Below are 115343 nucleotides of genomic sequence, written 5' to 3'. Positions count from 1 at the left end.
TTTGCCAAGGCGAAGCAGCCACAAAGATGCAAGGTCAGCGTTATGTGTTGGAAGCAGGTCAGCTTATCCTTTTGCCTTCAGGCGTCTATCACCAGAATGAGATCGTTTCTCGTTCAGGAGCACGCTTTCTGGGGATACATTTCGACTTTTTCAATGAGCTGGACATTCAGACAGAGGCGGATATGGTCGTCAACGAAGCCGATGTACGGCCTTCCAAATTTTGTTGTGAAGCTGTTGTCGAGGGGCAGCCCCCTTTGAGCGGTTACCCCATTTATACACCTCCGCTTGCATGTGTCCAACTAATGGAGCAGCTTGTCGAAGAATTTACCATGCGCCCGCTAGGATATGAGCTCGTCTGCAAAAGCTTAATGCTCCATATTCTCACCTATTTGCTGCGTACGCCGTTATCTCGCACGCTCTCCCATGCTACTCTTCATGGCAAGAGGCTTGCTGAGCTAATCGAACAGATCGAAGCAGCACCAGCAAGTCCTTGGACAAGCTCAGCTATTGCCGAGCATATGAATATGAGCATCGATCATGCGGCAAAGCTTTTTAAGCAAATAGCCCGTATGCCGCCGAGCGAATTCGTCCAAACCGTTCGGCATAGGGAAGCAAGAAGGCTTCTCCGTGAATCTGAATTATCCATCGAAAACGTAGGCGATTTGGTCGGCTATTCCGATATCCATTATTTCAGCCGCATCTTCCGAAGACATGAGGGCATTTCTCCTCGGGAGTACAGAAAGTTGTCTAAAATTTTATAAAACACGCCAAAAATCCCTCTTCCTAAGCGGAGGGGGATTTTTCGTATTCGAACGGCTGTTCATAAGCTTAATTAGGTTCGCGCTCCATTTTGGATCTTGTCGAATGCCTAAGCAGACATTTGTAAGGAATAATCATTTTGACCGGAATTGTATACTGGTTGTCCAAATAATCGAGCAAGAGCTTAACCGCGAACATGCCCATCTCCAGCTTAGGAACATGGATAGTCGAAAGCGGAGGTGAGGTGAATTCGGAAATTTCAATATTATCTACGCCGAAAAAAGCAATATCATCCGGAATTTTCAGCTCGCGCTCCGTAGCAGCCCTCATAGCGGCAATAGCCATCATATCGCTGGCCGCAAAGATAGCCGTCGGCGTATGGTCGTTCATCTCGAACGCCTGCCGTGTAAGCTCATAGCTTAAAGCTACATCCCACTTCACGTCGATAACCCAATGATCATAAATCGGGAGTCCCGCTTCTCGCATCGCACTTTGATAGCCGAGAAAACGCTTCTCGTCGCGGAAGTCATCATCCAGCTCTGCACCGCCGATATAGCCGATTTGCCGATGTCCTTGTTCGATGAGATGCTGAACAGCTTCCTTAGCAGCCGCTCCGCGGTCATAACTTACAACAGGAACCTCTTTATCTGAAATATCTACGCCGACAACGGCCCGCACATTAGCCTTTATCCACTGGTAAGCCTCCGAATCGATGCGTTCAACGACCAGCATGCCATCAATCCGATGCTCCTTGACAAGAGTACGCAATTGCTCTACATCCGATTCATTTTCAATACTATATACAAATTCAAGACGCATGCCCGCTGTGGCAAGTGCTTTCTCAATGCCTTCCAATATGACTGAAAAATAAGGATTATTATATTTATTTTGTGGAATGGCAACAACGCATCCAATATGAAAAGCATGTTTGGACTCGTTTTTTTTCGTCTTTGGCGTGCGGTTCGTCCGGTAACCCAGTTGCTCTGCGGTTTCCCATATTTTTTTGCGTGTTTCATCGCTAACAGAACGGTTGGAATCATTTTTCATCACCCGTGAAACCGTTGAGATGGAAACACCTACCCGATCCGCGATATCTTTCAATTTAGCCATTGTCCAGCCCTCTCCCCCACAAATCCAAATCTAGGCACGCTTCCTTTATTGGGGCAATTTTTAGCATCCTCACAAAATTTGCGGCAAATTTAATTTTATATTCCATCTATACCTATGTCAAGAAAACAAACCTCATCTACGCAAAAAACAGGACAAACGCCGTAATGGCGCTTGCCCTGCTTGTTTAATATGCGATAATCATTATGAATGGCTATTTCACTTTGGAAGCCAAATCAGCGATGGCCGCTTGCAAATCGCCTTCACCCGATAGCGGAAGCTTTAACGCTTGCTCCCCATAGGTCCAGACCAAATCTGTTTTCTTTGCCGTAAACGGCGAGATAATTCCAAATTGCTGAGCATCCAAGAAAATTTGATTCTCGTTGCCTGCTGTTTGAATATAAGCATCAGCTGCTGCCTTGTTCGCAGGAATCGAATAACCTTGTTTTGCAAGCTCCGTTTGCCCTTCTGGACCAGCCAACCAAGTAAGCAATTTCGCAGCTGCTTCTCCATGCTTCGTATTCGAGCTGATCGCCATACCTGCCGGTTGTACGACCGTTTGATTCGTCTTGAATTTAGGCAAATAAGCGATGCCGTATTTAATGCCTGCTTCTTTGTAGTTGGTCGTATTCCAGTTTCCGCCTGGATTCATGGCAACCTTGCCTGTTGTTATGCTTAGGTTGACTTGACCGCCAAGCCCTTCGATTTGTGCCGGTGTTGTATTAATTTTTTTGTTTTTGGTCAAATCGATAAAGTAGTTCAACACCTCAAGCGCTTCTGGCGTATCTAGAGCAAGCGAGCCATCTTCATTGACTAGCTTCGCACCATTCGACCAAAGCTCAGGCTCAAGGAACCAGTCCATCGTTGAGCCAGGAGAGATCGACATCCCCCACTGTACGATGTTTTTGGCGTCAAAATCCGCATCTCCGGCATTTTTACCGTTTTTATCAAGTGTCATTTTCGTAGCGATATCTACGATTTCATCCCATGTCGGCTCTAGGCTCGGCATTGCTGCACCGTATGGATTCGTCTTAGAATCGGTAAACAATGCTGTATTGTAATACCAGACGATGACATTCGCATCAATCGGAAGAGATACTTGCTTATCTTGATATTTGTGTAAGCCAAGGAGGCTTGCATCTATATTGCTAAGATCGAATGAGTTGGATGCAAGCAGACTGTCGAGCTCTTTGAAAATACCTAGCTCCGCGTATTTCTCAATGTAGGCGTAGCTGGTTTTGAACACGTCCGGCAGCGTACCGCCAGCAGCATTGGCTGTCAAGCCATCCCAATAGCTGCCCCAATCCTTGCCTTCGAGCTTCACTTTAATGTCTTTGTTCGCATTCATAAATGTATTAAGCAGCTCCTGTGTGCGCAGCAGCTCCTCCGCTGTTCCCCACTGGGAATAAGTAATCGTGACAGGCTCTGCAGAAGCCGAGTTACCATTGGTACCGCCGTCAGCCGTGTTTGCCGAATTAGAGCTGTTATTGCTCCCACAACCTGTAAAGATAATAGCCATTGCCAATACCATGATCCAAGCGCTGGACAACCATTTGCTTTTCGTATTCATGTAAAGTTCCCCTTTTACGATAGTTTAGAAAACGATAAATACGGACGTGACTAATAGTGCTACCCTTTCGATCCTGTAAGGACCACCCCCTCAACGATATACCGCTGAGCAAAGAAATACAGCAGACCAATTGGGATTATACTTATGAATGCACCGGCAGCAAGTGCCGGGAAATCCTGACTTGTTTGGCCAATCAACAACTGCAGCCCTACACTAAGTGTAAACATCTCGTTGTTCTTGATATAGAGAAACGGTCCAAGGAAATCAAGCCAAGAGTTCACGAATGCGAAAATAATAGTCGTCACGATAATCGGCTTCGACAGCGGCATAATAACCCTGCTGTAAACCGTCCAGCGATTGCCTCCATCAAGATAAGTCGCTTCATCCAGCTCCTGTGGAATGGTGAGAAAAAATTGTCGGAACAAGAAAATGTAATAAGCGCCTCCAAGCCATGCCGGTACGATCAACGGCAGCCATGTATCAATCCAGTGCAGTTTGGCAAACAGCACATAAGACGGAATCATCATGATAGATGGAGGAATCATCAAGGTAAGCAGCACGATCGGGAACAGCTTGTCTCTGTACTTGGTTGCGAACCGCGAGAAGCCATAAGCCACGATTGAGCTCGATATCACCGCACCGAGTGCTACGAATATCGAAATCGTGAACGAGTTTTGTATCCATTTCCACATGAGCGGCTGTACGGTAAACAATCGGTCGAATGCCTCAAAGGTTATCTGCTCGGGCAGCAAGGAGGGTGGAACCTTGTACGTCTCCATCTTCGTCTTCATCATGGTCGAGAGCATCCAAATAAGAGGCCCTGCAAACACCATCAGCGTCGCACACAGCAAGAAATATTTGAGCACGGTACTGCCTAGGCTCGTTTTTTGTCCGCCATTCATATATGTTCCCCCTATTTCTCGCCTTCGTAGTAAACAAAGCGGTTTGATAGCTTCATGAGGACAAAAGTGACCAGTGCAATTAATGCGAACAAAAAGATAGATTGCGACATGGCCATACTAAACTTCAAATCCGTGAAAGCTGACTTGTAAATATTGTAGACAAATGTATAAGCCGCATAGTTAGGACCACCCTTCGAGAGCAGCAATGCTTCCGTAAACATTTGAAAATTATACATGGTCTGAATAATGATAACGAATAGGATGGATGGGCTGATCATCGGTAGCGTGATCGAGAAAAATCTTCTTACCCGGCTGGCACCATCAATATCTGCCGCTTCATAGAGATGCATAGGCACATTTTTAAGCGCCGCCAGAAAGATAAGCACACCGCTGCCGGATATCCATACCTGAAGCAGAATAATAACCGGTTTAATCGTATGCTCCCCACCGAGCCAATCGGTCTTCGCCATCCCGAGCAGGCTAAGCCCCGCATTCAGAATGCCAAATTCCGAGTTGAACACCAGTCTCCATATAATGACTGTTGCCACGATTGGCACCAGCGTAGGTAAGTAATAGAACGTACGGAACAATGCAATTCCCCGTACATTGAAATTAAGCAGCAGCGCTAGAACGAGCATTCCTGCTGTTACAATCGGAACACCGAAGACGACAAAATACATCGTGTTAAGCAGGCTTTTCATAAAAATCGGATCGTCGATCATATGGATAAAATTGCTCAAGCCTACAAAATGATAATTAACTGCTCCCGGCAGCTTCGCGTCTGTGAAGGAATAAAAGACTGAGGTTCCAAACGGAATTAAGAAAAAAGTAATAAAACCGATAATCCACGGCATAATGAAAAGAAAAAATAACAATGTGTCATACTTCCTCAAGCTCTTCATCATGACACCCCTTAGCTCATTAGTTCGTCCAGATAGACATATCGTTCTTCAATAATAGACTTCTCTGCAGCGAGGGCGATCAGCAAAGCATCTCTTCCAATCTGCGCAGTAGCGAAGGGCTGCTTGCCTTCTGTAATACATGCGATAAAGGCCGTTCGTTGGGTTTGTCCGCCTGTATGTCCGCCCATAATGGAATCCGACGTGACATCAATATCAAGATGATCCTTCGTGAGATCATTGCCGCCGACAATATCGATTGTCTTATCGTTTTTAGCAACCATTTGACCACCATTTTCCCCGATTAGACCAATTTCAAGACCTTCGCCCATCAAATTTCTAGGTTTCAGGTACATGCATAGTCCGAGATTGGCCTTGCTGCCATTATCGTAATCAATCGTTATAAAAGCATGATCCACAATGGTCGGGTCCGTTATGTTCTTAGCAGGATAATGGCTGTATGAGTTCGTTATCCGATTGTCCTGTCCTTGCTTCATGACATGCTGGCCGCCTGAAGCAAATACGCGAACCGGCTTCGCCTTGATCATCCAGTTGAAAATATCAAAATGATGACAGTCCTTCTCGACAATCGCTCCACCTGATTTGGATTTGTCATAGAACCAATCAGCCGGCGGAAACGGATCGCGGAACTCTTTGCACCACATCAGCTTCACATCGCCGAGACGTCCCTGTTCAAGTTCCTTTGACATCCTGCGATACAAATTGGAATAACGATATACCAGCCCAATTTGCAAAATACGCTGATGCTCCTCGGCTGCTTTTATAATGGCATCGCAATCCTCAAGCGTGTGGGCAACTGGCTTCTCCAGAAAGACATGCTTGCCTGCTTCCAAAAAAGCTACTGCAACTTCTCTATGCAAATAGTTCGGAACACTGATGACTACCGCATCCAAACCCTCTTTATGCAGCAGCTCCCGATAATCCGTGCATACAATCGGCTTGCTATTCGAGAGCTCAGCCATCGTACGCGCTACATTGGCTTCGTTCATGTCACATATATACTTCACTTCGCACTCTTCCAACAAGTCAAAGCCAATGCAATGATGGGAGCCCATATCACCTACACCGATAAACGCCATTCTAATCTTGCTCATGTTTGCACACTCCGTTGTCATTATTTTGCGTCAATTCATAAAACTGAAAACGATGTTAGATAATCTAACAAGAACCAATTCATGTTTTGATAGTAATGCAAATTTTTCATATTGTCAATATTTTTTGGCTATTTTTTTCTCTATATTTGCGGCAAATACTGAAATAACTTAAAACGCGCTATTCACGCACCCGATTCAGTCCTTTTTTCACAATGTTTCGCTATCTGTCTTCAAATTCTAATTAATCGAGCGAAATTAAAACTATTTATTTGCCGCAAATTTTATCGCGTCATAATGGTGTCAGTTTCACGTTTTTCACCTTTACTTGAAATAAACTGCGTTATTCGGCCAACTTCGTCTCTGAACTGGGATGCAATTCGAAAAAATACAAAGAAAAACCGGCATCCTTATATCGGATACCGGTTCTATACAGCTCAAAAACTAATCATGAACAAGCCCAGCTTTGTAAGCGACAGCAAAAAAAGTTTGTATGCTTGTATGCATTCATGTATTGAGACGCCTTGGACAAAAGCAAAAGCGTTCCTTTATTTTGTCCATTGAGTCAAAACGTATTATCGATTACGATGATTACAGATCGATAATGATTATCATTATCTTAATACATCATTCGGAGGAGAACAAACATGTATCGAGGATCCAAATCTGCTGCTCTATTGAGCACATTCGCATTAATGGGGGCATTATTGCTTGGCTGTGGCAGCAGCAACACCAATGAAAGCAATGCAGCAAGCCCTGTCGCTGAAACGACAGAAGCACCTGCCGCAACCGAACAAGCAGCGGAAACGACGCGTATCTTCACGGATTGGACGAAGCATGAGGTTGAGGTTCCAACAACACCTCAGCGCGTCATCTATCATGGAGAAACAACAGGAGATTTACTAGCACTTGGCGTGAAACCAATAGGAATTATGGTGGATGCGATAACAGGAACCGTTCTGGAAAGCCAACTGGTTGGCGTTGAAGACGTAGGCTTTCCATTAAGTATAGAGAAATCGTTGTCTCTGAAGCCTGATCTAATTATTTTCTCCAATTCCGATGAACAGCAGTACGAAGCCATATCCAAAGTTGCTCCTACCGTTACCTTCAACACCTTCGACAAGCTCGATGTACGGATGCGTACACTCGGCGACCTGCTTAATAAAAAACAAGAGGCTGAAGATTGGCTCGCTGCGCATGCTGTCAAAATGAACGACATGTGGAAACAGCTTCATGATAACGGTATAAAAGAAGGCGAGACTGCTGCTGTGTTCACTTTATATCCAGGCAACAGACTGTTTATTATGGCTGGAGCCGGACTGCCCCAGTTCCTTTATGAGGAAGGCGGCTTCAAACCTACACCGATTATTCAAGATCTTATCGACAAAGAAACAGGCTTCGCCGAAATTTCCGCCGAACTGCTGCCGGAGTATGCCGCTGACCGGATCTTCATATTGAATCCTGTTGACCCTGCCGCGCAGCAATCAACAAGCGATCTTTTAAAAAGTGAAATTTGGCAGAAGCTCCCTGCTGTACAACAGGGACAAGTCTACAACTTCGATATTCTCAAAGCAAACAGTGACGCGACTTCAAGAGAATGGCTCATCGATGAGCTTCCAAAGGTACTTTTGCAAAAGTAAGAATCAAAAGATCTAAGCCTACTCAGAAGAAGCTCTTCAACTTATGTTGAAAAGCTTCTTCTTTTTGTCTATAATGAATGTAATTGATAATTATTCTCATTAGCGAAAAGAGGCTTCAACATGTCAACGCTGACAACCACTCGATTACCCCTTCATTCCTTGCTGTTCCATTATATAGATGCAGACCAGCTTAGCCATAGTGTGAATGAAGTGTTAGCCGAAGAAACGACTTCAAGCTACATGCTGCTCGTAATCAAGAGCGGAAGCGGCAGACTTTATACGGAGGCGTTCAGCTCCTCATTCTCGCAAGGCAGCACCTACTTGCTCTCTCCAGCGATTGCCTATCAATTCGAAAGCATTGACGACTGCAATATCGAATATTACAGGGTCTTCTTCCGTGTTTTTCAAGTGAACGAAGGCGCTGCAGCAGCCTATTATCAACAGCTGTTCCCTGAACGCAACGAGCTTCGGATCTATCCGCAAGCACAATGGACTGATTTACTGAACCAGCTGTATGTCGGCCGAACGAACCGCAATGAGCTCGAAGCCCATCGGCAGCAGTCTCATTTCCAGCACATGATTTCGTTTCTGCTTGAGCATAATTTCCAAGCTGATGTCATGCCGAGCTCTGCCCAAACCGTTGAGCAGACGGTTCAATATATGCAGACCAACTATCAGACCACTATCACCGTCAAACAGCTAGCACAGATGGCCAATATTCCCACTTGGCAGTTTACATCGGTATTCAAAGAATTAACGGGTAAAAAACCGCTCGATTTCTTAACAGAGGTGCGCATTAATCATGCCAAAGAATGGCTAACTCATACCGAGAACACCCTTCGTGAAATTGCCGAGCGAGTCGGCTTTGCGGACGAGTATTATTTCAGCCGACGATTTCGGCTGTTAACAGGCTTCTCTCCCCGGCAATATGCCAACTCCATGAATTTGAATATCATTGTGAAGGATTGGAACGGCCATGAGGTTCAGATTCCTTCAAAACCTAGTCGTGTATTATATTGTGGAGAAACGACAGGCGATATGGCCATACTTGATATTCCGCTAATCGAGAAGCATTTCTTTAGCAAGGAGACACCTCTTTGCAAGGAACAGGCCGCTAAGCTTTCGCCGGATTTAATTATTTTTGACTATCATGATGAATCGCTGTATGCACAAGTGTCGCAGATTGCCCCAACCCTAACCTATAATTCTCGCGGTGCACTGAGCGATAGACTGTTAATGCTCGGCGAATGGTTTGGCAAGAAAAAAGAAGCCCAACAATGGCTTCTTCATCATAACCGCAATATGTTATTGATGTGGCAGCGGCTGCGTGCGTATCTCCGCCCTGATGAGACAGCCTCCGTCATCGTATTTCACCGCGGCAAACGTTTATTCGTCATGGGAAACATCGGTTTATCCTCGATCCTGTACCACCCGCACGGATTCCGTCCTGCCGGCAAAGTTCAACAAATGATGAACTCGGGTAGACCGTACAAGGAGATAACGGCCAAAACCATTCATCACTATGCAGGTGACCGCGTGTTCATGATGCTTCCCGAAAGTCCCGAATCCAAGGAAGCCATGAATGAGCTGATGAGTAGTCCATTATGGCGAAACCTCCCCGCAGTGAAAAACGGATACAGCTACCTGCTTGATGAACGGGATTGGAACTATGAGGATGCCACAACGAGGGACACGCTCCTATCGCTTCTCCCTCAGTTGCTCACCCAGTCCTCTTAGCGAATGCTACATGCCAAACTGTGCTTTATGCAGTCGGCTGTAAGCGCCTTTGACTGCAAGCAGCTCTTCATGCTTGCCCTGCTCAGCAATCCCTTGCTCCGCGACAACTACGATGCGGTCAGCGTTTTTAATTGTAGCGAGCCGATGTGCAATGACCAGCGTCGTACGCCCTCGCGAAAGCTCAGCAAGGGCTAGCTGAATTGCCGCTTCTGTCTCCGTATCCAGTGCAGATGTGGCCTCGTCCAAAATAAGAATTGGCGGGTTTTTCAAGAACATCCGAGCAATCGACAACCGCTGCTTCTGGCCGCCAGATAGCTTGACGCCTCGCTCTCCGATAAGCGTAGCAAGTCCTTCCGGCTGCGACAGGACGAGCTCCTCCAACTGCGCTTGGCGTGCGGCTTGCATAACCTCTTCGTCCGATGCCCCAAGCTTGCCGTATGCAATATTTTCCCTAATAGAACCGTCGAACAGGAATACATCCTGCTGAACAATGCCGATGTTCGAGCGAAGCGATTCAAGCGTCATCTGCCGAATATCGACGTTATCGATTGATATCGATCCTTCATCCACATCGTAGAAACGCGGAAGCAAGCTGCATAACGTCGTTTTACCCGCTCCCGATGGGCCAACTAGCGCAACCGTCTCCCCTGCTCTAATTGATAGGTTCAGGCCTGTCAACACCTTGTCCTTGTTCTCGTAGCCGAAGGTCACTTTATTGAAGCTGATATCGCCTTTCAACGAGTTTATGCTTACAGCGTCAGGTGCATCTTCGATGTCAGGCTCCGTTTCAAGCAGCTCCAGGTAACGTTTGAACCCGGCAATTCCTTTCGGATACGTCTCGATAACGGAATTGATTTGTTGAATAGGGCTGAGGAATACGTTGGACAACATAACGAAAGCAATAAATTCGCCATAGCTCATGTCGCCTTGAATGACAAACCATGTGCCGCAGACGAGAACGAACAGCGAAATCAGTCTCATCAGAATAAAGCTGATCGAAGAGTTCCAAGCCATTACGCGGTATGCGATTAGCTTCGTCAACCGGAAACGACCATTGTTCTCAGCAAAGCGTGCCATTTCATGCTTCTCGTTCGCGAAAGCTTGAACAACACGAATGCCGCTTACGTTGTTCTCAACGCGTGCGTTATAATCGGCAATATCGGAGAACATCCGATTAAAGGCTGCCGACATTTTACGGCTGAAGTACAAGGATAAGTAAACCATAAGCGGTATAATGACAAAGGTCATGACCGCAAGCTGCCAGTTAATGCTGAGCATAATACAAAACGCTCCTGTCAGCGTCATCAAAGCGATGAATAAATCCTCTGGTCCATGATGAGCGATCTCGCCAATATCCATGAGATCATTGGTCATTCGAGAGACTAGATGGCCTGTCTTATTGTTGTCAAAGAAACGGAAGCTAAGCTTCTGCACACGATCGAACAGCTGCTTGCGCATATCGGATTCGATATTGATCCCTAGCTTATGCCCCCAGTAAGTGACTACATAATGCAGCGCGGCACTGAACACATAGATTCCGAGCAATCCAAGACAAGAATATAATATCCATTTCCAGTTGCCGCTTGGCAGTAAATCATCGACTACACGGTTAACCGCGAGCGGGAATGCAAGCTCTAGCAATGCAGCCAGTATGGCGCATGAGAAATCCAAAATAAACAGCTTCTTATAAGGCTTATAATAAGCAAAAAAACGCCGAAGCATAAACAACTTCCTCTCTTACCTCTTTTTTGTTACTCTAATTGAAAATCGTTATCAATTGCAGCCCATTTATCTTAATGCAAACTTAGATTCGAGACAATGGACAAACGTGAGCATTTTTTTGTACAAAATGAAAGGCCATTCCTTCGTTCCATGTCATCATTTTGGAGAAACCATGTCCTTTTCTCATCATTTCATGCGTCCATAAGCTATGCTAAAGTAAAAGCATATGAACGAAATGAGGGATAGACTGTGACTAGAACAATTCGGATCGGAATTATTGGGAGCGGCGGCATCGCAAGAGCCCACGCTTCTGCCTATAAGAAAATGCCCCTGCAAGTAGAAATCGTTGCAGTGGCGGACAGCCTGCCTGGCCGGGCGCAAGCTTTCATCGAGCAAGAAGAGCTTGTCCATGCCACAGCATTCGAGGATCACAAAAAGCTGCTTGAGCTTGATCTGGACGGGGTCAGCATTTGCACGCCGAACTTTGCCCACCATGAGACATCAGTCAACGCACTTAATGCCGGCAAGCATGTGCTGGTAGAGAAACCGATGTCCGTTACTTTGCAGCAATCCATTGATATGGTTGAGGCTGCCGAGCGCAGCGGCAAGATGCTGACTGTTGGCTTCCAGCCCAGATATGACCCGAATATGTCCCTGATTCAAGAAATTGTGCAGTCGGGCAAGCTCGGCAACGTATATTTCGTAGAGACAGGCGGCGGCAGACGACGCGGCATGCCAGGCGGCACCTTCATCCGCAAGGAGCTTGCAGGAGCAGGAGCGATGGCTGACATCGGATGCTATTCCCTGGATATGGCGCTGAATGCACTCGGCTATCCGAAGCCGCTTACCGTTTCCGCTTATACCTCCAACCATTTCGGAACGAATCCGGCCTACCATCGCGAAGCTTCCCAATTCGATGTTGAGGATTTTGGAGTTGCCATGATTAGGCTTGAAGGCGATATCATATTAAATTATAAAATAAGCTGGGCGATGCATATGGACACGCTCGGAGCAACAATGTTCTTGGGAACGGATGCAGGTCTTAAAGTGACTCCAGCCGGGATAGGCCCTTGGAGTGGAGTATGGGACGGAAGCGTTGGAAGCATGACACTCTATCACGATGTAGCCAACCAGCATGTTCAATCAGATATTCCTGTCATTGATCATGGTCTGAATTTGTTCGACGAGAAAGTACGCGACTTTGTCGCTGCAATAACGGATAACCGACCTGCGCCAATACCAGGTGCCGAGATTTTGTATAACCAAGCGATCATTGATGGCGTGCTTCGTTCCGCTGCTAGCAAACGCGAAGTAACGATTGACTTGCCTTAAGACGCAATGGGCATGACAACTTGAAGAAGCAGCTCTGCGCGGACTAATGTCCACCTGAGCTGCTTCTTCTGTTTCTAGCTATTACGATCTATAATATGTAGAAGCTCCTTCGCAGAGGTCCGCTTCGATGGAGATGGAATGACGCGAGGATAACCAATGTGCAGAACGGCAATAATCTTCTCTCCTGCTTGTACCCCAGCCCTATCTCGGAAGGTCGGATTGTACATATAGGGATTTGACTTCCACACCATGCCGATCCCTTGCTCCCACGCAGCGAGCTGCAAATTCTGAATGAGACAGCATACAGCAGAGAAATCCTCATCCCATTGCTTTTGCCTCGGATCTTCCTTCATAATAACGAGCAAGTGCAGCGGGATATGCATATATTCTTTACGCCTTTGCTCCTCGTATTTCGCTTTCTCTTCCTTCGTGAAGGTTTCAATCATCGCATCAGCAAATTGACTTCTTCCATCGCCTGTATACACAATAAATCGCCATGGTTCTCGCAAATTGTGATTAGGAGCCCAAACAGCCGTATCCAGCAGCTCCGTAAGCTGTTCAATCGTAACTGCCTGGTCCGTAAATGTTCTAATGGTGCGCCTTTGCTTGATTAGTGCTGCCATGCCTCCAGCATTAAATGCCAATTCCATCCTATTCCTCTCCCTCACCCAACTATAATTTTTGCTCACGGTTTATTTCGATTACGATATAGCAAATAAATGAGATATGGAGCGCCAACAATTGCTGTTATGATCCCGCATGGTATTTCGATGGGCGGAAAGATTGTTCTTCCAATTAAATCTGCAAGCATAACAATCATACCGCCAATAAAGGCAGATGCGGTCAGAAGCTTTCGGCTGCTGTTTCCAACTAGCTGCCTCGCGATATGAGGTCCCATTAAACCAACGAAGCCGATTGTACCGGCCATCGCAACAGCTGCGCCAGCCAGACTTACGCTTATAAGCAATAATACTCCGCGATATCGCTCTACACGGGCACCTAGCCCAATGGCTAGTTCGTCCCCAAGCTGCAAAATATCCAGCTTACGCGACATCACAAGAGCGGTTGGGAACAAGATAAGGAGCCACGGAAGTAAGGACCAGAAGTGCTCCCAGCTTCTGCCGTATGCGCTCCCTGTCATCCATAGCAATGCTTGCTTCACATGCTCGATCTGGCGGGTTGTTAGCAAGAAGGTTATGTAAGCATTAGCCGCAGCTGATATGCCAACGCCAACAAGCAGCAGCCTAAGTGGAGATAGACCTCGTCTCCAAGCTAATACATACGTGATAGATGCAGCGAGCAGCGCCCCTAGGAATGCTACAAATGGCAGCACTGCATTCGGAATAGCAGGAAGAACAATAATGATTGTTACAGCCATTAACGCTGCGCCTGCATTGATTCCGATCACACCTGGGGATGCCATCGGGTTGCGTGTAATTCCTTGCAGGATGGCGCCGGATAAAGCTAATCCACAGCCAACTAGAAATGCGACCAATGCTCTTGGGAGCCTAAGCTCGCTAATGACGAACTGATGCTCAGAACGGCCATAACCAAATAGAGCTCGCCAAATGTCATTCAAGGGCACCGCATATTCCCCCCACATGACGGACAGCACCAATACAACGAGATTAGCAATGGCAAGAAACATCATAATAACGATAAATCGCTTTGCAGCGAGCTGAAGCAGCATATTACCTCCCCCTCCTTTGTGCCAAATAGATCAAGAAGGGTGCGCCTGCCAAGGCGGTGACGACACCTGCCGGCAGCTCCTGAGGCGGGTATAGAAATCTGGCGCCAATATCCGCAGCGAGCAGCAAGGATGCGCCAAGCAATGCCGAATACGGAATGATCCAGCGATAGTCAATCCCAATCAAAAATCTGGCGATATGGGGAATGACTAACCCTATGAAACCGATTGGACCTGCAATCGCAACAGAGGCGCCAGACAAGCACATGATGATTAGCAGTGACCCCGTCTTCATCCAGCCAATACGAAGGCCTAAGCCTTGGGCAACCTCATCTCCCAGACTGAGCATATTAATTTGCCGGCTCAGCAGGAGCGAGCCTATTAAGCCTGCTGCTAGGAACGGCCATACCTGCTGCAGCATCTCCATACTCCCTCCAGTTAGCGAACCTGCGAGCCAGAATCGCATTTCATCCAAGGATTGCTCACTAAAAATCAACACTCCCTGTACGATTGAAGCTAGTAGCAAATTAATCGTAGCCCCTGCTAATATAAGCTTAATTGAAGTCAATCCACTGCGGCCAAAGGAGCCGAGCCCATATACCACTAGGCAGGCAAGCCCTGCGCCAATCAACGCAACCCATAATTGTACATGAGCGGAGGTGTAGCCAAATAGAAATAAAGAAACGACCATGAACAGAGCTGCCCCGTTATTGCTGCCAAGAATTTCTGGTCCAGAAAGCGGATTTCGGCTAATCGCCTGCATGACGCTGCCAGCTATCGACAGGGCGCAGCCAACCAGCACCGCAATAATCGCACGCGGCAGCCTAACCGTTCGAATAATCAGATGCTCCCGAGAGCCATCGAAGGCATTAAAGGCTCCGATTACCTCGGAGGGAGGGATCGTCGTCTTCCCAACAGAAATGCTGGCAACAAAACAAAGTACGACAACAAAACTAAGTATGATTATGCCAATGATTCGATTTCGCAACTCTAAACCTCCAAGCATAAACAGCATAACAAAGCAGGATAACGGTGCAGGCGCTGCCCGTTATCCTGCTTCAGCCGTTATTGATCCAAAAACGTTCCCATATCCTCAACCATCCGATTAACAGCTTGTATGCCATGGCCGCTTAACCAAACTTCCCAATCTGCCATATACACGCGATTCTGCTTCACAGCCTCGAGCGTATTCCATAACGGATTGCTTTTAATTTTATCATTGAAATATTGCTGCTCACTTTCTCTGCCGAATAAAATAATGACATCTCCATCTAATTCAGCAATTTGTTCATCCGTTACATTGAAGTTGAAATCATCCGTCTTGTCCTGTGCCGCTGGGCGCTTAATGCCCATTCGCTCAACAACTCCGCCTGTGAACGAGGGTTTCAAATAGACTGATACGCGGTCCTTCCTTGGACGCAGCAATGAGACCTCAGTACTCGTGAGCTTGTCCCCTAGCTTTTCCTTCAGCTTGGCAATATGAGCATCTAGCTCCACAAAAAGCTTCTCGCCTTCTGCGACCTTACCTACGACGAGCGCATGAAAGGTTAAGTTCTTCTCCCACTCTGCACCGCCAACTTCCGTAAAAACAGTTGGAGCTATTTGCTGAAGCTGCTCGTAGATCGCTTCCTGCGTATCCTTGATTCCGATAATCAAATCCGGTTTAAGCGAAGCAATCGTTTCCAAGCTGGGCTGCTCGACCGTACCAATATTCGTAATACCTTCGGTGTCTTGCAAATAAGAAGCATAGCCATCTTCAACAGCTACAATGGAAGGCGCACCTACTGGTTTCACCCCTAGCGCAAGCAGATTATCCAATGCACCGTTATCGAGTACCACAACTCTGGATGGGTTGACTGGAATACTCGTCTCTCCGTTTGCATGCTTTACGGTTTGAAGCTTCTCCGCAGTTACGGCGCTATTAGTAGAAGCTGGCTCCTCGGTTGCAACTGCCTGCGCTGCTGGCTTAACTTGTTTCCCGCCGCAGCCTGTCATTACGCTAAGCATTAACATTGTGATAGCCAGCGTTATCAAGCTGTTTAATTTCAATCTTTTCATCCTTCATATCCCCCTGTGCCTGTTTGGGCTGTAAGCAGCCATTTTCTGAGAACTATTCTCATTCAAAATGATAGATGGTTTGCCTCATTTTGTACATCTATCCGTTTATCCATTTCCATATACTATTTTATCAATTGTCTTTTGGCGTTTATTTTTTATTACTATTCTTGTTTGACTGTGAGAATCATTTTCATTTAGAATGTAACTATATCATTTCTCATTCACGTTTCTTAATCAGGATTAACAGAGACAGAGGGTGCTGCAATGAATCATACCATGTTTGTACTATCTTCCATTCATGAATATCGGAGAACAACGCGCTTCTCCATTCTACATAAACCGATTTCCTTTTATGTACTAGGGTTTATTACGAAGGGCAGCGGGGAACTGATCCTCGATCAGAAGTCTCATTCCATAAATGCGCTGCAGCCTTTCTTCTTAACGCCAGGCATGAACGTAAGCTTCCTATCCCAAAGCGATGAGCTGGACTATATTCTATTACTGTTGGAGCCCGTAACCTTGCAACGAAGCAAACGTCAGTGGCTGCTGTCTGCGCAGCCTGAGCTTCCCACAGCGCTTAAGCAATTAGGGGTTCCTTTGCGCAACGAGGTGCAGTATCGAGAGAAGCTCGTACAACTGCTTCAAGCCGCAAGAAAACCACGGCATGAACCGATGCTGCAAACGAGGTTCCAGCTTTTGTTCAACGAGGTGCTTTATGAGTTGCTCTCGCATGAGCAGGAAACGGAACGTGATGCAGGCATGCAGGACAGCCTCCGTTACATCCATTCCCATCTGCACAAAAAAATGGAGCTGAGCACGTTAGCTGATATTGCGATGCTTACACCTACGTCGTATTCACGGAAATTCAAAAGGCTGCATGGCGTATCCCCCATCGACTACGTCAATTTCATTCGAATCGAGGAAGCGAAAAAGCAGCTGTCTGCAGGTCATGCTACTATACGGGAAATATCGGCGCGAGTCGGCTTTAACAGTGAATTTTATTTCAGCAAAGTGTTCAAAAAAATGGTGGGAATCGCACCTGCCTTATACATTAAGCGTCATCACTTAACGGTTGCGACCGTAGCCTGCAATCACTATGACGATATCCTTCGGTCACTGCAGATTGAACCCGTCCTAACGGTGAACAGCTACCCCTATCCCGGCATGGATGAACAAAAGCTTAAAATTCGCTTAGCAGGTCAATTGCAGCAATTAGCGGCGTTAAAGCCAGATCTCATTATTATTGATCGGTATCATCGCCATCTGTATCCGGCATTGCAGCTTATTTCTCCTACGATCTGTATAGATTATGACTCGGATTGGAAAGTGACCTATCTCAAAATATCGGAGCTGCTCGGCCTTGAGCTCAAGGCTCGCGCAGTTCTGAACCTGCTCGAAGCCCGGGCCATTGACGTCCAGAAACAGCTAAGCCGCCGCTTCGGCAATGGCAGTCTCGCACTCATGCGAGTAACGCCAGATACCGTTCGGATCATTGGCGCGCCAGAACATCCATTAAATGATCTGATTTATAACCAGCTCGGAATTACGGCCGGAAGCAGCAGCCCCGTAATCGACCGCAAGCTCGAGCTCCCGCCCGGTCAATTATCAACCATCTCCATGCAATCGGATTATTTGTTTATCCAGAAGCATTTTTTTGAAACCAACAACGACAATGCTCTCCAGCAAATGCAGCATAGCACCTTCTGGCAAACGCATGAGGCCGTTCGCAACAATGGTATCCGCTACATTCCGAATTGGTTCGCGATGAGCTGGACACCGCTAGGACGGCATCGCATCATGGATTCACTGCTCAGCTTGAATGACGAGGCCAAATAAAAGAAGCTGCCCCTGCTGGAGCAGCTTCAAACTATCGTACTTTCTCTATACAGATGATATAAATCCGCGGTTGCTGCTCTTCGCAAAGTTGATGATCGACTCATACTGCGTCTTAGCAATCCGGCGGTCCGACATTGGAAGGTGAGGGTTTTTGACAATCTCGGCTAACTTCTTGAGCTCCTGCATTTCCTCAGGGGTCACTTTGACCGGTATTTTCCCCACGTGCTCCACCCTCCTTACCATGTTTTGATCAAAAATCGATCCCTAATCGCTTCGGGTTTATCAGCTATGGTCATTATACGCAAAACTTGCATAAACTTTCCTATTATTTTGGAGGCGTTCGCGGATTTGGATCATCCATTTCTTCTGGGAACAGATCAGCAAACTCCTTGTTCTGCTTCCCTTTCAGATAAGCAAGTCCTGCGTAGCCTGCGAGCAAAGAGCTGCTGACGACAGCAAAGTTATCGGACGTGTTCGCCATCGACAAAGCTGTTTTGGCCAGAATCCCCGTTCCAATAGCAATAAGGAGATCTCCCAAAAATCCCAGATCGAAAAAAATCTTCTTTTTCGCATTGCTGTGATCCCGAAAACCAATAACGAAAATAACGAAATAATAAATGCGCTGAATCCACCTGATTAACCAATTGCTTGAAAGTGTCAGATTCGTCTCATCATATTCGATCACGAGCTTAGGCATTTCGATAATTCCATTTTTCACAAAATGTCCAATCAGGCCGCCTACTAAGCTCATGGATACAGATAAGCCAAATACTTGCATGAAGGCTTGAAAGCTTGCAATGACCATCTCCGCATGACCACCCTTCAACAACACATTATGCTTGGCAGCACGATGACGCACTACTTTCACTTTATGATGTTGTTTCGGGGTTCACGACTATTTTTTTCGCGAAACATCCCTCGTAAGCTCTTGAATAATAGCGGGAAGCGGCCCCGCTTGATTACTCATCAGCAGGCGAATCATCTCATCGCCCAGATCATTTCCTTGGTCTTCTTTAATTTCTTCTATTTCATTGTGCAGCCTCTCCATCTTTTTATCGAGCGCCGCAGCAGAATCCGCTGCTTCCTTCAGCTCATTCAACAGATGCGGCGGTATGGCATTTTTGTATTTATAATAAATTTTATGCTCAAGGCTTGCCCAGAAATCCATCGCAATCGTGCGAATCTGTACTTCTACGCACACATTCTCACGCCGATCCGATATAAACACCGGCACCTCAATCAATAGATGCAGGCTTTGGTAGCCATTCGGTTTAGGATTTTTAATATAATCTTTGATCGACAACAGCTTCAAATCGCTCTGGTTCTGCAGCATATCGCTAATCCGGTAAATGTCAGATATAAAGGAGCAGTTGATACGCAAGCCTGCAATATCCTTAATCTCATGACGAATGCTTGAGAAATTGAAGTCGCATTGCTTGCGCACAAGCTTCTCCATAATACTTTTGGGAGACTTCAATCGTGAGCTGGTATGCTCAATCGGATTGTACTCATGCAGCAGTTTGAACTCTTCCTTCAATATGTCTATCTTCGTTTCAAGCTCCTGCAAAGCAAATTTGTACATCATCATAAAGCGTGTAATTTGCTGTTTGAAATCTTTGACCATATGCATCTGTTCCATCGACATGCTGTGTTGTTCCCCTTCCGCACCTAGCGGGTTAATATGTAGCGAATCATTCCGTTACTCATCCAGAAGCTGAAAAATACGACTTAAATGCTGCAAATCATCGTTTGTGATTCGTTCTTTTATATAGGTTATTATAGCAGAATCTCTCTCTTCAATGGACTCCGTATAGGCCTTCCCTGCATCCGTTATCGTAATTTGCACGACACGTCGATCCGAATCGCAGCGTGAACGCTCAATCAATCCGATCTCAAGCAGCTTATCTCCCATCAGCGTAACTCCGCCGGCTGTTATAAAAAGCAAATCTGCGATTTCCGTAGATTTCATTGGACTTTTTCGATTCAAATATTGAAGCATTCTGGTTTGATTAACGGAAAGGCTGCAATCAATACCTTTATGCCATTCTGTTTTCATTTTTTTGTAGACACTTTTCAGCAGCGGATATAGCTCCTTCCAATCTTCATCAATCGACATGTCCATCCTCTTTTCTTATCCAGCATTGACTTCTGTCCAGAAACATTACTATAATTACATAGGTTACCTAATTAATCTATCAAATATGTTCACCGAGGTGAATCGAATGAGCGATAATAAATACGAGAATGTATCGGAACTTATACATGTGTTTCAACGTTTCGCACGTGCCGATTGGCGCAAAAAAACGATGTGGGACGGTCTCAAGGCTAGCGAGATTAGATTGCTGGTCAGCGTTAAGCAAAGTAATGATAAAGGAACATCTGGCACGACAGTCACCGAATTAAGCAAAATATTGCAGGTGACATCACCTACCGTTACCCAAATGCTCAACAGCCTAATTGCTGCCGAATGTGTAATCCGAACTGTCGACAAGACAGATCGTAGAATAACTGGAATTACGTTAACCGAAAAAGGTAACCTGCTAGCAACCAAAGCGATTGATAGATTCAAATCGATATTCAAGGGCATTATAGATGAGCTTGGCAAGGAGCAATCCGACCAGCTTATCCTCATGTTGAATCAAGTGTTTCAATTTCTTGAAGCAGCGAATAAATCGCTGGATGAATAGATAAGAAAATAGGATTTCACAGGCAGCAGCTGCTGCCTGTGAAATCCCTTCTATAGAGCCTCTCTCCGTCTTATTGGAGAGCAGGCTCTTTTTTGACCATATCGATTGGCTCGGATTCCGCTTTAGCCTTCGTATCGTTCGCGGAGCGAAGCGGAATTTCTTTCAGGAACATAACCAATATAAAGGCAACCACGAGCAAAGACATGCCGAACAAAAATACGACAGTTAGTGAGTCGCTTAGAACCGAACGAACCATATCAATAATATGGGTAAATAACGGCTGCACTTGCTCAGGAAGCGTTGCATGCAGCTCTTTCAATTTGGGCTGGTCGAGCAGCATCTGCGGATTCAGGAAACTGGACAGCTGCTGTGCTGTCTCCGGATCTACCTGTGTCAAATCCGGGCCTTCACCCGCTTTTACGGCAGCTTCCAGCTTGCTCGACATCGTCGAGTTCATGACCGTACCCATCACGGCAATACCAATTGTACCGCCCAAGTTGCGGAACAAGGTTGCTGTTGCCGTTGCCACACCTAGCTGTGATGGCGCTACTGCATTCTGAACCGTCAAGGTGAATACCGGCATTGAAATCCCAAGTCCAATACCGAATACGATCATCGCTGCAACAGCAACACCCACATTATTCATAAAGGCCATCATGAGCATACCAACCACCATGAACGGCATGCCTGCCAATGCGAAGCGTTTGTATTTGCCTGATTTGGAAATCCAGCGACCAGACAATGTACTTAAGAAGATCATCGCAATTGACATCGGCATATTAACGAAGCCCGAATAGGTTGGAGAAATGCCGAGTACCCCCTGCACGAAAAACGGCAAATACATCATTGCCCCCATCATGCCGGCATTCATCAGAAACCCAATTGAATTGGATATCGTCACGATACTGTTTTTGAACATGGACAAAGGTAATACCGGACTTTTCGCTTTCCGTTCGACCAACAGAAGAATGATTAGAAAAACGATGGAGGCGGCGAACAATCCAATAATTTGCGTAGATGCCCAATCATATTTCGTACCTGCCCATGAGAAGCCGAGAAGCAATGCAATCAGCATTAAGGATAGAAATAACGAACCGAGATAGTCGATTGACTCCGTCGTTTTTCTAGCTGTTTTGGGAAACATCGACCAGATCATGCCGAAAGCGACGACGCCAAGCGGAAGGAAGATCCAGAAAATCCATTTCCATGCAATATGATCGACCAAAAATCCGCCGAGTGTTGGACCGATGACACTTGAGAAGCCGAATACCGCCATCATGACTCCCGTCCATTTCGCCCTCTCCCGCGGCGCGAACAGATCACCTACCGCCGTAACCGTCGCCGACATTAGAATACCGCCGCCTAAGCCTTGAATGCCTCGGTACGTTATCAGTTGAAAGACCGTCGTTGAGGTTCCGCATAAAAACGCACCAATAATGAAAAATACGATCCCGACCAATAAGAATGGCTTGCGCCCATAAATATCGGACAACTTGCCGACTAGCACTGTCGCGATGGTTGAAGTAAGCATGTAAATCGTAATAACCCAAGTGTAGTACTCAATGCCTCCCAGAATCGCAATGATTCTTGGCATTGCCGTACTTACGATTGTCTGATTAATCGCAGCGAAGAACATAGCCGCCATTAGCGCAATCATTATCGTTAGCTTTTTCTTGTGTGTCAAATGCTCCATATGCTCTGCACTCCTAAACATTTTTATTTATTATGACCCTTTGGCAGCCAAACTAATGATTTTTTAGTTAGGTTGCCTACCTATTTGTCTATGATACAATAACTTTAGTACTAAAACAACTGTAATATTTGATGTATGCGCTATCGATTAAAAAGTGTTTTTTTGCACACAAAAAAAGACAGGCCGGTGCTAGCTCCGGCCTGTCTTCATTCATCTATATTAATCGCCCAAAGGGAACCAGCCTGGCGTATGAACAATTGCCTGCCAGAGCGGTGTCGGCACGACCAAACGATCTTGATCGTCCTTGCTGAGCGTTGTTTTAATTTCGTCTTCGCGTCCTTGTGCTACCTTTTCCACCCAATCTGGCTCTACAATCAGCTCACGACCAATTGCCACTAGTGGAACGCCGGTATCAAGCGCCTTCACCGCCTCATCAGGTGTGTTGATGGAGCCTACCCCGACAACAGGCACCAGATGGCCCACTCGGTCTTGAATCCATTGCAAGCGTGTCTTCGTTTCGTCTGCGCCACGGCGCGGAATCGACCAGAATTCCATCAAGGAAACATGCAGATAATCCAGCTCTTTAAGCGCTAATTCATCAACAAGCCTGAACGTATCGTCCATCGTTATGCCTGGAGTAGTCGCTTCTTCAGGTGAGAAGCGGTAGCCTACTAGGAAAGGAGCACTCGCATGTTCTTTAACAACACGCTGCACTTCATCTACAATCGCAAGCGGGAAGCGCAAACGATTCTCTTGACTGCCGCCCCAGCGATCGGTGCGTGTATTCGAATGAGGAGAGAAAAACTGCTGTACAAGATAACCATTGGCACCATGAATCTCCACACCGTCAAAGCCAGCCTCGATTGCTCTTCTCGTTGTTTCGCCAAAGTCACGAATGATTTGTTCAATTTCGGAGTCTAATAACGCTCTTGGCACAACGTTTGCGCTTTGTTCTGAAGCTACTGCGCTTGCGCTCACAACATCACCGTCTGGAACTAGGCTCGGCGGACATTCTCTTCCGCCATGAAAGATCTGAAGCACAGCCTTCGAGCCTTTCTCTTTGATGGTCGAAGCCAAGCTTCGCAAGCTCGGGATCAATGCATCGCTATCGCTTCCGAACTCGCCTTGGAATCCTTTTCCGCTTGGAGATACATATACACAAGCCGTAACAACCAAGCCTACGCCGCCAGATCTGCGCTCGTAATATTTCAATTCAGCTTCGGATACCGTTCCATCCTCATTCGAGGAGAAATTCGTCATTGGCGCCATTACAATTCGATTCTTCAATTGAATTCCGCTCTTTAAGGATACTTCTTCAAACAATGGCTTATAGTTCTGTTTCATTATGTTCATCTCTCCTATTGTCTATTTACGATTAGCTGCAAGCACGCAAAATAACTGTAACTTTTTCCGATACTGTAATATTAGTTTATACAGTTACGAATGTCAAGCTGCCAAGGTGAAACGGCTTTCCCGGCCTTTGAGGGCGTGTTTCATTCCGAGAACTATAGAGAAAGGATCGTGAAATCATATCCTTTCCTATATTTTTAAAAAAAAGCAGTGAAACGGTTAGGTTTCAGCTGCTTTTCTAAGGTAACTTATCAACTGTGGAACCACCACGCAATTAAGCAGTAGTTGATGTCGAATTCACTTTATTATGCTCAGCCTTTCGCTCTTTCTTCCCGCCTGATGCGCTGAAAGAAAAGTAATAAATAGTTACGATGACCGCAGCCAATACAGCAAGCACGAAAAATATATTGCTGTAGACGAAACCTGCCTGATGAAACGCGAATGGATTCAGATGAAAGGTTGTTTGCTTCGCGTCTAATACTTTGCCGATCATACTGGTGGTCATCGCGCCGGATATGAAGTTCAACAACGACATCAGCCCCATGCCAACACCAATTTGCTCCTTCGCAAGCGTCCGTGATATGGTGTTCGACATCGCGATTTGCATAAAGGTTTGACCCATATTGCCGAATATAAGGAAAAACAGAATGAGATATGGGGACGTACCGACGAAGATGGATAGCAGCACAAAACAAGTAAAGCTGAGTGAAATCGCCGTATAAACGAGAAAAGAATTGCCTTTCTCATCTGCAATCTTTCCTCCTCTGCGACCCATGAACGCCGAGATAATCGCTGCTGGGAACATGACAAGACCAATTACAGCAGGTGACAGCCCATTGATTCCTGAGAGAAACTGAGGCGTGACGAATGGCATTCCGAAGCTTAAAGCTGTCGCAAGGAACGTAATAAATAGTCCGAACGCATACTTCTTATTATGGAACAGCTTCGGCTGTATAAACGGCTCTGCTGCCGTACGAATTCGAATGATAAACAGAACAAGAATCACAATTCCTCCTACAGCGAATAGGAAGTTTGCTTGTGAAATGGCAAGAAGCAGCAGTGCTACGGAGCCTCCTAGTAGAATGCCGCCGAGGAAGTCAATTTTCTGTGCCGTTCCCCGTTGATTGTCCAAATATTTTCGGAAGAAAGGGAGTGCAAACAGCGGAATGATTGACAATAAAAATAGAAATCGCCAGTTCGCAAAGCTGGTAACCAATCCTGCAACGATCGGCGCGAGTGCCGTACCAAGCGCCAGCCCCGCTGCAACTGTCCCTAGTGCTCTGCCTCGCTTCTCCGGTGAGAAATAACGGACAGGAACAATCATGGCTGTTGCTGGTATGACAGCGGCTCCGCTCGCTTGCAGAATACGTCCGAGTACGATCATCCAATATTCAGAAGCGACAAGCCCCACAACCGAGCCTAACGCAAAAAATATAAGCCCAAACGTTAGAAGATCCTTCAAACGGTATTTGTCAGCCAGCTTCCCGTATGTAACGGAGCCTACTGCATAAACAATCATATAGCCGGTCAGCAGCCAGCTTACCTGTGAAGGCGTTATGCCGAATTCCTTGCTGATTACGGGCATAACAACGTTAAACATCGATGCATTCATAATCGAAAATACTAATGTAAAGGCTAAAATCGGCATAAGCTTCTCGCCGTTATTTGTTGTTCGTACTGCTTCCATGTTCAGAGTCACCCTTCCTCATTTGTATTTATACATTTTCGTTTGAATTCAAACGAAATGCTTAAAATAAAGCAAAACGCGTTTTATTGCTCGTAAGCTTTAATTATTTTTTTCAATAAATCATGCAGAACAGCCGTTTCGTCCTTCGTAAGCAAATTGCTCGATTTATCCTTCGCTTGCTGGACCGCCTCTTGCGACTGCTTAAATTTCACCTGGCCTTCATCAGTCAAATAGATCCGTTTCATCCTAGCATCCTGATCATGCTCTTGACGGATAACCCAGCCACGTCTAACCATCCCGTTAATGAGACTGGTTACACTTGATTTGTCGATAAACAGCAGCTGCTCGATATCCGGATTCATCGCACCTGGTTTGATCGCAAGCAAATGCATCGTCTGCGATTGCTGCGGCGTTAATCCAAGCGGACGCAGGGCACCCTCGATCTCGCGCTTTATGTTAGTGAATGCCAGCTTAATAAGCAGCGTATTGCTATCCTCATGCTCCCAAGGAAAACGGATATGCGGCCTTTCTTTCCCCATACGGAGCTCACTCCTTCATTTAGTTTGAATTCAAACTAATAGTAAAAGCAAACCGTTTATTTGTCAACACGTTTCGGAATGAACCATTCTGATCATTTGTTTCAAATCTAGCATTTGAGGTTATATCCATAGAAATAGAAACATAAACTCATATAAACAGTCCGGAATTAAGAGGAGGATATCTCATATGGAATACATTATTAATCAGACCTATCATAACAAGCCTATTTACTTGGACGGCGCTCATTACATTGGCTGCTCGTTTATCAACTGCACGATTCATATCCAATCGCTTCGTTTCAATTATGACAGGTGCACGTTCGCCGGTTCTACATTCAAGCTCAGCCCTAACCTTTCTATGCTTCAAAACGTCTACTCGCTGCTGCCATCTTCGTTTACAAGCCAAACCGCCTAACCGACTAAACTTATAAATAGAAAAGCAGTATTGGATGCATGCTAATTTGCATGTACCAATACTGCTTTTTTATTTGATCAGCAACGAACAAAATAGGCATTTTTTTCACATTTGGGCTAGGTGTCGCGATACCAATAAGATTGAAATACAAGGCGTATTCGTGTAACATCAGCTTAAATAATCATTTTGTAGCTTATACTAGCTAGGTAACATAGACAAGGAGCAACATCATGAGTTGGATTCAAAAATGGATACAAAAACTATACTTAATCAGACTGCTTTCTTTGCTCTATCGAGCAAAAGTGGTTCGGCTGCTGCTCCCAGTTGCCATCGTCTTATTCGTCTACTGGGAAGGTCAGAAGGAATTTCGAACCATTAACTGGGGAGCTGCGATTCATGAATTACAACGTCTCCAGCCTTCAACCTTACTCTTTTTGTTTGGATTTTCGCTGATTGCCGTGTCCGTGATGAATACATATGATTGGTTGATTCGCAAGCACTTCCGACTAGACGTCAGTTATTGGGACGTGTTCAAATTCGGTTGGATTGCCAATACCTCAAATAACATGATCGGATTCGCCGGCCTTACAGGCGCTGGTCTGCGTACCTTTCTGTACCGCAATCGAGGCGTTCCGCTATCCAGCATAGCAGCCGCAGTTGCATTCCTGACGACCATTACGTTCACAGGACTATCTATACTCGCTTGGCTGTCTATTACTGGTGTTTTCGCTGTTCATGAGCTGCTCGAAGCTCATCCATGGCTCACCTACGCTCTTTGGGCAACCGCTCTATATTTGCCGCTCTTCGTTCTGCTGCAGCGAACATCTCTTTTCTCGAAATGGTTTAATCGGAGCCAAGGTGTGCTCAAACCAAAAACGTTCGCAGCTGCGCTCAGTTCATCTACGCTAGAGTGGCTTTTCGCTGGACTGGCTTTCTGGCTCATTGGCCATACCATTCTGGATAGCCTCTCGCTCCAGCAAGCACTCGGTATCTATACGATGGCTGCAATTGCAGGTATTGTCAGTATGGCTCCCGGCGGTATCGGCGGCTTCGATATCATCGCTATACTTGGACTTCAACTGTTAGGCTATCCGCCAGAGAAATGTGCAGTCGTTCTTGTTCTATTCAGACTGCTGTACTATATCATCCCTTGGTTAATCGGCCTCATAATGGCAGCTTTCGAGATACCGTTTCAGCGAAAACGGCTGGATCAGGGAGAACTCAGCATGCTGGATCGTGCTTTCAATGTATGGCAGACTATCTGGGGTTGGCCAAGGCAGCTTGGATTCGTCGGCGAAATTGGCGCTTGGTCGCTAGGAAAGCTGGTTTTTGCCGCTGGAGTTATCTTATTGCTATCCGCCGCAACACCAGGCATGCTTTACCGCATTCATTACATGGAACAACTATTGTCTCTTCCACTGATGAGATTATCTCATCAGCTCAGCGTCATCATCGGTATTATGCTCATTGTCTTGTCTCGCGGGATATCGCTGAGAGTGAAACGAGCCTACTACTGGACACTGGTGCTGCTATGTGCTGGCGCAATATTCACTTTAGCTAAAGGCTTTGATTATGAAGAGGCGATATACCTGCTTATCGTAGCGCTATTATTATGGGTATCGCGACACCGATTTTATCGGCTTGGAATGCCCCTGGGACGCTACAATATCCTTGGAGGCGCCCTCGTCACTATTGTTATCGTCTATGGCTACTATCTGGTAAGCTCACATACACATCCGGCTTTCTTGATGCATCTGCCGCCGAGGGCCCATGCTTCATGGCTCCTTGAGCCAAAGGAGCATACGATTGTCGCTGTATTCAGTCTATTGATTGCATGGCTTATGCTGTCTCTACTTTACCTCTTTCAGCCAAAGCCGCTCAGCTCGCAACCAAATGCGGAAGATGAGCAGCTCAAGCTGCAAGTCTTTCTAGAAACAGAACAAGGTAATCTGCTCACACATATGCTCTTTACAGGAGACAAGCGCTTCTTCTGGGCTTGCAATAATCGGGTTATGCTTCCTTATGCCAAGATCAGAAATAAGCTTGTAGTATTAGGCGATCCACTTGGTCCTGAAACTTTCATTAGCGAAGCCATTCAGCAGTTCCAAACCTTTGCAGACGAATTCGCTTTAGAGGTTGTTTTCTATCAAGCTGCGCCATCGTATTTGCCTTGTTATCATGAGAATGGCTATCGCTTCTTCAAACTTGGCGAGGAAGCCCTTGTCGACTTGGAGCGCTTTACACTTGTTGGCAAGCAGAACGCGCATCTCAGAACGGTAAAAAACCGATTTGAGCGTGAAGGCTTCCAATTCGAAATGGCACAGCCTCCACACCATAACGAGTTGCTTAAACAACTTGCGCTCATTTCAAATCAATGGCTTGCTGGGAAACAGGAGAAGGGCTATTCTCTTGGCTGGTTTGATGAAAATTACTTGCAACTAGCGCCCATCGCTCTGCTCAGAAATCAGGAGAACCAAATTATCGCCTTCGCATCACTGGCTTACGGGTATGATGATGCTACATTGTCCGTTGATCTCATGAGGTATTTGAAACAAACACCAAACGGCACGATGGATCAATTGTTCATTTGTATTTTGGAATGGGCGAAAGCAGAGGGCTACAAACGTTTTAATCTAGGAATGGCTCCATTATCGAGTGTCGGCCAGCATCAGAAAGCGATAAAGGAGGAGAAGCTTGCCCGCATTCTGTTCCAGCGTGGCAGCAGCTGGTATAGTTTTGTTGGACTGCGCAGATACAAAGAGAAATTTTCCCCAGAGTGGGAGCCGCGCTATTTAGCTTATCCTGCTTCGACTTCACTTCCGCTGCTGCTCGTCGATCTTATACGCCTCATCTCGCGTAAACCCGAAAAAAGCAAAAACCCGCAAAGCCATTAGGCCTTGCGGGTTTTATTCCGTTTTAATTGATGCTGCCGACAAGCTTCATTACAGCATCCCGCGTAAGCTTGTTACCGCCTGCAGCGATTAAATTAACCGTTGCGTGTGCGAGCGTAAGTGGGATTTTGCAGAAATCCAGAGCAGGTCCGCCCTTTAAGTCAGCAATATAGGAATCAGCCATTTTTAAATTGCGACGCGTGTATTTGATCATTTCCTTCGAGCCCCAGCCATCCGGGTAGAAATCTACGCCTCGCTCCAGATCCTCTGTTCGATTACGTAAAATGTTAACAGCTTGCAGCCCTCTACCGAACGCGACTGCTTTGTGCTGATCCGTCTTCGTACCATCGAACCAGAGCCAAATTTCCGAGAGCATCTCGCCGACCATACCCGCTACGCTGTAAGTATAGTTGTCCAAATCTTCTTCTGTTTTAATAATCCAGCTTACATGAACCCACTCCGACATTTGCTTGGACATCTTGGCAATATGGCGATAAACAACTTCATTGACGGTTGGCGGGCAAAGCTGAGCCCATTCATGAATCCGCATCGTGACATCTGCTAGTACATCACCGTATGGCGCAAGCACCTTCTGCGATTCGTTAATCACATCCGAGGATTCAAACGCTTCATGAATGCCCTGGAGCAGTTCGACTTTCAAATCATCGGATAACGTCTCATGATCTTCGATTTCATCAATAGCCCTCATGCACAGATAGGCGGATGCGACGGCATCTTTCAAGCTTGCTTTCAATCGGCTGATGGGGATGTAAAACGTTCTACTCGTTTTTTTCAACATGATCATCGCATCATTCAAAATAAAAACTCCTTCATTATGGCAGCTTTGCTTTTGGCCTGTTTTAATCGTTAGTTATATCATACCATACATGTATTTAGATGTGCACCGTTACTGCAATATACTACCCATTACGCGATGATTTGTATCGCATAATGGTCTGAAATGCAAAAAAAGGCCCGGCATGTTTCGCCTTGGGCCTTTAATACTATTCAATCGTATATTTCTCAATATTTTTGGATACCGAATAATATTGTCCATTACTGCCCTCATATATATAGCCATCGCCAATATAGAAAAAGGCTGCTTTCGGAAATGCCAGCATAACTGTTTCTTTTGCTACTTCCGGTTTGATACCCTTTGCTATGTCAGGCGGGTCAATCGCTTTGCTTTCCTCCAAAATATCAACTAATCGAGCAATTTCATCAGCATCCGTTAATTTCTGATCAATCTGTTCGCCCTTCACAATCACTTCTTTTGCATCCGTGAGAACATTCTCAAACGGCCCTTTGCCGCTGCAGCCTGTAACGATCAGAATAACCGTCAGCACAACGAATGAATAGGACAACCTTTTTTTCAAAGTTAGTTCCTCCTCGTTTTACACATACCATCCATTACAATAGAAACTATTTCTCAAAACGTAAAGTAAAGATGATTGCCCATTCCAAACCTGCTAGTGAATCCGGCGAGAAATCTGCCATGCGCATCATGCCGCTGCTCGTAGCTTGCAGCCCCCATACATGTTCATCTTCATCGGCCATGAATGATACTGGCTCTTGATAGTTCACTAATCCGCTTGCAGTCAGTTTCTTGTCTCGTGGGATGGTAAACGTTACAAGACTTGTTGATGCTCCATGTATGGAAGCGACTTTAGTAATCGTAAATGGGTCCTCGTCTTCATTAGAAGTAGTGGGATCCATGGCTATGATGATTTCTACTTTTTGACTCTTGTCATCTTCCGAACTGAAAAACAAATCGCCAATAGAGCCGTAAGATGAAACTTTCTTTCCGTTTTCCCATAAATCAATATCCAATCTTGCATTTGGTTTCTTTCCTTCATAATGCAGCTCGAATGCCCCTGACATGCTGCCTAGGAAAGGCTGAAATTTTGCTCCGGCACCCTTGAATAGGTCAATAGGCTTCAGTGTGATTTCTGCTGGCTCTTTATTTGAATTAGTATTCGTAGTTTCACTTTCCAACAGCTGAGTACAGCCCGACATCAACAGTGCTATAAATAGAAGCATTACGGCAAGTCCGCATGTTTTACGCTTATGAATCATCATTGCTTATGCACCTCGCAGGTATAGATTAATTCGAGCTATAAGAGTTCAACTATTGTTTATCGGCTGGAGTCCGCCGTGTGAGTGGTTCTTCTGAGTCTTTGCTTTAGTTGAACTTATCTATCTGTGCTCCCGCAAGCTCATAACTTCCAATCAACATACCATTTGTGGGCAAATATGTAAACCCATTCACCTGCTGTGAGGCTTGTCTGAATCGCTCCTAAAAAGAGCTTTTACACGTATAGATTCATTTATTTTCACTACAGTACAAAAACAATTGCCAAGCTAATAAACTCATGTTATATTGATAACGATTATCAATATCAAAAATACAGGAGTGGAAATCCATTGAAAAAGTCTAAAACATTTTACCCGTTACTCGTCTTCTCAATCATGCTTACCTTGCTATTGGGAGCTTGTGGACAAGCAGCGGATAACAGCGAGCAAGCAAATCAAACAGCTGAGAACGGATCCTCTCCAGCCCCTTCGGAGGTAGCTGAAGCAGATCCAGCAGCAAGTGAAGGTGAGACCGTTACGTTCAAAGCAGACAACGGTGATATAACAGTACCCAAAAATCCGAAACGAATTGTCGACACAACTGCTTTTTATAGCGGTTACTTTTTAGAGCTGGGAGCAAAGCCTGTTGGTATTCTGCAAAGTGCAATGGACAATCCATACTTTGAAGGAATGCTGGACGGCGTTGAAAGCTTAGGGGAGGCACCTACTCCTGAACAAATTCTTTCACTAAACCCTGACCTGATTATCGTGTTTAACGGCATAGAGGGTGTTGATAAGCTACAAGAGATCGCACCTGTTGTCGCTTTTGATTATGGCAAGAGAAATTACAAGGAACAAATGCTGGAGTTCGGTAAGTTAACAGGAAAAGAAACGGAAGCGCAGGCTTGGGTTCAGCAATGGGAGAAAAAAATTAGCGACATTAAGCCTGAGATTCAAGCTGCTGTTGGTGACAAAACCATTTCGATCCTGAATCCTTATGAGAAAGGCGTTTATGTATTCGGTCATAACTACGGCCGTGGAGGCGACATCATTTATGGTGAGTTCGGATTAAAAGCACCACCTGAAGCACAGAAAGAAACCATTGATAGCGGAACCGGCTGGGCATCCATTTCACTAGAGAAGCTTCCAGAGTTTTCTGGGGACATTATTTTCACTTCTCCATGGTCAGGTGATAACAGTGACCCGAACATCGTATATGACAACGCCATCTGGAAAGCCCTTCCTGCAGTAAAAGCAGGAAACGTATTCCAGTTGAAAGCAGACGCCGACACGTTTAACGATCCGATTACGTTCGAAGCTCAGTTCAAATTCATTACGGAAAGCTTGCTTTCCGCGAAATAAACGTACAAAAGAAGCGCCGCTGGAGTTATTCAAACTCCATGCGGCGCTTCTTTCTACTTTCTATGTGAGAACCAACTCTCTCAATTGTGTCAATAGATAAGCATTAATGCTGCTTATCCATAGATAGAGCTTTCGCTCCCATCCGATCAGCTTCATGCTCTAACGCCGCATCATCGTTAATGGCAGCGCCCTTCATCTGTACCGTCGGCTGTACTCTTCCTTGCTTCTGCTGAGCTACATGCCACGCTTCGTGTGGAAGATGCTTCTCTTGCCCTGGTCCAATATGGATATCCGATCCTTGAGCGTAAGCAAGCGCATCGACCTGTGACGGCTTCGAGGAATTGTAATGGACTTTGACATCATCCATGGAATGTCCAGAGAGATTCTCAACCCCGGACTTCAGCTGATCTGGCATGCCGGTTCGGTTGTCTACCCTCTGAATCGGAGCCGCAGTACCTATGCCCGCTTGCGCTTTCACCAGTTGGGTTACACCACGATTACCAATCTTGCTCTGCAGCTGCAGCAGTGCAGACGGTTGCAAGCCAGCAGAGGACTTCGCATGAGAAGCTTCAGCAGACATGGTTACTGCTGCGTTGCTAGGAGATGACTTATCTGCACCTGTAAGGCTTGATGCCGCTTTATCTACTCGTTGTGATCCCACGACAAGCACCCGCTCTCTCGTAATTAAACTATTAGCTTCATAGTATCACATCAAACGGGATACGAGAATGGAAAATGATAAAGTGCTGTAGACAGCTTAAGAATTCAGAATACCAGCCAAGCTGGCACCCTTCACGAACAGTCGCTTGATCCCTTCTTGTACCGCCTGATCGGGAATGAGCGGAGGCGCTTGATGTGGTTTAATACGGGCGTCCATAATGACATTGTCACATGCCCAGTGCTTGTAAGCATATGAGCTATTGACGCCGTAGATATCATGAGACGGGTTGCTTCGCGTAAACGCGGCCCATAAAAAATTGTTGGTCGTCTCGCTCATAAAGGCGCTGTCATCGCACACAATGATCATCGGGCAATCAACAAGCGGCCCCTGCCCTGCAATAGCATCGCTTAAAGCTTGCATTTCCTGCTGCGCTTCTTCGTAGCTTTTAAAGCTTGAACCTTGGAGTGCAACGATGCCCGGCATGATTAAGGCAGCAGTGCCGAATCCAGGCAAGCTCTTTAAAGCATAAGGAACGGCTTGGCACAAAGCTCTAACACGATCACCCACCGCAGCGAATATTACTTTGCTCCCGGTATTTAATCCCGTACCTGAATAATCAAGCGTATCGATCGTTGTATTGGTCTGGAAGTGAATATCACGACGAAGGTCGATTCGCTCCAATATATAACCCAAGAAAGCTTCGATATGATGCGTATCCAGCTTCTCGCTCTCTTCGGCCGCAATGAACAGAAATTTCGCCAAGCTAAGCTGGCCCGTTCCTAATATGCGGTTAGCAATTGTAAGAATTTCTGCTGGCTGCTTCACCTTCTGATACGGTGTATAACGCTCGCTGCCGATGGCGAACAGCAGCGGGTGAACGCCTGCGGCATCGACGGCATGAACCTCTTTCACACCCGGAATCTCCTGCTTGATCGCGCTCCCCGTCAGCTCGTGGATCAGCGCTCCGAATGCAGTATCCTCCTGCGGGGGACGGCCGACAACTGTAAATGGATAAATGGCATTCTGCCTTGCATACACCTTGTGCACCCGCATGACTGGAAACGGATGAGTGAGACTGTAATAGCCCAAATGGTCGCCAAAGGGCCCCTCCGGCTTTGTCTCGCCAGGATGAATTTCACCTGTAATAACGAAATCAGCATCATGACTCACGCAGAATCCGTCGATGTAGCTGTAACGGAAGCGCCGACCTGACAGCAAACCAGCAAAGGTAAGCTCGCTGAGACCTTCCGGCAAAGGCATAACCGCAGACAGCGTATGCGCTGGAGGTCCGCCAATAAAGATGCTCACTTTGAGCGGAGCGCCTAGCTTATTTGCCCTGTCCTGATGAATGCCAATTCCACGATGGATTTGGTAATGGACGCCTACTTCCTTATTAAGCTCGTAGTCGTTCCCATCCAGCTGGATACGATACATACCCAAATTAGAATTCATAATGCCCGGTTGATTCGGATCCTCGGAGTATACCTGCGGCAGCGTAACGAATGCCCCGCCATCTCCCTGCCAATGTTTAATCAGTGGAAGATCTTCAATTTTTATTTCCTGCATCGAGGCAGGAAGCTCACCTGATTTCTTGAGCGGCAGCGCGTTTTTGGCAGCCCAGCCCGCCCCTACATGCTTGAACGGATTTTTCATCGCTTTCATCGGATCGTTGCGCAGCGCGATTACGTCCTGTACCGATTCCCACGTATCGCGGAAAATAAATTTACTGCGCTCGACCGTGCCGAACAAGTTCGATAGGGCACGATATTTTGAGCCTTTAACCTTTTCGAACAATAATGCCGGTCCCGCCGCCTCAAAAACCTTCATATGGATAGCCGCCATCTCCAGATGCGGGTCAACCTCTTCATGTACTCGAATCAAATGTCCGTTTTTCTCCAAATCAAAAACACATTCCTCTAAATTCCGATAAATCATGATCTAGCTCCAATCTATGATAAGTATGTGGTTGATAACGATTGCTCTGCCTCATTCGATATAAGTTCAAATTAAGATTTTCGACTGGAGTCCGACGTGGGATTGGTTCTTCCGATCGCTGTTGTTTCCAGATTTCTTTATCCTAATGGTTTCATGTTGAAATCCGGAGAACAAAGGCGAACGCTTCGCTTCTCCATAACCATTCACACTCTGGCCTTCTTTGTCGTTTCTTCAGTCAAACTCATGTAGAAACGTACTACTAGGTATTATAATATAAAATCAGCAGGCTACCAATAACGCAGAAAACCACGCCTGAAGGACGTGACTCGCTTATACTAGTGATTCATCCTAAAACTTCTTCGTGAAAAACCAGAAAAGCAGAGCAAATCCGCTTATCGAAGATCCAAGCAAACAAACAGCAATCCAGCCTCCATGCGCATAAAGAGCAGTCGCGGCTATTGAGCCGGTGGCGCTGCCAGCCGAATAGAAAATCATATACCCTGCTGTTAGTCGGCTGCGTGATTCAGGGCGAACACTGAGAATCATACTCTGACTCGTCACATGCACAGCCTGAACAGCAAAGTCCAAAGCGATGACGCCAACGATTAGAGCCCATAGGGAACGCTCAGTAAAAGCGATTGGCAGCCATGATCCGAATAGTATACTCAACGAAATACCTGTCGTACGCTGACCAAAGCCGCTGTCCGCCCAGCGGCCAGCCCGTGCTGCTGCTAAAGCGCCTGCGACACCTGTAAGGCCAAATGCGCCGATTAATGTATGTGACAGTTCGTACGGCGGAGCACTGAGGGGAAGAACGAGCGAAGTCCATAGGACGCTAAAGGCCATAAATATTAGAAAAGCCAGTACCGCTCGGATTCGAAGCACACGCACCTCGATGAATAGTTGAATCACCGATTGCAGTAGTTTAAGATAGGACAGCCTCGCACCTGCGTGCACATGATTTCGAGGCAGCAAGCGGAACAAGATGAAAGCAGCTAACAGCATGCTTCCTGCAGCTACCCCATAGACAGATCGCCACCCTGCCAGATCAGTTAATATACCAGCGAAGGTCCGCGCCAGCAGTATACCGAGTACGATTCCGCTAGTCACCATTCCAAGTACTCGTCCTCGCTCTGAAGGAGATGCCAGAACGGCAGCATACGCCACAAATACTTGAACGACTACTGCGAACAATCCAGTCATAGCCATTCCCGCCAGCATCATGAGACTGCTCTGAGCCAGCGCTACCGTCAATAAACCAAACATAGACAGCAGCATCATGCCGATTGCCAATTGGCGTCGATTGAGCAAATCGCCAAGCGGCACGAGTAGAAACAAGCCTACAGCGTAACAAACCTGCGTAATCGTTATAATCATTCCCATCGATGAATGTGCGAGATTGAATTCATCGGCGATTGTTTCCAGTAATGGCTGTGCAAAGTAGATAGTGGATACAGCAAGCCCGCTGGCGATCGCAAATATCAACGTAAGGAGTTTGGACAGCACCTGCTTCTGCTCCGTAACCTGCTCAGCTTTATGGCTCTGCTCCACTCTTGAATAATTCAATGCCTGCACTCCTTTATAGTTATAATAATCATTACATACCATTCGGTATTTATTGATGATGATTAATATACGTTCCAATCAGATGTATGTCAAACAAATTGACAAATGACGGTCAATAATAATAAAATTATAAAAAACCGATCGGTATAGAAAGAAGGTGATTACATGGTTCGACTCCGTGAATTTGACGAGCATAAAGCGTTGGAAGCCGCCATGCAATTATTTTGGGAGAAAGGTTATGAGGCTACCTCCTTGATTGATTTAACGACCGCAATGGGTGTTCAGAAGGCAAGTATTTACTCTACGTTCGGCAATAAAGAAGCGCTGTTCGAGGCTGCGCTGCGCAGATATACGCATATTCACGCTTCTGCTGCAAGGGCTCAATTGCAAAAAAACGCCTCCGTCAAGGAAGCGTTTCGCAGTTATTTTGAAAGTATGGCAGCAGCAAATAAGAATAAATCAGGAATGAACAGAGGCTGTTTCTGCCTGAATACGATGGTTGAGCTTGCGCCTCACCATTTAAGATTCGAAATCTTAACAAGAGAGCACCAGCTCTATTTGGCAGCCATCTTTCAAGAAACGATTGAACGAGGCATACGCAGCGGGGAGCTGGGTGCAGCAACTAATGCGCAAGCCGTTGCACAATCGCTTGTTATTGCATTAATTGGGCTGACCGTATTTCTAAAATCACGCCCCGATTCATCATTTGTCAGCAACGCTATTGCTGTGATGCTTGCACCGCTCCATTAACGTGCAAGCGGCGTGTTTGGCCAAGTGACAACCGCTTCCCAAATTAAATCGGCAGCCGCCTCGATGCTAAGCTCATCTGTTCGAATCGTCAGCTCCGGATGAAGAGGCTCTTCGTAGGGGGATGAGATGCCTGTGAACTCTAATAGTTCGGCTGCTCTTGCTCTCTTATAAAGCCCCTTCGGATCCCTCTGCTCGCATACCTCGAGTGAACAAGCAAGAAATACTTCAGTAAAGAGGCCGTGAGAGAACATAGCCCTGACCTTTTCCCTGTCTATCCGAAATGGTGATATGGCGGCCACAATAACGATCAAGCCCGCATCCACAAACAGCTTCGCGACCTCGCCAAGCCTGCGTACGTTTTCTGCACGGTCTGCCTGTGTGAAGCCTAGATCGCTATTCAATCCATGGCGCAGATTGTCACCATCCAGTGTGAACGTATGTATTTGCTCATGAAATAAACGTCTTTCAAGCTCATTTGCAATGGTCGTTTTGCCTGATCCGGATAAGCCCGTCAGCCAAATGACGCCGCCTCGATGTCCATTTAATGCCATCCGATTCTCGGGACTGATCACACTTTGCTGCCAAGTTATGTTTGTCTCATGATTACCCATGTTGTCAGACAGCCCCTTTCCTTACTGCTTGCTCGCATGCTGTTGCTTCATATTCGCTCGATATTGACTTGGTGTTAATCCCGTCCATTTCTTGAAAGCACTTTGGAACGCGCTAGGCTCCGAGAAATGCAAAGCATACGCAATTTCCCCAACCGAGTACTCCCACTTCCTCAAATAGCCGATTGCCAATTCCTTGCGAACGAGAACGGATAAATCATTAAAGGTCGTTTTCTCTTCCTTCAGTTTATTCTGAAGCGTTCTTGTGCTCGTTCCGAAAGATACTGCCGTCTGCTGCAGAGATGGAAAAAACGCAGGCATAGACTTCTTCATCCACTGCACAACTCGCTCGGACAAAACAGTAGCCTCGGTCAATTCTCCCCGCGTCTCCTCAGCAATGGCCGCAAACACGCTAAGCAGCTTCGCATCAGAATATAAGACGGAATAATCCAATATGTCCCTGCTGATGCGCAAACAGTTGTTATCGCAGCCAAAGCTTGGCGTTTGGCCAAAGACGGTCAAATAAGGTGAAAGATCAGGAGGAGCGTCATGTGCAAATTGTATGCCAAGTAATTCGATATGCCGATTGCCGAGCCTGCCAATTAACCGATATAGCGAGCTAGCCATATCCTCTACGCAATGCCGCGACATCTGTCCTGGATGCTGAAGATACATCCGGATCACGACTTCGCTCCCCTGTACCTCCCATTCCAGGTTAAAGCCGCTGCATAGAATGACATTGTATCGTTGATACGCAGCAAGCGACTCAGCAATCGTCTTGGAATGCATCATGACGTATCCAAGAATGCCCAAATCCACGAACTCTGTCATCGCGCCTTGATGCAAGCCGAAATAGTCATCCCCTGTGAAATCGGCTGCGGCTATCATTAACCGCTCCAACTCCTCGCCTGCAATACGACCCTCCACATCCTGCAACAGCCTTGCATCAAATGAGGCATATTGGCAAAACGCTTCAGTATGATAACCTTTGTGAACAATGGATTTCATAATCGGATATACCATCGTAACGGCAACTCCGTCGTTCTTCAAACGCTATTCCTCCTTTGCGCAATTCAACAATAGATCTGCGCCGTTGATCATTCATTTATGTGTTGAAACGTTCTATGCTAATAGCAGACTTGCACCCATCTATTATATCGGAAACAAGGATAATGGACAGTGTTCATTGAAGAAATCGACCTATCACAAAGGAGAAAATGAATATGAAATCAAAAATTGTCATCATTAACGGACATCCTGATCAACAAAGTTTCTGCTCTGCTTTGAGCAAGTCTTATATGAAAGGAGCATCCGAGAACAGTGCCGAGGTACGCATGATTGATCTATGCCATTTAGATTTTGAATTGAATCTGAAGCATGGCTATCGTCAAAGAACCGAGCTGGAGCCCGATCTTCTAGAGGCTCAGAAGCTGATCGTTTGGGCTAATCATCTTGTGTTCGTATATCCAACCTGGTGGGGAGCGATGCCGGCAATTCTGAAAGGCTTTATCGACCGTGTATTCCTGCCTGGCTTCGCTTTCAAGTACCGTGAGAACTCCAGCCTATGGGATAAGCTGTTAAAAGGAAAATCGGCCCATCTCATCGTTACATCTGATACCCCGTCCTGGTACAACAGGCTGGTGTACAGACGAGCAGGCCTTAATGTGATGAAAAAGAATATTTTACAGTTCTGCGGCATTTCGCCTGTTCGTGTTACGGAAATCGGCCCAGTCAAACCAGCAACCGCTGAGATGCGGACCAAATGGCTGCGTAAAGTGGAGCACCTTGGTTCAAAACACAATTAATCATTGTATGAAACAAACAGACTGCCCTTAGGAGTGGGCAGTCTGTCTGCGGATAGCTATAAGGCATGCTGCATAGAGATAGTCCCTCTCGTCTCAATGACAATACCAGACTCATTCGTGTGAAGCTCAGTACGAGCCCGCATGATGTGAGGCAAGACAGTTAACAAACGATCCCTTGTAATCGAATCATCGTAATTCCAAGAGCTGTCCGCCATATGGAATCGTCCTTCCTTCACGGCATCCAATGAACGCCATTTCGGATGGTTCATCAGCAAAACCGTATTCTGGTTGCTTGCCTTCTCGGGATCAACTAGCAGAAACAGTCGGTCACCGTCTAAATCTGCGAGTGCGTCAGCCGTAATCTGGCGGAAATCCTCCCCGTATCTGTGCAGCTCTAAAGCCGTGTTCGAAGGCTTGAAGCCATCCGGATGGTAAAGAGTTGCGGCAAATCCCGACTTTCCCATCATATAGAGCTGCCCCATATGCAGAAGCAGGACGGATGCTGTTTCTTCCGGTTTGATTTCCCCTGCTACATTCGCCCACATCTCCTCCCAACGTCTCTCATAATCCGAGATCCATTCTACCGCAGCCTCGCGCCTGCCCAACATATCCGCCACTGCAATCAACCGCTCAGTGAGCTGCAACGAGCTGTCAACAATTGTTGTTGGGGCAATTAAGCTGAGCTGTGTATGGTCACGGTGAAGCTTTGAGCCCAATATAATCAAATCGGGACGCAGCTCCTTAATTAATGCCGGATCACCCAATAAGCCAACATCGACTACACCATGAAGAAGGTCACTGAATACGACCTGACTGCCCATTACAGTAAGCTCTGCACCAACTGGCGTAATACCAAGCGTCAGCAGCTCTCCAAGCGCATAACCGGTAACGACGATCCGCAATGCGCTAGATGAGGGCACCACCGTCCGATACGGTGAAACGAGCTCCTCAGCCGGCGTTCTGCTCAGCCTGGCATACATGCCTGGCGGGATTCCGATTCGTTTCGTAAATCGTCTGTTGAAATAATATTCATCGTTGTAGCCGACCTGCCGTGCGATCTCCCTAAGCGGCTGCTCATTGCCTTCAAGCAGCTTTATAGCTTGCTCAATACGCAGGTCATTCAAGTATTCCAATGGTTTTCTTCCTATCGACGACTGGAATGCTGCGCTGTATTTCGATCGTTTCATCCCTGCCATTCGAGCTAGCTGCTCAACCGTTATAGGTTCCAGATAATGATTATTCAAATAACGAATTGTAATACGCAGCCTTTCCTCTTCTTCAACCGAGGCTAGCTTCACGGACTGCTCGTTGATCTCCAGCAGAATGCATATTAGCTCTTGCAGCAGGATTGTCTGACGCATCCGTTCAGCATCGCTTGCTACCTCCGTATATAGTCGAATCCGATTCATCGGGTCGAGGAATCGGGTGAAGGGAGCTACAAGAATCGGCTTATAATAAGGCCACTGCATATTAACAAGCGGAAGCGGCGCATTGCCTCCCCACCTGAATACGTCAAATGATAGAACAAAACCTTGTATCTCTGTCATACCCGCATGCCATTCGATCTCACTTCCAGGAGGAAGCAGCATGCATAAGCCCGCTTCCAACTTCCATTTGGTGTGTGAGATTTCATACATACCCTCCCCCGATGCGAAAGCAACAATGACATGCTTGTCACACCTGACTTTCAAGCTCTCCTGCTTCGGGCATAGGAGAGAACGAATGTCTGCCAGAGAAAACATCAGTGGTAACGACATATGGAATGGATAAAGCTGCATAGGATAACTGCCCCTAATTGAGAATTGTTATCAATATCTTATACAAAAAAGACAAGTGATTCAACTGTTTTGTTGAAATCACTTGTCTTTCATTCATTTATTCTATTCCCATGATCTTAGGAAGTTCATCCAAGAAGCGCTCCATCGTTATCGGATCGCTCGCATTCCAAGCGATACTTGCTGAATATGCATGTCCATTTTTCACAGCAGGAAGTGCTTTCCAAAGCGGGCTGTTAATAAGCTCCGTCGCTGCTTTCTCGTCTTCTGTTCCAGGCAAGCTAAGTAGAAACACATGATCTCCTGCAAAGTCAGGAAGTACTTCTCTTGAAATCAGGGAGAAAGGCTCTTTTTTGTCAATTAATGCTTGTATCTTATCACTTGCTTTGAAGCCTTCAGGCTGATACAAGGACATCGTTAAACTGAAGTGGCCCATGACATAGAAGTCGCCAGCTAAGCTTAAATATACACTTGCCGTTTCGCCATCCTTCAAGCCTATTTTTTCCCAAGTTGCCTTCGCTTTGCTCTCATAGCTTGTAATCCAATCCTCTGCAACCTGCTTCTTGCCAACGATATCTGCAAGCTCCCGAATACGGTCATACGTAACGGCATCTCTATTATAGATGACAGTAGGTGCTATCTTGGACATTTCTTCATATATCTTCTCATCATCAGGTCCACCATATCCCGCTTGTACGATTAGATCCGGTTCTATCTCAATGACCTTCTCCATGTTATGCGGATAGCCAATGTCTACTACTCCATCCAGTTCACTCTTATACACATAAGGCTCTCCGAGCCAATCATTACCTGCAGGCTTGATGCCAAGAGCCAACAAATCGCCGGGGATATCGCCAAGCAAAATGATTTTTTTCGGCTCTGTCGGGATTGTCACCTCATGCCCGCTGAAATCCTTATACAGGCGTGTTGCTGGTTGATTCGTATTCGGCTCAGCGGCTTCATCCTTCACATTCGAACCGCAAGCAGCTAGAACGCTGACCATTAGCAGTACGAAGATGATAAGAACAAGCTTAGTAGGTTTGTTGTACATAAATAAGACCCCTTTTTCGTATATATTGAGAACAGTTATCAATATATACGATTGGGAGAAGCAAAACAATGGATAAAAATAGACAAACCTTTTGTACAAAACATTATCTTATGATTGACGGTGCTGACAAATCGTTCTGTGATGCGCACGCAGTTGGTTCACGACTCACCACTGGTCTAGCTGACCTGCTTGCTTCATATACATAGACAAGCTAAATCCTCGTTTGTCCTAACCAATCTATTCAAAAAGGATGTGCTATCCACCCAATGGAGCATCAATTGCCAGCTATCTTCAACTATATTCTGCTGTTCGGTGTTGCTTTCTTCTGGACGATAACTTATGTTCTCGTTATTTATAGAGGGTTCAAGGATCAGTTCTGCGGCATGCCGCTGGCTTGTATCTGCGCTAACATCACATGGGAATTTCTGCTTACTTTCATCATGCCGTTTCATCCGCTGCAACAAATCGTAACGCTTATCTGGTTTCTACTAGACTGCATTATCTTGTTTCAGTTCCTCTACTATTCCAGAACCTCCTATGCCAAAAGCACGGTTCGTGCTGGCGTATTCGCTTTGCTTATTATAGCCTTCCTGCTCCATTACGGCATGGCCGTTGAATTTCATGACCACATGGCTATTTACTCTGCATTCGGTATTAATCTCATGATGTCCGTTCTCTTTATCCAAATGCTGCTGGCCAAAGGCCATCAAGGCCAGTCTCTGTCTATTGCATATTTCAAAATGATAGGTACCCTCTGCGCCTCGATTGTCTGCTATTTCCTACAGCCGCAATCGGTGCTGTTAATGATTATGTACGTACTAATCTTTGTTCTTGATATCGTTTATATTGCACTAATGTATAGAGGCTCCATTAAAACGGTTCTTAGGCCGGCAATAGCGGGCTAACCGTTGTAAGGTTGCAAACGTTTTGTGCAAACTAGTGCAATAAGCAAAGTCTCCTTACACAACTGTATTGCTTATAATCGTCAAAAAACCATTCTTAGCGGCATTAGAAAACAGCTGATTAATGGATTCTTTTGCCGTTTCACTAAACAAATACCATTCATCTGCGATAGCATCGTGAATTAAAACCTCTGGGCTCTCTGATATAGGTTTAGTTGCGCTTAAATTTGTTAATGTATAAATATCAAAACTTGATAATTGGTTGCCTTTATGATCTAAAAAATCATATTGCCCATATTTATAGTAGGTTCCAGTTTCGGTATGACTATTCCATGAATAGTTTGCAGGAGCTTCGATCCTTTCACCTTTGTTTTTGACAAAAATAGTATACATGGATTCGTTATATGCGTTCCCATTCAATTGCTGTACTACGCCACCCATAGTCATATGGTATTCATGCTGCATAGCTTTAACTTGAACACCATCTATAGAAAATGGTTTAGTATCGACCGTTACTGCAAATTTGCTGTAATTGACCTTGCATTCAAACGTCTCAGCAATAAAACGAAGTGGAACAAATACGCGATTGTTTTTCATGTATGGTTTTACATCCAGCAGTACGCTTTCACCGTTGTTCTCCGCAGTACTGCTGTCTAGTGTTAATATTACTTTCATATCACTCTTAGTAAGAATAACCTCAGAACTCGACCATTCGACGATAGCTCCTAAATTTTCACTTACCACTCGCAATGGTACCATTATACGATTATCTTTCAACTCGGGCTTCACATCGGTGGCAATAGCAACGCCGTCAATTTTAATTTGATTTTCTGCTGCATAAGCAGTTGACGAAGAAACAAATAAAAGGAATGCAAGAAAAACACCAAACCATGTTTTATTCATTAAAGACCGCTCCTTTTGGTTGCATTTGCTGGACAGCTGCTCTCGCTAGCGAGAATTCCGTCATTAAGTAAGATTAGGTGGATCAAATACTAACATACTCAAACTAAAGAAAAGTACAAACGATGCTACACTAAAAATAACGTATCTTGATTTTCTCATCTCTACTTTTCTGAATATCGCTTGATTGCTAACGATTAAAATAGCTAGAAATATAGCGATTGCAAACAGTGTAAGCGGGAGAAGTATAACGATTACACCTTCTTCCCCTCTACTATCAGATCCGTCATAATATCCGATCAAACAGCCGATTAAGTAGATACATGCTGCACCGATTTTAATGACGTATGGAAGCGTCTGTGCTAGAAGAGAATGAATAATCCCGCCAATTAGTAGATATAGTATTTTCATTTACCCTCCCCAATCCTCATTAAAGCATCAACCACAGTTAACAGATAACAATTTATCCATTTATTAGACGAGTAATAGTGTAATTAGTTGCAGGAATGCTATGATTTTTCGGATTATCTTCCTAAAACAAATCCTTTTGATGAAAGCAAAAAGAGAGAAGCCGTTTCTGCCTCTCTCTTTTCGCCGTTCAGATAGCTATGAGCCTAGCTGAACTATACCCTGAATTTTTTCAAAAACTGCACGGCTCTAATAATATCGGCTTCGGGATTCGTGCCAACCTCACGTTCAATTGTTAAATAGCCCTTATATCCAATATCAACCAGAGCCTGCAAATAGCTAGGCCAGTCTACGCTGCCTTCACCAAGAGGAACCTCACGAAAAAATTCGCCTGATTCCGCAGCTTCTGCTACCTTCTCATGATCTAACGGCTCATACCCCAGCGATCCGTAAATTTGACGCGGGTCCGACTCACGCAGACGCACGCCATCCTTCGCATGGGTATGAACGATATAATCACGCAGCGTATACACGCCTTGAACCGGATCATCCCCCGTCACCATAACAAGATTAGCCGGATCATAATTGACAGATACGCCCTTAGTACCAAGCCCATCGAGGAAATCCTTTAAGGTTGCTGCTGTCTCAGGTCCTGTCTCAATAGCGAAAAAGGCATTCATACTTTCGGCATAAGCACTTAACTCAGCACAAGCCAAATGCATCGCTTCGTAGATCTCACTATTTTTATCGCCAGGCACGACTCCAATATGAGTGGTCACAACGCTTGCCCCGAGCTCCACAGCCAGATCCAATATTTGCTTGGATTTAGCTATCTTCTCGGTATTAGACCGTTTGTCCTGGAAGCCGTGCCCGCCCAAATCACCAACTAACGCAGAGATTTCCAGTCCTAGAGAAACTATATAGGCTTTCCATTCCTGACGAGCAGCAGAAGTGAGCTTATCCGGAACGAAATCTCCTGAAGCAGCATGGATTTGTACCCCATCGGCTCCGACCTCTTTCGCCTTGAGCAAGCCCTCTTTCACTCCAACTCGAAAACTGTCCACAATAACTCCGATTTTGTTAGGAACATGAATCATAGGGTAATTTCCACGCCCTTCGCTGCTGACTCATAAATTCCGCATAAAATTTTCATTAGCTCCACTCCATCCTCCACCGGACTTAATGGCTGCTGTCCAGTCTGAACACATTCGATAAAATGATTGATTTCATTCTGAAATGCGGAATCAACGTCAAGACTGGCATGATCCACTTGCGGCACGATATTCAGGATTGTATGATGTTTCTCCGTTACCATAAGTAATGAAGGATCAATTTCGAAGCCGCCTTTGTCTCCATACAGCTTTACCGATCTTTCATCCTCTTTGATATGAAGGGAGAAGCTGACATCAACCATCATTGAAGCACCGTTGTCAAAACGGATCAAGGCATTTGCCAAATCCTCGACTGTATTCGTCTCCGGATCCCAGTCTGCTGCTTTGTAGAACGATAGATGCTGTATATCTGCGCGGTTACCGAGCTTTCGATACGTATTGCCGCTGACAGACTTCACCTTAGGCTTGCCCATCAGATACCAGCAAAGATCGATCATATGCACTCCGATGTCTATTAGCGGTCCGCCGCCCGAGCGCTCAATATCAGCAAACCAACCGCCAGGATTGCCCAGTCGACGCAGAGAAGAAGCCTTCGCATAATAGATTTCGCCAAATTCACCCTGATCTAGAAACGACCTTAACATTTGCACATTCGCATCATATCTGCGTACAAATCCAACCTGCAGCAGCCTCCCGCTGCGCTTCACCGCTTCCTGCACGAGCAAAGCTTCCTCAACCGTTTTGCATAACGGCTTCTCTACAAGCACATGCTTGCCGGCATCAAGCGCAGCAATACTAATTTCAGCATGTGACACATTCCAGGTGCACACGCTGACTGCATCGACTTCCCTATCCAAGAGCAGCTCCTGATAGCTTGAATAGATGGTAGAAGCACCATACTGTGCACCTTTGAGCCTTGCACGTTCCTCGTTTATATCACAAATGGCATAAATCTCTACATCCGGGTGGTTTCGATAAGCCTTTAAGTGTTCATCGGATATCGAGCCCGCACCAATTACGGCGATTTTCAGCTTCTTCATTTCTCTTGACTCCCTTAATCATGATCTATCCTTTAACACCTGTCCACGCCACCCCACGTTCAATCAGCTTCTGACAGCTGATGAACACAAGCAGCAGCGGAATCGTTGCGATTGCAAGTGTTGACATTACAATATGCGGCCCCATCGATTGATTACTCGTAAAGCTGTTTATGGCTACGGTTAGCGTCCAAACCTCTTCCTTGCGCCCCACAACGAGCGGCCACAAAAACTCATTCCATGTCGCCATAAACGACATAACGCCAATCGTTGTAAAAATAGGAATCGACAAAGGAATAACCATCGTAAAATAAATGCGGTACTCTGACGCCCCATCAATACGTGCAGCTTGCAGCAATTCACCGGGCAACTGGTCGAAAAAGCCTTTGAATAAAAAGATTGCGATTCCCCATGCAGAATGCGGCAGGATGATTCCCCATAGCGTATCTACCAGTCCCATCTGTTCGATGGTCAAGTACAAGGGGACAAGCACAGCAAATTCCGGAATCATAATCGTAGCTACAAAAAACATCGTCAAGCCTGCTCCCCATTTCTTGCTGACAAGCCTGGACAAAGCGTAGGATGCAGTACCGCCAATCAATATATGAAGCACAATTGTCACGACCGTAACGAATATACTGTTGCCAATATAAGTTTGTAAGCCAACTCCCGAATCAAGGCCCTTCGTCTTAAAGATAACCTTATAATTATCAAAAAAATGTGCCCAGCTGCCCACCTGATGCACGGCGAGCAATGATCCTTGCATGAAATTAGCCGTATCTAAATACTCGCCAAGTTGTGTGCTAAGGTTTTGATCGGCCATAATACCCTCACGCAAGTTCTGCGTCTCTGCCCCGTCCAAATCAACACCATCTGCATAAGTCTTAAATTCGGTATAACCCTTCGCACGAATGATCGGAAGCTTTACCTTTATCATCTCATCGGTAAAAACCTGAGCAGGGACGATTTCGGGTCTTCCCGCCGTGAATAGATAAGAAGGCGTTGTGGCCTCGAATATTTTGCGATCATCCTTCATCCCAATCACTTTCAATTCGCCAATCGCTTCATTCTGGAACTTCTTCCATGTATACCACGTCGCTTTGGCGGCCTCCCGCTCATAGAATTGCTCATCGGTCGCAGTCGTTCCGCTATAATCAATGATTATGGAGACAGCTTGCGGCAAAGAAGGTATCCATTTGGGTGGAAGAGAGTAGATAGACTTTCCATCTTTAAGTGACGAACTGAGCATCCAGGCCATCGGAATCAAACTGACGGCAATAAATAGGATTGTGATGATATAAGCTGCCAGCTTAAGACTGCCTGCGCCTTTCTCGCGAATTCGATTGGATTTCATGTTGTAGCTCTCCTTTCCTCCCCTATTGGGTCTGATCCTTAGATAACCGCAGCTGTACCATAGTGATGGCTGCTATTAACACAAACATGATTAAAGAAATAGCACCTGCTAGACCAAAGCGATAAGATTGGAATGCATAATCAAATACAAGCATCGTCAGTACACGCGTGCTATCAACAGGACCGCCTCCGGTCATAATGTACATGGGTTCGAACGATAGAAATACAGCAGCAATAAATGCAACGAATTGAATGCCAATGATGAATCGGAGTCCTGGGAATATCACGCTTAGGATACGCTGCCAAGGATTCGCTCCATCAATTTTAGCCGCCTCAACCGTTTCTTCCGGTATGCTTCTTAATGCTGAATAATAGATCAGCACATTGATGCCGCCGCCCAACATACTCGGGATAACAATCGCCAGCTTGGCAATTGCCGGATCGCTTAACCAGTTATAAGGTCCAAGCCCAACAAGGGCTAGCCACTCGTTTAGAAGTCCGTAATCGGGATTATATATCCACTTCCAGAGCACCAATCCAGCTACAGCCGGAACCGCTGCAGGAAGCAAATATAGAACACGGAATAGCGAATTGTTACGATGAATTTCATTTAGAAATAGTGCTTGCACGATCGGCACCCAGAAGGTCAGACCGATATATAACGCGCTGAACGCAAGTGTGTTGCCAAATGCCGTCCAAAATACAGAAGATTTAAACAACAATACATAGTTGCCCAGCCCTAAAAAGTTGCCAGGAGGATTCATCAGACTATAATCAAAAAAGCTCATATATACGGCCCGTAACAACGGAATATACTTAAACATTAAGAAAGCAACTATGGCAGGCGTTAGAAAAAAAATCGCTATCCAATTGAGTTTGCGGCGTTTACGCGGCGGCTTAAGCAACAAAGCCTTAGTTTGCGACGGTATGTCCAGCTTGATTACCTCCGTTAAATAAATTCCTCAGGAAATAGTTGAACGAGTAGCATAAGCTGTCTGTCCGTTACAATTCCTGAGGAAATATTCGAGACTTTACTCTTTATTCCTTAATCTCCTTGTTATACGGATCAGCGACTTCCTTCTGCGCCAATTTCTCTGCAGCCGTCAGTTCAGTTAGCGGATCAGCATTCTCATCTGTTAATACTTTCTGGATCGCTTTCACGACATAGCTTCCCAGGCGTTCCTTCAGAAAGTACTCCAGTTGCACGTTTTCCGCTGTTTTCGTTACGCTGCTCACCAGATCTGCAGGCACATTACTTGAAAACTGCGATGCATCAACGTCCTTGCGGACGGACAGCAGGTTAGGCAGAATACCATTTTCAGACTGGAACTTCAACATTTTCTCAAGCGATTCTTTGGAATTTCTGAATGCCACATAAGTTAGTGCCGCATCCTGCCTCTCTTTCGGCACCTTCGGATTCACAATCCAATATTGTCCACCTGTTTGCGAAGGCGCAACGCCGGCAGGTCCAACCGGATATGGTGCAAACCCGATATCGTTCAGATCCATTCCACCTTGTACAACTCCCGCAAACCAGTCAGAGGCAGATAGGATCATTCCTACACGTCCCAAGAAGAAGTCCTTCTGATTATCCCCGATGTCCTGTACGATATTTTTCTGAACAACCTTATGCTTCCACTTTAGATCCTTATAGAATTGCAGCGCGGTTACAGCCGGCTGCTTGCTAAAGTCTAGTGTGACCGAACCGTCCTCATTCTTGGTTGTGAGATCCCCACCAGCTTGCCACACATAATACTCAAACCACCAATCTGCCCAATCCATGCCAAGCAAAGCGTAACCGTATTGATTTTTGTCCGGAATGGTCAGTTTTTTCGCATAATCAACAAATTCATCCCAGTTGGCAGGCGCTTTATTCGGATCCAGTCCCGCTTCTTGAAATAGCTTCTTATTGTACAGGAGCCCCATGGTGTACATATTATTCGGAATGCCATAGATTTTCCCATCAATCGTTCCAGCTGCCATGGCCGAAGGGAGGTACTGGTCTTTGTCCGCATATGTCTCCCAGAAGGACGTCAGATCTAGAGCAAAGCCCTGCTTTGCCCAATCGCTCATAATCGGAAAGTAAGCCGAAGCGTAGGCATCCGGACCGTTCCCGCCGGCCATCGAAGTAACGAATACTTCCCGGTCATTGTTTCCTGCAGGCTGAACCTCATGCTTTACCTTAATATGAGGATACTTCTCCTCAAACTCCGCAAAAATTTCATCATAGACTGGCTTTAAAATGTCATCTGGCTTCGCTTTATCCCAGACGGTAATTTCTATCGTTTCTTGTTTGACTGCGCTTTCATTTGTGGTGCTTTCCGTTGCTTTTTCTGACTGCTCCGGAGCTGCCGTCCCTCCGTTTGAATTGCCCCCTTGACTACACGCCGTCATAATAAGCATTATCGCCATCACGATGATAATGCCAAATCGTTTCGTTAAAACCCTTGGTTTACCGTGCATCCCATTACCTCCTCTGTATTGTGTACTTCCTTATCATAAGGGGTTCCAGAAGGGGAAAAAATCAATATATTAACCATTCCATTTTCGATTTCTTAACACGATGCGAGAATATTCTCACGGTATTTCTTAGGAGATATTCCGTACAACTTGCGAAAAACACTGCTGAAATAAGCATGGCTGTCATAACCGACAATGCCTGCAATTTGTGCTAGCTTCAGATCTACATTGGACATTAGCCGAATGGCATGACTCAACCGCACCTGCGTAAGATAATTGTTGAAGTTTTCACCGCTGCGTATTTTAAACAGCTTGCAGAAGTAGTTGGGATGAATAAAGTAATGATCCGCCACCCATGACAGCGTAATATTTTCATAATAATGATGATCAATGTAATGCTTCACTTCATCAATCACATCATCATGCAATGCCGCCTTATCATCTGGGATAAGCAGCATAACGGTACGCGCCGTTTGGAAAAGCGCATCCTTTGCTGCCTGCCAAGAACGACAGGATAATAGAACTTCAATAAAATGCTGCTGCTCATTCAGAATAAGCTCGCTAGGGTCGATATACTCGCTTAGAACACTTCTTAGCATAGAATAGATATGCATAGACAGTTTCTCAAAGTCTAAATAACCTTGCTCGGGTAAACTGTACAAACCTTCATACTGCTGTTCCAGCCATCTGCTGATGCGCTCTTCATCTTTGTTTTGCAATAATTTTGCAAATACCATTTCCTGATCAACTGCAATAATCGATGCTCCTGAAGCTCGTTCCTTGGAAGCAGACATACGAAGCGCAGAATAGGAATACACTTTTCCTGTTCCATGCAAAACCTCTCCCCGCACTGCCATTCGAGCTTGTTCATAGGCATTCTTCAAGCTTGCGTCAGGCGCATTCGAATTACTGATGCCGACTGCTGCTTCCAGTTGCAGATACTGGCGCAAAGCATCAAGAGCTTGATTCGCAATATGGGGAAAGTCATGGCTGTTCCCTCTTCCCCTTGTCGGGAGAACGGCAATCATTTCGTCAGAATGATAGGTGTGCCGGAATGCAAGGCCATTATGACCAGATTGAACGAGCAATTGCTCAACTATATTTTGCACACCGAACCAGATCAGCTGCTCGTCCTCTATATGAAACCCTTCATGAGGAAAGGTAAACGGACGTACGCGAATAACAAATAAAGTAAAGTCCGAGGTTTGCAAACGCTTGATCTGGGCCAGTTCTTCATGATCATGCCGTTCGCGAGCTTCTTCCTGAATTCTTCTTGTCAGCATACGCTCACGCTGCACCATCCTGTTCGCCTCGTAATGTTTGAGCAACAAGCTGCGGTAATCCTGTTCACTGTCTTTGGCCAAGAAATGTGCTTTCAACTTCTCCAGCACTTCCATCAATTCCTGTGCATTTAGCGGCTTCAGCAAATAATGAACAACCCCGAAGTTCATAGCTCTTCTTGCATATTGAAAATCATCATACCCACTAATGACAACGAATTGAATGTTAGCATCTATCTGTCTCACCCGTTCCAACAGCATGAGACCATCCATCACAGGCATTCGAATATCAGTCAGCACGATGTCTGGTTTTTTGTCTTGAATTTGCTGGAGTGCGTCCTGTCCGTCGGCCGCATCACCGACACATTCCAGCTGCATGGCTTGCCAGTTTATTTTGCAGAAAATACCTTTTCTCATGAATGGCTCGTCATCAACGATCAGCACTTTCAGCATCTTCTTCACCCCTCATTACATTTAATGGCACAACGAAAGAAACGGACGTGCCAACCCCATACTCGCTATCAATGGTTAAGCCGGCTTTTTCCCCGCAGAACAGCTTTAATCGCTGATTAACATTTTGCAAACCGATGGATACCCGATCTTTATTCAAGGGCTGAGCCTGTTTATAGTTGTAGGTATCCTGCATCATTTCCCTGATTTCTTGCAGCCGCCCGGGCTCAATTCCGTTTCCATTATCGCTAATTTGAATAAATACCCACTGTCTATCGAGTGCTCTGGCCATAATGGTAATCATTCCTCCCTGCTGGATATGCTCTATGCCATGCTTGAAAGTATTCTCGATGATAGGCTGTAAAATCAGCTTGGGCAGCCGAATTTGCTCCAGCTCAGGCTCCACGTCACATGTATAAGAAAACCGATCTTCGTAACGAATTTGTTGAATAGACAAATATAGCCGTACCTGATGAATCTCTTCACGCAAAGTGGCATATTGACCTCCGCTAATGTTGTAGCGGAACATCCCGCCCAGCGATTGGCTAATAAAGCTGATCGCTGTGTTACCATCGATGGCAGCAATAGCATCAATCGTACCCAGCGCATTGTAAAGGAAATGAGGGTTAATCTGGGTTTGCAGAGAAATCCATTCAGCATCCCTTTTAAGCAGATTAGCCTCCATATTTTTCTGAACCAATCTGTCGATCTTCTGTATCATCCGGTTAAAGCTAACGCCAAGAAAGCCGATTTCATCATAAGTGTGAATCGGTACCGAAACGTTGAAATTACCCATCTCTACCCGTTTCATATGGCGGCGAAGCCTATGAATGGGCTTAATCATCCTACTTGAAATGAAATACGAGGCCAGCATGGCAGCCAACAGGCTAATAATGCCGATTATAATCGCATCATTGCGAACCTGCTTGACATCCGCCAATATCGTATTAAGGGGTATTTTTCCAACCAGCATCATTTCATGGTTATTGAATTTACGATATATGGTGACGTATTGCTTGCCATTCACAACCATTTCCCCTTGACCCTTTATGCCCGGAAAATCATTAATCGAGAACTCTTGATCATGCAGTATCGAGCGTCCAATCATCTGATCATCCTCACTGGCAATAATGTTTCTATCGCCATCGACGATACTGAAGTTGTGAAGTCCATTCGGATCCATATCAGCCAAAGCTTTTTTCAACACCTTCCCCCGCATATCAATACGCATGACGCCAACTAGCTTTTGGCTGTAGGTGTTGAGTTTTTTGAGCGGCTGTATGTAACTAAGTGTATACTCAGGCTCCTGCAAATCTTCCGGTACCGTTCGCCCTACATGCCACTGCGGTGTGCTGTCATCCTGATTGATTAAACGAAACAACGTCTCCTTCTCCTGCTTCATTAGACTTTCATAATCAAAATCGCTTCTTTTCCCCTCCAAATCTGCAATATTTCTTTCTCCACTATTAAATTGATGGCCCTGCTCATCATAGATAGCAATAATAGAAATTTGATCATTTCTAAGCCGTGTCATATGAATCTTGGATTGATAAAGGATCTCTTTTGTCGTATCCACTGACATATCTGCGAGAAACTGCTGCAGCCCTGAATCCGTAAAGAAAGCCCACGCTTCATTCTGAATACCGCTCATCTGCAGCTCAAGCCTCTCCACCGTCTGATCAGCCAGCTTCTCTATGTTCGCGAGTGTATTTCTCTCTACGCTCACAGACATCTGATGATAATAAACCATACCGGATATAAATATAGCCAAATAAGCAACACCGAAAAAAGAGAGAATCAGCTTAGCCCTAAAACTGTGCTGAATCCATTTCCATAGCTTTGATATGGGCTTCCAACTGTTATCCAACATATCCCCTCCTTATGTAACGCATGTTCTCTGCTGCTCTATTTCCCTTGTTCCTGTGAAGATTCCTTCTACTATAGCAAAATATATTTGTGATTGATGTCATTTTCAACGCATGAAAACCCGGACCGACTTACCAAGGTTGGCAAGAGGTCCGGGTCTATCAAATTATGGTTTCAGATCGAGCATTCTTATAAGTAGAACGATCCCTTCCGCTCTTGTAGCCTTAGCAGTAGGCGCTAATTGATTACCCTGTTTCCCACGTAGCAATCCATTATTTACAGCCGCAGACACGGCCTCCGTAGCCCAAGTCGGAATGTCCTTGGCATCGCCAAAGATCAATTCTGCGTCTGCATCGGTCTCCAAACGGATCGCCCTAGCGATAATAACAGCTATTTCTGCACGACTAATCTGCTGGTTAGGTCGGAATGTCTGATCTTCATAGCCTTTGATTAAGCCTGCCTCGACTACGTTTCCGACAATTCCTGCTGCCCATGCCGGTATTTGAGCGCTATCAGTAAAGGCAACCTCCGAGTTGCTCCCTTCCAGCTTTAACGCACGAGCCAGCATTGTAACGAACTCGGCGCGTGTAATGAGGCCGTTCGGTCGGAATGTCCCGTCAGAATAACCCTGAACAATACCAAGCTCTACCCCCTTCTCGATCTGCCCCTTAGCCCAGTGAGTTTGAACATCCTTGAAGGTTACTTTCCCAAGGTTCAGAGTTCCCCCTTCGGCATTGCCCGTCTCCGTTGTTTCTGCGCCGTTATTATTGCCGCCAGTACCCGGCTGCGAAGGATTCTGATTCTCTTCGTCGGGAAGTTCAATCGACAGCAGATACGGTACTAACGGTGTTACTGCCATAGGCTCCGCTGTCACACTCTTTCCGCTGATCAAATCTGTCCATATTGTCGTTCTTAACCCATTAACCATAATGTAAGCTTCCTTCGGCAACGATGTGTAGTTGACGATATTAACAAGCAGCTTGCCATCATACTTGACACTACGCCATTCCGTGCCTTGAATCGGTTCATCGGTCTCTGCATCGATGAGCATGACATCAATCATACCGGAGGCTGTGAAGCTCGGAAGCAATACATTCCTAATGCCTTCTGATGAGGTATCCGTAGGAATAAGTATCGTATTGCTGCTGCCCATCAACGCACTGCGGACGACATCCTGCAAAAGCTGATTACGCTCATCAAATTTCAAAGAGTTATTGCCAATGATCACCACTTTACGCCCATCCTCGGCATAATCACGAATCGCCGCCAAAGTCTCTTCGTTCACATGCGTCGCTTCAGGTATAATCAAATATTTGTACGGCTGTGAGCGCCCTTCTTTTAGCTGCTTTTCCGAAAGAAAGCCTACTTTTAGTCCGCTTAAACTAATTGCTTCATATGCTTCTGTTACCGCGGAGTAGTATTTCGGTGCGAAGACCGCTGAAGGAATCGAGTACAGTATGGCAACTTCTGCTTGATCCTCCTGAAGAGCGGTTACTTCATAGGCAAGACGATTTAAGTCTAAGTTTGTCTTGCCTACGGCCGCCACAACATCCGGACGATGTAAAATACTTCCGTAGAAATCGCTTGTCGTGTTATTGCTTCGTTCCCATGACCATATTGTTGTAGCTGATTGACCATGAACAGCATCCTGCCACAGCACGGAACGAACGTGATTCGCTTGCTCCGGGATGTATAGCTTGTCGCCGTCACGGATGACATGATTCTCAGAGTTAAACACAGGTGCTTTCTTAAATGAAGTTTGCATATCATAAAATTTCAGTTCGCTCAAGAAGCCATCTTTTCCTTGACCCCAATAATTGGAGTTGTCATTTCCGTTGATTTGGCTGAGTTCGCTGAACTGCTCCGGATCAGTTCCCCATGTTAATTGTTTGGTTGAATCTACCGATGTGTCCATAACCTTCGAATGAATCGGTATGTTCGCGTCGATCTCGTGGATGATTCCAGCCATCCAGCTATGCCAATCAGAGAACAACTTATTGTTGAATATCACCCAATCATAAAACTGTGGTGTTGGCTCCGCGTGAAGCGGTACAGCTTTCGAGTGTGGAGGCATACCGACTTCGTCAAATGAAACATAGTTTGTTCCGTATATTTGGTTCAACGCGCCTATATCGCCTTCATAAATTTCCGACAAATAAGTATGCCATTTCGGTAGATTAATTGGATCTACCGCAGAAAAATAGGCAGGTTCATTCGATATTGTAATACTATGCAACGACGGATAATCTTTAACGAGCGGTATGATCGTTCGTAAGTAGGTTTCCATTATTTCTCTAGCCTTCGGAGCATCAATGTCAAATTTAATCCAGCCCTCACCGTTAGTCTTTAGTTCAGGCCACTTTTCCAATGCCCATGCAGGGAAATAATGCGGCGATAACAATAAATTGACGGCTATGTTATGATCGCTGGCATTTTGCAGTACTCGCTGAATATCATTTTTGATCGCTGCAGTGGATATGTTATAATCTTCTCCCGCATCAGTTGCTGCATTGTTCTCAAAGCCCGGATCCGTCAATAAATTAACCGTGCTTCCCTGAGCGGTCATACTAACATCATCGATCCAGACCTTTCCAATCTCATTCTCTGATAAAATAACAAACGGGAATGACGTTTCATTTGCTCCGGTCGTATATTCATAGGTAATCTCGGTCCAATCATACGTTCCTGAAGGGAACATCATTCGATAATCCCAGTTCTTTCCTCCAGGGAACCAGACATCCTTCACATGCTGACCTTTCACCCATGCACTGAACTCGTATGTCGTGTTCGGTTTCACCGTGATGTTCTGCATCACACTTATATATTTATTAGGGCTAAGAGGTGTACTGTTCGTAAGGAGAAGCGCTGCTTCACCAGAATGATACACATCCCAATCAGCCTTGGCTTTCGCCTGTACGCCGTTTGTCGCATTGACCGTCCATCCATATAAGGAATCAGCCGCTCGTATCACACTGTCAGGCCCAATTTCAATCTGAACAATATTGGTTCCGTATCCCTCGAATTGCGGAATATCCTGCCTGACTTGTTCGAAATGTCCGTAGCCTGTGAAAAAGACGGGTCGTTGCTCTGTTTGGCTAGTCGTTGAATCGAACGTATTCGCAATGAAGGAATAATTATGAATGGTCGGCCGCTGTAAGCCAGTCATGTAGCGCGGAACAAGCTTTGAGTGCTTGCTTCCATCTATATAGCCTTGCAAATTTCCTACAGCTTCGTCATAAAGCTTATCCAATTGCTCGATCACGTAAAAGGAACGTTCAAGCATGCCGTTCGCCGCATCTTCTTTGCCATATTCGATGAAGTTGCGAATAACCGTTGCATTCACTTGTTCATAATCTGTAGGAATTTGGAGCTCCTTAGCCTCTAGCAACAAATTTTCCAATATCGGCATCTTAGCTGCCAATTCATCGAACTGTGCATGGTCAACCTTAAGTGTCAAGGTCTCACTTTTACTTATACCGCTAGCCGCTTCATAGACAGCAACCGTTATAGGGTAGATTCCCGGCTCCGAACGTGTAATTTCGATCTTTTTCTTCAACACCGTTTGTGCCGGAATCGTAATCGTACGATCCAAACCAAGCTCTGACGAATTCAAATTTAACGTGATTTCATGATCACTATAGTTCGGAATTTGCAGTACATACATGGATGTTTCGTCTCTAGAGAGCACCACTTTTCCATCGAACCAAATGCCCCAGCCCTCATTTTGCTGAACGAGATCAAGAACTGCGAAGCGACTAGCATCTTTGCCGTTGCCTATGCCTCCAGTCCACTCGATCCATCCTCTTCGTCCGTTACCGTCGTTATCATTAACTAACAGCTCCGCTCTGAAGCGATGGTCTGGTTTTCCTGCAGCAAATATCGCCTTCCACGGAATCTTCGCTTCATAGGACGTCACGTTCAAACTCCGTACAGAATGGAACACAACCGCTTCCTTATCTAGTGATGCGTTCCCGTTGCTCCAGCGCCAAATATCTGGCTGGCCATTCACAAGAGCAAATCCATATTCCGGACCGTACGAATTGCCATCCTGACTAAAGGCAATTTGAACGCTGTCCCCCATCCAAATCCCGTCACCGGCAACAGCTTCGTGGATGTTATCTTTCACTGCGACGCTTACATATAAGGCATCTTGGTCATAAGCAAATTTTGCATTGGCGGATAAATCGTCCTTGCCGGACCATCCGTCGACTATGACTTGACGGTTATTATCCGAAGGCAGCGAAATACCTGTAAAGCTGTCCCATTCATCCAGCAGCCCATTCATTTCCATTCCCTCAGTCGCATTGAATACGCTTGCATATTTCCCGCTGCCAAGCGTGCTATCAAAGTGGTTTAAGCTTATGAATGTCTCGCCTGCCGTATCCGTTCCTAACGTATAGGCATAATCGGAAACCGCACTATCTACCAAGTCTGTTGCAGTAGCGTAAGCCCTAATCAACATGGCTTTGTCCACAATGATGGGCTGACTATAAGTTGTCCGCGTTCCCGAATTCCTCGGGTCTGTGCCATCAACCGTGTAGTATATCGTTGAATCTAAAGTCTCTGAAGATAGTTGAACCGCAGAGTTAAGGGATACCTCTCCTACCTGATCAGCCATTACCTGCTTCACTTGCATCGGAATCAAGCTTCGCATGTTATCCAATAAGTAAGTCACGCTTGTACGTCCTTCGAGATCTGACTTGCTGTGTATGAATAAATTAATCATACTGATCTGATCCTTTGGAATGCTTATCGAAGCCAAGTCAATTTCCACTGTATTCCACTGATTAGCAATCAATTGCTCAAGCGCACTTTCGTAGACCACTCCAGAATCACCTGAAATTTTCAGTGTAAGCGGCTCGTCTGCACCAGCCGTTTGAGACATCGGATAGATATCTATCAACAGCTTGTCTACCTTGGCAAGATTAAGCTTCGGCACCGGATTCCAATAAAAATTAATATAACCGTCTGCCTCAGAATGAACATTATAGGTTATACGGGCTGACTGAGTCCCTTCGGTGAGATAGGTATTCTCTATTTCCACCGCTGCATTGCCTGCTGCAGAGCTGTCTCCCGTCCATTCTGATAGGTGATTGAAACCATTTATAGCTTCACTTTGCAGTTGCTTCTCGAACCCTGCATTCTGCAGCAGATTCACACCTGAGCCTGACTTGACCATAGACAGATCATCAAACCAGACAGAATCCGTCGTATTTTCCGTAAGAATTCGGAAATCAAAGGAATGTTCATTGCTGCCAGTCGTATAGCTTGTTGTCACTTGCTGCCAGTCATAGCTTCCTGCTGGTACGCCTTGCTGCAGCGACCAGCCTGGAGCTCCACCGAACCAAGTATTGTTTACATTCATTCCCTTAACCCATACAGAGAGCACATAATCCGTATTCGGTTCGACTGATACGGCTTGTGAAGCCGTAAAATAGACATTAGCCGATAATGGAGACTCATTCGTTAATCTTAGTGAATGTCCTCCTAAGTGGTACTCATTCGAATCGATGGCATAGCTGCTAACAACACCGCCGCTCCCATGAAATGACCAATTGGTAACAGTAGGATTACCTTCTTCACTTGCCCATACCTTGCTCGAACGCGTTCCTAAAGATAGTACGGTCAGAGTGAATATCAAAATTGCTGCAAGATGAATAATTCCAACTTTTTTCCACATGACTTTTCCTCCCTTATCATTTGTGTTACTGCAACCAGGTAAGTAAGCTTATTATAATTTTGGAGGAAAACATTACATATGAAATAATTAAGAAGTTAGTTTCACTTTTTTAACTGTCTCTTCTAAAATAAAAGGAAGGTCTCTCCTTGTCGAGAGACCTTCCTTTTATTAATCATAGGCAATAGTAAGAAATTTCCCCGTTTCAGCGGACTCCTTGGCCTTAAGACACATTAGCGCGCTTAGTAATCCGTCCTCGAGAGTCGAGAGTGAGCGGGTAGTTTTGCCTTTCATCAGTTCAATGAAGTTAGCGGCAAGAGCCGTATCCCCGCCGAAATGGTCGTCATCTAATTCAAATTGATAGGTCTCCACCCGAGCCGTGTGGTGCATGAACACCTTGACCAAGCCTGTTATAAAATCAAATTCTAATGTTCCCTTATAACCGAGCAATCGTGCTCCCCTGCTGCCTGCCTCGCGGCGGGCGAAAAAGTTTTGTGAGTACGAGAGGTGCATTCCTGTATCATAACGAAGCAGCGCACTGCCCGAATCTTCGTTACCTGTATCGCTCGTATAGCAGCAATGGGTCCAATGATCAGCCACATCGGGACGGAATGCCGTACTATCTGGGCAGGTTCTATTGTCTTCACATGTTTTGCAGGTCAAACCTACTGACTTCGTCCCCTTGAAAATCTGCTTGGAGGTCATTGCGCATACCTCCGTTGGCTGCATCCCTAGAATGGCATTCAGATAGTCAAAATCATGCGTAGCCTTTTGTAAGAACAGCCCGCCAGTAATCTGGTCATCCCGATACCAGGACTGATAATAAACCGCTCCATACGGCACGTTATTAATCGCCTGTACATGCTCAATTGTGCCGATTTTGCCAGAATCAATAATCTCTTTTATAAATTGGACGATGCTTGTCAGTCTGAGCGGGAAGGAGACCACGATTGGGGAGGAAGAGGCTCCGTAACCTGTCTTCAGCCTGTGCAGCTCCTCCATTGACGTAGCAACGGGCTTCTCTAGATAGATGGGCAGGCCGGTTGGCATAACCTTTAATGCCATTTCCGTGTGCAGCGAGCATCTGGTTCCGATCAACACGCCATCCAGCGTCTCCGTCAGCATTTCATCAACTGATGCCATTAACCGAGCTGGAGCAATGTCCATTGTCTGCAAACCGGGATCAACTACCGCAACAACTTCGCAAGATTTGTCTACCTCTTTTATTTTCCTTAAAACCGTTTGTGCCCTTTCCCCATATCCGATCACGCCTAATCTCATTGACAAATCACCCCTTAAGCTCCAACAATGGTAATACAATAGTTGTAGTATAGTAGGTTTTGGATCGATTGGATTTGCAATAAAAGCAACTTTATTTGCCCTTATGGGAGGTTATTAATCGGAATGCAGAGCAAAGAATGGTCTCCGGATCAGCTGCGTCGGACGCGACTACGGACAACGATTGAAATTCAGAAGCTAATTACGCTTTTCTATTTCGAGCATAACAAGGACTACGTCTTTATTGGGGAGAAACATAACTTTTGGGAATTGCTTTATGTCGATCGAGGCGAAGTAGAGGTCAGGACAGATAAGGCCATACATGTGCTGAGACAGGGGTCTATCATTTTCCATAAGCCGAATGAATTTCATAGCTTTCGCGCGGCTAAGGGCGTCGCTCCCGATGTGATCGTTGTTACTTTTGACTGCCACTCCCCCGCTATGCGCGGATTCGAAGGTAAACAGCTTCAAGTTAATGAAGAAGAGCGGAAAATGCTAGTTCTTATGATGCACGAAGGAAAGCAGGCGTTCGAATTCCCCTTCCGCCATCCTTTGAAACGTCTTCCACATGCAGCTGCAGGCAGTGAGCAGCTGCTTCGTTGTTACCTGGAAACTTTCCTACTGCTGCTGCTTCGGAAACTGGAGGCTGCTGACAGCGGGGTCGTACAGCAACAACTGTCGCTTCCCCACCCTGCTCGCGAGAAAAGTGAGCAGCTCCTGCTTCGAGATATCCTAAGCTATATAGCCGAGCATTTAGACGATCCGCTCAACATCACGACAATATGTGGTCAATTTTATATGAGTCGCACTCGTCTTCAAATGCTCTTTCACAAGCAGCACGGCTGCTCCTTCAAGCAATATGTCACACAATTGAGAATCCGTAAGGCTAAAATCCTTATTCGCGAGGATACCCGTAATATGACAGAGATCGCGCGCCTGTTAGGCTTTGCCAGCATCCATTACTTCTCCAAAGCTTTCAAGAAGGAAACAGGAATAAATCCTTCGGAATACGCCCGTTCAGTGAGAGCACAGATGGATGCACCGAAATAATGAAGACTTCCTTCTTATGCAAAAAACCGTTATGGCTTATTCGCCATAACGGTCTTCCTATTTGGCAAAGCTATGATTTCCGATTGTCACAACAACATCTAGATTGGACCAGAACGAGCCTTTGGATACGTTCGGATTAAAGAAATAAACGGCGTTCTCGACGTTATTCTTCCCGTTCAAAGCATCTTTAGCTGCACGCAGCACGCTTGCGTTTGGTTTGCTTTTGTCCAACAATCCGTTATGCGCTGGCGGGAACTGCTTACCTGAATAAATAACTCCTTGTATCGAATCGGGGAAACTCGCACTCTTCACCCTGTTTAGTATGACGTTTGCTATTGCAAGCTGTCCTTCATAGGACTCATAGCCCGCTTCCACCATCGTAATCTTCGCAAGCAGCGCTAGATCTGACTCCGAATAAGGCTTAACTACCTGATCGAATATAGATGGAATAACCACTTTGAGCTTCGTGCCTAATTGAACGTCAGCCTTACCATCCCATTCATTCCGCTTGAGCAGCTCTGTCTTATTGATGCCCAGCTCTTTGCTTACCTCATCCAATCCGTATTGCTCCGTAATGACGACAGGCTGAACCGTTATGAGATCAACGATATCTGATTCGGTGTTCAACTGTATGTTTGCATGCAGCAGCTCCGTGAACTGACGCAGTGGCACATACAATCGGCCCTCCTTCAAGATCGGAGCTGTATCCAATCGGTAGCGGTCATCGTTGAAATAAACAACAGGCACACCATTGCCAAGCACAACTTTATCACCTAAAGCCGTATGTATCGTAACTTCTTCATTTACTTTATCCCAGCTCGACTTCGCTCCGAATAGATCGGCTATGCGAGCCGCTGGCACGTACAATCTTCCATCAAGCATCAAAGCAGGATCGGTCATCTTCACAATCTTGCCATTGTGTTTAATTGTCACAGCATTCGCTGGTGTTGCTTCTCCTGCAGATACGATAGACATCGGACCGACGCCCAGCAGAAGTATTCCCATAATCATTGCAATAATGAGCCTGTGAACAGGCTGGCCTTCTCTAATCATGCGTACCTCCTAGCACTTCAAGTTGGTCTAAACTGCCAATGCTTACCTTTCGGCATTATATCATAGGTCTTTAGACTTGTAGCATTAACATTTTCACAGAATTAAACAAATGGGGTACACATACACCCCAAGGTGAAACGACTGTCGCCGTCCTTTGACGGCGCGGCGCGTCTCATTCCGAGAAATAAAGAGAAAGGGTGGCGAAAACATTTTCTTTCCTATATTTTCAAAAAAGCAAAAAAACCATCTCATTTGAGATGGTTTCAGCTACCCTTATCCCTCGTTATTCGAGAGCGCTTTCAACATGATCGCCGTCCAAATCATTTCTTGACGATTTCACCACAAAGCTCTCACCCGTGTCATCCATATCATATAGCTTGCACCGCGATTCTGGCATACGGAATGGAGAATGAAGAATGAGCATCCACTCGTTTTGGAACGTTTGGAACATCATGCCATGACCGCTATCTCCTGCAACGAGCGGCATAAGCTGCTCCCATGGGCCTTCAAGCTTCCCAGTAGTAGAACGTGCGAGTGTCTGGACATAGCTGCCGTTCTCATACGTTGACCATAGCATGATGAGACGATTGCCGCTTGTCCTATACAATTGGCACCCATCCGTCACAAAAGCAGATGGAGTCCCATCCTGCGAATGCTCGCCATTATCCCATGGGGCATCCGACCCGTTAAACAAATGAATTGGCTCTGAAGCGCAATCAGTAAGATCCGGCTTCAATCGGACAGCCTCCACTGTACCATCCGCTGTCTGAACCCACTCATGGCAATACACCATCCACGGTTGATTGTCCTCATCCAGGTATAGCGAGCCATCAAGCGTCATCACCTCCGCAGGAACGATCGGAGCCTCCTGCTTCACTAGTTCGAATGGTCCTTCAAGCGAATCAGAGACAGCAATGGCAGTTCCACGCCACTGAAGAGGGAATCCCCCATACCCTATTCCTTCCAATCGTTGATCATTATTATGAAGTGTAATGAACAAATAGCATCGTCCGTCATATATATGCACTTCAGGTGCCCAGGCGCCATGCTGCGGATTCGCCCAACTGTCATCAGGCACTGTAAATACGACGTAGGGTCCTTCCCATGCCTCCAAGTCACGGCTCTTATATACGAGAACACCATACCTGTCCATTCCATTTAATCTTGGACTTCCGCCCGTATACAAATAATAGGTTTGCGAAGTTTTGTCGGCAACGACGAATGGATCATGTGCCGGAATATCAGCCAGCTTCAGTCCTGACTTGGGATTAGCAACATCGGAAGCAGCATTGTATGCGTTCATGAGAATTCCCTCCATATCAATCATTTTATGCTAAAGAATACCTATCTCCCGGGCACGTGCTACAGCTTCTGTTCTCCGTGCCACTTGCAATTTATCAAAAATAACTCGATTATAGCCTTTAACTGTGCTCAGGGCGAGATTAAGCCGTTCGCTAATCTCGCGATTAGAGAGTCCTTGAGCAATGTATTGCAGAACAGAAAGCTCACGCTCGCTTAACGATTCAAATAGCGACTCGGCTACGGAGTGATCTGCTCGCGGATATAAACGCGTATTGCTTTTCACCTCCCTTCCATCATACACAGCTATTAATTTACCTATGTAGTCGGGCATAATTCCTTTAGACGCTGCTTGGGACAACAGCGTCTTCATTCCGAGCCCCTCGTCAATGAAGATGCGAACCATTCCTGCCGGCTGTGCCAGCATCAACGTATTTTCCAGTATCTGCAATGCTTTATTCCTGTCGCCATAGGCAGCTCGAGCAATAGACTCTACTACCTTTAGCTTGAGATGTTCATCCTGCCAGCCTCTCTCCTCCGCCTCAGCCCCGAACCGTTCAAGCAGCGAAATCGCAGCAGAAGTATTTCCTTGAGCAAGCTGAACCCTAACCTGACTAAGCGGCATATATTGCGTCTGTACAAGTGCATCCGCTGCCGTCAGATTGCCCTGATGCAGCAAGGCGGCCACTTGCACGGCAGCAGCAGCCACCTTCTGTTGGTCGAACTGATGCTTCGACGCACACAGCATGGCATTAGCCGAAATCGCCTCTGCTTCGATCACAGCTCCTTGAGCGAGTCTAATGCGTGCGAGAAATACTTCACTCGCAACGACTCTGTCTGTATTCTCAATCTGACCTGCCAGCTTGATGCTCCATAGTAGATGCTGTTCAGCAGCCTTCAAATCATTCCATTCATACATAATGCGGGCAAGTCCCAAATGCGCTTCACAGGCAATGGTTAGCGGCGGGTCTCCAGCCAGTTGCAAAACATGCTTATAAGTCTGTGCAGCTAGATCAAGTTGATTGGCTGCTTCCTGCAAGTTACCAATACCAAGATTAGCCATGATCGTAATGATGAAATGCCCAATGGTCTGACTGCTCGTTAATGCATCCATGTAGGCTGCCTTCGCACTGATCCGATCACCTTGGAGATGATACGCATAACCGAGCGCCCAGGTTGTTGCCGCGCGAACCGGCAGGTTGTCTAGATACAAATTATCCAATGCGAGCAACGACTGTTCTATGATCGTTCCCGCCTGATGGCGACTGACGGCCATTGTAGCTCGAATCGAAGCAATATGACCGACAAGATCCTTCCATCTTTCGGCTGGTTCAACGCGGTGAAGTACGGTTTCCGCACGCGCCAGCATCTGTTCAATGCCAGTGACCTGGCCAGCGAATAAAGAAATAGAAGCATACAATACCCATAGAGAGGGAATCTTGTCCATTATATCCGCTGGAAGCGATTTCAACCATGCCAGCATAGAGGCTGACTCTCCGCGAAAGTGCAGGGGCATCCCTGCTCCTTCCATAAGCTCAGCAGCTCTCGGAACATCACCGGCAGCCGCTGCATGGTGGAAAGCTTCCTGTTCCAATTGATTATGCTCATACCATACGCTGGCTCGCGAATGCAGCTCCGATATACTGACGCTATTCCCGCTTATAGTTGAGGCTAGTTTATCTTTCAAACGCTGTCGCAGCAAGTCAGCAAACAGATGATGATAGCGGTACCAACGACGCTCGTTGTCGAGTGGAATGATAAACAGATTGGCACGTTCCAGGTCCTCCAACGTTTCTTGCGCTGAAGCAGGAGACCCAAGGCACAGCACAGCATCGCATAGAGAGCCGCACATCCGATCCAGAATAGCGGTCTGCAGCAAAAAAGATTGGATGTTTGCCGACTGCCGTTCAAGTACTTCTTCTATTAGATAGTCCAGCACGAAGCGATGACTCCCTGTGAAGGAATGAATAAACACGGATGTGTCTGTATGTCCCTGCATGGAGATTGCCGCTAGCTGTAAACCGGCAATCCACCCTTCTGTACGGGCTTCAAGCCTATCGATTTCACGAGTTGACAGATTTAAGCTCATCACTTCATTAAGAAATCTAGTTGCTTCAGAAGCAGTGAAGCGCAGGTCTACAAGTCGCAGCTCATTCAGTTGACCGCGTGCGCGCAGCTTCGCCAAGGGGAAACTCGGATCATCGCGAGTCGTCATCATCACGTGCATCTGCCTTGGCATATGCTCAATTAGAAAGAGAAGAGCATCATCAATTGCTTGCGTACGGATTACATGATAATCATCAAGGACGAGAATGAAAGAATACTGAAGAGCTGCTGCTTCATTCAACAAGGTCGTGAGTACCGATTCTATCGGCGGCAATTGCGAGGATTGGAGCACTTTGAACAAACTATCATCAAAGTTCACCCCTATCGTCTGCAAAGCTTTGCATACATATGTCAGAAAGCGTGCAGCGTCGTTATCTCCCTCGTCAAGCGATAACCATGCGGCAGGTTGCCCACAACCGGAAAGCCATTCGGCCGCTAGCGTCGTTTTGCCAAATCCTGCAGGAGCAGAAATGAGAGTCAGCTTTCCATGAAATCCTTCGTTAAGCTTTTTTATGAGCCTAGGACGAGCAACTAATCTTAGCCGTTGCGGCGGGATATTTAATTTCGTGGCTAGTATAGGTATATTCATGAATTCATTATAATAACGATAATTCCAGCATGCAATCGACCATGCTTTATTTTACGTATATCATCTAATAAAGTAAGCTTGAATGTTAAAACATCGATGATTGTCTGGAGGTTTTTCGTGGAAATACGCTTGAAGCAAAGTCTGCTTCAACTTATCATTTAGATATGAGAATCATTTTCATTGGCAGATTATGATTCAGGAGGAGACGAGATGAAGGTCATCGTAATATCAGGAACCAAACAGACTCGCCTTGATCGGAAAATTCGAACAGCTCTTGTTCGAATGATTCATGCGGACAACGGTTCATCTCGATAGGATAAGCTATAATCAGCGGCAAGCTATGCGCGTTCTACTCATTTATTACACTATTTATTCCATACGAGCAGATTCAACATCTTTCCAATTGTTATTCGTTAAGATTTCCGCTTGATCGCCGGCAAAAGCCTTCTTCGCATCTGAGTCATTCAGCAACTGATATCTCATCCATGCTGTCAAATAGCCTCTATGCTTGCCGCCATCTTGTTCAATCGCTGTATGCGCTGCTCCTTTTGCCATCGCCATCATAGCCGGAATGCTTGCGTTCGCATTGGTCAACGCAAGCTTATTGGAAGCTGACGAAGAGATAATGAAATCACGAGTTCCACCTAGAATAAGAAAGGGAACCTTCAAAGCAGACGTATCATATACATCCTCAGGATCGCAATACTTCAGTTCCGGCAGCGCGATGGACACGACGGTCTGAATGAGATCGCCGCTTTCGAAATTAGTATGAGCGTTTATAACACCGGTTGAGCCCTGAGAATGGCCTGCAGCAGCTACCCGATCCGGCTGAATCCTCTGATAGAACGGACTGTCAGGCTTATCATTCTCAGCCAGCATATATTCAATGGAAGCTATAATTTCTTTACCTGTTCCAGTCGTTGTACTGTACGTATCGATGATAACAAATCCCCAGCTGGCTAAGTGGCGAAACAATTCATCATATTGTTCGGGCAATGCGCCTGTTCCGTTTCCCCACGCGATTAACGGGTGCTTTAATTGGTTTTCGCTAGGGTAGTAAACCTTATACAGCTTCTCACCCTGCTTATCTGAAATTTCTAGCGCTTCTACTTGGTAACTGCCCGTTAAAGCATATTTCTCTTCAAGGCTCCCCTTCTCAAAGGCAGCAGCGACCGAGTTCACAAGGAAATAAGATAATGTGGAGAACGCGGCTATTATAATGAACATCATGCATGCTGCCCCTACAAACCATTTGCTTCTGAGAACCCTCTTTAATTGTGGCATGAAATCTCTCCTCACTGTCCTAGCATAGCTAGTGTTCATAGCGATACAGTCGATTTATCATACCACAGACTCTTTGCTTTTTTAGATTTTTTTAGGATGTTCCACGGTGATGACTACATTACCTTTTTTGTGCCCTTTCTCCACATAGAGGTGTGCTTGGGACATTTGCTCCAGTGGATAGCATCGGTCGATCACTGATTTAACTTGGCCTGTCTCAATAAGCTTCTTCAAGAGAGCGAGGTCCTCCACAAGCTCTTTCGCTACACCCTGTCCTTCCACCGACAGGAATGTCCCATTCGAGGCAAGTGCATTCTTGCACTTGGCTTTCGTCGTTTTCCCAACAGCATCAAAGATTAGATCATAACGATTTTCTTGCTGGGCAAAATCCTCTACTGTGTAATCAATAACCTTATCCGCTCCAAGTGATTTTACCAATTTTATATTTGCGGTACTGCAAACGCCGGTCACTTCTGCGCCAAAGGCTTTGGCCAACTGGACGGCCGAAGTGCCTACAGCTCCAGAAGCTCCATAAATTAATATTTTTTTACCGCTCTTGATATTTCCTTTTCTCAAAAAATGCAAGGCTGTCGTTCCTCCAAAGAGAACAGAAGCCGCTTCCTCAAAAGTCGTATTAACTGGTTTTATTGCAACCATTCCGTCTGCTGCCAGGCAAACATACTCCGCATGCCCACCGAATCGCATCCCAGTAAAGGCATAGACCTGATCGCCAATTTTAAACCGATTCACCTCTTTCCCTACTGCTTCAATCACACCAGACAGCTCTGTGCCGAGTATCGGCTTTCTAGGCCTACGTATGCCCAGAAACAGCCGCATGGGAATCTTATATAGAAATGGAGCTTTGAATCCGCGAACTCTGCAATCTCCCGATGTGACCGTTGTTGCCAAAATTTTCACCAGCACTTCATTATCCTTGGGAATTGGTTTTTCTACCTCTTTAAGCTTGAGCACATCCGATGATCCATAATTTGTGCAAACAATTGCTTTCATGGTTTTCATAATTTCCCTCCAACATATGAATTAAGCCTTAACCCCTTCGCGAGCTCTAAACCATGTCGCCTAAGGGAGCAAGGCAGAAAACGCCTATCCCGATCGGGAGGTATATGGAATGGCTCTATATAACAAATAATATATATAATAAAAGGTATTAATGCGTAGCTACTAAAGTATGGTTTATGGTATCGGATATGCACCACTAATCGTTTGGTAGCCCAACGAAAACAGCGACAGCCATGAACGTGAGAGTACGTCCATGGCTGTCGCTAGACAACACTTGTTTGGCGAATGACATATAGAGTTCGAAACTGACATAAATACTCAACTAAGTGTGTTTCACACGACCATAGTTATCTGTTAATTCAACCCATGCTGAGCTCGAATGCCATACATAGCTTGAATGACCAGCTCACCTGGATCGCGATTCAACTGATAATGTGTCAGCAGCACATTCAATGGAATGGCACACACATTATTTCCATCTTTAATCGCTGGAAAACCGGCCTCAAAAACAGGGCCATGTTCTTCATTGAGTGCTAAACTCGCATGAAGCGGTTCCGGAGCAAACTCTTCCGTTAATGCGTTCATAAGCTGTGGAACGAGTATATTGTCTATAACCGCCTTCGCTTCGTCTTCGACTGTAACCGGTTGTGGGAGGGGTTTCCCGCCCTTAGTCTCCATAAGATCAACGAAGAAAGAAGCCAGCCATACTGATGGATCATTACCGGATTGAAATCTGGCAATCAGCTCGCGCAGAAAGAAACCGCAGGAGTACACATCAGCTGCATCGTCCTTCACATGATAAACGAAAACCGGACCGTATGCTTCCAAATTCAATACTTGTACATCCACTTCTTCGAAATGCATTTTTAAAGCTACGAGGCCGTTATGGCGAACCGCTTTTATAAGCTCCGCCCATTTTTCCTCGGACATCTCCACCTTACCGTTTTCTTGCTCGTTTTCTTTCTCGTTTACTGTCTCATTGTTCATGGTCACTGTCCCTCCTGTCTTCTATCATACCATCCCACGGCAGCGGATAAAACCAGCAAGGTTAGGTCGATTCTTTTCAAAACGTCATAAGCAATGAAAACATACTACATTTTTGTCACATTCTAATCGCAGAAAACGCAAATCAAACCTATTCTGCCTGTTTTCCTCCCCTAATAAAATGTTAGAATAGAGTATTCCAACTATATTAGAAACAAGGAGCATACAAAGTGCGGTCACATCCCATCAACATTTTACGTATAACGGGCCTATTAGATGGCATTTCTTTATTAGCATTGTTAAGTATTGCTATGCCACTGAAATATATATGGGGAATCCCGAAAGCCGTAACAATAGCAGGCAGTATTCACGGCGGAATTTTCACTATCTATGCGCTGGCTATCGTATATGCTGCTATTCGGGTGAAATGGAGCCTCCTTTGGCCTGCTGCGGCAGTTATCGCTGCTTTTGTGCCATTCGGCAACTTTTTGCTGGACTGGCAGTTGAAGAAGGCACAAACCAAATATGACGTGAGACCTTTTCACTACGGCTTGCTTGTATACAGCATCGTATTTTTCTCATTTTTTGATTTATTCTCGCAGCTACCCGTCATGAGCACCTTCGCAGCTTCGGTAGGTGCCAGCTCGTTTGTTGTAGGCTTTGTCATAGGACTTTATTCGCTGTCCAATACGGTGGGCAATATTTTATCAGGCATATTAACGGATAAGATCGGCCCATTCAAAATCCTTATGGTTGGTTTATTGCTATCAAGCGGCGCACTGCTGCTTTATCATTTCGTGGAACAGCCGTTCTTCTTGATTATCGTTCGTATCCTGCATGGCTTTGTCGCCGGATTAATCGTACCTGCTGCTTTTACATTCTCAGCCAATACGACGATTAATGATCAGCAAGGAAAAAAAGTCGCATTCACTGGTACCTTCGTAGGCCTCGCTGCTATCATCGGACCGGCTTTCAGCGGAATTATGGCTAGTAAAACCTCTGTACCCTTCGTCTTTACATGCGTAGCGATATTAGGCTTCTCACTTGCCGTCCTGTCGGCTATTTTTCTTAGCAAATATAAGATACCGAAGAAGGACAAGGAGGTCGTTGACACCTTATCCACAGCTTCACTTTTCAATTCAGGTGTGTTAAAAGCTTACTGCGGCGCCTTTTTCTTAATGTTCTCACAAGGTGTAATCGCCTATTTACTCCCGCTTCATGTTCAAACGCTTGGCTATGATTCGAGGCTGAGCGGCACCTTAATGAGTGCATTTGGCATCATTGCTGTCCTTATATTCGTTCTGCCAACCAACCGAATATTCGATCGCGTAGCTCCCTCGAAGACCATGGCGTTAGGCATTGCATTAATGGGTTTAAGCCAATTGTTGATCAGCCAATCGATGACGTCCATCATTCTATACGTTGTCTTAGGTTTATATGGGGTAGGCTTTGCCTTCCTGTTCCCGTCCATTAATACGATGCTCATCCGAGCTGTGCCTGCTGAGCTGCGCGGGAAAGCTTACGGCTATTTCTACGCCTTCTTCTCTCTAGGCGTAGTTGCGGGATCGACCATAATCGGCTGGCTGCCCTTCGATATAACGGGAGGATTCATATTCACTGGAATTATTTTGCTATTATTTGCAGTATTCGTAGCCATCAATAAACAAAAGGATCAAACTTCGCTCGCAAATAAGTAGTTGATGAGCTCATTTCGCTGAACGGAAATACGGTTTTTCACCTCATTATGAAAAATGCTTCAATTTGTCCGGGTTTCTTATGATATACATGTTGTGCATAAGTCCGTTGACCACTTGAAACAAAACGACTGAATCGACTCCTTGCTCGGAATAGATAATGAGACCAACTTGGCCGTTGATTTCCCTAATAATAACTTGAGAGATACCGCCTTGCTGCGCAAATTTGCGTACCAGCCCAAGAAGGAAACGTGAGACTGATTGGGGGCTTACAATCGGATTAACCGCTGATAGTGCTTTCCCACCGCCATCAGAGATTAACACCACATCCTTGCTTAGGATCGCTAATACCTGATCCACATCATCCTGTTCGAGCACAGAAACAAATCGATTCACCCATGCTGCATGTTCTGTCTCAAGCTCAGCAGCTCCTGCTTGATCGTAATTACCTAATTTGCCTCTCGCACGACTGTACATCTTTCTGCTGTTTGCTTCACTCTTGTCGATGACGGCCGCTATGTCCGCGTACCCGAATCCAAATGCCTCTCGCAGTACAAATACGGCCCTTTCAGCAGCAGACAGCTGTTCGAGAAGGATCAGCATGCCATAAGACAACAATTCATTGCGTGCAATCGCTTCGAATGCTTCATCGCTTCCGGTAGGTACGGGCTCAGGCAGCCATTCTCCAACATATTTCTCTTTTCTTTTGGTCGCTGATTTGTGCAGATCACGGCAGCGATTTGTGACCATCTTATACAAATAGGCTTGAGGGGCTTCAATCAGCCCCTCCGGCTTCGCATCGTAGACCTTTAAAAATACGTCCTGCACAACATCCTCGGCATCAGAGAACGATCCGGTCAACTGATAGGCAAGTGAAAGTAGCAGTCTTTTGTATTGCGTATATAAATGCTCCATTCCGTCGCTCCCTTCTTTTAGGATTGGAATGTTTATTTAATCGTACTGCCCAAATTCCAAGTTAGCTGCTTGATTCGATGTCCCATCTTGCCTGTAATTACAAAATCAATACCCCATTTGTTCACCCAAGCCAATCCATTCTTAGGACCTAGACCGATGCTGAAGCTATCCATATAGCTGGTGTGCACAGGCGCAGCATGTCCTTCTATATCAGCTGCAATTACTTTACCGAGCCGGGCGGCTTGCGGGATGGCTTCCTTACAGGTCATACCGTCTGATCGTCCCGTAGCTGGATTGATCACTTTCGCGCAGTCTCCAATGCTATAAATGCCGCGGGCGCCTTGTACCCGATAGCTTGGATCAATTTTCACAAATCCGTCCGTTGTTACAGGCAAGCCCCACTGTTTTACAATCGGGTTTGGAATAAGTCCTAATGTCCACACGCATAGCCCCACGGGCAGCACGGTTCCATCAGACAAGCTAAGACTTCCTTTATCCTCTAGAAGCACGCGGCACCCATGCGCTACCTCTACACCGTTAGCTGTTAGAATATGCTCGAGCTTCGCAGAAACCTTGTCAGGTCCATCTAAAAATAATCTTTCGTGTGCATTATACAAACGGATATGCACCTGATTAGGATTCAATTCCAACTGCTCGGCATCATTCCGAACATGATAAGCTAATTCGGCGGCCGTTTCAATGCCGCTTATACCTGCCCCCGCTACAGCAATCGTCATTAGTCGCTCCCGCTCACTCGGATTCGCTTCTTTGGCAGCTTGCCGCAAATTAGCATGCCATGCCTTACGAATGTTTAATGCATCATTAAGTGAGGCAAGCGGCAGCCCGCCTTGTGCTTCATCCGGCAGGCGGATTATGCTTCCAGCTGCCACTACAAGTATATCGTAACCCAGCTCTTGTAAGGAATCGTTATCGTATTGAAGCAGTAGTTTGTTTTCTGCTTCTTTAATTTCAGTGACTGTTGCCTCAAGAAGCTCAACACCTTCAGGAAACAATTGCGTAAGCGGCGTGCAAATATCTTCATCCGTTACCGCTGGTTTGAACAGAATGACCTTGCGTAAGTGATACCTGTTTTTGTCGATGAGTATATATTTAATAGACTGTTTATTATTTCTACCCTTTACGTTTTTGCGTATTTCATTCATTGCATGGATACCCGCATATCCTGCTCCAATGACAATACAGGTCAATGTTTTCATACCATTCACTCCCAATATCGTTTTTTGTACCTGTATAACGATTTAGGAGAGAATAATGTGACAAACCTGTAAAGCTGCTATAGCGCTAATCTTACAATACGGCGATAATAGCCGACGGTAAGAATCGCAAATGTGAAATAAATGACCGTATAGATCGCCATTGCCATAGCTGCCGGGAAAGCAATATCTGACAATGTTAGCGCGGAAGCAGCCTTAACGGCGAAGCTGGAATGCACTAGTCCGATCGCTAGCGGAATCGCAAATACAAACAGCTGTTTACGGATAATGCCACCCATAATCTCACGCTCCGAGAATCCGAGCTGCCGCAGAATTGTATAAACGCCTTTCTCCTGTTCCGCCTCAGTCATTTGCTTGAAATATAGAATACTGCCTGTGGCGATTAGAAAGATGAGTCCTAGAAAACCGGCAATAAATATGATCAACCCAAACTTTTGGAGCGACTCTTGATAATATGAATGAAAATCTGGAGCTGTTGGCCGATACGCCTTGGCATATTTGTCGTACAAGCTAGCTGCCTCTGCACGGCCATTCCTATCCGCAATCTGGTAAGTATCCAGTAGAATGATTTCCTGGCCAGGGGTCAACGGCATACGGTCACGAATAGCATGCAGCTCTGCCTCCGTTATGACCAATTGGCGACCGTTCAAATTAAAGTTTACTGCATATCGATCGATTCCCTCAGTAATGCGGATCACACTTTGAAACCCGTTTGTTCCTAGATGAACCTCCTGAGGGTAGAGGACAGTGTCCTGCTCTATGCCCATTGCTTTCTTCTGGCCTTTATACCAAATTGCCTCCCCTTGCCTTGGGGTAATCAGTTCTGGATCGATCAACTGAAGCTGTTCTGCTCCGAGCAGCAATGTGCTGCGTTCCATGTTTTCCCCGTTGCCATATATACCTGCCAGTCGGATAGCATCGACTGGATGATGAACAAACTTAATTCCGGCTTGTTCGAGATCCGTGCGGAATGCAAGGGAATCTTGCTCCTTATTCTCAAAGATGAAATCGTATGGCAGCATGACATGCGACTCATTCTCGGTCGAGAAATAAAGCGAATAGGCGATTGCCACCATAGTCAATGTCATCGCAGACAGAACCGTAATCAATGTGAGTGAGTTCGCATTCGCTTTCATGCGGTGCATGACCGGCGCAAGAGACAAACTGTTTTTTAATCCAAGTTGTCCGTTCCTGCTTCTTCGAACGCTGTAGAACAACCAGCCAATCGTTACACGAAATAACAGATAGGTGCCGAGTATCGTTGATGCGAGAATTACGAGCATTTGCAAAAATAGTTCCTGACCGGGCTCTTTGCCGGATAGCATATAACCCGTTGTAATCATCGTAATGCTAAACAGCCCTACAATAGCAGAAACAGCCGCATTGGGCCGTTTCGGATGCTCCCCCTGCCGTTCTGCTGTGAACAATGCGAGTAGCGAAGTCCCATAAACTTTGATCAGCATTTGCATCAATGTAAGTCCGATAAGCAAGGCAAACACAATGGCGGTTTGAACGGCAGCTGTAGGTGAAAACGATAGGTTTATTACCGTTTCAATGCCTATTAATTTCATGAGAATGAGCAAAAAAAGCCGTGACATAAGCGCGCCAGCGCCAATTCCAATAAGCAGCGCGCCTATTCCAAGCAATATGTTCTCAGCAATTAGCAGCAGCCAAACGGCTCTGCGAGTCAGGCCAATCAGCTGATACAGCCCGATTTCCCTGCTGCGGCGTTTTAGAAAAATACTATTGGCATTAATCATGAATATGACCACAATTAACAGTAGAACAATGCCTGATACTTTAAACAACGAAGCAAACTGAACATCTGCGAACGTCGCAGTCATGATCGAGGAATCATGCTGTAAGGCTGCAAATACATAATAAAGGGTCGTACTGAAAATAAGGGCGAAAAAATACAAATAATAATTTTTAATGTTTTTCCGCATACTGCGAATGACGAGCTCAAACAGTGTCAATGTGATCACCTCCGAGCACGGCCTGTACATTCATGATGTCTTTGAAAAAGGCTTGCCGCGATTTGCTGCCCCGATATAATTCGGAATACAGCATGCCATCCTTTAAAAAAATCACACGGCTGCAATAGCTCGATGCCACCGGGTCATGCGTTACCATCATAATGGTAATGCTGCGCTGCTGGTTAAGCTGCTCCATCTTCCCTAAAAGGGAGGAGGCAGCCTTCGAATCCAACGCACCTGTCGGCTCATCCGCAAATACAAGGGAAGGCCCGTGAATCAATGCGCGTGCCGCTGATGTCCGCTGCCGTTGACCGCCGGAAATTTCATACGGATATTTATGGGCAATCTCTAAGATGCCTAGTTCTGAAGCAATGGCCTGAAATTCACTCTCCGCTGCCTTTTTCTTCATCTTTCCGAGCGAAACGGGCAGCAGAATGTTCTCTTTGACCGTCAATGTGTCCAGCAAATTGTAATCTTGAAAGATAAAACCAAGCTTATTGCGTCGGAAAAGAGACAGCTCTGCGTTTTTCATATTCGAGATGTCAACATCCTCGACCAATATCTTCCCTTCGGTCGTCTGGTCAATTGTGGATAAAACATTGATCAAGGTAGACTTGCCCGACCCAGACGGACCCATAATGCCGACAAATTCACCTTCAACGACCCGTAGGTCGATTCCCTTAAGCACTTGCTGAACATTGCCCCGTACACCAAATGATTTACGTATTTGTATGGCATGCAGCACCGTTTTTTTCATATTATTATCATTCATCTCCATAACCTCCACTCTGATCTTACTTTTATTTTAGAGAAAAAGGTCATGCCGGTCGCTCGTATCAGATGACAATGAAGAGCATTCAGGTGACAATACTGTCATATGGTAGTCCATTCTACTAACATGATGTCAGAACTGCTTCGTACGCGTTGCTTACTGTGAAAGTCATCCCCATTTTCGTTCCTGCGTTCAGCTCTGATTGAACCGCTAGGGTAATTCCAATTTTGAGCGCTGCTGTCCGTGCCAAATAGAGTCCGAGACCGGTTGCCGCATTTTGCAATCTTCCGTTTCCACCCGTAAAACCTTTATCGAAAATACGCGGCAGGTCATGTGCGGCAATGCCTGATCCTTCATCTTCAATGCTCAAACAAACATGACCCTCGGACGTAACCATCGTCGACAAAAGAATCGTTCCGCCTTTAGGGCTATATTTGACCGCATTCGTCAATAGTTGCCTAATAATAAAACGGCACCATTTGCGGTCCGTTACCACTAAAGCTTCTTCCCCTTCAATCTCAACGGCCACATTTTTTTCGATGCACCAGGAGGTCAGCTCACGCACTTCCAATACGGCTAACTGCTGAACCCCAGCCTGCTCCAGCACGTAATCCGCTTCCAGTGACGGTAATCGTGAGAGGTAAAGCTGTTGGTCAATAAGCAGATGGATTCGCAGCCAATCCGATTCCATTTTGCGAAGCAGCGGATTGCTCCTATCGCTTTCTATCGTCAATTTCATTGCGGTCAAAGGCGTTTTCACTTCATGCACCCAGGCCGTCGTGTATTCCTGCTCCACGATACGGGCTGCCTGACTATCAGACAGCTTATGCGAGTACCAGAGGCCCGCAGCCCGCAGCAGCCGATTTGTCGCCTCTTCGTGATAGTAATAATCTGGCGGCAGCGTTTCAATCCAATCATCGTCAATCTGCTCAGCTAGATCCGCTAGTGCGCGCGCATATTTCATTTCCTTCTGAAAACGCCACACTAGGAAAACTAACATGGATAAAATAAGCAGCATGTTCAAATAGAGCATCGAGGCAGCCTTGATCATGATGCCATTGTCGATCCAAATCAGTAAATCTACGAATAGCAAGGAGAACAGATAAAATATAATCCAGCTTTTCCTATCTATTAAGTAACGGAGTATCAATACATTCCCCCCTCATAACGTGGCAGCCATATAGCCAAGTCCTTTTTTCGTTACAATGGCTTCATCCAGTTGGAATACCGCCAGCTTCTGTCGCAGCCGGGTTACATTCGCTGTTAACGTATTGTCGTTGACGAATTGTTCATCATCCCACAGCTTGCGAATTAAATCGTGACGCGGAATGACTGTATCTTTCGCCTGAACGAGTACGACGAGAATAAAAAATTCGTTTTTCGTTAAAATCACGTCTTGCCCGTCCTTGCGGATCAAACAGCGCTTCATATCAATAATAGAGCCATTCCATTCAATAAGATCGGAAGCTGCGTCCCCATATGCATATGTTCGGCGAACAATAGCTTTGATTTGAGCCAGAAGCACGTCCATATTGAAAGGTTTCTGAATGTAGTCATCCGCCCCCATATTCATAGCCATCACCATATCTAGAGGATGATCACGCGATGACAGAAACAATATCGGCACGTTCGACACAGCTCGAATCTCGCGGCACCAGTGGAAACCGTCATACATCGGGAGCTGAATATCGATAATGACCAGCTGCGGCTGCACGTCAATAAAAGAGCACATCACATCATCGAACCGCTCCGGTTTGGTAACACGAAACGACCATAGCTCCAGCCTTTCCTTCAATAGATGAAAGATTGCATCATCATCTTCGATAATAAAAATATTCAAATCCATAACGGCAAGATCCCTTCTCTCTATAGAATTCGAACTTTAAACGGCAGTATCTTCCATCTCTCGCATGATTCATCATACCATTCCCTCTTTCCATACCAAAAGGGGGACAAATAATTGCCCCCCCTGATTCAGTCAAGCTTGATCCCCATGTGACGGTTTTCTCATTCCGACTATATTGCTGTTCTGATTCAACAAAAGCATGCGATTAAGCAGGAAGCAGCATCGTGAACAGCAGCGCTGCCAGCTCTTGCTTGTTCAACGGCTTCCGAGAGCCGTATTCGAACTTGCCGTTCGATTCAGTCACCTCTGGCCCATGCAGCTTCCATTTCACTGCGGAGCTTACGGCATCGATCGCCCATTCCGACGTGCCTGGCATTAGCTTAGCCGTGGAATCCTGAGCTCTGATTCCTGTACCCGTCAGCAGGCGGTACACGATCACGGTCGCCTCTTCGCGAAGAATCGGACGGTCTGGTTCGAACAAGCCGTTTCCCGTTCCATTCAGCATGCCTGCTTCGACTGCTGCTTGTATATCTTTTCGATACACAGAATGTTCGGTATCCTTGAAGGAAGAAGGGTTGTCCGATTCCGGAATGCTCCATATCGCATTAAAGGCATGGATGAATGCTCCGCGCGTGACGGATTGCTTAGGCAAGAACGGTCTTGACAGATCATCCGTCAAAAAGCCAAGCGACTTTAAGCCCAGAATGTAGCTGGCATATGGATGATTCACTGGTACATCAGGAAAGCCTTTCTGATCCAGCTTTACTTTGGATGCATAGCTGAACAGATTAGCGTATTTCATGTAAGTAATGGTACCTTCGGAATCCATCTTGAATGCAAGAGGATTGCCCAGTTCATCTACGAACAATAAAAGATCGACCTGCTTCAATTGATGGCTTCCAGATACATCGCTGACCGTAAGAATTCCGTCGCCGCTGGCTACGACTTTGGTCAGTAATTTGATTCGCAAATCGGAATACAAACCTTCGAACTTGGCTAGTATATCTTGGGACTGTGACTGAAAATGGTCAGATCCGAATGATGATTTGCCGCCTGCAAAATAATGATCCATAAATGCGTTAAATAAATCATGTCGCAAATTCTGATTCGCATTGTAAGAAACGAAAACACCGGTCTTGCGATCAGGAAGCAGCCACATTTGAGAGCTAAATCCCAGAATATCGCCGGCTTTGGATATGACAGCTTCATTGTTCGTGTGTGAAGGATCTTCAGGCGATTCGAAGCCGTAGGTCATATCCGGCAAATCGGGATGTATAACGATATGGTACGAAGACATCGCTTTAACTGATGCAGGCGACAGGATTACCGCGCCGTTCGCTGTTTTTCCATCGTTCAAAAAGGTGTTCATAAACAGCGCCATATCAGAGGCCGTCGATATCATGCTGCCCTCTGGCCACTCGCTTGGAGAGAAATCGTACACGGGCAGAGCGCCCCCTTCCATATCGTAGGAAGTAACGAGTCGATCAACCAATTCCTCATTAAGCTTAAAGCTGCTAGAAGTCATGCCCATCGGTCCGAATAGATGCTTCTGCATATAGCTTTGAAACGGCTCTCCACTTACCTGCTGCACGATGTACCCCTGCAGCCTTGATGCGAAATTATCATACATATAAGACTTTCCGGGCATGCGAACTACTGGCGGAAATACAGCAAAAATACTTTCTTTCAGCGAAATCGGAGTACTTGAAGGATCCATAAGATAACTTGCATCTGTAGGCTCGCGTACTTCAAACCCAGTCGTGTGCGTTAGTAAATTCTCGATTGTAACGGGTGTTCCGAAGGGGTTCGTTAATTCGTAACCATCTAAGTACTTTTCAATATTGTCTTGAAGTGATATTTTCCCTTGTTCGATGAGCTGCATAATGGCAGCCGCTGTAAACACTTTAGAAATAGAAGCAATGCGGAAGGTTGACTGACTTTCATCCACTGGCGACTTCGACGTTTGATCGGTTACACCGTAGCCTTTGGATACAAGCACCTTCCCATTCTGTACGACAGATACCACGGCGGCGCTGGCTTTTTGTTTGATGGCATCCTGTGCAAAAAAAGCGTCAAGAAAGGCCTCTACTTCTTGGGCGTCCTGCGGACCACTCGTAAAATCACCCGTGGCGACACTGCCTTGCGAGTCCAGTTCCTTGGCTGAAACGGTCAGTTCCGATGCTGGCTGCTGAGCGTACACGCCAGTTTCTCTTGCAAGAGCTAAGCTCAGCACCGCTGTTAGAATGCTTAGTCCGATACGGGTTCGTTTCATATTCATATTCTTATTCTTGTTATTACCCTTTTTCATCCGAAATTCTCTCCTTGCTAGTTTTAAGTTTGCAGTCAACCCGTCCAACCGGTCAGGCGCTTCAATACCTTAATTGTATGCCGAGAAGATATTACTGTCGTACGAATCAGATGATAAACCGAGGGGCCATTGTTACATTATTGTCACAATCTGATTGGCAATTTTTATTGGCAAAATGACTTCAAAATCAGCAGGATATCGGGTATGTTTCATTAATATACTCTTCATCATTATCAAAGGTCGTTAGGATGAGAATATTCACCTGCGGGTGAAGCTCCTTAATCGCTTTATTTGCCTTCATGCCCCCGTCACAATGTCATTCCCGAAGCGGTCAAATTTGTGAAGCTGTTTGATGTTCTCCTTGGAACACCAAAAAACCACTTCACAATTGAAGTGGCCAAATGATCGAGCATATAATCTGCGAATGAAACGTTTAAAAATGACTGTTAAGCGGTTTCGGACAAGCTCTGCAGTATTCTGGAGACATCTCAAAATAAAAACAGCAGGTTTTACGAATGTATGCTGCTTGGTTATCGGTATGTTCGGTATTCTTCGTGTTGTGAAACATAGCAAACGGATTACGGCGTTCTCTGAACAGGCTTGCTGGTGCCGTCTCTGTAATAAATTTGAAGTCGTCATGCAGCCGGATTAAGATGGATGGGTCCTCTTCTTCTTCCAATTGATCCTCATACAACGGAGTGATCCTGACCATCACATTCTCCCATAACACCGACCTAGGCACGCCTCCCACTATAGATAAAGAATGAAACAAGGGGGAAAGATGCTCCTCAAATAATTGACGTACCACATGTTCTCGCCAATCCCCCCGATTCCCCACTTCCGGTTCCGTCACGTTCAGACCATCCAAGCTCAGATTCGGAAACCTAGACTTACTAAGGCTATATTCATCGTCATCCGGCGAGGCTAATAGACAATTGTATAGCGTCAGCCCCAAGCCCTTATCGAATACGGTCATCGCATACAAGACTGGAACGACTGCCAGATAAGCATAACGCTTGGCCAGCATCGATGCTGTAACTCTTCGGGAAGGCGAGCCAATTTCCGCCGCAAGCTGATCCAGATAAGATGCGCACTTCTCCTCATCCAGCAGCTCTATAGCATGAATAGAGCATGTTGTTGGCAACGCCTTATTCTCAAAACGGAAGTTGAACTTCGATCCTAGTTCCTCACGCTCCGACTTCGAAAGCATAACGGACATGTTATGGCGTACCCAAGAACACTTCCGCAACTCTATCTACGACCATATTGATCGCAATTGGCCCATAATAAGCAATCCATACATTCGAATCTACATCATAGACTTGATTGTTTTTCACTGCATCGATGTTCTTCCAAGTGTCCGTTTGCTGGAACTCCTCAACAATTGCTTTGAACATATCATCTTGTACGAGGAAATAATGATCCGCTCCAACCTCAGGCAAAGCTTCTAACGGCACTTGATAAGCCGTATCCGTCTGAGCTAGCACCTGCTCTGGTGCAGACAAGCCTAGATCGTTGTAAAGAATGGACGCTGCGCGGTGACCAGGCGCATGAATTCGAATGCCTTCATCACGCGGACGTATCAAGGCAACAGTCTGGTCACCTAGCTTCGCTTTCAATTCTGCTTTCAGCTTCGTTGTTTTCTCGTTATATTGTTCAAGTACGACATTTGCTTCTTCTGATTTCCCTACGATTTTACCGAAAGTGGCAAGCGTATCTCGCCAATCTTCATTAAAGTCAAGCATGATCGTCGGTGCGATTTTGGATAAGCTTTCATATACTTCTTCCTGGAACTCTGTGCAAATAATTAAGTCTGGTTCCATCGCAAGAATAGCTTCCAGGTTCGGTTCATCCCTCGTACCGAGCAATTTCACGTCAGTCAGCTTATCCATCAAATAGGCTGGGAAGTCTGATTTATCTGCTGCAGCTTTCACGCTGCCCGCTGGCTGTTCGTTTAATGTAACGAGCTGATCAACAAATTTGGTATCAAGAACAGCAATTTTTGAAGGGTGCTGCTCCAGTGTTGTCTCGCCCTTCATATGTTTAATTACGACAGGGTAAGCTGGTTGCGCTGTTGGTGCATTTGTACTTGAAGATACATTATTAGATGATGCTGCTGTAGGACTAGCCCCTCCAGAATTGTTGCCGACGCTATTTCCCGTCGAACATGCACTTAACAACAGAATCAAACTCAACATCAAACTAACCGCTAGTACCGAACTTTTACTTCTATTCATTCCAAAAACTCCTCCGTCAACTTGTTGATAATGATTATCACAATCATTATTATAGGAGACATTGTTTGCAGAGCCAATGGAATAACGCGACATATATGATGCACTTATCCGACGATTCTGCCTGAAATAAAGAGGAGAAACGCCACAATGCTTCTTGAATGCGCGGCTGAAATAATAGCTATCTCCGTAACCTACCGATTCTGCAATGATTTTGAGCGGTACATTCGTGTTCAATAACATCGTTTGCGCATGATTCATACGAATTTGAATGAGATATTCCATCGGTCCAATTCGAAGCTTCTCTTTGAATAGTCGTTGCAGCTTTCGCTCATTGCACCCAAGAGCATGAGCAAGATCCTGCAGACTAAGAGGATCAGCATAATACTCCTCCATGTAGTGGATCGTTTGGGTTACATAGTCAGGCTGAATCGTGGTCGCACCCTCGATGGCATAGAGCTGCTGCAGGAGGTCATACACCAAATGATGAAATAGCGCTCTTACATGAAATTTCTCAAGCTCGCCATCAAGCAGCCAATAGGCATGCATCTGTTCCATTCTCGTAAGGAGACCAAGAGGATATGCCGGAGCAAAACCATAATGCATGTGAAATGGATTATTGTCATTGTACACTCGTAATAGTTCCTTACGCGTTGGCAGTACGAGCACCGCTTTATAAAAAATGAAATAATAGTCAAAGGGTTCTTCAACTTGAATAATATCTACCATCGCACCTTTGCCAGCATGGCAAACGTAGCAGCGATCAGCGATATGCTCGATTCCATCAATAACAATCCTCGCCTCACCCGTCACCGCAAATAGGAATGCACTTGCTGGCAAACGAAACCCTTGTACACTCTCACTCGCTTGCAAGATGGAACGTCGTATATCAAGCACCCTTATTGCTGCATGATTCCATAGTGGCAATTGTTCCAATAACGTCATCATGTTCACCTTCCATGTCTATTTACACCGTCCAACTCTCTCATTATAGTAATAATCATTCTCATTATCAAAGCTTTTCCATTTTGCTTGATAGATTAGGCTTATTTGACGTTTCGGAAAAGGGGACCTAGAGAAGCCTTGCTGCTATGCCTGCCTTCCCGACCATACCTCCTGTGTTATAATGAGCACAGATAAAGGAAGGAGCGATTCCAAATGGAAACCGTAGAAATTATCGCGCTTAACACACTCATACTGTCTCTCCTACTTCTATTGAAAGTGTTCAGCTTGCAACGACAACTTAATGAAATCAAATCAGATCTTGAATGGCCTAACAACAGGCCAGAGGCTGCTGCATTACCCAAACAAACAATCCATATGCCTATATCTCCAGTACCAACAGCACATGCTGGCGCTCCAGCGAATTTGGATGAGAGATTACTTGTGCTAATTGCTTCAGGAAAAAGAATACAAGCAATCAAAGCGTTCAGAGAAGCGAGCGGCCAAGGACTGCTAGAAGCTAAGAACGATGTGGACAACTTGGAGAGGAAGTACAATTGACATGGGAAACATCATGATCGTTGAGGATGAAGAAGCGATCTCCAGGGTTCTTGCGGCTTATATCAGTAAAGCAGGCTTTACCTGCCAGATCTACCGAGACGGCTTGCAAGCCGTGGACGCTTTCAATCAATTACAACCCATGCTTGTTATTCTTGATGTCATGCTTCCAGGAATGAACGGATGGGATATTCTAAGTCATATTCGTCAACGCAGCGCTTGTCCTGTCATTATGCTGACAGCTAGAACAGCTGTCAGCGATCGCATTATGGGACTTAACGAAGGCGCTGACGATTACATAGCGAAACCTTTTGAGCCAGACGAGGTTATCGCGAGAATTCATGCTGTGCTCAGACGGCCGCCGCAATCGCTGTTCAACGCAGGACAGATTACGTTCGGAAGCTTACGCATTGACTTCAAATCCCGAAGTGTATATTTAAACGGTGCGAGCTTAACCATTACACCGCGTGATTTGTCGCTTCTGATGTTTCTCGCCGAGCATCCCAATCACATATTCACTCGTGAGCAACTGATTGAGAAGGTATGGGGCATTGATTATGACGGCAGTGATAGAGCGGTTGATCTGGCGATTAAGCGGCTTCGCAGGCTGCTGCTTCACTGGCCTGTAGATGAAGGCGAGATTCGAACATTACGAGGAACGGGGTACCAGCTTTATGCCAACACACGTCATTAAGCGGCCAACCCTGCTAAGCCGTTGGACCTTTCGTTATGTAATCACTCTTTTCTTAGGCTTGCTAATCATAGCAATTACCGCTATGCTCTGGATTCGCCAAGATACGATACATGAGCGGAAACAAGCTCTTCAGACATTCGCAAATGTAGCCGCAGAGCATGTATCTGATGGGAATGGCAGCATCATCATTCCGGGCAGCTTCTACGAATGGATTGATCTTACGCAGCGCCGTTACGAGATTCCTGGGCAATTCGCGCTTGTGGTGTTCGATCGCAGCAGCCATACTATTTTCACCAAAGAAGCCCCTCCGGGCATGATTGGGAATGACTATATGAATCCGCCGGAGCTGAATGATCAGCCACAGTCGGCAAGAATACAAGATACCTACATACTGACTACACCTATTATGGACAGTACCTCCCAGATCGGAGCTATTGTCATCGCGTATTCTTATCATGAGCTGGCCCATGTTAATCAGAACTATCGCCTGATCGCCTCCTTGCTTATTGCAGCTGGATTGCTGGGCTGGATAATCATTTATTTGCTATCGCGAAATTTAAGAAAACCAATTAACCAGCTTGCTGCAGCACTGAATCGGATGGAAAACGGCGATTACAAGGCGACGGTGCCTGCCCGCGTGAAGGAGAAAGAGATTTATGAGCTGCTCGTATCCTTCCAGAAGATGGCTGCCCGTCTTGGTACGCTGGAGGAGCTCCGTACGGAATTGCTGGCGGGAGTTACCCATGAGCTCAAGACTCCTGTCGCCTCTATTCACGGCTTAATACTAGCTGTTCGCGATCAAGTCGTAACAGGTGAGGAAGCCGATGAGTTCCTAGATATTTCGCTGGTTCAGACACGCAGGCTGCAGCATATGGTTACCGATCTGCTGGATTTCAATGCCTTCGCATCCGGCAGCATGAACGTTGCTCAGGAATCCCTTGATCTGAGTAAGCTTCTGAGCGAAATCATCTATCAATGGGGTCTTCTTGATCTGGAAGAGGACTTACAAGTCCTGAGGGATATTCCGAGTGAGTCTTACAAGTCCATTGGCGATGCAAGCCGCATTCAGCAGATTATGGTCAATTTATTGAACAACAGCCGACAGGCGCTTCAAGGCCGAGGAACGATTCATATATCGCTGTCACCATTCACAAACGATACCTACCAGATTATCGTTCGAGATGATGGCCCTGGTATACCAGTATCCGAGCAGCCTAACATATTTGAGAGATACTACCGCGGTGAGGGCAAGAAGCTGTCTGACCGTGGTCTGGGCCTTGGCCTTACTTATAGCCGGATGGTCGCCGCTGCGATGAAGGGGCAGCTTCATCTAATCAGCAGCACTCCTCAAGGTACAGTGTTCCAGCTGCTCCTGCCTAAACAACCTTGAAAGCTTTTTTATAAACATGAATTTGAACATATACCTGACACATTCACCGCTTATGCTTATCTCAGATCAGCAATACCTAATCTGAGAGGAGTTACTTATTATGAAATCGTACAAGCTCACACTTTCGCTCACTGCCATGTTCGTCCTTAGCGCTGCCGTTGTTCCTTTGGTCATTGCATGCTCCATAGCATCCGGCAAGCCATCCTCCGCCCAGTCGGCTGCCGTTCAATCGCAAGCGCCTAAGAAAGCAAACCATAACCCTGCGCCAACCAAACCATCTGTTAACAACGCTGCGGAAGCAACCAGCCGTTCAACGGACGCGAACGGCTACACCATCGTCATCTCCGGAGGATATGAGACGGATGCGCAGGATCATGGCAGGCCTGTCGTACTTATCGCTTCTGCGCTTGGCGTGCCTTCCGAAGTATTCCGGAAAGCCTTCAGCGGCGTAACGCCAGCTGGCGCAGGGACCTCTGGACCTACTAACGAGGAAGCACAGGCGAATAAATCCGCGTTGTTGAACGTATTAACTCCCTACGGTATTACCAATGAGCGCTTGGATGAAGTATCCAACTATTACCGCTACAGCGGCGTTAAAGGGCAAGTATGGAAAAGAACCTCAGCGGCATTATCTACTACCGTTCAGAACGGTGTTGTGACTGGAGTGAAGATTAGTAATGCCGGCTCCGGCTACACTTCCGCTCCTACCATCACGATTACGGGACCAAGCGGCACCATAACAGCTATAGCAACTGTAGCCTACACCACAGACTTCAATACCAATGGCAGCCTTAGCGCTGTAAAGCTTCAATAGAGGGATTATTCAATTTAACTATAAGCATAAAAAACCGAGCAAAAGCAGCAATGCTTTTGCTCGGTTTTTATCGCTGAGCAAGCGACACTCCTAGCGCACAATAGCTATAAGCACAGGCGATCCTAACAGAACTGAAGAAGTTGCTGGCAGGCTCTGCGCAATAATATGCGGATGAACAGACAGTCGTTAGCTTCCTCATCATTCAGACGCTTGGATCGCTTCTTTCTTCCGCACCTTGTCCAAACCTCTCCTGATAATGGCTAGGCGTACATCCGGCGTATTTTTTGAAGATGGCTATAAAATATTTGTAATCCTTAAAGCCTACGTCAGCCGCAATTCGATACACCTTCTCCTCACTATGCTGAAGCAGCTCCATCGCCTTCTGGATGCGATATCGGTTTAGGAAATCGTTAAACGTATAGGTCGTTTCACTTTTAAACTTCTGATTCAAGTAAGTCGCGCTTACTTCCAGCCTCTCCACTAAATCCTTGATACCGATTTTTTGGGCATAGTGCTCCTGTACGTACTGAATCATCTTCGATACATAACGGGACGACTTTCCAGGCAGCTTCACGACCGAAGCTTGAAGCGCTTCTCCGCTCCCCGCTCCAGATGTCTTCATTGCGGCGAACTGACGCTTCATCTCCACCTGACTCTTGGCACGCTCCAAGGCAGCCAGCAGTTGATCCTGCTCAAGCGGCTTCAGCAAATACTCTGTTACACCCAGCCGGATAGCCTCTTTGGCAAGCCGGAATTCATCGTAACCTGACAAAATAATATAGCTGCAAGCCGCCTCCTCTACGCTTCGCTCGATCATGGCAATCCCGTCCATTAACGGCATATTGACATCTACGATTACGATATCCGGTCCGAGCGCGCGAATCTGGCTAAGCCCCTCCTCGCCATTCTCTGCCTCGCCTACCACGACACAGCCTGCACTCAGCCAGTCAAAAGTAAATCGTAATCCTTTGCGGATCATCTCCTCATCTTCCACCAGCAGCACCTTATACATCAGCATCCTCCTTTTGGAATGGCAGCACAAAGGTAACGGTCGTGCCTTCCCCGATGGCACTATCCATGTGTATACCGTAACGCTCTCCATACATCAGCACGAGGCGGCGATGCAAATTATGCAATCCGATATGAGGTGCGCGGTTATCCTGTGAAAGCATGATTGCCCGCACTTCCTCCAGCCGATCCTTGCTCATCCCTCCAGCGTCGTCCTGCACCTCTATGATAAGGTCATCGTCCTTAATGTAGCCAACCACCGTGATCGCAACGGATTGACGCTGGCGATAACCATATTTAATGACGTTTTCAATAACTGGCTGCAGCATCAGTCTTGGAACGAGTGCAGCTTTTGCAGCTTCGCTCACCTTCTCACTGTAGTGGAGCCTATTCTTGAATCTCATTTGCTGCAGCTTCATATAGCCTCCGACATATTCCAAATCGGTTCCCAGCACGACATGATCCTTTTCGTTGCCAATACTATAGCGCAGATGCCGCGAAAGCGTAAGTACAATATCCTGAGCCAGCTTGTCGTCCACGACGATGGCATAACGCAGCGTCTCCAGCACATTAAATATAAAATGCGGATGGAATTGCGACTGCAGATGCTTGACCTCAATAACTCTACGCAAATCGGAGAGCTCCTCGTTTTTGGCTACCAGCTCATTCAGCCGCCGCAGCATGAGATTGTATTGATTCGCAAGCGACTCGAACTCATCACCTGTTCCAATGTAGACATAAGAATCCATGTTGCCTGACTGCAATTCCCTAACAGCGTAGGTCAGCTTGTCCATCGCGCGCGACTGGCGCGTGGATACGACACGAGCAGAATATTGAATCAGAATCCACAAGAGAAAGCTGGCTAATACAAAAAACACAACAAGGGATGAATAAGCAGCATGATTCCATTGAGCAGCGCTTAATGTATAAATTCTCCACTGCGATAGCGGCACATACGTTTCCTTGCTATAATATTTCCCTTTATCTATCCGTACGTAATCTCGCGAGTCTTCAACCAGATTATATTTGTTCATTAAACCAATCGTCAGATTGTTTGTTGTCGCAATAATCGTACGATAAGGATCAGTAACAACTGCGATTTCGTTGTTTTGCACAAAGATCAGCTTCTGCAAATCTTTTTCGTACAGCTGATAGATCAAATAGCCGAGCACACCTTCACTGCCTACAATTTCTTTCGCAAACGTATAGGCCGTGTAGCGGTCATGCGAGAAGCGGATATGGTTGGTTTCAGCCAGCGCAGACAGGTCTTGCTTGTACATTCGCCGCGCAATCGCCTGCAGGGCAAGATCAGTCGCATCCAAGTTGTAGTTGGCGGATGATGCCAGAATGTTCCCGTCTACACCTATAATGTGCATAATACTCTTCACTTGCTGGCGGTTGTTGAAGTCATAAAAACGTTCAAAAACTTCTGGTCCTTGTCGGCGCGACTCTGCAAACGAAACAACGGCTTCCAGCGCCGCAGCTTCATTCATTTCTTTCGTATAAGAGGTATATACGTCTTCCATGGCCAATTTAATCTTTTTGCCAGCTTCCGTCGTTTGGCTGATGAGAAGAAACCGCGAGTTGATCATCATAAACAATAGGAACAGTACAAACAAAATTGAAATCGGCACAAGGGTGTGAAGCAGGAACATCCGGCGAAGCGAATCTCTAAAACTCCCTTTGGCCATTCCGTCATCCCCCCTTCATGCATCCTCTTATCATAACCGACAGTACAAGCTGATGAAACCTATAGAGGCTTCTCCGAATGGACAAAAGGCCGGTGCCCGCTTGCGCGAGCCCGGTCTGGACTTACATTGTCACTTCTTTTTTACCTGACAGCTTGAAGAACAGCAGCAGTGAAACGACAGTAATAACGGTCAGCATAGTAGAGAGAGCGGCAGCCACACCGTAATTCCCGCGCACGACTTCCGTATAAACGGCTACGGTCATCGTTCGTGTATTACCAGTGTATAGAATGATCGATGTGCTCAATTCTGTTATAATACTGATCCAGCTAATGATCGCGCCGGCGAAGACACCGGATATCATCATCGGAACCGTTATTTTGAAAAACGTCCTCATAGTGGATGCACCGAGGCTAATTGCTGCCTCTTCAATGCTGTCGTTTACCTGATGAAGCACGGCAGCACTCGAGCGAATCGTATACGGAAGACGCCTAATTACAAAAGCTATGATTAGTATAACCGCCGAGCCGCTCAGCACGAGCGGTTCCTGGTTGAAGGTAACCAGAAGGGCGATACCTAGAATGGAACCAGGCACGATATAAGGCAGCATCGTGAATGTATCCAGCAGATTGGCAACTGCCCCTTTGCGCTTCACCGTCACATAAGCGATTAGCACCGCAGCTATCGTAATAATAATGATCGTAATGCCAGCCATCATAAAGGTGTTGTAGATGGAATCACCCACCTTGGAAAAGGCGGCACGGTAACTCCCTAATGAATAGCCATCTACGAATATTTTACCCGAAGTCTTCTGGAAAGACGTATAAGCTACATACGTTTGCGGCATCATCGCGAGTATCGTGAAAAGATAAACATATAGGTGAGCCGCCCAATTCGCAGCACCCTTTAACTTCTTAGGCTCGATTGGATTAAGCGCGCTCATGCTGTAAGACTTCCGATTTGCTACGAATTTCTGTAGCAGAAACACCGTAGTCGCAAACAAAACCACAATAACACTGATTGCTGCGGCAAACCCGTCATCGCCTCCGACCTCGCTAATAAATTCGTTGAAGATGAGTACCGGTACTGTACGGAAACCTTCCCCAATTAGCATCGGTGTGCCGAAATCTGCGAATGCTCTCATAAAAACAAGCAAGCCTCCAGCAAGCAGCGTCGGTGTAATCAGTGGAACTAGTATTTTCCACATCTTCCTAAGACCCGTGCAGTTCATGCTCTCCGCTGCTTCCATAAGCGAATTATCAACATTTTTGAGCGCTCCGGACACATACATGAAGATCAGCGGCGACAATTGCAGCGTAAGTACAAGCAGAACGCCGGAGAACCCATAAATGTCAGGCATGCGGAAACCGAACACGTCGAATATGAAATTGGTAATCACTCCGTTGCGTCCTAGCAGCAGTATCCAAGCATACGCACCGATAAACGGGGCAGACATCGACGAAATTAATATGAGAATGCGCACCGTTCCGCTGCCTTTGATTTTGGCAATGGTCATAATGTAGGCAAGCGGTCCAGCTACCAGAATGGAAAGCAAGGTGACGCATACCGTTACCTTCAGACTGTTCCAAACGGCGTTCATATAATACGCTTTACTGAAAAATTTATAAAAGTATGCAAGTGAAAACTCGCCAGTAGTCCCATCAAAAAAACTTTTGATCAACAGCATAAACAAAGGCAATGCCAAAAAAATCAAATAGCCAGCAAAAATAAAAAACGTGATTAGTGACCAAATGTCCAAACGTCTCATCCGGCCAATCATAAGCCACTCCCCCGGTTCAAGTTGCGCTCCCCGGATGCATCGTAAACATTGATAGTTCCCGATAGGATAGCGAGATGAACACGCTGCCCAATGTCTGTAACAACGTTCGAGGCCGATTGCTGAATCATTTCCACTTCCTGCCCATTCTCAAGCTTCACGATAAGATGCGTGTTTAAACCTAAGAACACGTTATTAACTACTTTACCTGCGAGACCTGTCCCGTCCTCTGACAAGACAAACTCCTCGGGTCTAACCGAAATTTTAATTGCTACAGACTCGTTAGGCTTCGCCTCTGATAGCAGCGCCGGCATTGTCAATATATAATTGCTTCCAATTATAACCGCAGCACCGCCAGCTCCATCGCCCTCAAGTACGGCGTCGATAACGTTCGTCCGCCCGATGAAGGTGGCGACAAATAGATTGGCAGGACGCTGGTAGATGTCTCTCGGGGCTCCGACCTGCTGGATGACGCCCGATTTCATAACCGCAATCCGGTCCGAAACCGCCATCGCCTCCTCTTGATCATGGGTCACATAGACGGTAGTAATACCTACCTCGCGTTGAATCGACTTGATCGCATTACGCATATCAACGCGAAGCTGCGCATCGAGATTGGATAGTGGCTCATCCATCAGAAGCACATCAGGATTTATGACGATAGCTCTGGCTAGAGCCACACGCTGCTGCTGACCGCCAGATAAATTTTTAGGCATTCTGTTTTTGTAAATATCGATTTGCACCGTATTTAGAATTTCGCTAACTCTGCGCTGCTGGTCCGCTTTAGTCACTTTACGATTCTCAAGTCCAAATGCGACGTTCTGAGCTACGTTCAAATGTGGGAATATGGCATAATTCTGAAATACCATCCCAATGTTGCGTTTCCCTGGAGCCACGTCATTCATCTTCTTTTCATTAAAGGTAAGAGCCCCGCCCTCTATACTGTTAAAGCCTGCCACCATTCGCAGCAGTGTCGTTTTCCCACAGCCCGAAGGACCCAGAAGGGTGAAGAATTCACCCTTCTGAATGTCCAACGACAGCTCGGGAATAACAGTAGTGTCGCCATATTTTTTCACAATGTCCCGGAAGGATATCGCAACGCTCATGTTATGCACCCGCTTCCCTATGATTTGCCGTTCTCTAGTTGAATTACTCGGTTATGCTCGTATACAGCTCAATATAGCGTTCAACGATAGCCGCCTTATTCTCCGCAACGTAAGCCACATCTTCCTCTATGACCTTGATTTGTTCAATCGGTGTCATGAAGTCTCCGATAGCAGCATCCGTGCGAAGCGGACGGTTAGTCGTTTCCTGACCTAGCGAGTCCTGACCCTCTTTGGAAATTAGGAAATCGATAAACTTTTGTGCGTTTTCTTGGTTTTTCGAGCCTTTGACAACGCCAGCTACAGCATCAAGGAATACCGCACCTTCTTCAGGATATACAACCTTCACAGGGGCACCGTCCCTTACATAGCTGACTGCTGGGTCTTCGTAAGTCAATGACACGACATATTCACCGTCTGCCACACTCTTATGGGCTTTACTGGAGCCGCCCGCAATTTTGCCATCCAAATTTTTGAGCAGCTTGGCTACATAGTCCCAGCCTGCTTCGGACGTATAATCTCCGCCCATTGCTTTGAGCATGTTAGTAAGCTGAGCGAACGCTGAACTAGAGTTGGCTGGATCCGCCATTGCGATCTTGCCTTTCAGTTCTGGATTAAGCAGGTCCGCATAGCCGCCTATCTTAATGTCGCCCGCCAGGTTCGTGTTCACTAGCAGGACGCTTCCATCCGAAACGTATGATGTCATAATACCGGTAGTATTGTTATGTCCCTCTAGCAAATCCTTATCGTTCGGGGAAACGTACTGCTCGAATAGATCAGCATTATCATTAAATAGCGCGAAAGCTCCGCCAAACATGACGTCGGCATAAGGATTCTTACTCTCAGACTGAATTCGTTTGATAAGCTCACCGCTTCCCGCTGATACTAGTTCTACCGTAATGCCTGTCTGCTTCTCAAAAGCGGGGATAAGTGCATTGATCATCGCCTCGCTATTCGGTGTATAGACAACCAGCTTCTTAGATCCGCCTTCCGACTTACCGCCGTTCGAATTGCCTCCACCACATGCTGCCAATACCGCCACTAGAATTGTAAGAATAATTGACACGTTCAACCACTTTTTCATTTTACCTTCACCCCTCATCTGAATATAGGTTCATTTTATCAGGTTGAAATCACATTAAAATCCTATTATTCGACGAAATCATCTAAAATCCGAAACCAAATCGGCGATTCAGGTCAACATACATGACACGAAGTGCGGAATTGTTAGTAAATGTATGCGTTATCTTTAAATAAGTGTTAATTACATGTTAGTTAATGAAAGATCATAACCAAGTGACTCGGTTCCTGAAACCTTAGTATTGGGTTTGAAATAACCATTTATGTGAATACACTCAGTAGGAGCCATGTCCGTTGATATGGAACAAAACAACGATTAGATAACCACTTCCTTTACCTAACCTTTCGTTTACCTCTTTGGTTCTACTATTTACACCAGTAATTTATTGGTATATATTATATTTGTTAACAATGTTAGCGCTATCATTGAAAGGAGGTGGGACAACCTTACCGCAAGGTTTATCGTTTATAGCTGGTTAAACTTCAAAACAACCATTTTGAGAGGATGACTATTTATGAAGAGAATGAGCAGCAAATTATTTGTATTGGTTATGGCACTATCACTTATGTTCTGCATTACCGCCTCGGCTAACCCTGCTATTGTTAGTTACGGCGGCACCTATTACAATACGCTTTCTGCTGGTCAAAGCTATGCTTACATTCTCCCTAACGCCAAAACGACTGGCACAAGCGTTAAAATCATTACACCCGCGGCAAATACGCTCCAGTTGCATTATTATTGGAGCTACAATAACACGACGATTGATCTTGGTACTTCCATCGTTAACAGTACTTATTACATTGGAGGTTCAGCCTACTACAACCCTGGTACGCTGGTTACGGTAGTCGAACGCGTTCCTGGATCAACGGCTGCTTATCCTTCCGTATCTTACTCGATTTCATTCAATTAATCAGATAGCGATTAGGAGTTATTGGCTATCTGAATGCTTAAAAAACATAACAACTCCCCTTTCAATATGGATGCGGGAGTTGTTATGTTTTTTATATTTCAACTTATAGTAGATTAATGACGTGCACGCAGCATCCGCCCAACAACAAAAAGCATTTGTTTGCTTGTGAAGAAACGAGACATTTGAGAAGAAATAAAGTTTTTAAACCCGGGAATTGCATATACTTTTTTAGCTTGAAGCGCGCGAAGCGCCACTTGGACTACACGCTCCGGTGTATCTCGTTTCCCTACTGAGGCTTCATCCGCCCCAACGACTTTGAAAAATTCTGTTTCCGTAGATCCCGGACATAACGCAAGAAATTGAACGCCACGCTTTCGATTCTCCTCCCATAATGCCTGTGTAAAAGATAATACGAAAGCTTTAGTCGCACCATACACCGCCATATTGGGAAGAGGCTGGAATCCTGCTGTTGAAGAGACATTGATGACAACTCCACTTTTCTTTTTCAACATTTCTGGCAGAAACAAATGAGTAAGATCTACAACCGCTAATACATTAAGCATCACTTCTTCATGTTGTCTGGCACCAGATAGCTGTTCAAAAAGACCATGTGTCGCGAAGCCAGCATTATTTATGAGAATATCCACGCTCAGCCCACGATCCACACATTGTTGATAAAGCTTGAAGGCCGAGCCTTCTTGAGATAAATCCGACACGATAACCTGTGTCTGAATATAATATTTCCTTTGTAATTGCTCGGCTAAAGCAACCAGCTTATCTTCTGACCGAGCGACCAAAATCAAGTGGCTCCCTTTTGCAGCCAAATCATGTGCGAATGCTTCACCTATCCCCGAAGAAGCACCTGTAATTAACGTCCATTTATTTTGTATCGCTATCATTCTATTTTCTCTCCCCTTATTCAAACGTCTTGAAACATTGTTTCATTATGAATCATTGTATTCATATGTGTTAATTTTGTCAAATAAAACACGCTGCCTCGCTCCCCCTGTTACCTTGCTCATTCACTTGTACCTCCCATTCCGTATTTGCTTTTTATCTTCTACACAGTAAAATAAGATTTAGAAGTGATAATGATTTTTGATAACTAAAGGTTTAAGGGTGTGACATAGCATGCAGGACTCGTCCAAAATAAACCCAATAGCTGCTCATAAAGCTACGACCTACCCGGATGCCAAGCTTCAACACGCCGAATTATTGAAACGAAGTATGATTGAAGCGGCTGCGTCAATCATGCAGCAATCTGGCCCTGAAGCCGTCACGATTCGTCGAGTTGCTGAAAAAATGGAATGCCCCACAAAAATAATTTACAACCTATTTGGAAGTAAGGAAGGTTTGGCAAAAGAACTATTCTTGGAAGGATGCAAGCTGCTCGCTGCTGCATTCAGAGATGTTCCAGAAGATGCTGATCTTGAAATGTATCTTCGTGGATTAGGAGAAGCCTATTGGGATTTCTCACGGAACTATACCAGCTACTATATGGTTATGTTTGGCGGGGCTTTTAGCGAATTCAAACCGGAAGAGGAAAGTTTACAAGCTATTGGTACAGCACTGCAACAATTCATTACTATTATTACAAAGGCTATTGAACAAGGGCTTATTGCTGAGAAAGACCCTATCCTTGTTGTCAACTTGGTATGGGCATCTCTTCACGGAATCATCCACCTTTATTTAGGCGGACATATTCAAAGTGAATGGACTGCCAAAAATTTGTATGATCGCTCAGTCTCCCATTTAATCCATACATTCTTCGGAAATGAGCGTTAAATCATTTACTCTTAATCTATTGCTGATAACTTCTGTACTACACAATATTTTGCAGTGAACCTATTGTTTCGAGATTACTCTGACACCTGAACAAATTGTCGCTATTGCGTTTTTCTTTAATATCTACTATGCTACAGCTAATAAAATCACGGCATGAAGCACATGTCGCTTTGGTTCCTAGACCTATATGGTTGGGAATCAATGCGGCATTTTTTAGTTTTTATACCTTTGGAGGAGGGATTATTTTGGCTCTAATCGACACTAAAATTGAAAAATGGATAACCAAGCAGTTTGAGGAGGAACGGAATCCAAGAAGACGTGAACTTCTTAGGAACGGTTTGGGACATGGAACATTGGCATTTCTAAAAACGGTTTGGTACCCGGCAATAGGCAGTTTTGAACACTTATACCCCGAGTGGGAGGTTCGGACTCTAAACAAAAGTTACCGTTATCTTGATCTAGCGTACATGCCAGGTGGTGCAAAAGGCTGCATTGAGATTCATGGCTATCGCTCACATGCTAGAGATATTGAAGCATGGAGATTTAAAGATTTATGTATGAAGCAAGCTTTGTTAAGTCTTGACGATTGGTTATTTCTGCCGATAGCCTATCTGTCGATTAAGGAAGAACCTGAGATTTGCAAACAACTTTCACTCTCGTTTGTTGGAAAATTTGTTTCCATGCCCGTATCCGTTTCGATAGGCTGGGCTGAAGCAGAAACATTACGTTTTGCTCGCCGACTCCTTCGACCCTTTACTTCAGCGGAGCTTTCCAGTCATCTACAACGGACCGATAGACAAACAAGACGCACATTGCAGAAACTTATTGACGAAGGCGCATTAATGACAAACGGGAAGCAACGATACCGAACATATCAGTCTTCAGATATTTTATTTAACGGTCATGAACGCAACTTAGAGAATCTTAGAGGGAAAGTTTGACGGTTAACGGACACTAGAGATGCTTAAACCTATTAATCACTACTTGAGATGGGTAAATTATGTTGTAAGGTGCTCTGATGACCGTTAAATAGAATTTTCACTCTATATGGGAGTATAAGGTTCACTGACGTCCGTTAGAGAACCACCTGGCCTCACTAGCACAGCAACTCATAATTGGCGGATAATTTTAATGCAGGAAAACCATCCATACGGTGTTAATTCACTGCTTGTTCGTTGGCACCTCTTGCGTTTACTCTCCTTAATAAAGAATACCTCCTACCTATTACATGTCACCAGTGTCGAATAAGAAGCAGCAATTGCAATCCCCCCTCTTGAGGATGCCAACCATCTTCCTATGCACTAGCAGAAGTTGGCGTAATCACCAGTGCTGGGATCATCTTAGAGTGAATGAAATCGCCCTGATCGATGACTCAAATATGCAAGCGCAACAACGATTTGCTTTCTAATCTGAACTGCAATATAATACGTTTAAGCAATTAAACCTTATAACGGAGTGTGCCATGAGCGAATTTATCGGTAATCAGAAGGCCATCCATATTTTTGAGAATTTGAGCCCTTACTTTGTAGGCTTGGGAGATCCCATTCGTCAGCAGATCATATCGCTACTGATCGATAAAGAGAGTATGAACGTGACGCAGATCGCAGAGCATATTCCTATGTCACGCCCTACCGTCTCTCATCACCTGAAAATATTACGGCAAGCTGGGTTAATTACAGTTCAGAAAAAAGGAACCGAGATGTTCTACCGGCTTGAGTTCGACGAAGCGATTACGCTTATGAAGCAGCTAGTCCATTTCGTAGAAGAGGAATGCAAGTACTAATACCATTAATCTGGCTAGTACATGTCATTCCTTTTTTTCAACACAAAGCGTTAAATAAATTAAACATTTAAACATTTAATCGGAGGTTGATCTTATGAATAACCAATTGGTGCTTATTGTAGGAGGATACGGTGAAGTAGGCCGGCAGATTGCCCAGTTATTGCATGACCGACACCCCAATCTGAATATTGCACTTGGAGGAAGAACCGCGGGAAAAGCAGTACCCTTCCAGTCTGCGCGGGTCCAAACGATCGTAGTAGATAACAATGCGGATGATCCTCTAGTTCATACTGGAGAACATGTGTCGCTGATCATTAATGCAGTCAACGATCTAGAGGATAGACTACTTCTGTCTGCCGTTAGGAGAAAGATTCCACTCATCGACCTTACACGTTGGACAGAGATATTCCAGCAATCGGCCACTAAATTGGAGAGCAAGGAGCTGCATGCTCCTGTCGTTCTATCTTCCGGATGGATGGCGGGAACGGCTTCACTGTTCGCTATGTTGTACTCAGCTTCTCTGAAAAACGTTTCCATCCAAATTCATGCGCTTTATTCTCTTCGGGATAAAGCAGGACCAGACTCAGCAGCGTATATGGATCGTATGAATATTCCATTCCATATTACGGAACCGAAAGGCAATCGCCTTGTATTTCCAATGACAGATCCGGTCAACGTCCAATTCCCGAACGGATATACAGCAAAGTGCTATCGACTCGACACGCCTGATCATGTTACCCTGCTCAAGCCTAACCACATCGACTCTGCCAGTTTCCGCATTACATTCGACAGCAAGGCATCTACCTACGCGCTTGTTGGGATGATTAAGAGTGGGCTGTGGAAGTTAATTAGTGGGGAACGATTCCGTACGCTAAGACGAAGACTGCTCTACAATCCAGGCACTGGCAGTGCACATCATATCGTTATTCATCTAAAAGGCCTTGATCATAATGGGCGCTGGGTCGAACGAAGAATGGGAATTTCTGATCCGATTGGTCAGACTCATCTCACCGCTCTTGGTGCCGCAGTTCAAGCAGAAAAGCTATTGCGGGCATCAGATACTGAGCCGCTTGCTCCAGGCATTTATTATCCGGAAGACCTGCTAGGTGGAAGCATGGACTCCCATGCAATTATCGATTTTTTCGAACAATATGGCGTTCTTATATCCTAGTCGTACATCTATACCAACATGATGGCCTTCCCTGCTTCGCATAAACAGATGGAAAGCAGATTTTAGGAAAGTTTCATAACAGATAGTGAAGCGCCATGCAATTGAAGAAAAATTTCAAGCCTTTAAACACATGGAATTTCCAGTGTTTAAAGGCTTTTTTGCGTATGGAGCCTATCAAGTTCGACCCCCTGACCTCATCGCTGTAAACGATGTTCACCTATCATGATTGGTGAACTCCTCCTAGGTCGACCTTGACTAACTCATTCCCAATCTGTTTCAAATCGAACGTATTCCATCAATGACCTGAGTGACCAGCTGCCTTACATAATGATCGTCTGGCGAATCACCCGTAACTAACAAACGATAGAAAATTGGTCCATAAATGAGGTCTATGCATAATGCAATATCAATGTTCTTCTTCAGCTCTCCACGCAGATTTCCCTGCTCCAAAATATCATTAACCTCTTGCCGCCGAGGCTGAATATATCTTGTTCGATAGGCTTCGGCCAGCGCAGAATCAACTTGACCTTCACCTATGATTTGAAGAAAAATAGAGCCCTCGCGGGTATGCATAAATCTGGCCATATTTGTGGCATGCTCTAATACATCCTGGAATACTGAGCCTGTATCCGGCACAGGTAGTCTTGCAGAAGCAGCGGATAGAAAACCGTCCATGACTACAGCAGCTTTGTTTGGCCACCACTTATAAATCGTAGCTTTGCTGACCTTGGCACGCTCAGCTATTTTTTCTACTGTAACCGATCCGAAGCCCGCTTCCAACAATAAATCATAGGAAGTAGTCAGAATCGCGTTTTGCGTTTCCATATTGCGCGGGCGACCTCTCTTGACCTGCATGTTAATCATCCTTTGTTATCTATTTCGAACCAATGAATTAATAATCGATACGTTCAGTATACAAAAAAAACAAATTAAACAAAAGGTATTTACAAAACGATACGTTCAGTATATTATTTAGAATATAATTACAAAACGATACGTTCAGTATTTAATTGGAGGGATTTTGATGCGAAGAGAACAATCTTATCAAGACAGCCGCATTTCAAGTTGGATGATGTTTCTGCTCGCCGCCGCGTGCGGCCTTATCGTCGCTAACCTTTATTACGCCCAAACTCTTGTAGGGCCAATCAGCGATGCATTGGGACTTCATTCTACGGCAGCAGGACTCATTGTTACCGTCACTCAAATCGGTTATGTAATTGGGCTGCTGTTCATCGTACCGCTAAGCGATGTTATTGAGAATCGGCGTCTCACCGTTATCATGCTTACGGTTGCGATCGTCGCGCTGCTAACTGCCGCATTCACGCCTAATGCTCCCTTGTTTATGATCGCATCTCTGTTTATTGGAATTGGATCAGTAGTCGCTCAAATTCTAGTGCCCTTTGCTGCCTCTTTAGCGTCTGAAGATCAGCGTGGACATGCGGTCGGTAATGTAATGAGCGGCCTTTTACTCGGAATTATGTTTGCTCGGCCATTAGCAAGCTTTATCACTAGTATTTGGGGCTGGAGAGCCATTTTTGTTTTATCTGCCATCGTTATTTCTTTGTTGACTGCTCTTCTTTCGTTGATTCTTCCAGAACGCAAGCCATCTCCTACAGTACGCTATGGAGCACTAATTCTCTCTTTAGGCACATTGTTACGACAAACGCCTATCCTGCGACGCCGCGCACTCTATCAAGCTTGTTTATTTGGAGCTTTTAGCCTATTTTGGACCGTCGTTCCTATCCATTTGGCCAATCAGTTCAGTATGTCCCAGAGTGACATTGCATGGTTTGCATTAGTTGGTGTAGGCGGAGCTATCGCTGCGCCAATAGCTGGAAGATTAGCGGATAAAGGCTGGGACAAATGGTTAACTGGGCTCGCTATGATTATAGCCGCCTTATCTTTTTTGCTCATACATCTGTTCCATAGCAATTCCATGCTTGCACTTATTCTACTCTTTATATCCGCATTTACTCTCGACATGGCCGTTTCCGGTAATCTTGTCATTGGTCAACGTGCGATCTACTCATTGGGCAGTGAAGCGAGAGGACGGTTAAACGGACTATTCATGTCCATTTTCTTTCTAGGCGGCGCTTTCGGATCATCTTTGGGAGGGTGGTCCTATACCCTCGGGGGATGGAAGCTCACCTCACTCATTGGCACCCTGTTGCCGATCTTAGCTTTGGGTTACTTTTTCACAGAGAAAAGAACAACCAAGGCAGGTACTGGTTCATAAAAAGCGAGTTTATGAAGCCCGCTTATGTGGTAGAAGAAATCTTATAATAGGAAGATAATCCCGAATATACGAATCATTACGGTACAGCTTCGCTTTACTTCAAGAAGAATGAATCGATGCAATACGTATGCCGAGGAGAGCTAATCTTCTAAACGTTTTATTCAAAAAAAAGAAGCTGCCCTTCTCCATTTCAGGGCAGCTTGCATATAAGCAATTGATTGAGTGAATCATTAGCATGATGACTTATCTATTGCTCTATATGCCGGAGGAATGCTTTGTGGATTTCTAAAAACATTTCCCGGGTCATATTTAGCTTTTATTTTCCGTAATCTTGGGAAATTAGCTCCATAATAAACCGCTCCCGAATCTTTGATTCCTTGGTCTGGAACGTTTATATAGGAGCCTACGATAAAGGGCTGCAGCTTACGGCGTGTTTGGCGAACGATGGCAATATTTTTAGCAGCTTCAGATTGCTTCAACCATGAGCTGTTCCATTCCACATAAAATTTTGCTTTACGCCAGTAGAATGCCGTTGATCGAGGCGATTTACGACTCACAGCTCCACCCCAATTCAGGAAAAAGAAGCCTGCGAACTCTCCCTCAACGTTTTCCAAAAATTGACGCATCGCTTTAATGGCCTTATCAGGAAATGGCTTCTTAGCGAAACCAGAAGAGAACTGATTGCTGTACCTTTGAGTAAGCACCGGATCTGGAGGCAATAAAAAATGAACTGCTTCTCTATAAGGCAACAACCGTATGATTGTGTTTGTGGGGGTTCCTACACTCGTAACGGGCTTTAATAGGCGAATAGCCTCCGTTTTTGATCCCAGAAACAATCCTTCCATCGTGACGTTTCCGCCTTTTTTCGGTCCAATTGATAATTCACTGCCTAGTTTGTTGTTGACGTAAGGAGACCATTTCTGCCAAGCTTTGAGCACCTCTTCGAACTGATTCCACGGCCAAGTAATACGATAAACGGTAGCCTTGGCAGGAGCGCGATGTACTTTGAATTTGTACTTTGTGTATACGCCAAAGTTTCCACCGCCGCCCCCTCGGGAAGCCCATAATAGGTCTGAGTTACACTTTCTGTTGGCACGAATAACGCGTCCCTTCGCGTCAACCATTTCAAGTGCAAGCAGATTATCGCTAATGAGCCCAATCGATCGTTGAAGTGGCCCGATTCCCCCACCGAGTGTGATTCCGCCGATCCCAACAGAAGGGCTGTCACCGAAAGGAGCTATAAAGCCTTGACGTGCAAGCATGTTTGCGATTCTTCCCACTCTATTGCCTGTCTCAACAACAACCGTACCTCTTTGTTTATTCAGCTTCACTTTTTTCATTTCACTTACATCGATAACAATGCCACCATTAACCTGTGAGAGATTAACTTCCAATGAATGTCTCCCACTTCTCGGACGAATAGGTACATGATTCTCGCGTGCCCACTTGATCGCGTTCGCCACATCTTGAGTCCTTTGGGCAAACACAAACACCTTGGGAAATTTGTCCGTATGGGGGTCCCAGTTTTTACGTGCGGATTCATAACCCGAATTCCCTCTAAAAACAACACGCCCAGTAAGCTTCGTTCTTGGTTTCAATAACCACAACTCCCTTTGAGCAAATGATTGCACTGAACGTTGCATAAGATACCGTATATCGTATGAAAGGCATTCGTGCAGGGAATGGGCCAATGAATCAAAATAAAGTTTTATTGCTGATGCATGGCGGCAACGGTATGATGAAACAAAGAAACGGAGGCCGCAAACATGAAACTCCCTCCCATTCACATGGACCATCTGGATGTTAAAATTCCATTTGGCGTTCTGACATTGAACATCCTATATGTGAAATTCGGCTATTTCAATGATTCCATTCAGGAGCATGCGCATAGCAACAAAAGCTATGAGCTTCATTTCATACCGCATGGGCAAGGAACACTGGTTGCTAACGGGACCAAATTCCCGCTATCATCCAATTCCTTATTTATGACTGGTCCCGAAATTGTACACGAGCAGATTACGAATCCTGAAGATCCAATGGCTGAGTATTGCATCTGCTTTGAAGTCATTGGCGGCAGCTCACCGATAGGCAGCCAATCATCGAGCGAACAAGACGAAGCACAAATGGCGGAACTCATCCTTCGTACCCCGTTCTGGCTCGGGCAAGATCATCAGCAATTATTGCCGTTATTCGAGCAGCTTGCTTACGAGACTGAAAATCAATTTATCGGGTATCATTCCATCGTAACCGGGATTATCGAGCAAATTATTATTAAGCTTGTTCGAAATTATACGAACAACCAGCCTTCACTTCAACTCGCAAAGCAAAAGACGCTTGACGATAATCGACTCGTAATCATCGAGCACTGCTTTCTATACGAATATGCAACGATAACGATTCAAGCATTGGCAGACAAGCTTGGGCTTAGCGCGAGACAAACGGAAAGAACGCTTAAAGAACGCTATGGCAAGACTTTCACACATAAACGACAACTGGCCAGAATGAGTGCGGCAGCTTATCTACTCACAACAACGTCATTAACGATTAGCCAGATCGCCGAACGTACAGGCTTCGCGACGCTTGAACATTTCAGTCAAAATTTCAAGAAGCATTACGCACGAACGCCTCGTTCCTATCGAAAGCAGATTTAAAGCTCCAGCTGAAATGTAACGATAACATCGTTATCCTTGCTCAAGTTAAGGACAAGGTAAGGACTCCGTCCATCCTTGATCACCGTTACAACGGAGCTGTTAACCATGGCTGTCTGCCAAGGAATCCCTAATTTTAATTTAAATACGTTATCGTTCGTATTGGAGCCCAATGTAGCGCACACTTCTCGCTTCTCTACATCCCAAGCAAGCGACTTGACCTCAACTCTGGTCCTTGCCATCAGTCCTTGAACGGAACCCGCCTTCCAATCGGAAGGCAATGCGGGAAGAAGCTCAATCTCGCCGGTATTCGAGAATAACAAAGCCTCATTAACAGCTCCCACGGCGCCGAATGCCGTATCTGTACAGTAAGTATGGTTTCTTCGGTTCGTATCATGATCCGTCATGAGTGAGGTATAATAACCGTTCCCCGTCAACATCGGCAGTAATGAAGCGAGTACGCCATCGCCGTTTTTAAGCCGCGCGTTAACCAAAGCCTTGTGCACCCAGCCATGTCCCGCTGTCGCGTCCTGCGTGTTATATTTATCTCTATTCTCTAGCGCAATCTTGGCGGCTTCTGCTAATCTGTCATCATTTTGCGTTTCATAGGCCGGCCATGCCACATACAAATGACTTAAATGTCGGTGGTTGTTATTCTCCGTATATTCGGTCATCGCCCATTCGCGCAAAGCGCCATCAACATCATATTTATAATCCGGCAGCTGCTTCCGCAATTGTTCCCATTTGGCAATCGCGGATTCGCCGCCTTCGCGTCTGACGGCTTTTTCCAGCTCAATGACCATATGCAGGCCGTCTCGTGCAGCCGAAATATCCATTACAGCGTTGGCCGTAATTGTGCTGGTGTAGCCGATTGGATTATTTTCTGGTGAATAGCCCGGAATAATCATATACAATTCACCTGGCAGCAAAGATGTTTTGCCGATCTGATAACAGGCATGACCGTCTATATCCGTGTAGTATTCCGGTGTGCAGATTTGTTCCCAGAAGTTGGCCTGTTTGGTGAGCAGTGGAAGCAATATTTCCCTCTCTAGGTCCAAATATCCTCTGCTTAATAGTTGTTTAAATTGTTCATCGCTCAGCCCACCATCATTGACGCCTAGAAGCGGCTGCAGCTCATGCAGTCTCATGTTAGCGTGAATCGGAATTTGACGGTTACCATAACATTGCCAATATTCATAAATAGGCAGCAAACACCAGCTTGCACCTGCATTCCAATATTGAAACGGATAGTCATTATCGTATTCCACGTGCATCGCCCGATCTCCATCAGAGTTGACCGAAACCTGCAGAGCATCATGCATACCGTACGCCATCCGGGCGTTATATGCGAAATCTGGCGCGTTCCTCAAAAAGAATGTAATATAGCCAAGCTGTGCTTCCGTCAAATGACTCGTATTCATTGCTGCCACCTGTAGATTAACATTGGCATCAAGCGTGTAAATACCTCGCCAGCCAGGATTCCATTCGCCGGTCCACAAACCGTACAAGCGGGGCGCACTATAGCCGCTACAGCAGATCATGGCATACCGCCCCTGATTGTACGCTTGCTCCAGAAATGCTCGATTAACCTTATCCGTCGTCGCTTTTTGCGCACAGATCAATGTCAAATTGTCCGCTTGCTTATCCACTTCATCACTGTCAATGTTCAAGCTGACGGCATTATATTCAGCAGCATGTTGTAGCGCATGCGGCTCAAGAGCAGCAGCATAATCGAATTGACCAGACGCATCTTTATATTTGGACGCTACTGCATTCGTCATTCCAAACAAATGATCCACGATATCATAACCCGTCATTCCTGCAAAATCTTCGATTAAACCCATTCGATGAGTTCGTTCACATTGCGTAATTAAATAAACAGCATCCGCACTATTGATTTGAATGGCTGGATTCCGCTCGGGACCGACGTTCATCCGTTCATGCGTATCTGGAAGAAGAATTCTCTTCTTGGTGCCGTTTACAACGATGACCTGCGTCAGCCCTGCGTAACCGCCATCTATTAGCTCGCTTCCCGAATAGGATGGATAATGTGCAACCTGCGCGATATAAGAGGCATCAGAGTCTACCAGCTTTTTGTACTGCAGCGCCGTAACTTCGGAAGTGCCATCCTTAGCCCTACACATCGCTTCAATATCATCGATGGAGATCGTCATGTTAATTTTGGCGTTGGCCGAAGAATGTTCGATTCTTGTAATCGATACATGATCTGCTCTTGAAGTGAAAGAAGTTCGAATCCATATGCCGTTCTCGTCGGCGTATCGCACACCGGTCTCTGCTGTTTCGTAATTGGTCCAACGTTCATAATCACTTACATTCCCTTGATTAGACATACCAAGCCGAAGCTGATGACCTGGGTGATAGCTATAAAAAAAAGTTCTGCTTCTTTTCGTGCCATCCGGGAACGCAACTTCCCATTGATCATTTTGGTTAAAAACATTATATCTAGCTTCGGTCAGCTGGCTTGGCAGCTCCTCTGGAATCGTCCTCGGATGGCTGGAAGGATAGTTGAACCATATATTTTGGAAAATAAAACAATCATTATACGGTGAACCTGAGGTAATATAGCCGTTCAGGCCATTTCCGCTGACCATGCCGTCTCGCCATTCGAATCCGGGATTGCTAGTTGGGATTTCGGTATAGCTGAGCGCATAATTTCCTTTATCATAATGACGTGATTGGAATGCTTTATTTGCCATTCTTTCAACCTCCTGCTCTGTTCATTTCTGATGCAATCTCATCATATACAAGCAAGAGTTGTTAATTTAGCTATTTAAACGACGATTAGCGCTAGTATGATGTCGTTTTTACGCAGATATTTATTTCATTTGCAATGGGAAACGAAGGTGGCTTAATACAATCCAGTCCATACCTTTCATTAAGGTATACACTGACCATTTTATAAACGTAACGGAGACAGTCCCTTTCCAAGGCGTGGCCACCTAAAAGCTGAAGATAATGAGGTTCAAGTTTATCTTTGAACACCGTTTCAAATTTGGGATTGTGAACATGTGCCCGGTCCTTCATGTCTCGAGAAGCAGCTGTTTTTCGCCTATTAAGTATGCAACCACAAAGTAGACGCAGCAAAGCGAACCTTTAGCTGCTTGATTTGATAAAAACATTCACAAGAACAGTCGCAAATTTTATAAATTGCCGTCCTTAAAATAACGGTTGTCGTCTTACTCCATTCACAAGTTGCGACTAAGTCCTTTCACCATATTTGTCGTTTTGGCAATGTACATGGTTAAATCTAATGTTTTTGAATAATAGATTCATTCTGCACTGGGTGTGGACTTATTGAGCATCCGCCGCTTATACTCTTCCATTCAAGCATTAATTTCAATTGTTTCGGACATAACAAAGAACCACAACACGGGCAGCTAGCTCGCATTGCGGCATTGTTGATTTCACTATACGTAATGATACACCAATTCACAGGATCATCTTTGTTTTAGACTTACAATTGGGTCTATAAAATCGATTGTGTAAACTCTTCTCAAAGTGCCCATGGGGACTTTCCCTCTTAACGTAGATATTTTCCGACTGGTCTGGGAAGAATACGGAGAGTTGAAGCAGTATCTGACCCCAGACCTGATCACGACCTGTTTCTTGCGAATGACGCCCATAGTGAAGAAATAGAACATCTTAAGTAGGGTATCATTCGCAACACCTTGCCAATAATCTCTTTTCGCCCACAAAATAAAGAAGCTTTTCTGATCTAGTTGCTTAATTACTCTTTATCCGTGATTCTCATGTTCCCTTCGATCATGCAGAACGTGATATTTGGATGGCGAAGGTCAAATTTAAATTGTCAGGCGCGTTTCGAATGTTGACATATGTCCAGACTTTGCCCGCAATCGCAGCATGATTTCATCATTTGGAAAAATAACCTTAGCACATTCTCGTTTCCCTCACTTTTGCCTACCGTAGACAGTTCACATTTTAAGCGATACCTAAGTAGTTACGTTCTTACAAATCATGATTATAACCGTATTACATAGGTTAACTCTTCTAGTCGTTGAATGATCAGTTGATTCGGCGCTGGTAACCTATTTAAAAGTTAGGAATACTCCTGATCAGATAGCTGATATACAAACAACACTCCTCCCAATAGATTTTTCCCAATATACTCCTTTTTTTAAAAAAGCTTTATCTTCTTCCATTTTCAAAGTTAAAGTTGGTGTTAAATCACTACTATCGAAATACAAATGAAGCTTCTCAATGATTAAACTAGTATTGTTTACATACATCTTCATATCAATCAATTTATGAACGGAGTTTTCCAACGTTTCTAATTTATATATAGTTATAAATTCCCCTACCTCATTTATTAATCCCCTACCGAACAAACTATAAACTATCTTAAAATTCGGGTTTCCTTCTTCAAAAATTGTTACAACTTCATTAACCATATCAATTAATGAACTGTTTCGAAACTTTGCTTGTAAAAACTTCAACGGATTTTCTGAAAACCATGTATGAATGTCTTCAACTGTATCATTAATATATCCCACTGGCATTGGCTTCTCGTATAAGAATTCATTTCTCAATGCAATCTCCTACTTTCTTATTGCTATATATTCTCCACCCATTTTATCTACAATTCTTTTAGATAGAATGTCCCAGACTTCGTCATGCTTACCTGATTGGTACAATGCTTTAACATCAGGATCGCCACTCAGTTCTTTTTGGGTATCCCTATACAAAATTTGTACATCCTCTGGTCTGACTTTCCACCCTTGAGCTCCTCTTTTCACGCTTAGAGTAGTACCATTAGGTAACACTGCCCTTATCTCCGCCATATCAAACCCGACTGCTGTCTCAAAATCTTGCCAGCTAAACGGTCCATTAGTAGGATGGTTATGGGTAAATATAGCATTTTACCCAAATGACTATATGGACTAAGGTCAATAGACTTTTCACTACCAACAATGGTATCACCACTAAGATTTCCTGTGCTATCAAAAAATTGTCCGTGCTCTGTTGATTCATGTCGAATCTGATCTTCTAAACCAATTAACTTTGTATTGCTAAATATCTCTTTACCCGTCCCCTCAGTTGTATTATTAAATCAGCAAATAAATAGAAAACCACAGCACGAGCGGATAGCTCGAATTGTGGTTTTAATGCTTGTAATGTACGATATATTTTGCTCATACAGGATAATTTATATAATATTATTGTATAAGCTATTCTACTCCCTCAATCTCATCTAATTTCTCAATGTACAATTCACTAAATTCTTTCTTGGAAAAGGATAAACCTTTTTAAACCACCCATATTTCCAACAAACAAGCTCATTATAGTGATAACTAACTCTCCCCCATCTCGAACAACAATATTATAGGTTCAAAAAGATCTTCAAAACGTACATCTATATTTTCTCCGTGAGCGTCAAATAGGCCCCACCTAGTAGTTAGATAGAAGCCCATGTATGATGGATGAGTATTAAGGCATGCGACAGGTATCTGGCAATGAAGAGGACCAAGGCATATACGGTTCCAGCGTTTTCAAATCTTGTGGATCCGGAAGCTGCGGTAATTGTTCGAATAGGTACTTGAGGTACCGGAATGGATGCAGTCCGTTTTCTTTTGCCGATTCGATCACGCTGTACACCGCTGCACTAGACTTCGCCCCACGAGGTGTATTGGCAAAAAGCCAGTTCTTTCGTCCGATCACAAAGGGCTTGATCGACCGTTCACTCCGGTTGTTGTCGAGCTCCAGCCTACCGTCTTTCAGGAACGCCGTCAGCTTATCCCATTGGTTCAAACTATAGGCAATCGCTTGACCGAGCAGGCTTTTAGGCATCGTCCGAGATTTCTGCTGACGCAGCCATACGTGATAAGCCTCCAGTACAGGGCGGCTTCGCTCTGCTCGGGCCTTATGACGTTCTTCCGGCGAGGCCTCTTTCAGCTCCCTCTCCAGCGCAAAAAGCTGGTTGCAATACGCCAGTCCTTGCGCGGCCACCGTTTCCGGATTGCCCTTGGCCTCCGGCGCTGCTTTCAGTGCTTCGTCATACTTGCGCCGCGCATGTGCCCAGCAACCGACAAGCGTCACATCCTTGACCTTATGGTATCCCGGATAGGCATCCACATGTAAATATCCCTTGAACCCCGTTAAGAAGTCTCGCGGATGCTCGCCACCCCGTGTTCGCTGGTAGTCATAGACCACGGCAGGCGGTACGCCGCGACCGGTCCGATACAACCATAGATAGGAGGTCGCTTCGGCCGACTTCCCAGGCTCCCGCAACACTTGCAAAGTTGTCTCATCTGCATGCAGTGTTTCCTGCTGAAGCAGATGTTTTTTCATTTCTGCAATCATGGGCATGAGCCACTGCTCTGCACCGTAGACCATCCAGTTCGCCATCGTTTGTCGAGATAACGTATAGCCCATGCGGGCAAACTGCTGCTCCTGTCGGTATAGTGGCTGGCTGTCCACAACCTTTTGACACATCACATGCGCCATCGCCGAAGGCGAAGCCAGGCTACCCGGGTACACTGGGTTAGGCATGGGCGCCGTCACGATTGGCGTTTGTAGGCCATGACGCTCGCAGTGACGGCAAGCATACACCTGCCGCACATGCCGAATAACCTTTACCTGTGGCGGCACCACGGCGATTTCACTTCGGGTTTCGGTCGTCATCTCGTGTAGGGATCCGCTGCAGCATGCACAGATCTGTTTGCCTTCTTCCAATGTATACGTCACCGTCTCCACCGGCAGCTTAGACAGATCCGCCTCGCGCTTACCACTGGTTTTACGGCGCTCATAGCTGACCTTCTCCATCTCGGGTACTTGCCCTTCCGGCGTAGCCAGCACTTCCGCCTCGTTGAATAGGTTCAACTCCAGTTGATCGGGATGCGTCTTCTCACTGGAAGCGCCGAAGCGCTTCTGCTGGGCCAGACGAAATTGCTCCTCGTACCATTTGAGCTTGGCCGAGAGTTCGGTATTTTGTTGTTCCAGCTTTTCGTTTTGCTGCTGGAGTTGTTCCAGGGTGAGGGATTCCGTTTCGTTTTTCATCTGTTTTTCTTTCTTCAAGCCAAGGGGGATTTCCTGCCAAACGGAGAGAGATTTTTTCAATTGGCGGCTTCGGGCGATATCGCCGGATGGGCATGCTTTTGCTGGGGGGACAGACCATCGAGAATCCACCGCAATTCTCGCTGTGTCAGACTCATTGGGGAACTACCGCCGGAAGGCCATTGAAAGGTACCGCGTTCCAAACGACGGTAGTAAAGCCAAAAGCCAGCGTGATCCCAGTGCAAGATCTTGAGCTTATCTCGTCTGTGATTGCAAAAGACAAACCATGCTGTGGAGAAGGGACTCAGCGCAAACTGTTCCTGAACAATGGCCGCCAAACCGTCAATGGATTTACGCATGTCTGTGGAGCCACAGGCCAAATAGACCTGTGAAGCTGGTGCCAAATTCAGCATAGGAGATCGAGCGCAGCGACTACATCACGAAGTAACTGCGGTTCAAAGCCTGTACGAACAGCAATTCGTGCAACACCAACTTGCACCCATAAAGGTTCGTGCTGCGAATGTTGGATGGCCACAGCACGGAAGGTCGTAGATGTTTCCGTTGGTTTAGCTATTGGAGATTTATAGAGCCAATATTTCAACTGATGAACTTTAAGATTTTCTTGGGCGCACCAAGCCTTCATCGTTTGCCCGCTTTTCTGGTAGGTTGCAATGTGTCTTGCCCATATTTCCTGTCCCGTCTCTTTCATAAATGGTTCATCCTCTCGATCTATGATGAACTCATTGTGACAGCCTTTACTTCCTATGAACAGGTGGGCAAGATTTGACGCTTACGAATGTTGGATTCATTCCGCACTGGGTAACCCCCATAGACCTCTTACGAGAAATTAATACAAAAATCGTTCCCTAATAATATCCAGATAGTTCTCCAACTTCTCACGGTCATCCGGGAGTGCGTCTACATAGTTTTTGCATGCCAGATTTAGATAATAATAAAATGTATCATAGTTTAAAATTACTTCTTCCTCATGTATAGAGAATCTGACACCGTCAAACTTTTCTTCATCTTCTTCAACATCATCTGGAAATGAACAGTCTACCGCATTTATTCCAGAGCCAATGCCTACAGACATTTGCTCAATCGTCCTCATGAAGTTTGAACTAGGAACAGCATTAAAAAAAGCGATTACTGGAAAATGAGTTTGTTCTAATAGATCTTTTTCTTGCAACTTACTCCTCATCTTTATTAATTCCTCTCTACTAAAATTCCGGAAAAAAGGATGTCACTTTTCCATCTGAATCAGCATAACCCATCCATTTAACACCATTACTATCGTAACCTTCCCACTCTCTTCCCAGTTTCCCGTTTGAAAGAGCATTGTTTGCCGCCTCTTTACCAAATTTAATATACCCCTCATCAGAGATTACCTTTGGATCATAGATAGTTTTTACGTATTCTTTTGCTTTCCATCCAGTAATTTCACCCGTTTTTCCATCTATGGAAGGGATTTGATATGTGACTTTTTCAACTCCTGATATTGACGGGTGCTTCTCAACATTTAATACGTTAATATCGTTCTTATATAATTCTACTTTATTGTGCGCACCGCCAATACCTCGGCTTCTAGGTACTTCTGGGTCAATGTATTTTATGTGACCTTCTAATTTAGGAGAAAAACTAGCTTTACCCGTCCCCTCAGTATCCAACGGCTTATCCTGATTAGGCTTTAAGTGCTCGTCTACATTGGAGTTTATGTCATCAACTTTTGAAGGTATAGGCTCACTCTTAGGCGACTTAAGAACCTTGGGCGCCCGTTTCAGTACTAACTGCAGGCCTTTACCTATTCCCGCAGATAAAAGCGATGGAATAATTATACCTCCCGCATAATTCAATCGCGAATCTGTATCCCCGTTAATCACGCTTTCGTTGAATTCATCGATTAACGCCTGCGCCTCTTTCCGCGCCTTTTCAGGATTATTCGTAAGAAACGATGGCAGCTCTTCTATATTCCCTTCCCTTATATTCTTAGCGATATCCTTCACGCCGTCTACTGTACCTGTAATTGCATCTATTCCACCTTGAACAAAGCTTCCTATTCCTGCTATGACTTTCCACTTTGCATCATTGATTTTCTTTTCGATTCGCCATTGATTTAGCTCAATAGCGGAGGGCGCTGGGCAACCATTTATTCGCCCATAATAATCCTGATCCGAACGTTGGTATGCAGCAAAATCAATGCCTTTATGAAATGGATTGAAAGGAAAGTATCCATCTAGCAGCGCTTGAGATTCGTTATGACCAAGCCTACTTGCCCGCATCGTTCTGCTATTCGTCGGCTGGAATTTATCCTTGTTCGACTCCAACCACTCGAATGCCAAACGTAGTGTCAAGGCCAGCAAAGCGAGCTGCTCTTTTCCTTTTTCAGCATCACTCGCCGCCCGTGCCATGCTTGCATATCTTGCTTCTAT

At 45.6% G+C, this 115343-nt stretch carries 94 protein-coding genes (1 of these 94 running past the window's edge); 25 read left to right on the top strand and 69 right to left on the bottom strand.

What is annotated here, in order from left to right; translation table 11 throughout:
• Nucleotides 1–761, top strand: the 3' portion of a protein-coding gene (locus FGT79_RS12420; RefSeq protein ID WP_246096401.1) for an AraC family transcriptional regulator. The gene continues 145 nt to the left of window position 1, outside the view; 761 of the gene's 906 nt are visible here — the last part of the coding sequence; its start codon lies beyond the left edge, outside the window; its stop codon occupies nucleotides 759–761.
• Nucleotides 762–828: 67 nt separating this feature from the next.
• Here the strand turns inward: FGT79_RS12420 and FGT79_RS12415 are convergent, their stop codons facing one another.
• The 5 genes from FGT79_RS12415 to FGT79_RS12395 form a co-directional block, all read right to left on the bottom strand.
• A complete protein-coding gene (locus tag FGT79_RS12415) occupies nucleotides 829–1869 on the bottom strand; it encodes a LacI family DNA-binding transcriptional regulator (RefSeq protein WP_138753139.1) in 1041 nt (346 codons plus the stop codon).
• Nucleotides 1870–2080: 211 nt separating this feature from the next.
• Nucleotides 2081–3436 (bottom strand): ABC transporter substrate-binding protein, encoded by a 1356-nt coding sequence (locus FGT79_RS12410; protein ID WP_138753138.1) that lies wholly within the window; start codon nucleotides 3434–3436, stop codon nucleotides 2081–2083.
• A gap of 59 nt (nucleotides 3437–3495) precedes the next feature.
• The gene (locus FGT79_RS12405; RefSeq protein ID WP_138753137.1) at nucleotides 3496–4338 is read right to left on the bottom strand and encodes a carbohydrate ABC transporter permease; all 843 of its coding nucleotides are present in this window, start codon (nucleotides 4336–4338) and stop codon (nucleotides 3496–3498) included.
• A gap of 11 nt (nucleotides 4339–4349) precedes the next feature.
• Nucleotides 4350–5213, bottom strand: a complete 864-nt coding sequence (locus FGT79_RS12400; protein WP_246096399.1) for a carbohydrate ABC transporter permease — start codon at nucleotides 5211–5213, stop codon at nucleotides 4350–4352.
• Between the two features lie 38 nt (nucleotides 5214–5251).
• Complete coding sequence (locus FGT79_RS12395) at nucleotides 5252–6352, bottom strand: Gfo/Idh/MocA family protein (RefSeq protein ID WP_138753135.1); 1101 nt, start codon at nucleotides 6350–6352, stop codon at nucleotides 5252–5254.
• A 644-nt stretch (nucleotides 6353–6996) separates the two neighbouring features.
• Here FGT79_RS12395 and FGT79_RS12390 point away from each other — a divergent pair.
• Nucleotides 6997–7989: an ABC transporter substrate-binding protein gene (locus FGT79_RS12390; protein ID WP_138753134.1), complete on the top strand. Its 993-nt coding sequence runs from the start codon at nucleotides 6997–6999 to the stop codon at nucleotides 7987–7989.
• 120 nt (nucleotides 7990–8109) lie between these two features.
• Nucleotides 8110–9726, top strand: a complete 1617-nt coding sequence (locus FGT79_RS12385; RefSeq protein ID WP_138753133.1) for an ABC transporter substrate-binding protein — start codon at nucleotides 8110–8112, stop codon at nucleotides 9724–9726.
• 6 nt (nucleotides 9727–9732) lie between these two features.
• Here the strand turns inward: FGT79_RS12385 and FGT79_RS12380 are convergent, their stop codons facing one another.
• Nucleotides 9733–11448, bottom strand: a complete 1716-nt coding sequence (locus FGT79_RS12380; protein ID WP_138753132.1) for an ABC transporter ATP-binding protein — start codon at nucleotides 11446–11448, stop codon at nucleotides 9733–9735.
• 249 nt (nucleotides 11449–11697) lie between these two features.
• Between FGT79_RS12380 and FGT79_RS12375 the strand changes: the two genes are divergently transcribed.
• Nucleotides 11698–12780 carry a Gfo/Idh/MocA family protein gene (locus FGT79_RS12375; RefSeq protein WP_138753131.1) on the top strand — a complete coding sequence of 361 codons (1083 nt, stop codon included), beginning with the start codon at nucleotides 11698–11700 and terminating at the stop codon, nucleotides 12778–12780.
• A 74-nt stretch (nucleotides 12781–12854) separates the two neighbouring features.
• Here the strand turns inward: FGT79_RS12375 and FGT79_RS12370 are convergent, their stop codons facing one another.
• The 4 genes from FGT79_RS12370 to FGT79_RS12355 all read right to left on the bottom strand — a co-directional run bounded on the left by FGT79_RS12370 (nucleotide 12855) and on the right by FGT79_RS12355 (nucleotide 16525).
• Nucleotides 12855–13430 carry a nitroreductase family protein gene (locus tag FGT79_RS12370; protein WP_138753130.1) on the bottom strand — a complete coding sequence of 192 codons (576 nt, stop codon included), beginning with the start codon at nucleotides 13428–13430 and terminating at the stop codon, nucleotides 12855–12857.
• 35 nt (nucleotides 13431–13465) lie between these two features.
• Nucleotides 13466–14470, bottom strand: a complete 1005-nt coding sequence (locus FGT79_RS12365) for a FecCD family ABC transporter permease (RefSeq protein ID WP_138753129.1) — start codon at nucleotides 14468–14470, stop codon at nucleotides 13466–13468.
• Between the two features lies 1 nt (nucleotide 14471).
• Nucleotides 14472–15455 (bottom strand): FecCD family ABC transporter permease, encoded by a 984-nt coding sequence (locus tag FGT79_RS12360; protein WP_246096397.1) that lies wholly within the window; start codon nucleotides 15453–15455, stop codon nucleotides 14472–14474.
• Nucleotides 15456–15532: 77 nt separating this feature from the next.
• Nucleotides 15533–16525 (bottom strand): ABC transporter substrate-binding protein, encoded by a 993-nt coding sequence (locus tag FGT79_RS12355; RefSeq protein WP_138753127.1) that lies wholly within the window; start codon nucleotides 16523–16525, stop codon nucleotides 15533–15535.
• 264 nt (nucleotides 16526–16789) lie between these two features.
• Between FGT79_RS12355 and FGT79_RS12350 the strand changes: the two genes are divergently transcribed.
• Nucleotides 16790–18361, top strand: coding sequence for a helix-turn-helix domain-containing protein (locus FGT79_RS12350; protein ID WP_138753126.1), 1572 nt, complete (start codon nucleotides 16790–16792; stop codon nucleotides 18359–18361).
• Between the two features lie 45 nt (nucleotides 18362–18406).
• Here FGT79_RS12350 and FGT79_RS31110 read toward each other — a convergent pair whose 3' ends face one another.
• From FGT79_RS31110 to FGT79_RS12335, 4 genes are all read right to left on the bottom strand, one after another.
• A complete protein-coding gene (locus tag FGT79_RS31110; RefSeq protein WP_171056214.1) occupies nucleotides 18407–18583 on the bottom strand; it encodes a hypothetical protein in 177 nt (58 codons plus the stop codon).
• A gap of 103 nt (nucleotides 18584–18686) precedes the next feature.
• On the bottom strand, nucleotides 18687–19220 hold the full coding sequence (locus FGT79_RS12345; protein WP_138753125.1) for a hypothetical protein: 534 nt from the start codon (nucleotides 19218–19220) through the stop codon (nucleotides 18687–18689).
• Nucleotides 19221–19256: 36 nt separating this feature from the next.
• The gene (locus tag FGT79_RS12340; RefSeq protein ID WP_138753124.1) at nucleotides 19257–20006 is read right to left on the bottom strand and encodes a GTP pyrophosphokinase; all 750 of its coding nucleotides are present in this window, start codon (nucleotides 20004–20006) and stop codon (nucleotides 19257–19259) included.
• Nucleotides 20007–20060: 54 nt separating this feature from the next.
• Entirely contained in the window at nucleotides 20061–20477 is a 417-nt protein-coding gene (locus FGT79_RS12335) for a MarR family winged helix-turn-helix transcriptional regulator (protein WP_171056213.1), read from the bottom strand.
• Nucleotides 20478–20583: 106 nt separating this feature from the next.
• Between FGT79_RS12335 and FGT79_RS12330 the strand changes: the two genes are divergently transcribed.
• A complete protein-coding gene (locus FGT79_RS12330) occupies nucleotides 20584–21048 on the top strand; it encodes a MarR family winged helix-turn-helix transcriptional regulator (protein ID WP_171056212.1) in 465 nt (154 codons plus the stop codon).
• A 70-nt stretch (nucleotides 21049–21118) separates the two neighbouring features.
• Here the strand turns inward: FGT79_RS12330 and FGT79_RS12325 are convergent, their stop codons facing one another.
• The 4 genes from FGT79_RS12325 to FGT79_RS12310 all read right to left on the bottom strand — a co-directional run bounded on the left by FGT79_RS12325 (nucleotide 21119) and on the right by FGT79_RS12310 (nucleotide 26317).
• Nucleotides 21119–22741: an MDR family MFS transporter gene (locus FGT79_RS12325; RefSeq protein ID WP_138753121.1), complete on the bottom strand. Its 1623-nt coding sequence runs from the start codon at nucleotides 22739–22741 to the stop codon at nucleotides 21119–21121.
• Nucleotides 22742–22960: 219 nt separating this feature from the next.
• A complete protein-coding gene (locus FGT79_RS12320) occupies nucleotides 22961–24085 on the bottom strand; it encodes an NADH-dependent flavin oxidoreductase (protein ID WP_138753120.1) in 1125 nt (374 codons plus the stop codon).
• 280 nt (nucleotides 24086–24365) lie between these two features.
• Complete coding sequence (locus tag FGT79_RS12315) at nucleotides 24366–25778, bottom strand: MFS transporter (RefSeq protein ID WP_138753119.1); 1413 nt, start codon at nucleotides 25776–25778, stop codon at nucleotides 24366–24368.
• A gap of 83 nt (nucleotides 25779–25861) precedes the next feature.
• The gene (locus tag FGT79_RS12310; protein ID WP_138753118.1) at nucleotides 25862–26317 is read right to left on the bottom strand and encodes a MarR family winged helix-turn-helix transcriptional regulator; all 456 of its coding nucleotides are present in this window, start codon (nucleotides 26315–26317) and stop codon (nucleotides 25862–25864) included.
• Between the two features lie 187 nt (nucleotides 26318–26504).
• Between FGT79_RS12310 and FGT79_RS12305 the strand changes: the two genes are divergently transcribed.
• Nucleotides 26505–26732: a hypothetical protein gene (locus FGT79_RS12305; RefSeq protein ID WP_138753117.1), complete on the top strand. Its 228-nt coding sequence runs from the start codon at nucleotides 26505–26507 to the stop codon at nucleotides 26730–26732.
• A 230-nt stretch (nucleotides 26733–26962) separates the two neighbouring features.
• Nucleotides 26963–29626 (top strand): bifunctional lysylphosphatidylglycerol flippase/synthetase MprF, encoded by a 2664-nt coding sequence (mprF, locus tag FGT79_RS12300; RefSeq protein WP_138753116.1) that lies wholly within the window; start codon nucleotides 26963–26965, stop codon nucleotides 29624–29626.
• A gap of 22 nt (nucleotides 29627–29648) precedes the next feature.
• Here mprF and FGT79_RS12295 read toward each other — a convergent pair whose 3' ends face one another.
• The 3 genes from FGT79_RS12295 to FGT79_RS12285 form a co-directional block, all read right to left on the bottom strand.
• Nucleotides 29649–30428, bottom strand: coding sequence for a squalene/phytoene synthase family protein (locus FGT79_RS12295; RefSeq protein ID WP_138753608.1), 780 nt, complete (start codon nucleotides 30426–30428; stop codon nucleotides 29649–29651).
• A 199-nt stretch (nucleotides 30429–30627) separates the two neighbouring features.
• Nucleotides 30628–30999 carry a hypothetical protein gene (locus tag FGT79_RS12290; RefSeq protein ID WP_138753115.1) on the bottom strand — a complete coding sequence of 124 codons (372 nt, stop codon included), beginning with the start codon at nucleotides 30997–30999 and terminating at the stop codon, nucleotides 30628–30630.
• 46 nt (nucleotides 31000–31045) lie between these two features.
• A complete protein-coding gene (locus tag FGT79_RS12285; RefSeq protein WP_138753114.1) occupies nucleotides 31046–31702 on the bottom strand; it encodes a hypothetical protein in 657 nt (218 codons plus the stop codon).
• 345 nt (nucleotides 31703–32047) lie between these two features.
• Here FGT79_RS12285 and FGT79_RS12280 point away from each other — a divergent pair, with 345 nt between their 5' ends.
• Nucleotides 32048–33058, top strand: coding sequence for an ABC transporter substrate-binding protein (locus tag FGT79_RS12280; protein WP_246096395.1), 1011 nt, complete (start codon nucleotides 32048–32050; stop codon nucleotides 33056–33058).
• 103 nt (nucleotides 33059–33161) lie between these two features.
• Here FGT79_RS12280 and FGT79_RS12275 read toward each other — a convergent pair whose 3' ends face one another.
• From FGT79_RS12275 to FGT79_RS12265, 3 genes are all read right to left on the bottom strand, one after another.
• Nucleotides 33162–33719, bottom strand: coding sequence for an eCIS core domain-containing protein (locus tag FGT79_RS12275; RefSeq protein ID WP_212758570.1), 558 nt, complete (start codon nucleotides 33717–33719; stop codon nucleotides 33162–33164).
• A gap of 96 nt (nucleotides 33720–33815) precedes the next feature.
• Complete coding sequence (locus FGT79_RS12270) at nucleotides 33816–35654, bottom strand: UbiD family decarboxylase (protein WP_138753113.1); 1839 nt, start codon at nucleotides 35652–35654, stop codon at nucleotides 33816–33818.
• A 348-nt stretch (nucleotides 35655–36002) separates the two neighbouring features.
• Nucleotides 36003–37220, bottom strand: coding sequence for an MFS transporter (locus FGT79_RS12265; protein WP_425465014.1), 1218 nt, complete (start codon nucleotides 37218–37220; stop codon nucleotides 36003–36005).
• 165 nt (nucleotides 37221–37385) lie between these two features.
• Here FGT79_RS12265 and FGT79_RS12260 point away from each other — a divergent pair, with 165 nt between their 5' ends.
• Nucleotides 37386–37970 (top strand): TetR/AcrR family transcriptional regulator, encoded by a 585-nt coding sequence (locus FGT79_RS12260; protein WP_138753112.1) that lies wholly within the window; start codon nucleotides 37386–37388, stop codon nucleotides 37968–37970.
• On the opposite strand, the gene cysC is transcribed toward FGT79_RS12260, so the two are convergent.
• Nucleotides 37967–38581 carry an adenylyl-sulfate kinase gene (gene cysC, locus FGT79_RS12255; protein WP_138753111.1) on the bottom strand — a complete coding sequence of 205 codons (615 nt, stop codon included), beginning with the start codon at nucleotides 38579–38581 and terminating at the stop codon, nucleotides 37967–37969. The two genes, FGT79_RS12260 and cysC, sit on opposite strands and share 4 nt — an antisense overlap.
• A 21-nt stretch (nucleotides 38582–38602) precedes the next feature.
• The gene (locus FGT79_RS12250; RefSeq protein WP_138753110.1) at nucleotides 38603–39628 is read right to left on the bottom strand and encodes an AraC family transcriptional regulator; all 1026 of its coding nucleotides are present in this window, start codon (nucleotides 39626–39628) and stop codon (nucleotides 38603–38605) included.
• 173 nt (nucleotides 39629–39801) lie between these two features.
• On the opposite strand from FGT79_RS12250, the gene FGT79_RS12245 reads away from it, so the two are divergent.
• Entirely contained in the window at nucleotides 39802–40383 is a 582-nt protein-coding gene (locus FGT79_RS12245; RefSeq protein WP_138753109.1) for an NAD(P)H-dependent oxidoreductase, read from the top strand.
• Between the two features lie 56 nt (nucleotides 40384–40439).
• Here FGT79_RS12245 and FGT79_RS12240 read toward each other — a convergent pair whose 3' ends face one another.
• Nucleotides 40440–42161, bottom strand: coding sequence for an AraC family transcriptional regulator (locus FGT79_RS12240; RefSeq protein WP_138753108.1), 1722 nt, complete (start codon nucleotides 42159–42161; stop codon nucleotides 40440–40442).
• Nucleotides 42162–42258: 97 nt separating this feature from the next.
• Complete coding sequence (locus FGT79_RS12235) at nucleotides 42259–43209, bottom strand: ABC transporter substrate-binding protein (protein WP_138753107.1); 951 nt, start codon at nucleotides 43207–43209, stop codon at nucleotides 42259–42261.
• Between the two features lie 266 nt (nucleotides 43210–43475).
• Between FGT79_RS12235 and FGT79_RS12230 the strand changes: the two genes are divergently transcribed.
• Nucleotides 43476–44114: a transmembrane-type terpene cyclase gene (locus FGT79_RS12230; protein WP_138753106.1), complete on the top strand. Its 639-nt coding sequence runs from the start codon at nucleotides 43476–43478 to the stop codon at nucleotides 44112–44114.
• 54 nt (nucleotides 44115–44168) lie between these two features.
• Here the strand turns inward: FGT79_RS12230 and FGT79_RS12225 are convergent, their stop codons facing one another.
• The 10 genes from FGT79_RS12225 to FGT79_RS12180 all read right to left on the bottom strand — a co-directional run bounded on the left by FGT79_RS12225 (nucleotide 44169) and on the right by FGT79_RS12180 (nucleotide 61935).
• The gene (locus tag FGT79_RS12225; RefSeq protein WP_138753105.1) at nucleotides 44169–45014 is read right to left on the bottom strand and encodes a copper amine oxidase N-terminal domain-containing protein; all 846 of its coding nucleotides are present in this window, start codon (nucleotides 45012–45014) and stop codon (nucleotides 44169–44171) included.
• A gap of 620 nt (nucleotides 45015–45634) precedes the next feature.
• The gene (locus tag FGT79_RS12220) at nucleotides 45635–46516 is read right to left on the bottom strand and encodes a sugar phosphate isomerase/epimerase family protein (protein ID WP_138753104.1); all 882 of its coding nucleotides are present in this window, start codon (nucleotides 46514–46516) and stop codon (nucleotides 45635–45637) included.
• Complete coding sequence (locus tag FGT79_RS12215; protein WP_138753103.1) at nucleotides 46513–47571, bottom strand: Gfo/Idh/MocA family protein; 1059 nt, start codon at nucleotides 47569–47571, stop codon at nucleotides 46513–46515. The genes FGT79_RS12220 and FGT79_RS12215 overlap by 4 nt, the downstream gene beginning before the upstream one ends.
• Before the next feature lie 25 nt (nucleotides 47572–47596).
• Nucleotides 47597–48922: a carbohydrate ABC transporter permease gene (locus FGT79_RS12210; RefSeq protein WP_138753102.1), complete on the bottom strand. Its 1326-nt coding sequence runs from the start codon at nucleotides 48920–48922 to the stop codon at nucleotides 47597–47599.
• Nucleotides 48923–48944: 22 nt separating this feature from the next.
• A complete protein-coding gene (locus FGT79_RS12205; protein ID WP_246096394.1) occupies nucleotides 48945–49709 on the bottom strand; it encodes a carbohydrate ABC transporter permease in 765 nt (254 codons plus the stop codon).
• Nucleotides 49710–49959: 250 nt separating this feature from the next.
• Nucleotides 49960–51384, bottom strand: coding sequence for an extracellular solute-binding protein (locus tag FGT79_RS12200; protein WP_138753100.1), 1425 nt, complete (start codon nucleotides 51382–51384; stop codon nucleotides 49960–49962).
• Between the two features lie 92 nt (nucleotides 51385–51476).
• Complete coding sequence (locus tag FGT79_RS12195; protein WP_138753099.1) at nucleotides 51477–53114, bottom strand: response regulator; 1638 nt, start codon at nucleotides 53112–53114, stop codon at nucleotides 51477–51479.
• Entirely contained in the window at nucleotides 53092–54981 is a 1890-nt protein-coding gene (locus FGT79_RS12190) for a cache domain-containing sensor histidine kinase (protein WP_138753098.1), read from the bottom strand. Before FGT79_RS12190 ends, FGT79_RS12195 begins: the two co-directional genes overlap by 23 nt.
• 162 nt (nucleotides 54982–55143) lie before the next feature.
• Entirely contained in the window at nucleotides 55144–60657 is a 5514-nt protein-coding gene (locus tag FGT79_RS12185; protein WP_138753097.1) for an S-layer homology domain-containing protein, read from the bottom strand.
• Nucleotides 60658–60825: 168 nt separating this feature from the next.
• Entirely contained in the window at nucleotides 60826–61935 is a 1110-nt protein-coding gene (locus FGT79_RS12180; protein ID WP_138753096.1) for a Gfo/Idh/MocA family protein, read from the bottom strand.
• 123 nt (nucleotides 61936–62058) lie between these two features.
• Here FGT79_RS12180 and FGT79_RS12175 point away from each other — a divergent pair, with 123 nt between their 5' ends.
• Nucleotides 62059–62982 carry a helix-turn-helix transcriptional regulator gene (locus FGT79_RS12175; RefSeq protein WP_138753095.1) on the top strand — a complete coding sequence of 308 codons (924 nt, stop codon included), beginning with the start codon at nucleotides 62059–62061 and terminating at the stop codon, nucleotides 62980–62982.
• A gap of 57 nt (nucleotides 62983–63039) precedes the next feature.
• Here FGT79_RS12175 and FGT79_RS12170 read toward each other — a convergent pair whose 3' ends face one another.
• From FGT79_RS12170 to FGT79_RS12145, 6 genes are all read right to left on the bottom strand, one after another.
• A complete protein-coding gene (locus FGT79_RS12170; protein WP_212758568.1) occupies nucleotides 63040–64035 on the bottom strand; it encodes a cell wall hydrolase in 996 nt (331 codons plus the stop codon).
• Between the two features lie 283 nt (nucleotides 64036–64318).
• Complete coding sequence (locus FGT79_RS12165) at nucleotides 64319–65338, bottom strand: glycoside hydrolase family 43 protein (RefSeq protein ID WP_138753094.1); 1020 nt, start codon at nucleotides 65336–65338, stop codon at nucleotides 64319–64321.
• A gap of 30 nt (nucleotides 65339–65368) precedes the next feature.
• Nucleotides 65369–68029, bottom strand: coding sequence for a winged helix-turn-helix domain-containing protein (locus tag FGT79_RS12160; RefSeq protein ID WP_138753093.1), 2661 nt, complete (start codon nucleotides 68027–68029; stop codon nucleotides 65369–65371).
• A 369-nt stretch (nucleotides 68030–68398) separates the two neighbouring features.
• On the bottom strand, nucleotides 68399–69313 hold the full coding sequence (locus FGT79_RS12155; protein ID WP_171056211.1) for a poly(ethylene terephthalate) hydrolase family protein: 915 nt from the start codon (nucleotides 69311–69313) through the stop codon (nucleotides 68399–68401).
• Between the two features lie 81 nt (nucleotides 69314–69394).
• Nucleotides 69395–70321, bottom strand: coding sequence for an NAD(P)-dependent alcohol dehydrogenase (locus FGT79_RS12150; protein ID WP_138753603.1), 927 nt, complete (start codon nucleotides 70319–70321; stop codon nucleotides 69395–69397).
• Between the two features lie 363 nt (nucleotides 70322–70684).
• Nucleotides 70685–71317 (bottom strand): hypothetical protein, encoded by a 633-nt coding sequence (locus FGT79_RS12145; RefSeq protein ID WP_138753091.1) that lies wholly within the window; start codon nucleotides 71315–71317, stop codon nucleotides 70685–70687.
• A 227-nt stretch (nucleotides 71318–71544) separates the two neighbouring features.
• Here FGT79_RS12145 and FGT79_RS12140 point away from each other — a divergent pair, with 227 nt between their 5' ends.
• The gene (locus FGT79_RS12140; protein ID WP_138753090.1) at nucleotides 71545–73011 is read left to right on the top strand and encodes an MFS transporter; all 1467 of its coding nucleotides are present in this window, start codon (nucleotides 71545–71547) and stop codon (nucleotides 73009–73011) included.
• A 45-nt stretch (nucleotides 73012–73056) separates the two neighbouring features.
• Here FGT79_RS12140 and sigJ read toward each other — a convergent pair whose 3' ends face one another.
• The 9 genes from sigJ to FGT79_RS12095 all read right to left on the bottom strand — a co-directional run bounded on the left by sigJ (nucleotide 73057) and on the right by FGT79_RS12095 (nucleotide 85242).
• A complete protein-coding gene (gene sigJ / locus FGT79_RS12135) occupies nucleotides 73057–73923 on the bottom strand; it encodes an RNA polymerase sigma factor SigJ (protein WP_138753089.1) in 867 nt (288 codons plus the stop codon).
• A 32-nt stretch (nucleotides 73924–73955) separates the two neighbouring features.
• Nucleotides 73956–75140, bottom strand: a complete 1185-nt coding sequence (locus FGT79_RS12130) for an NAD(P)/FAD-dependent oxidoreductase (RefSeq protein WP_138753088.1) — start codon at nucleotides 75138–75140, stop codon at nucleotides 73956–73958.
• Between the two features lie 77 nt (nucleotides 75141–75217).
• Nucleotides 75218–77134: an FtsX-like permease family protein gene (locus FGT79_RS12125; protein ID WP_138753087.1), complete on the bottom strand. Its 1917-nt coding sequence runs from the start codon at nucleotides 77132–77134 to the stop codon at nucleotides 75218–75220.
• Nucleotides 77121–77906 (bottom strand): ABC transporter ATP-binding protein, encoded by a 786-nt coding sequence (locus tag FGT79_RS12120; RefSeq protein WP_281285935.1) that lies wholly within the window; start codon nucleotides 77904–77906, stop codon nucleotides 77121–77123. The genes FGT79_RS12125 and FGT79_RS12120 overlap by 14 nt, the downstream gene beginning before the upstream one ends.
• A 121-nt stretch (nucleotides 77907–78027) precedes the next feature.
• Nucleotides 78028–79056 carry a sensor histidine kinase gene (locus tag FGT79_RS12115; RefSeq protein WP_171056210.1) on the bottom strand — a complete coding sequence of 343 codons (1029 nt, stop codon included), beginning with the start codon at nucleotides 79054–79056 and terminating at the stop codon, nucleotides 78028–78030.
• A 12-nt stretch (nucleotides 79057–79068) separates the two neighbouring features.
• Complete coding sequence (locus tag FGT79_RS12110; protein WP_171056209.1) at nucleotides 79069–79752, bottom strand: response regulator transcription factor; 684 nt, start codon at nucleotides 79750–79752, stop codon at nucleotides 79069–79071.
• Nucleotides 79753–79957: 205 nt separating this feature from the next.
• Entirely contained in the window at nucleotides 79958–82060 is a 2103-nt protein-coding gene (locus FGT79_RS12105) for a serine hydrolase domain-containing protein (protein ID WP_138753086.1), read from the bottom strand.
• A gap of 433 nt (nucleotides 82061–82493) precedes the next feature.
• Complete coding sequence (locus tag FGT79_RS12100) at nucleotides 82494–83279, bottom strand: IucA/IucC family C-terminal-domain containing protein (RefSeq protein WP_138753085.1); 786 nt, start codon at nucleotides 83277–83279, stop codon at nucleotides 82494–82496.
• A 1-nt stretch (nucleotide 83280) separates the two neighbouring features.
• Nucleotides 83281–85242, bottom strand: a complete 1962-nt coding sequence (locus FGT79_RS12095) for an AraC family transcriptional regulator (protein ID WP_246096392.1) — start codon at nucleotides 85240–85242, stop codon at nucleotides 83281–83283.
• 210 nt (nucleotides 85243–85452) lie between these two features.
• On the opposite strand from FGT79_RS12095, the gene FGT79_RS12090 reads away from it, so the two are divergent.
• The 4 genes from FGT79_RS12090 to FGT79_RS12075 all read left to right on the top strand — a co-directional run bounded on the left by FGT79_RS12090 (nucleotide 85453) and on the right by FGT79_RS12075 (nucleotide 88692).
• Nucleotides 85453–85797, top strand: a complete 345-nt coding sequence (locus tag FGT79_RS12090; protein WP_138753084.1) for a hypothetical protein — start codon at nucleotides 85453–85455, stop codon at nucleotides 85795–85797.
• A gap of 1 nt (nucleotide 85798) precedes the next feature.
• On the top strand, nucleotides 85799–86488 hold the full coding sequence (locus tag FGT79_RS12085) for a response regulator transcription factor (protein ID WP_138753083.1): 690 nt from the start codon (nucleotides 85799–85801) through the stop codon (nucleotides 86486–86488).
• Nucleotides 86469–87878 (top strand): HAMP domain-containing sensor histidine kinase, encoded by a 1410-nt coding sequence (locus FGT79_RS12080; protein ID WP_171056208.1) that lies wholly within the window; start codon nucleotides 86469–86471, stop codon nucleotides 87876–87878. The genes FGT79_RS12085 and FGT79_RS12080 overlap by 20 nt, the downstream gene beginning before the upstream one ends.
• 100 nt (nucleotides 87879–87978) lie before the next feature.
• On the top strand, nucleotides 87979–88692 hold the full coding sequence (locus tag FGT79_RS12075; RefSeq protein ID WP_138753081.1) for a hypothetical protein: 714 nt from the start codon (nucleotides 87979–87981) through the stop codon (nucleotides 88690–88692).
• Between the two features lie 202 nt (nucleotides 88693–88894).
• Here the strand turns inward: FGT79_RS12075 and FGT79_RS12070 are convergent, their stop codons facing one another.
• The 5 genes from FGT79_RS12070 to FGT79_RS12050 all read right to left on the bottom strand — a co-directional run bounded on the left by FGT79_RS12070 (nucleotide 88895) and on the right by FGT79_RS12050 (nucleotide 95352).
• Nucleotides 88895–89704 carry a response regulator transcription factor gene (locus FGT79_RS12070; protein WP_138753080.1) on the bottom strand — a complete coding sequence of 270 codons (810 nt, stop codon included), beginning with the start codon at nucleotides 89702–89704 and terminating at the stop codon, nucleotides 88895–88897.
• Nucleotides 89697–91391: a sensor histidine kinase gene (locus tag FGT79_RS12065; RefSeq protein WP_138753079.1), complete on the bottom strand. Its 1695-nt coding sequence runs from the start codon at nucleotides 91389–91391 to the stop codon at nucleotides 89697–89699. Before FGT79_RS12065 ends, FGT79_RS12070 begins: the two co-directional genes overlap by 8 nt.
• Before the next feature lie 121 nt (nucleotides 91392–91512).
• On the bottom strand, nucleotides 91513–93168 hold the full coding sequence (locus FGT79_RS12060; protein ID WP_138753078.1) for an ABC transporter permease: 1656 nt from the start codon (nucleotides 93166–93168) through the stop codon (nucleotides 91513–91515).
• The gene (locus FGT79_RS12055; protein ID WP_138753077.1) at nucleotides 93165–94271 is read right to left on the bottom strand and encodes an ABC transporter ATP-binding protein; all 1107 of its coding nucleotides are present in this window, start codon (nucleotides 94269–94271) and stop codon (nucleotides 93165–93167) included. The genes FGT79_RS12060 and FGT79_RS12055 overlap by 4 nt, the downstream gene beginning before the upstream one ends.
• Nucleotides 94272–94314: 43 nt before the next feature.
• Nucleotides 94315–95352 (bottom strand): ABC transporter substrate-binding protein, encoded by a 1038-nt coding sequence (locus FGT79_RS12050; protein WP_138753076.1) that lies wholly within the window; start codon nucleotides 95350–95352, stop codon nucleotides 94315–94317.
• Nucleotides 95353–95863: 511 nt separating this feature from the next.
• On the opposite strand from FGT79_RS12050, the gene FGT79_RS12045 reads away from it, so the two are divergent.
• On the top strand, nucleotides 95864–96259 hold the full coding sequence (locus FGT79_RS12045; protein ID WP_138753075.1) for a hypothetical protein: 396 nt from the start codon (nucleotides 95864–95866) through the stop codon (nucleotides 96257–96259).
• Nucleotides 96260–96372: 113 nt separating this feature from the next.
• Here FGT79_RS12045 and FGT79_RS12040 read toward each other — a convergent pair whose 3' ends face one another.
• Nucleotides 96373–97158, bottom strand: coding sequence for an SDR family NAD(P)-dependent oxidoreductase (locus FGT79_RS12040; protein WP_138753074.1), 786 nt, complete (start codon nucleotides 97156–97158; stop codon nucleotides 96373–96375).
• A gap of 232 nt (nucleotides 97159–97390) precedes the next feature.
• Here FGT79_RS12040 and FGT79_RS12035 point away from each other — a divergent pair, with 232 nt between their 5' ends.
• The 4 genes from FGT79_RS12035 to FGT79_RS12020 all read left to right on the top strand — a co-directional run bounded on the left by FGT79_RS12035 (nucleotide 97391) and on the right by FGT79_RS12020 (nucleotide 100998).
• Nucleotides 97391–98044, top strand: coding sequence for a TetR/AcrR family transcriptional regulator (locus FGT79_RS12035; RefSeq protein WP_138753073.1), 654 nt, complete (start codon nucleotides 97391–97393; stop codon nucleotides 98042–98044).
• Between the two features lie 245 nt (nucleotides 98045–98289).
• The gene (locus FGT79_RS12030; RefSeq protein WP_138753072.1) at nucleotides 98290–98985 is read left to right on the top strand and encodes a transcriptional regulator; all 696 of its coding nucleotides are present in this window, start codon (nucleotides 98290–98292) and stop codon (nucleotides 98983–98985) included.
• A 521-nt stretch (nucleotides 98986–99506) separates the two neighbouring features.
• Nucleotides 99507–99827 carry an ArsR/SmtB family transcription factor gene (locus tag FGT79_RS12025; protein ID WP_138753071.1) on the top strand — a complete coding sequence of 107 codons (321 nt, stop codon included), beginning with the start codon at nucleotides 99507–99509 and terminating at the stop codon, nucleotides 99825–99827.
• A 94-nt stretch (nucleotides 99828–99921) separates the two neighbouring features.
• Nucleotides 99922–100998: a saccharopine dehydrogenase NADP-binding domain-containing protein gene (locus FGT79_RS12020; protein WP_138753070.1), complete on the top strand. Its 1077-nt coding sequence runs from the start codon at nucleotides 99922–99924 to the stop codon at nucleotides 100996–100998.
• Nucleotides 100999–101274: 276 nt separating this feature from the next.
• Here FGT79_RS12020 and FGT79_RS12015 read toward each other — a convergent pair whose 3' ends face one another.
• Complete coding sequence (locus tag FGT79_RS12015; protein WP_138753069.1) at nucleotides 101275–101853, bottom strand: TetR/AcrR family transcriptional regulator; 579 nt, start codon at nucleotides 101851–101853, stop codon at nucleotides 101275–101277.
• A gap of 169 nt (nucleotides 101854–102022) precedes the next feature.
• Here FGT79_RS12015 and FGT79_RS12010 point away from each other — a divergent pair, with 169 nt between their 5' ends.
• The gene (locus FGT79_RS12010; protein ID WP_138753068.1) at nucleotides 102023–103234 is read left to right on the top strand and encodes an MFS transporter; all 1212 of its coding nucleotides are present in this window, start codon (nucleotides 102023–102025) and stop codon (nucleotides 103232–103234) included.
• Nucleotides 103235–103464: 230 nt separating this feature from the next.
• On the opposite strand, the gene FGT79_RS12005 is transcribed toward FGT79_RS12010, so the two are convergent.
• A complete protein-coding gene (locus FGT79_RS12005) occupies nucleotides 103465–104832 on the bottom strand; it encodes an FAD-binding oxidoreductase (protein ID WP_246096388.1) in 1368 nt (455 codons plus the stop codon).
• 168 nt (nucleotides 104833–105000) lie between these two features.
• On the opposite strand from FGT79_RS12005, the gene FGT79_RS12000 reads away from it, so the two are divergent.
• Nucleotides 105001–105885: a helix-turn-helix domain-containing protein gene (locus FGT79_RS12000; protein ID WP_138753066.1), complete on the top strand. Its 885-nt coding sequence runs from the start codon at nucleotides 105001–105003 to the stop codon at nucleotides 105883–105885.
• On the opposite strand, the gene FGT79_RS11995 is transcribed toward FGT79_RS12000, so the two are convergent.
• The 8 genes from FGT79_RS11995 to FGT79_RS11960 all read right to left on the bottom strand — a co-directional run.
• Nucleotides 105882–108599, bottom strand: a complete 2718-nt coding sequence (locus tag FGT79_RS11995) for a glycosyl hydrolase family 95 catalytic domain-containing protein (protein WP_138753065.1) — start codon at nucleotides 108597–108599, stop codon at nucleotides 105882–105884. The genes FGT79_RS12000 and FGT79_RS11995 overlap by 4 nt on opposite strands.
• 1377 nt (nucleotides 108600–109976) lie before the next feature.
• A complete protein-coding gene (locus tag FGT79_RS11990) occupies nucleotides 109977–110450 on the bottom strand; it encodes a hypothetical protein (protein ID WP_138753064.1) in 474 nt (157 codons plus the stop codon).
• A gap of 9 nt (nucleotides 110451–110459) precedes the next feature.
• Nucleotides 110460–110684, bottom strand: a complete 225-nt coding sequence (locus FGT79_RS11985; RefSeq protein ID WP_138753063.1) for a hypothetical protein — start codon at nucleotides 110682–110684, stop codon at nucleotides 110460–110462.
• Nucleotides 110685–111348: 664 nt separating this feature from the next.
• Nucleotides 111349–112917: an IS66 family transposase gene (tnpC, locus tag FGT79_RS11980; protein WP_138753598.1), complete on the bottom strand. Its 1569-nt coding sequence runs from the start codon at nucleotides 112915–112917 to the stop codon at nucleotides 111349–111351.
• 56 nt (nucleotides 112918–112973) lie between these two features.
• Nucleotides 112974–113327, bottom strand: a complete 354-nt coding sequence (gene tnpB / locus FGT79_RS32555) for an IS66 family insertion sequence element accessory protein TnpB (protein ID WP_138753062.1) — start codon at nucleotides 113325–113327, stop codon at nucleotides 112974–112976.
• Nucleotides 113321–113623, bottom strand: a complete 303-nt coding sequence (tnpA, locus tag FGT79_RS11970; protein ID WP_138753061.1) for an IS66 family insertion sequence element accessory protein TnpA — start codon at nucleotides 113621–113623, stop codon at nucleotides 113321–113323. Before tnpA ends, tnpB begins: the two co-directional genes overlap by 7 nt.
• A 138-nt stretch (nucleotides 113624–113761) precedes the next feature.
• On the bottom strand, nucleotides 113762–114103 hold the full coding sequence (gene cdiI, locus FGT79_RS11965; protein ID WP_138753060.1) for a ribonuclease toxin immunity protein CdiI: 342 nt from the start codon (nucleotides 114101–114103) through the stop codon (nucleotides 113762–113764).
• A 31-nt stretch (nucleotides 114104–114134) separates the two neighbouring features.
• A partial coding sequence (locus FGT79_RS11960; protein WP_171056206.1) for a CdiA family toxin C-terminal domain-containing protein occupies nucleotides 114135–115343 on the bottom strand: 1209 nt, incomplete at its 5' end.

This window comes from Paenibacillus sinopodophylli (genome assembly GCF_005930355.1).
In the GTDB taxonomy this organism is placed as follows: Bacteria; Bacillota; Bacilli; order Paenibacillales; family Paenibacillaceae; genus Pristimantibacillus; species Pristimantibacillus sinopodophylli.
This window is presented reverse-complemented; position numbering and strand designations above follow the sequence as displayed.

What these genes read in the sequence shown, in the direction of transcription:
- FGT79_RS12365 (WP_138753129.1), bottom strand. Translation starts at nt 14,470, where the DNA reads ATGCTGCTTCAGCTCGCTGCAAAGCGATTTATCGTTATTATGATGTTT.
- FGT79_RS12020 (WP_138753070.1), top strand. Translation starts at nt 99,922, where the DNA reads ATGAATAACCAATTGGTGCTTATTGTAGGAGGATACGGTGAAGTAGGC.
- FGT79_RS12040 (WP_138753074.1), bottom strand. Translation starts at nt 97,158, where the DNA reads ATGATAGCGATACAAAATAAATGGACGTTAATTACAGGTGCTTCTTCG.
- FGT79_RS12120 (WP_281285935.1), bottom strand. Translation starts at nt 77,906, where the DNA reads ATGAATGATAATAATATGAAAAAAACGGTGCTGCATGCCATACAAATA.
- FGT79_RS12220 (WP_138753104.1), bottom strand. Translation starts at nt 46,516, where the DNA reads ATGATTCATGTTCCTAACAAAATCGGAGTTATTGTGGACAGTTTTCGA.
- FGT79_RS12355 (WP_138753127.1), bottom strand. Translation starts at nt 16,525, where the DNA reads ATGAAAAGATTGAAATTAAACAGCTTGATAACGCTGGCTATCACAATG.
- FGT79_RS12105 (WP_138753086.1), bottom strand. Translation starts at nt 82,060, where the DNA reads ATGAAAAAGGGTAATAACAAGAATAAGAATATGAATATGAAACGAACC.
- FGT79_RS12190 (WP_138753098.1), bottom strand. Translation starts at nt 54,981, where the DNA reads ATGTTGGATAACAGTTGGAAGCCCATATCAAAGCTATGGAAATGGATT.
- FGT79_RS12010 (WP_138753068.1), top strand. Translation starts at nt 102,023, where the DNA reads ATGCGAAGAGAACAATCTTATCAAGACAGCCGCATTTCAAGTTGGATG.
- FGT79_RS12380 (WP_138753132.1), bottom strand. Translation starts at nt 11,448, where the DNA reads ATGCTTCGGCGTTTTTTTGCTTATTATAAGCCTTATAAGAAGCTGTTT.
- FGT79_RS12215 (WP_138753103.1), bottom strand. Translation starts at nt 47,571, where the DNA reads ATGAAGAAGCTGAAAATCGCCGTAATTGGTGCGGGCTCGATATCCGAT.
- FGT79_RS12285 (WP_138753114.1), bottom strand. Translation starts at nt 31,702, where the DNA reads ATGATGATTCATAAGCGTAAAACATGCGGACTTGCCGTAATGCTTCTA.
- FGT79_RS11995 (WP_138753065.1), bottom strand. Translation starts at nt 108,599, where the DNA reads ATGGCAAATAAAGCATTCCAATCACGTCATTATGATAAAGGAAATTAT.
- FGT79_RS12180 (WP_138753096.1), bottom strand. Translation starts at nt 61,935, where the DNA reads ATGAGATTAGGCGTGATCGGATATGGGGAAAGGGCACAAACGGTTTTA.
- FGT79_RS12070 (WP_138753080.1), bottom strand. Translation starts at nt 89,704, where the DNA reads ATGTATAAGGTGCTGCTGGTGGAAGATGAGGAGATGATCCGCAAAGGA.
- FGT79_RS12395 (WP_138753135.1), bottom strand. Translation starts at nt 6,352, where the DNA reads ATGAGCAAGATTAGAATGGCGTTTATCGGTGTAGGTGATATGGGCTCC.
- FGT79_RS12080 (WP_171056208.1), top strand. Translation starts at nt 86,469, where the DNA reads ATGCCAACACACGTCATTAAGCGGCCAACCCTGCTAAGCCGTTGGACC.
- FGT79_RS12035 (WP_138753073.1), top strand. Translation starts at nt 97,391, where the DNA reads ATGCAGGACTCGTCCAAAATAAACCCAATAGCTGCTCATAAAGCTACG.
- FGT79_RS12075 (WP_138753081.1), top strand. Translation starts at nt 87,979, where the DNA reads ATGAAATCGTACAAGCTCACACTTTCGCTCACTGCCATGTTCGTCCTT.
- cysC (WP_138753111.1), bottom strand. Translation starts at nt 38,581, where the DNA reads ATGGGTAATCATGAGACAAACATAACTTGGCAGCAAAGTGTGATCAGT.
- FGT79_RS12185 (WP_138753097.1), bottom strand. Translation starts at nt 60,657, where the DNA reads ATGTGGAAAAAAGTTGGAATTATTCATCTTGCAGCAATTTTGATATTC.
- FGT79_RS12145 (WP_138753091.1), bottom strand. Translation starts at nt 71,317, where the DNA reads ATGAACAATGAGACAGTAAACGAGAAAGAAAACGAGCAAGAAAACGGT.
- FGT79_RS12270 (WP_138753113.1), bottom strand. Translation starts at nt 35,654, where the DNA reads ATGATTTATCGGAATTTAGAGGAATGTGTTTTTGATTTGGAGAAAAAC.
- FGT79_RS12385 (WP_138753133.1), top strand. Translation starts at nt 8,110, where the DNA reads ATGTCAACGCTGACAACCACTCGATTACCCCTTCATTCCTTGCTGTTC.
- FGT79_RS12160 (WP_138753093.1), bottom strand. Translation starts at nt 68,029, where the DNA reads ATGAATATACCTATACTAGCCACGAAATTAAATATCCCGCCGCAACGG.
- FGT79_RS12130 (WP_138753088.1), bottom strand. Translation starts at nt 75,140, where the DNA reads ATGAAAACATTGACCTGTATTGTCATTGGAGCAGGATATGCGGGTATC.
- FGT79_RS12110 (WP_171056209.1), bottom strand. Translation starts at nt 79,752, where the DNA reads ATGGATTTGAATATTTTTATTATCGAAGATGATGATGCAATCTTTCAT.
- FGT79_RS12245 (WP_138753109.1), top strand. Translation starts at nt 39,802, where the DNA reads ATGAAATCAAAAATTGTCATCATTAACGGACATCCTGATCAACAAAGT.
- tnpB (WP_138753062.1), bottom strand. Translation starts at nt 113,327, where the DNA reads ATGCTGAATTTGGCACCAGCTTCACAGGTCTATTTGGCCTGTGGCTCC.
- FGT79_RS12330 (WP_171056212.1), top strand. Translation starts at nt 20,584, where the DNA reads ATGAGCGATAATAAATACGAGAATGTATCGGAACTTATACATGTGTTT.
- FGT79_RS12015 (WP_138753069.1), bottom strand. Translation starts at nt 101,853, where the DNA reads ATGCAGGTCAAGAGAGGTCGCCCGCGCAATATGGAAACGCAAAACGCG.
- FGT79_RS12235 (WP_138753107.1), bottom strand. Translation starts at nt 43,209, where the DNA reads ATGTACAACAAACCTACTAAGCTTGTTCTTATCATCTTCGTACTGCTA.
- FGT79_RS12370 (WP_138753130.1), bottom strand. Translation starts at nt 13,430, where the DNA reads ATGGAATTGGCATTTAATGCTGGAGGCATGGCAGCACTAATCAAGCAA.
- FGT79_RS12200 (WP_138753100.1), bottom strand. Translation starts at nt 51,384, where the DNA reads ATGCACGGTAAACCAAGGGTTTTAACGAAACGATTTGGCATTATCATC.
- FGT79_RS12055 (WP_138753077.1), bottom strand. Translation starts at nt 94,271, where the DNA reads ATGAGCGTTGCGATATCCTTCCGGGACATTGTGAAAAAATATGGCGAC.
- FGT79_RS12410 (WP_138753138.1), bottom strand. Translation starts at nt 3,436, where the DNA reads ATGAATACGAAAAGCAAATGGTTGTCCAGCGCTTGGATCATGGTATTG.
- FGT79_RS12000 (WP_138753066.1), top strand. Translation starts at nt 105,001, where the DNA reads ATGAAACTCCCTCCCATTCACATGGACCATCTGGATGTTAAAATTCCA.
- FGT79_RS12150 (WP_138753603.1), bottom strand. Translation starts at nt 70,321, where the DNA reads ATGAAAGCAATTGTTTGCACAAATTATGGATCATCGGATGTGCTCAAG.
- FGT79_RS12060 (WP_138753078.1), bottom strand. Translation starts at nt 93,168, where the DNA reads ATGATTGGCCGGATGAGACGTTTGGACATTTGGTCACTAATCACGTTT.
- FGT79_RS12230 (WP_138753106.1), top strand. Translation starts at nt 43,476, where the DNA reads ATGGAGCATCAATTGCCAGCTATCTTCAACTATATTCTGCTGTTCGGT.
- mprF (WP_138753116.1), top strand. Translation starts at nt 26,963, where the DNA reads ATGAGTTGGATTCAAAAATGGATACAAAAACTATACTTAATCAGACTG.
- FGT79_RS12205 (WP_246096394.1), bottom strand. Translation starts at nt 49,709, where the DNA reads ATGAGCTTTTTTGATTATAGTCTGATGAATCCTCCTGGCAACTTTTTA.
- tnpA (WP_138753061.1), bottom strand. Translation starts at nt 113,623, where the DNA reads ATGAAAGAGACGGGACAGGAAATATGGGCAAGACACATTGCAACCTAC.
- FGT79_RS12090 (WP_138753084.1), top strand. Translation starts at nt 85,453, where the DNA reads ATGGAAACCGTAGAAATTATCGCGCTTAACACACTCATACTGTCTCTC.
- FGT79_RS12415 (WP_138753139.1), bottom strand. Translation starts at nt 1,869, where the DNA reads ATGGCTAAATTGAAAGATATCGCGGATCGGGTAGGTGTTTCCATCTCA.
- FGT79_RS12240 (WP_138753108.1), bottom strand. Translation starts at nt 42,161, where the DNA reads ATGCAGCTTTATCCATTCCATATGTCGTTACCACTGATGTTTTCTCTG.
- FGT79_RS12155 (WP_171056211.1), bottom strand. Translation starts at nt 69,313, where the DNA reads ATGCCACAATTAAAGAGGGTTCTCAGAAGCAAATGGTTTGTAGGGGCA.
- FGT79_RS12045 (WP_138753075.1), top strand. Translation starts at nt 95,864, where the DNA reads ATGAAGAGAATGAGCAGCAAATTATTTGTATTGGTTATGGCACTATCA.
- FGT79_RS12310 (WP_138753118.1), bottom strand. Translation starts at nt 26,317, where the DNA reads ATGGGGAAAGAAAGGCCGCATATCCGTTTTCCTTGGGAGCATGAGGAT.
- FGT79_RS12340 (WP_138753124.1), bottom strand. Translation starts at nt 20,006, where the DNA reads ATGTCGATGGAACAGATGCATATGGTCAAAGATTTCAAACAGCAAATT.
- FGT79_RS12320 (WP_138753120.1), bottom strand. Translation starts at nt 24,085, where the DNA reads ATGAAACAGAACTATAAGCCATTGTTTGAAGAAGTATCCTTAAAGAGC.
- FGT79_RS12315 (WP_138753119.1), bottom strand. Translation starts at nt 25,778, where the DNA reads ATGGAAGCAGTACGAACAACAAATAACGGCGAGAAGCTTATGCCGATT.
- FGT79_RS12225 (WP_138753105.1), bottom strand. Translation starts at nt 45,014, where the DNA reads ATGAATAAAACATGGTTTGGTGTTTTTCTTGCATTCCTTTTATTTGTT.
- FGT79_RS12170 (WP_212758568.1), bottom strand. Translation starts at nt 64,035, where the DNA reads ATGATTAGAGAAGGCCAGCCTGTTCACAGGCTCATTATTGCAATGATT.
- FGT79_RS12390 (WP_138753134.1), top strand. Translation starts at nt 6,997, where the DNA reads ATGTATCGAGGATCCAAATCTGCTGCTCTATTGAGCACATTCGCATTA.
- tnpC (WP_138753598.1), bottom strand. Translation starts at nt 112,917, where the DNA reads ATGAAAAACGAAACGGAATCCCTCACCCTGGAACAACTCCAGCAGCAA.
- FGT79_RS12025 (WP_138753071.1), top strand. Translation starts at nt 99,507, where the DNA reads ATGAGCGAATTTATCGGTAATCAGAAGGCCATCCATATTTTTGAGAAT.
- FGT79_RS12095 (WP_246096392.1), bottom strand. Translation starts at nt 85,242, where the DNA reads ATGATGACGTTATTGGAACAATTGCCACTATGGAATCATGCAGCAATA.
- FGT79_RS12085 (WP_138753083.1), top strand. Translation starts at nt 85,799, where the DNA reads ATGGGAAACATCATGATCGTTGAGGATGAAGAAGCGATCTCCAGGGTT.
- FGT79_RS12405 (WP_138753137.1), bottom strand. Translation starts at nt 4,338, where the DNA reads ATGAATGGCGGACAAAAAACGAGCCTAGGCAGTACCGTGCTCAAATAT.
- FGT79_RS12065 (WP_138753079.1), bottom strand. Translation starts at nt 91,391, where the DNA reads ATGGCCAAAGGGAGTTTTAGAGATTCGCTTCGCCGGATGTTCCTGCTT.
- FGT79_RS12305 (WP_138753117.1), top strand. Translation starts at nt 26,505, where the DNA reads ATGGAATACATTATTAATCAGACCTATCATAACAAGCCTATTTACTTG.
- sigJ (WP_138753089.1), bottom strand. Translation starts at nt 73,923, where the DNA reads ATGGAGCATTTATATACGCAATACAAAAGACTGCTACTTTCACTTGCC.
- FGT79_RS12210 (WP_138753102.1), bottom strand. Translation starts at nt 48,922, where the DNA reads ATGAAATCCAATCGAATTCGCGAGAAAGGCGCAGGCAGTCTTAAGCTG.
- FGT79_RS12260 (WP_138753112.1), top strand. Translation starts at nt 37,386, where the DNA reads ATGGTTCGACTCCGTGAATTTGACGAGCATAAAGCGTTGGAAGCCGCC.
- FGT79_RS12295 (WP_138753608.1), bottom strand. Translation starts at nt 30,428, where the DNA reads ATGATCATGTTGAAAAAAACGAGTAGAACGTTTTACATCCCCATCAGC.
- FGT79_RS12165 (WP_138753094.1), bottom strand. Translation starts at nt 65,338, where the DNA reads ATGAACGCATACAATGCTGCTTCCGATGTTGCTAATCCCAAGTCAGGA.
- FGT79_RS12335 (WP_171056213.1), bottom strand. Translation starts at nt 20,477, where the DNA reads ATGTCGATTGATGAAGATTGGAAGGAGCTATATCCGCTGCTGAAAAGT.
- FGT79_RS12100 (WP_138753085.1), bottom strand. Translation starts at nt 83,279, where the DNA reads ATGTCCGTTATGCTTTCGAAGTCGGAGCGTGAGGAACTAGGATCGAAG.
- FGT79_RS12325 (WP_138753121.1), bottom strand. Translation starts at nt 22,741, where the DNA reads ATGGAGCATTTGACACACAAGAAAAAGCTAACGATAATGATTGCGCTA.
- FGT79_RS12350 (WP_138753126.1), top strand. Translation starts at nt 16,790, where the DNA reads ATGAATCATACCATGTTTGTACTATCTTCCATTCATGAATATCGGAGA.
- FGT79_RS12050 (WP_138753076.1), bottom strand. Translation starts at nt 95,352, where the DNA reads ATGAAAAAGTGGTTGAACGTGTCAATTATTCTTACAATTCTAGTGGCG.
- FGT79_RS12195 (WP_138753099.1), bottom strand. Translation starts at nt 53,114, where the DNA reads ATGCTGAAAGTGCTGATCGTTGATGACGAGCCATTCATGAGAAAAGGT.
- FGT79_RS12175 (WP_138753095.1), top strand. Translation starts at nt 62,059, where the DNA reads ATGCAGAGCAAAGAATGGTCTCCGGATCAGCTGCGTCGGACGCGACTA.